At 73.5% G+C, this 111,050-nt stretch carries 112 protein-coding genes, 2 tRNA genes and 1 pseudogene (1 of these 115 running past the window's edge); 83 read left to right on the forward strand and 32 right to left on the reverse strand.

Annotation, left to right across the window (positions count from 1 at the left end):
• A partial coding sequence (locus D4B81_RS05315) for a hypothetical protein (RefSeq protein WP_161964997.1) occupies positions 1–435 on the forward strand: 435 nt, incomplete at its 5' end.
• A 118-nt stretch (positions 436–553) separates the two neighbouring features.
• Positions 554–853: a WhiB family transcriptional regulator gene (locus D4B81_RS05320; protein WP_122261453.1), complete on the forward strand. Its 300-nt coding sequence runs from the start codon at positions 554–556 to the stop codon at positions 851–853.
• Between the two features lie 54 nt (positions 854–907).
• Here D4B81_RS05320 and D4B81_RS05325 read toward each other — a convergent pair whose 3' ends face one another.
• The 3 genes from D4B81_RS05325 to trxA all read right to left on the reverse strand — a co-directional run bounded on the left by D4B81_RS05325 (position 908) and on the right by trxA (position 2,540).
• The gene (locus D4B81_RS05325) at positions 908–1,531 is read right to left on the reverse strand and encodes a DUF6624 domain-containing protein (RefSeq protein WP_161964998.1); all 624 of its coding nucleotides are present in this window, start codon (positions 1,529–1,531) and stop codon (positions 908–910) included.
• A 173-nt stretch (positions 1,532–1,704) separates the two neighbouring features.
• Positions 1,705–2,154: a hypothetical protein gene (locus D4B81_RS05330; RefSeq protein WP_122261455.1), complete on the reverse strand. Its 450-nt coding sequence runs from the start codon at positions 2,152–2,154 to the stop codon at positions 1,705–1,707.
• A gap of 5 nt (positions 2,155–2,159) precedes the next feature.
• Positions 2,160–2,540, reverse strand: coding sequence for a thioredoxin (gene trxA / locus D4B81_RS05335; protein WP_122261456.1), 381 nt, complete (start codon positions 2,538–2,540; stop codon positions 2,160–2,162).
• A 61-nt stretch (positions 2,541–2,601) separates the two neighbouring features.
• Here trxA and D4B81_RS05340 point away from each other — a divergent pair, with 61 nt between their 5' ends.
• The 4 genes from D4B81_RS05340 to D4B81_RS05355 all read left to right on the forward strand — a co-directional run bounded on the left by D4B81_RS05340 (position 2,602) and on the right by D4B81_RS05355 (position 5,490).
• Entirely contained in the window at positions 2,602–4,020 is a 1,419-nt protein-coding gene (locus D4B81_RS05340; RefSeq protein WP_122261457.1) for an NAD-dependent malic enzyme, read from the forward strand.
• A gap of 149 nt (positions 4,021–4,169) precedes the next feature.
• A complete protein-coding gene (locus D4B81_RS18730) occupies positions 4,170–4,415 on the forward strand; it encodes a VanZ family protein (protein ID WP_237565838.1) in 246 nt (81 codons plus the stop codon).
• 18 nt (positions 4,416–4,433) lie between these two features.
• The gene (locus tag D4B81_RS05350) at positions 4,434–4,991 is read left to right on the forward strand and encodes a YqgE/AlgH family protein (RefSeq protein WP_122261459.1); all 558 of its coding nucleotides are present in this window, start codon (positions 4,434–4,436) and stop codon (positions 4,989–4,991) included.
• A 58-nt stretch (positions 4,992–5,049) separates the two neighbouring features.
• Positions 5,050–5,490 carry a VOC family protein gene (locus D4B81_RS05355; RefSeq protein WP_202613584.1) on the forward strand — a complete coding sequence of 147 codons (441 nt, stop codon included), beginning with the start codon at positions 5,050–5,052 and terminating at the stop codon, positions 5,488–5,490.
• On the opposite strand, the gene D4B81_RS05360 is transcribed toward D4B81_RS05355, so the two are convergent.
• Complete coding sequence (locus D4B81_RS05360) at positions 5,457–5,771, reverse strand: DUF3039 domain-containing protein (RefSeq protein WP_122261460.1); 315 nt, start codon at positions 5,769–5,771, stop codon at positions 5,457–5,459. The genes D4B81_RS05355 and D4B81_RS05360 overlap by 34 nt on opposite strands.
• Positions 5,772–5,907: 136 nt before the next feature.
• On the opposite strand from D4B81_RS05360, the gene D4B81_RS05365 reads away from it, so the two are divergent.
• Positions 5,908–7,659, forward strand: coding sequence for a DEAD/DEAH box helicase (locus D4B81_RS05365; protein ID WP_122261461.1), 1,752 nt, complete (start codon positions 5,908–5,910; stop codon positions 7,657–7,659).
• 42 nt (positions 7,660–7,701) lie between these two features.
• Here the strand turns inward: D4B81_RS05365 and D4B81_RS05370 are convergent, their stop codons facing one another.
• Entirely contained in the window at positions 7,702–8,166 is a 465-nt protein-coding gene (locus D4B81_RS05370) for an Lrp/AsnC family transcriptional regulator (protein ID WP_122261462.1), read from the reverse strand.
• A gap of 108 nt (positions 8,167–8,274) precedes the next feature.
• Between D4B81_RS05370 and hppD the strand changes: the two genes are divergently transcribed.
• Both hppD and D4B81_RS05380 read left to right on the forward strand, forming a co-directional pair.
• The gene (gene hppD, locus D4B81_RS05375) at positions 8,275–9,507 is read left to right on the forward strand and encodes a 4-hydroxyphenylpyruvate dioxygenase (RefSeq protein ID WP_122261463.1); all 1,233 of its coding nucleotides are present in this window, start codon (positions 8,275–8,277) and stop codon (positions 9,505–9,507) included.
• 125 nt (positions 9,508–9,632) lie between these two features.
• Complete coding sequence (locus D4B81_RS05380; protein WP_122261655.1) at positions 9,633–10,538, forward strand: RDD family protein; 906 nt, start codon at positions 9,633–9,635, stop codon at positions 10,536–10,538.
• A gap of 9 nt (positions 10,539–10,547) precedes the next feature.
• On the opposite strand, the gene fahA is transcribed toward D4B81_RS05380, so the two are convergent.
• Positions 10,548–11,744 (reverse strand): fumarylacetoacetase, encoded by a 1,197-nt coding sequence (gene fahA, locus D4B81_RS05385; protein WP_122261464.1) that lies wholly within the window; start codon positions 11,742–11,744, stop codon positions 10,548–10,550.
• Between the two features lie 46 nt (positions 11,745–11,790).
• Entirely contained in the window at positions 11,791–12,696 is a 906-nt protein-coding gene (locus tag D4B81_RS18000; RefSeq protein WP_161964999.1) for a hypothetical protein, read from the reverse strand.
• Between the two features lie 100 nt (positions 12,697–12,796).
• Between D4B81_RS18000 and D4B81_RS05395 the strand changes: the two genes are divergently transcribed.
• Positions 12,797–14,116, forward strand: a complete 1,320-nt coding sequence (locus D4B81_RS05395; RefSeq protein ID WP_122261465.1) for a homogentisate 1,2-dioxygenase — start codon at positions 12,797–12,799, stop codon at positions 14,114–14,116.
• A 26-nt stretch (positions 14,117–14,142) separates the two neighbouring features.
• On the opposite strand, the gene D4B81_RS05400 is transcribed toward D4B81_RS05395, so the two are convergent.
• On the reverse strand, positions 14,143–14,406 hold the full coding sequence (locus tag D4B81_RS05400) for a metal-sensitive transcriptional regulator (protein ID WP_170955429.1): 264 nt from the start codon (positions 14,404–14,406) through the stop codon (positions 14,143–14,145).
• A 102-nt stretch (positions 14,407–14,508) separates the two neighbouring features.
• Here D4B81_RS05400 and D4B81_RS05405 point away from each other — a divergent pair, with 102 nt between their 5' ends.
• A complete protein-coding gene (locus D4B81_RS05405; RefSeq protein ID WP_122261466.1) occupies positions 14,509–15,894 on the forward strand; it encodes an MBL fold metallo-hydrolase in 1,386 nt (461 codons plus the stop codon).
• 143 nt (positions 15,895–16,037) lie between these two features.
• Entirely contained in the window at positions 16,038–16,223 is a 186-nt protein-coding gene (locus D4B81_RS05410; protein WP_122261467.1) for a hypothetical protein, read from the forward strand.
• A gap of 11 nt (positions 16,224–16,234) precedes the next feature.
• Here D4B81_RS05410 and D4B81_RS05415 read toward each other — a convergent pair whose 3' ends face one another.
• Together D4B81_RS05415 and D4B81_RS05420 are read right to left on the reverse strand one after the other, a co-directional pair.
• Positions 16,235–16,807, reverse strand: a complete 573-nt coding sequence (locus tag D4B81_RS05415) for a nicotinamidase (protein ID WP_122261468.1) — start codon at positions 16,805–16,807, stop codon at positions 16,235–16,237.
• 2 nt (positions 16,808–16,809) lie between these two features.
• Complete coding sequence (locus tag D4B81_RS05420) at positions 16,810–18,111, reverse strand: nicotinate phosphoribosyltransferase (protein WP_122261469.1); 1,302 nt, start codon at positions 18,109–18,111, stop codon at positions 16,810–16,812.
• 121 nt (positions 18,112–18,232) lie between these two features.
• On the opposite strand from D4B81_RS05420, the gene clpS reads away from it, so the two are divergent.
• From clpS to D4B81_RS05450, 6 genes are all read left to right on the forward strand, one after another.
• Positions 18,233–18,493: an ATP-dependent Clp protease adapter ClpS gene (gene clpS / locus D4B81_RS05425; RefSeq protein WP_237565857.1), complete on the forward strand. Its 261-nt coding sequence runs from the start codon at positions 18,233–18,235 to the stop codon at positions 18,491–18,493.
• Positions 18,494–18,495: 2 nt separating this feature from the next.
• Complete coding sequence (locus D4B81_RS05430; RefSeq protein WP_122261471.1) at positions 18,496–19,080, forward strand: DUF2017 family protein; 585 nt, start codon at positions 18,496–18,498, stop codon at positions 19,078–19,080.
• 12 nt (positions 19,081–19,092) lie between these two features.
• A complete protein-coding gene (gene gltX, locus D4B81_RS05435; protein WP_122261472.1) occupies positions 19,093–20,646 on the forward strand; it encodes a glutamate--tRNA ligase in 1,554 nt (517 codons plus the stop codon).
• A 135-nt stretch (positions 20,647–20,781) separates the two neighbouring features.
• A tRNA-Gln gene (locus D4B81_RS05440) sits at positions 20,782–20,853 on the forward strand.
• An 84-nt stretch (positions 20,854–20,937) separates the two neighbouring features.
• Positions 20,938–21,010, forward strand: a tRNA-Glu gene (locus D4B81_RS05445).
• A 155-nt stretch (positions 21,011–21,165) separates the two neighbouring features.
• Entirely contained in the window at positions 21,166–21,930 is a 765-nt protein-coding gene (locus tag D4B81_RS05450) for an HU family DNA-binding protein (RefSeq protein ID WP_122261473.1), read from the forward strand.
• A gap of 3 nt (positions 21,931–21,933) precedes the next feature.
• On the opposite strand, the gene D4B81_RS05455 is transcribed toward D4B81_RS05450, so the two are convergent.
• Positions 21,934–22,638 carry a M50 family metallopeptidase gene (locus tag D4B81_RS05455; RefSeq protein ID WP_122261474.1) on the reverse strand — a complete coding sequence of 235 codons (705 nt, stop codon included), beginning with the start codon at positions 22,636–22,638 and terminating at the stop codon, positions 21,934–21,936.
• Positions 22,639–22,724: 86 nt separating this feature from the next.
• Between D4B81_RS05455 and D4B81_RS18440 the strand changes: the two genes are divergently transcribed.
• Genes D4B81_RS18440 through D4B81_RS05470 form a run of 4 tightly spaced genes read left to right on the forward strand, consistent with a single transcriptional unit; the run spans position 22,725 to position 24,909 of the window.
• Complete coding sequence (locus D4B81_RS18440; protein WP_202613585.1) at positions 22,725–22,895, forward strand: VOC family protein; 171 nt, start codon at positions 22,725–22,727, stop codon at positions 22,893–22,895.
• A complete protein-coding gene (locus D4B81_RS18445) occupies positions 22,895–23,119 on the forward strand; it encodes a VOC family protein (RefSeq protein ID WP_202613586.1) in 225 nt (74 codons plus the stop codon). Before D4B81_RS18440 ends, D4B81_RS18445 begins: the two co-directional genes overlap by 1 nt.
• A gap of 60 nt (positions 23,120–23,179) precedes the next feature.
• The gene (locus D4B81_RS05465; protein ID WP_122261475.1) at positions 23,180–24,316 is read left to right on the forward strand and encodes a DNA glycosylase AlkZ-like family protein; all 1,137 of its coding nucleotides are present in this window, start codon (positions 23,180–23,182) and stop codon (positions 24,314–24,316) included.
• Positions 24,313–24,909 (forward strand): GNAT family N-acetyltransferase, encoded by a 597-nt coding sequence (locus D4B81_RS05470; protein WP_122261476.1) that lies wholly within the window; start codon positions 24,313–24,315, stop codon positions 24,907–24,909. The genes D4B81_RS05465 and D4B81_RS05470 overlap by 4 nt, the downstream gene beginning before the upstream one ends.
• A 57-nt stretch (positions 24,910–24,966) precedes the next feature.
• Here the strand turns inward: D4B81_RS05470 and D4B81_RS05475 are convergent, their stop codons facing one another.
• Positions 24,967–25,200: a hypothetical protein gene (locus tag D4B81_RS05475; RefSeq protein WP_122261477.1), complete on the reverse strand. Its 234-nt coding sequence runs from the start codon at positions 25,198–25,200 to the stop codon at positions 24,967–24,969.
• A gap of 6 nt (positions 25,201–25,206) precedes the next feature.
• Positions 25,207–25,827 (reverse strand): 2-phospho-L-lactate guanylyltransferase, encoded by a 621-nt coding sequence (gene cofC, locus D4B81_RS05480; RefSeq protein ID WP_202613587.1) that lies wholly within the window; start codon positions 25,825–25,827, stop codon positions 25,207–25,209.
• A 37-nt stretch (positions 25,828–25,864) separates the two neighbouring features.
• Between cofC and D4B81_RS05485 the strand changes: the two genes are divergently transcribed.
• From D4B81_RS05485 to D4B81_RS05500, 4 genes are all read left to right on the forward strand, one after another.
• Positions 25,865–26,617 (forward strand): lysophospholipid acyltransferase family protein, encoded by a 753-nt coding sequence (locus tag D4B81_RS05485; protein WP_122261656.1) that lies wholly within the window; start codon positions 25,865–25,867, stop codon positions 26,615–26,617.
• Positions 26,614–27,615 carry an NAD(P)H-dependent glycerol-3-phosphate dehydrogenase gene (locus D4B81_RS05490; protein WP_122261479.1) on the forward strand — a complete coding sequence of 334 codons (1,002 nt, stop codon included), beginning with the start codon at positions 26,614–26,616 and terminating at the stop codon, positions 27,613–27,615. Before D4B81_RS05485 ends, D4B81_RS05490 begins: the two co-directional genes overlap by 4 nt.
• A gap of 21 nt (positions 27,616–27,636) precedes the next feature.
• Complete coding sequence (locus D4B81_RS05495) at positions 27,637–28,785, forward strand: D-alanine--D-alanine ligase family protein (RefSeq protein ID WP_122261480.1); 1,149 nt, start codon at positions 27,637–27,639, stop codon at positions 28,783–28,785.
• Between the two features lie 602 nt (positions 28,786–29,387).
• Complete coding sequence (locus D4B81_RS05500; RefSeq protein WP_161965000.1) at positions 29,388–31,352, forward strand: hypothetical protein; 1,965 nt, start codon at positions 29,388–29,390, stop codon at positions 31,350–31,352.
• Here the strand turns inward: D4B81_RS05500 and D4B81_RS05505 are convergent.
• Together D4B81_RS05505 and D4B81_RS05510 are read right to left on the reverse strand one after the other, a co-directional pair.
• Complete coding sequence (locus tag D4B81_RS05505; RefSeq protein ID WP_122261482.1) at positions 31,342–31,818, reverse strand: DUF3515 family protein; 477 nt, start codon at positions 31,816–31,818, stop codon at positions 31,342–31,344. The genes D4B81_RS05500 and D4B81_RS05505 overlap by 11 nt on opposite strands.
• The gene (locus D4B81_RS05510) at positions 31,797–32,030 is read right to left on the reverse strand and encodes an Lrp/AsnC ligand binding domain-containing protein (RefSeq protein ID WP_097187862.1); all 234 of its coding nucleotides are present in this window, start codon (positions 32,028–32,030) and stop codon (positions 31,797–31,799) included. Before D4B81_RS05510 ends, D4B81_RS05505 begins: the two co-directional genes overlap by 22 nt.
• 69 nt (positions 32,031–32,099) lie before the next feature.
• Between D4B81_RS05510 and thiL the strand changes: the two genes are divergently transcribed.
• On the forward strand, positions 32,100–33,116 hold the full coding sequence (thiL, locus tag D4B81_RS05515; RefSeq protein ID WP_122261483.1) for a thiamine-phosphate kinase: 1,017 nt from the start codon (positions 32,100–32,102) through the stop codon (positions 33,114–33,116).
• Positions 33,117–33,193: 77 nt separating this feature from the next.
• On the opposite strand, the gene rpmB is transcribed toward thiL, so the two are convergent.
• Positions 33,194–33,379, reverse strand: a complete 186-nt coding sequence (gene rpmB, locus D4B81_RS05520; RefSeq protein ID WP_075958444.1) for a 50S ribosomal protein L28 — start codon at positions 33,377–33,379, stop codon at positions 33,194–33,196.
• Between the two features lie 178 nt (positions 33,380–33,557).
• Here rpmB and D4B81_RS05525 point away from each other — a divergent pair, with 178 nt between their 5' ends.
• From D4B81_RS05525 to mutM, 9 genes are all read left to right on the forward strand, one after another.
• A complete protein-coding gene (locus D4B81_RS05525) occupies positions 33,558–35,414 on the forward strand; it encodes a DAK2 domain-containing protein (protein ID WP_122261484.1) in 1,857 nt (618 codons plus the stop codon).
• Complete coding sequence (locus D4B81_RS05530) at positions 35,414–37,699, forward strand: ATP-dependent DNA helicase RecG (RefSeq protein WP_122261485.1); 2,286 nt, start codon at positions 35,414–35,416, stop codon at positions 37,697–37,699. The genes D4B81_RS05525 and D4B81_RS05530 overlap by 1 nt, the downstream gene beginning before the upstream one ends.
• 4 nt (positions 37,700–37,703) lie before the next feature.
• A complete protein-coding gene (rsmD, locus tag D4B81_RS05535) occupies positions 37,704–38,282 on the forward strand; it encodes a 16S rRNA (guanine(966)-N(2))-methyltransferase RsmD (RefSeq protein WP_122261486.1) in 579 nt (192 codons plus the stop codon).
• Positions 38,283–38,349: 67 nt separating this feature from the next.
• Positions 38,350–38,907, forward strand: a complete 558-nt coding sequence (locus D4B81_RS05540; protein ID WP_122261487.1) for a hemerythrin domain-containing protein — start codon at positions 38,350–38,352, stop codon at positions 38,905–38,907.
• A gap of 26 nt (positions 38,908–38,933) precedes the next feature.
• A complete protein-coding gene (coaD, locus tag D4B81_RS05545; RefSeq protein ID WP_122261488.1) occupies positions 38,934–39,428 on the forward strand; it encodes a pantetheine-phosphate adenylyltransferase in 495 nt (164 codons plus the stop codon).
• Positions 39,429–39,553: 125 nt separating this feature from the next.
• Positions 39,554–40,150 carry a YceD family protein gene (locus D4B81_RS05550; protein ID WP_122261489.1) on the forward strand — a complete coding sequence of 199 codons (597 nt, stop codon included), beginning with the start codon at positions 39,554–39,556 and terminating at the stop codon, positions 40,148–40,150.
• Between the two features lies 1 nt (position 40,151).
• The gene (gene rpmF, locus D4B81_RS05555) at positions 40,152–40,346 is read left to right on the forward strand and encodes a 50S ribosomal protein L32 (RefSeq protein WP_097187854.1); all 195 of its coding nucleotides are present in this window, start codon (positions 40,152–40,154) and stop codon (positions 40,344–40,346) included.
• 15 nt (positions 40,347–40,361) lie between these two features.
• Positions 40,362–41,186, forward strand: coding sequence for a ribonuclease III (gene rnc / locus D4B81_RS05560; protein WP_122261490.1), 825 nt, complete (start codon positions 40,362–40,364; stop codon positions 41,184–41,186).
• Between the two features lie 3 nt (positions 41,187–41,189).
• A complete protein-coding gene (mutM, locus tag D4B81_RS05565) occupies positions 41,190–42,089 on the forward strand; it encodes a bifunctional DNA-formamidopyrimidine glycosylase/DNA-(apurinic or apyrimidinic site) lyase (RefSeq protein WP_122261491.1) in 900 nt (299 codons plus the stop codon).
• 1 nt (position 42,090) lies between these two features.
• Here mutM and D4B81_RS05570 read toward each other — a convergent pair whose 3' ends face one another.
• Complete coding sequence (locus tag D4B81_RS05570) at positions 42,091–43,125, reverse strand: Gfo/Idh/MocA family protein (RefSeq protein ID WP_097187851.1); 1,035 nt, start codon at positions 43,123–43,125, stop codon at positions 42,091–42,093.
• A gap of 23 nt (positions 43,126–43,148) precedes the next feature.
• Between D4B81_RS05570 and D4B81_RS05575 the strand changes: the two genes are divergently transcribed.
• The 5 genes from D4B81_RS05575 (at position 43,149) to ftsY (ending at position 49,522) form a co-directional block, all read left to right on the forward strand.
• Positions 43,149–43,430 (forward strand): acylphosphatase, encoded by a 282-nt coding sequence (locus tag D4B81_RS05575; protein ID WP_122261492.1) that lies wholly within the window; start codon positions 43,149–43,151, stop codon positions 43,428–43,430.
• 93 nt (positions 43,431–43,523) lie between these two features.
• Complete coding sequence (gene smc, locus D4B81_RS05580) at positions 43,524–47,177, forward strand: chromosome segregation protein SMC (RefSeq protein ID WP_122261493.1); 3,654 nt, start codon at positions 43,524–43,526, stop codon at positions 47,175–47,177.
• Positions 47,174–47,824 carry a pyridoxamine 5'-phosphate oxidase family protein gene (locus tag D4B81_RS05585; protein WP_202613588.1) on the forward strand — a complete coding sequence of 217 codons (651 nt, stop codon included), beginning with the start codon at positions 47,174–47,176 and terminating at the stop codon, positions 47,822–47,824. Before smc ends, D4B81_RS05585 begins: the two co-directional genes overlap by 4 nt.
• A 105-nt stretch (positions 47,825–47,929) precedes the next feature.
• Positions 47,930–48,256 (forward strand): hypothetical protein, encoded by a 327-nt coding sequence (locus D4B81_RS05590; RefSeq protein WP_122261494.1) that lies wholly within the window; start codon positions 47,930–47,932, stop codon positions 48,254–48,256.
• An 81-nt stretch (positions 48,257–48,337) separates the two neighbouring features.
• Complete coding sequence (ftsY, locus tag D4B81_RS05595; RefSeq protein ID WP_122261495.1) at positions 48,338–49,522, forward strand: signal recognition particle-docking protein FtsY; 1,185 nt, start codon at positions 48,338–48,340, stop codon at positions 49,520–49,522.
• 179 nt (positions 49,523–49,701) lie between these two features.
• On the opposite strand, the gene D4B81_RS05600 is transcribed toward ftsY, so the two are convergent.
• A complete protein-coding gene (locus tag D4B81_RS05600; RefSeq protein WP_237565841.1) occupies positions 49,702–50,631 on the reverse strand; it encodes an oxygenase MpaB family protein in 930 nt (309 codons plus the stop codon).
• Between the two features lie 22 nt (positions 50,632–50,653).
• Here D4B81_RS05600 and ffh point away from each other — a divergent pair, with 22 nt between their 5' ends.
• The 4 genes from ffh to D4B81_RS05620 all read left to right on the forward strand — a co-directional run bounded on the left by ffh (position 50,654) and on the right by D4B81_RS05620 (position 55,812).
• Positions 50,654–52,294, forward strand: coding sequence for a signal recognition particle protein (gene ffh / locus D4B81_RS05605; protein WP_122261496.1), 1,641 nt, complete (start codon positions 50,654–50,656; stop codon positions 52,292–52,294).
• Positions 52,295–52,374: 80 nt separating this feature from the next.
• Positions 52,375–53,406, forward strand: coding sequence for an LLM class flavin-dependent oxidoreductase (locus D4B81_RS05610; RefSeq protein WP_202613589.1), 1,032 nt, complete (start codon positions 52,375–52,377; stop codon positions 53,404–53,406).
• Positions 53,407–53,448: 42 nt separating this feature from the next.
• Positions 53,449–54,600: a M4 family metallopeptidase gene (locus D4B81_RS05615; RefSeq protein WP_122261497.1), complete on the forward strand. Its 1,152-nt coding sequence runs from the start codon at positions 53,449–53,451 to the stop codon at positions 54,598–54,600.
• A 108-nt stretch (positions 54,601–54,708) separates the two neighbouring features.
• Positions 54,709–55,812: an amidohydrolase family protein gene (locus D4B81_RS05620; RefSeq protein ID WP_122261498.1), complete on the forward strand. Its 1,104-nt coding sequence runs from the start codon at positions 54,709–54,711 to the stop codon at positions 55,810–55,812.
• Positions 55,813–55,815: 3 nt separating this feature from the next.
• Here D4B81_RS05620 and D4B81_RS05625 read toward each other — a convergent pair whose 3' ends face one another.
• Positions 55,816–57,387, reverse strand: coding sequence for an aldolase/citrate lyase/malate synthase family protein (locus tag D4B81_RS05625; protein ID WP_122261499.1), 1,572 nt, complete (start codon positions 57,385–57,387; stop codon positions 55,816–55,818).
• A 103-nt stretch (positions 57,388–57,490) separates the two neighbouring features.
• Positions 57,491–58,813: an isocitrate lyase gene (gene aceA, locus D4B81_RS05630; protein ID WP_161965001.1), complete on the reverse strand. Its 1,323-nt coding sequence runs from the start codon at positions 58,811–58,813 to the stop codon at positions 57,491–57,493.
• A 140-nt stretch (positions 58,814–58,953) separates the two neighbouring features.
• On the opposite strand from aceA, the gene D4B81_RS05635 reads away from it, so the two are divergent.
• The 10 genes and pseudogenes from D4B81_RS05635 to D4B81_RS05680 all read left to right on the forward strand — a co-directional run bounded on the left by D4B81_RS05635 (position 58,954) and on the right by D4B81_RS05680 (position 66,290).
• Positions 58,954–60,507 carry a helix-turn-helix domain-containing protein gene (locus D4B81_RS05635; protein ID WP_097187839.1) on the forward strand — a complete coding sequence of 518 codons (1,554 nt, stop codon included), beginning with the start codon at positions 58,954–58,956 and terminating at the stop codon, positions 60,505–60,507.
• A gap of 131 nt (positions 60,508–60,638) precedes the next feature.
• A complete protein-coding gene (rpsP, locus tag D4B81_RS05640; RefSeq protein ID WP_122261500.1) occupies positions 60,639–61,157 on the forward strand; it encodes a 30S ribosomal protein S16 in 519 nt (172 codons plus the stop codon).
• A gap of 2 nt (positions 61,158–61,159) precedes the next feature.
• Entirely contained in the window at positions 61,160–61,402 is a 243-nt protein-coding gene (locus tag D4B81_RS05645; protein WP_097187837.1) for an RNA-binding protein, read from the forward strand.
• Between the two features lie 139 nt (positions 61,403–61,541).
• Positions 61,542–62,066 carry a ribosome maturation factor RimM gene (rimM, locus tag D4B81_RS05650; protein ID WP_122261501.1) on the forward strand — a complete coding sequence of 175 codons (525 nt, stop codon included), beginning with the start codon at positions 61,542–61,544 and terminating at the stop codon, positions 62,064–62,066.
• Positions 62,063–62,758: pseudogene (gene trmD, locus D4B81_RS05655) on the forward strand (tRNA (guanosine(37)-N1)-methyltransferase TrmD); the annotation flags it as partial. The gene rimM and the pseudogene trmD, both read left to right, overlap by 4 nt.
• A 77-nt stretch (positions 62,759–62,835) precedes the next feature.
• Positions 62,836–63,714 carry a phosphoserine phosphatase SerB gene (gene serB, locus D4B81_RS05660; protein WP_122261503.1) on the forward strand — a complete coding sequence of 293 codons (879 nt, stop codon included), beginning with the start codon at positions 62,836–62,838 and terminating at the stop codon, positions 63,712–63,714.
• Positions 63,715–63,909: 195 nt separating this feature from the next.
• On the forward strand, positions 63,910–64,320 hold the full coding sequence (rplS, locus tag D4B81_RS05665) for a 50S ribosomal protein L19 (protein ID WP_122261504.1): 411 nt from the start codon (positions 63,910–63,912) through the stop codon (positions 64,318–64,320).
• A 145-nt stretch (positions 64,321–64,465) separates the two neighbouring features.
• A complete protein-coding gene (lepB, locus tag D4B81_RS05670) occupies positions 64,466–65,236 on the forward strand; it encodes a signal peptidase I (protein ID WP_237565842.1) in 771 nt (256 codons plus the stop codon).
• The gene (locus D4B81_RS05675) at positions 65,233–65,970 is read left to right on the forward strand and encodes a ribonuclease HII (protein WP_202613590.1); all 738 of its coding nucleotides are present in this window, start codon (positions 65,233–65,235) and stop codon (positions 65,968–65,970) included. Before lepB ends, D4B81_RS05675 begins: the two co-directional genes overlap by 4 nt.
• Positions 65,967–66,290: a DUF2469 domain-containing protein gene (locus tag D4B81_RS05680; protein WP_097187832.1), complete on the forward strand. Its 324-nt coding sequence runs from the start codon at positions 65,967–65,969 to the stop codon at positions 66,288–66,290. The genes D4B81_RS05675 and D4B81_RS05680 overlap by 4 nt, the downstream gene beginning before the upstream one ends.
• Before the next feature lie 96 nt (positions 66,291–66,386).
• On the opposite strand, the gene D4B81_RS05685 is transcribed toward D4B81_RS05680, so the two are convergent.
• The gene (locus tag D4B81_RS05685) at positions 66,387–66,959 is read right to left on the reverse strand and encodes a hypothetical protein (protein WP_122261505.1); all 573 of its coding nucleotides are present in this window, start codon (positions 66,957–66,959) and stop codon (positions 66,387–66,389) included.
• A 251-nt stretch (positions 66,960–67,210) separates the two neighbouring features.
• Here D4B81_RS05685 and D4B81_RS05690 point away from each other — a divergent pair, with 251 nt between their 5' ends.
• The 4 genes from D4B81_RS05690 to D4B81_RS05705 are packed head-to-tail and all read left to right on the forward strand — an operon-like array spanning position 67,211 to position 70,924.
• The gene (locus tag D4B81_RS05690; RefSeq protein ID WP_122261506.1) at positions 67,211–67,585 is read left to right on the forward strand and encodes a YraN family protein; all 375 of its coding nucleotides are present in this window, start codon (positions 67,211–67,213) and stop codon (positions 67,583–67,585) included.
• On the forward strand, positions 67,585–69,117 hold the full coding sequence (locus D4B81_RS05695; protein ID WP_122261507.1) for a YifB family Mg chelatase-like AAA ATPase: 1,533 nt from the start codon (positions 67,585–67,587) through the stop codon (positions 69,115–69,117). The genes D4B81_RS05690 and D4B81_RS05695 overlap by 1 nt, the downstream gene beginning before the upstream one ends.
• On the forward strand, positions 69,114–70,241 hold the full coding sequence (dprA, locus tag D4B81_RS05700; protein WP_122261508.1) for a DNA-processing protein DprA: 1,128 nt from the start codon (positions 69,114–69,116) through the stop codon (positions 70,239–70,241). The genes D4B81_RS05695 and dprA overlap by 4 nt, the downstream gene beginning before the upstream one ends.
• On the forward strand, positions 70,238–70,924 hold the full coding sequence (locus tag D4B81_RS05705) for a M23 family metallopeptidase (RefSeq protein WP_122261509.1): 687 nt from the start codon (positions 70,238–70,240) through the stop codon (positions 70,922–70,924). Before dprA ends, D4B81_RS05705 begins: the two co-directional genes overlap by 4 nt.
• Before the next feature lie 18 nt (positions 70,925–70,942).
• Here D4B81_RS05705 and D4B81_RS05710 read toward each other — a convergent pair whose 3' ends face one another.
• Genes D4B81_RS05710 through D4B81_RS05720 form a run of 3 tightly spaced genes read right to left on the reverse strand, consistent with a single transcriptional unit; the run spans position 70,943 to position 73,594 of the window.
• A complete protein-coding gene (locus D4B81_RS05710; protein WP_122261510.1) occupies positions 70,943–71,851 on the reverse strand; it encodes a tyrosine recombinase XerC in 909 nt (302 codons plus the stop codon).
• Positions 71,848–72,417, reverse strand: coding sequence for an RDD family protein (locus tag D4B81_RS05715; protein ID WP_122261511.1), 570 nt, complete (start codon positions 72,415–72,417; stop codon positions 71,848–71,850). Before D4B81_RS05715 ends, D4B81_RS05710 begins: the two co-directional genes overlap by 4 nt.
• 13 nt (positions 72,418–72,430) lie before the next feature.
• Positions 72,431–73,594: a pyridoxal phosphate-dependent aminotransferase gene (locus D4B81_RS05720; RefSeq protein ID WP_122261512.1), complete on the reverse strand. Its 1,164-nt coding sequence runs from the start codon at positions 73,592–73,594 to the stop codon at positions 72,431–72,433.
• 269 nt (positions 73,595–73,863) lie between these two features.
• Between D4B81_RS05720 and rpsB the strand changes: the two genes are divergently transcribed.
• From rpsB to D4B81_RS05745, 5 genes are all read left to right on the forward strand, one after another.
• Positions 73,864–74,841 (forward strand): 30S ribosomal protein S2, encoded by a 978-nt coding sequence (rpsB, locus tag D4B81_RS05725; RefSeq protein ID WP_122261513.1) that lies wholly within the window; start codon positions 73,864–73,866, stop codon positions 74,839–74,841.
• 45 nt (positions 74,842–74,886) lie between these two features.
• The gene (gene tsf / locus D4B81_RS05730; RefSeq protein ID WP_122261514.1) at positions 74,887–75,714 is read left to right on the forward strand and encodes a translation elongation factor Ts; all 828 of its coding nucleotides are present in this window, start codon (positions 74,887–74,889) and stop codon (positions 75,712–75,714) included.
• 150 nt (positions 75,715–75,864) lie between these two features.
• Positions 75,865–76,644, forward strand: coding sequence for a UMP kinase (gene pyrH / locus D4B81_RS05735; protein WP_122261515.1), 780 nt, complete (start codon positions 75,865–75,867; stop codon positions 76,642–76,644).
• Positions 76,645–76,690: 46 nt separating this feature from the next.
• Positions 76,691–77,257 (forward strand): ribosome recycling factor, encoded by a 567-nt coding sequence (frr, locus tag D4B81_RS05740; RefSeq protein WP_122261516.1) that lies wholly within the window; start codon positions 76,691–76,693, stop codon positions 77,255–77,257.
• A 28-nt stretch (positions 77,258–77,285) separates the two neighbouring features.
• Complete coding sequence (locus D4B81_RS05745; protein WP_122261517.1) at positions 77,286–78,179, forward strand: phosphatidate cytidylyltransferase; 894 nt, start codon at positions 77,286–77,288, stop codon at positions 78,177–78,179.
• Positions 78,180–78,217: 38 nt separating this feature from the next.
• Here the strand turns inward: D4B81_RS05745 and rlmN are convergent, their stop codons facing one another.
• From rlmN to D4B81_RS05760, 3 genes are read right to left on the reverse strand one after another with little or no spacing between them, the layout of a single operon-like run.
• Positions 78,218–79,387, reverse strand: a complete 1,170-nt coding sequence (gene rlmN / locus D4B81_RS05750) for a 23S rRNA (adenine(2503)-C(2))-methyltransferase RlmN (RefSeq protein ID WP_122261518.1) — start codon at positions 79,385–79,387, stop codon at positions 78,218–78,220.
• A gap of 52 nt (positions 79,388–79,439) precedes the next feature.
• Positions 79,440–80,000 (reverse strand): mycothiol transferase, encoded by a 561-nt coding sequence (locus D4B81_RS05755; protein ID WP_122261519.1) that lies wholly within the window; start codon positions 79,998–80,000, stop codon positions 79,440–79,442.
• A 53-nt stretch (positions 80,001–80,053) separates the two neighbouring features.
• Entirely contained in the window at positions 80,054–81,292 is a 1,239-nt protein-coding gene (locus D4B81_RS05760) for an LOG family protein (protein ID WP_122261520.1), read from the reverse strand.
• 134 nt (positions 81,293–81,426) lie between these two features.
• Here D4B81_RS05760 and D4B81_RS05765 point away from each other — a divergent pair, with 134 nt between their 5' ends.
• The 9 genes from D4B81_RS05765 to D4B81_RS05805 all read left to right on the forward strand — a co-directional run bounded on the left by D4B81_RS05765 (position 81,427) and on the right by D4B81_RS05805 (position 91,210).
• Positions 81,427–83,349 (forward strand): propionyl-CoA synthetase, encoded by a 1,923-nt coding sequence (locus D4B81_RS05765; protein ID WP_122261521.1) that lies wholly within the window; start codon positions 81,427–81,429, stop codon positions 83,347–83,349.
• Positions 83,350–83,455: 106 nt separating this feature from the next.
• Positions 83,456–83,779 carry a hypothetical protein gene (locus D4B81_RS05770; RefSeq protein ID WP_122261522.1) on the forward strand — a complete coding sequence of 108 codons (324 nt, stop codon included), beginning with the start codon at positions 83,456–83,458 and terminating at the stop codon, positions 83,777–83,779.
• A complete protein-coding gene (locus D4B81_RS05775) occupies positions 83,776–84,966 on the forward strand; it encodes a hypothetical protein (protein ID WP_161965002.1) in 1,191 nt (396 codons plus the stop codon). Before D4B81_RS05770 ends, D4B81_RS05775 begins: the two co-directional genes overlap by 4 nt.
• Entirely contained in the window at positions 84,963–85,829 is an 867-nt protein-coding gene (locus D4B81_RS18005) for a hypothetical protein (RefSeq protein WP_161965003.1), read from the forward strand. Before D4B81_RS05775 ends, D4B81_RS18005 begins: the two co-directional genes overlap by 4 nt.
• Entirely contained in the window at positions 85,826–87,061 is a 1,236-nt protein-coding gene (gene dxr / locus D4B81_RS05785; protein ID WP_122261524.1) for a 1-deoxy-D-xylulose-5-phosphate reductoisomerase, read from the forward strand. Before D4B81_RS18005 ends, dxr begins: the two co-directional genes overlap by 4 nt.
• A complete protein-coding gene (locus D4B81_RS05790) occupies positions 87,058–88,383 on the forward strand; it encodes a site-2 protease family protein (RefSeq protein WP_161965004.1) in 1,326 nt (441 codons plus the stop codon). Before dxr ends, D4B81_RS05790 begins: the two co-directional genes overlap by 4 nt.
• Positions 88,384–88,413: 30 nt before the next feature.
• Positions 88,414–89,583, forward strand: coding sequence for a flavodoxin-dependent (E)-4-hydroxy-3-methylbut-2-enyl-diphosphate synthase (gene ispG / locus D4B81_RS05795; protein WP_097187812.1), 1,170 nt, complete (start codon positions 88,414–88,416; stop codon positions 89,581–89,583).
• 17 nt (positions 89,584–89,600) lie between these two features.
• Entirely contained in the window at positions 89,601–90,458 is an 858-nt protein-coding gene (locus tag D4B81_RS18010; RefSeq protein WP_161965005.1) for a GNAT family N-acetyltransferase, read from the forward strand.
• A gap of 41 nt (positions 90,459–90,499) precedes the next feature.
• Positions 90,500–91,210: a nucleoside/nucleotide kinase family protein gene (locus D4B81_RS05805; protein ID WP_122261525.1), complete on the forward strand. Its 711-nt coding sequence runs from the start codon at positions 90,500–90,502 to the stop codon at positions 91,208–91,210.
• Positions 91,211–91,213: 3 nt separating this feature from the next.
• On the opposite strand, the gene glpK is transcribed toward D4B81_RS05805, so the two are convergent.
• Both glpK and D4B81_RS05815 read right to left on the reverse strand, forming a co-directional pair.
• Positions 91,214–92,746: a glycerol kinase GlpK gene (gene glpK, locus D4B81_RS05810; protein ID WP_122261526.1), complete on the reverse strand. Its 1,533-nt coding sequence runs from the start codon at positions 92,744–92,746 to the stop codon at positions 91,214–91,216.
• Positions 92,743–94,533 carry a glycerol-3-phosphate dehydrogenase/oxidase gene (locus D4B81_RS05815; RefSeq protein WP_122261527.1) on the reverse strand — a complete coding sequence of 597 codons (1,791 nt, stop codon included), beginning with the start codon at positions 94,531–94,533 and terminating at the stop codon, positions 92,743–92,745. The genes glpK and D4B81_RS05815 overlap by 4 nt, the downstream gene beginning before the upstream one ends.
• Before the next feature lie 115 nt (positions 94,534–94,648).
• On the opposite strand from D4B81_RS05815, the gene D4B81_RS05820 reads away from it, so the two are divergent.
• Positions 94,649–95,491 (forward strand): GNAT family N-acetyltransferase, encoded by an 843-nt coding sequence (locus D4B81_RS05820; protein ID WP_122261528.1) that lies wholly within the window; start codon positions 94,649–94,651, stop codon positions 95,489–95,491.
• Between the two features lie 25 nt (positions 95,492–95,516).
• On the opposite strand, the gene D4B81_RS05825 is transcribed toward D4B81_RS05820, so the two are convergent.
• Positions 95,517–97,586 (reverse strand): prolyl oligopeptidase family serine peptidase, encoded by a 2,070-nt coding sequence (locus tag D4B81_RS05825; RefSeq protein WP_122261529.1) that lies wholly within the window; start codon positions 97,584–97,586, stop codon positions 95,517–95,519.
• A 112-nt stretch (positions 97,587–97,698) separates the two neighbouring features.
• Between D4B81_RS05825 and D4B81_RS05830 the strand changes: the two genes are divergently transcribed.
• From D4B81_RS05830 to D4B81_RS05855, 6 genes are all read left to right on the forward strand, one after another.
• Positions 97,699–98,967: an alpha-hydroxy acid oxidase gene (locus D4B81_RS05830; RefSeq protein WP_272914058.1), complete on the forward strand. Its 1,269-nt coding sequence runs from the start codon at positions 97,699–97,701 to the stop codon at positions 98,965–98,967.
• A complete protein-coding gene (locus tag D4B81_RS05835; RefSeq protein WP_122261531.1) occupies positions 98,964–100,166 on the forward strand; it encodes an ABC transporter substrate-binding protein in 1,203 nt (400 codons plus the stop codon). Before D4B81_RS05830 ends, D4B81_RS05835 begins: the two co-directional genes overlap by 4 nt.
• A complete protein-coding gene (locus tag D4B81_RS05840; protein WP_122261532.1) occupies positions 100,166–101,041 on the forward strand; it encodes a branched-chain amino acid ABC transporter permease in 876 nt (291 codons plus the stop codon). The genes D4B81_RS05835 and D4B81_RS05840 overlap by 1 nt, the downstream gene beginning before the upstream one ends.
• On the forward strand, positions 101,041–102,747 hold the full coding sequence (locus tag D4B81_RS05845) for a branched-chain amino acid ABC transporter ATP-binding protein/permease (RefSeq protein ID WP_237565843.1): 1,707 nt from the start codon (positions 101,041–101,043) through the stop codon (positions 102,745–102,747). The genes D4B81_RS05840 and D4B81_RS05845 overlap by 1 nt, the downstream gene beginning before the upstream one ends.
• Positions 102,744–103,454 (forward strand): ABC transporter ATP-binding protein, encoded by a 711-nt coding sequence (locus D4B81_RS05850; protein WP_122261533.1) that lies wholly within the window; start codon positions 102,744–102,746, stop codon positions 103,452–103,454. The genes D4B81_RS05845 and D4B81_RS05850 overlap by 4 nt, the downstream gene beginning before the upstream one ends.
• 118 nt (positions 103,455–103,572) lie before the next feature.
• Complete coding sequence (locus D4B81_RS05855; protein ID WP_122261534.1) at positions 103,573–105,174, forward strand: M20/M25/M40 family metallo-hydrolase; 1,602 nt, start codon at positions 103,573–103,575, stop codon at positions 105,172–105,174.
• A gap of 82 nt (positions 105,175–105,256) precedes the next feature.
• On the opposite strand, the gene D4B81_RS05860 is transcribed toward D4B81_RS05855, so the two are convergent.
• Together D4B81_RS05860 and D4B81_RS05865 are read right to left on the reverse strand one after the other, a co-directional pair.
• Complete coding sequence (locus D4B81_RS05860; protein WP_202613591.1) at positions 105,257–106,243, reverse strand: DMT family transporter; 987 nt, start codon at positions 106,241–106,243, stop codon at positions 105,257–105,259.
• On the reverse strand, positions 106,240–107,112 hold the full coding sequence (locus tag D4B81_RS05865; RefSeq protein ID WP_122261535.1) for an alpha/beta hydrolase: 873 nt from the start codon (positions 107,110–107,112) through the stop codon (positions 106,240–106,242). The genes D4B81_RS05860 and D4B81_RS05865 overlap by 4 nt, the downstream gene beginning before the upstream one ends.
• 92 nt (positions 107,113–107,204) lie before the next feature.
• On the opposite strand from D4B81_RS05865, the gene D4B81_RS05870 reads away from it, so the two are divergent.
• The 3 genes in view from D4B81_RS05870 to D4B81_RS05880 are tightly spaced (at most 47 nt apart) and all read left to right on the forward strand, a layout consistent with a single transcriptional unit that may run on beyond the window.
• Positions 107,205–108,422 (forward strand): cysteine desulfurase-like protein, encoded by a 1,218-nt coding sequence (locus D4B81_RS05870; protein WP_122261536.1) that lies wholly within the window; start codon positions 107,205–107,207, stop codon positions 108,420–108,422.
• Positions 108,419–109,693 carry an alpha-amylase family glycosyl hydrolase gene (locus D4B81_RS05875; protein ID WP_122261537.1) on the forward strand — a complete coding sequence of 425 codons (1,275 nt, stop codon included), beginning with the start codon at positions 108,419–108,421 and terminating at the stop codon, positions 109,691–109,693. The genes D4B81_RS05870 and D4B81_RS05875 overlap by 4 nt, the downstream gene beginning before the upstream one ends.
• 47 nt (positions 109,694–109,740) lie before the next feature.
• On the forward strand, positions 109,741–111,050 hold the 5' portion of the coding sequence (locus D4B81_RS05880) for a proline--tRNA ligase (RefSeq protein WP_122261665.1). Its footprint extends 502 nt past the window's final position; 1,310 of the gene's 1,812 nt are visible here — the first part of the coding sequence; the start codon lies at positions 109,741–109,743; the stop codon falls past the right edge of the window.

A 111,050-nucleotide genomic window follows, 5' to 3' on the forward strand; every position in this document is an offset into this window, starting at 1 on the left:
GCTGACGTCCTCGTCTTCCTGGCGGTCAGCTGCATCCCCAGCAGGCGGCTCCTCCAGATCTTCGCGGAGGCAGCCACTAACGGCCAGACGACCACCCCGACGCTGTGGCACAGCTCGGTGAGCGGGCTGACCGCCGCTCCCTCGGTCTGCTACCCCGTCGCCGGTGGGATCGACGCACTTCGTGCCGACCGCGACGACACGACCGATCCGGTCCCGGTCCCGGGACAGCGGTGGCGTCACTCCTTCGCGATGACGGCCCGCGACTGGCTGCTCGTGCTGCCTGCAGTCCACTCGGCCCACCCCTTCGGTATGGCGTCGTCCGCCGTCGAGGACGTCTTCACCACGAGCTCGGTACGCCTCCGCCAGGTGCCCGGCGCGACGGCATACCGGCGCCGCCCCCACCTGCGCGACCTCCCCGTTCCGGCCTCGGCCTGATGGCAGGCAGGAGTCACTTAATGGGTGAGGCGTGGGGTCACCTTCACCACCAGGGCAACCCCGAACAGGCTGGGAGTGACATGCCGACGATGACAGCTTGCGGAGGAGGGGAGCCGGCATGAGCGCTCAGCCCGTCTCCGTCGCCTCCCTGTGGGAGTGGCAGCAGCACGGTCTCTGCCGGCAGCTCAGCCCTGAGGTGTTCTTCCACCCGGACGGCGAGCGGGGTCCGTCCCGCCGCTGGCGCGAGAACCGGGCGCTGGCGACCTGCGCGCAGTGCCCGGTCCTGCAGCAGTGCCGGGAGCACGCGCTGCGGATGCAGGAGCCCTACGGCACCTGGGGCGGGATGACCGAGAGCGAGCGGCAGGTCCTCCTGGCCGCCGGCAAGGCTCCTCGCCTGCAGGACAGCGACGCCGTCTAGCAGTGCGTAGCCGGGCTCGTCCCCGCACCGTGGGGGGCTGGTGGAGGGACGCCCCTAGGGCTCGTCCTGGGCGCAGATCCGGGCCATCTCCTCCAGGTAGTCGGACAACGGGGCAAGGCCCACCCGGGCGCGGGCGGCGTCCACCACCGCCTCGTCGGCGATCGGGGTGGCCGGCTCCGGTCCGTCGGGCCCGCAACCGACCTGCGTGCCGTAGGTCTGTGCCCGGCCGCTGCCGACGGCGACACGGTCGGTGAGATAGGCGAGGTTCCCCGGTGAGGCGTCCCCGCGCTCGACGGCCTCACCGATCAGCTGCACCGCCCGGGCCTGGAACTCCGGGTCGTGGTCGGAGTGCTGGGCGATCGCCCAGGCGGCGTCCTCCCCGTCCTCACCGACCAGGGAGATGGTCGGCCATCCGTGCTCGGCCACGATCTGCTTGAGTCGCTCGGTGCGGTCGGCGTCGTCGAGCGGGCCGGCACCCAGCCGCTCCTCCTGGTCGGCCTCGAGCATGGCCATGAGCTCGTCGTGCAGCGCCTCGTCGAAGGCGACGGCCGGTGTCGAGGTCGTGGCGACGTCCGCGTCCACCCCGGCCGTCGACCCTCGACGGTCCTCGGTGCTGCCGCACCCAGCCAGCACGGCCACCAGCACCGTCGCGGTCACCGTCGTCGTCGCCGTACGCATGAGATGCCCCTGCTGTGGACGCTCAGGGAGCGTCCGCGCCCCCGCCCGTTTGCCAGCTCGGGATCACGGGCACGGAGGAAGGCCCCGCCCACTCCGGTCACCCGCTCCATACGCCCACCCTGCCACGGTGGACGCTGCCCCGGGTCGTGCGCGACGCACCGTGTGGTGCCGGACTAGCGGTTCCGGGCCTCCTGCACCCGCGACCTCAGGCGCTCCAGCCCACCCCGGACCATCGTCCCGTAGCCGTCGGTCGGGAGGACGTCCAGGACCTGCAGGCCCACGGCGAGCTGCGCCTCGGCGTCGGCGACCCGACCCTGGCGCAGGTAGCCGTCCCCGAGGTTCAGATGCAGGCTGGGAGCCATGGCCGCGGCCGAGGTGATGCCCACGGGTGCGAGGTCCGCGTCGGCGACCTCCGCATGCTCCGTCAGGGCCGTCCGGTCCCAGCCCACCTCGTCGTCCAGCGTCGGTTGCAGATCGGCAAGGTAGTGGGCGATCACGCACCGCTGCGCGTGATCGCTCCCCTCCGTGGCCTCCCAGCAGGCGGTCAGGACCCGGAGCCCCTCCTCACGATCCCCACCCAGGGCGAGCCCGACCGCCGCCACGACCTCGTCCCAGTCAGCCATGTCGCTCAGGCGCGGGACTGGGCCCCGTCCTGGGTCTCGGCCATCTTGGCGCGCACCTCGTCCATGTCGAGGGCCTTGACCTGGGAGATGACGGAGTCCAGGTCGCGGGCCGGGAGCGCGCCGGACTGGCGAAAGACGAGCACGCCCTCCTTGAAGGCCATGATCGTGGGGATCGACGTGATCCCGGCGCCCGCGGCGAGCGCCTGCTGGTCCTCGGTGTCGACCTTGCCGAAGACGACGTCGGGGTGGGCCCCGGCCGCCTTGTCGTAGACGGGCGCGAACATCTTGCAGGGACCGCACCAGGCGGCCCACCAGTCGACGAGGACGATGTCGTTGCCGGTCACCGTCTGCTCGAAGCTGTCGGTCGTCAGGTTCACAGTGCTCATGGGGGCGTCAACGCGAGGAGGTGGTCGGGTCATTCCGGCCGATGCCGGACAATAACTCGCCATGAGCCCCGTGCCGTCCGTGTCCAACTCGATCACCGTCCGGCTCGAGCTGCCCGCGCGGGTGACGGCGGTGAGCGAGATCACCACCGCGGTCTCGGACGTCGGGGGCATGGTGACAGCGGTCGACATCAGCGAGTCGGGCACCGAGCGCCTGCAGGCCGACCTCACCATCGCCACCCACGGGACCGGTCACGCGGCGCAGGTCGTCGAGGCGGTGGCCGAGGTCGACGGCGTCGAGATCGGGCGCGTCAGCGACCGCACCTTCCTCGCCCACCTGGGCGGCAAGCTCGAGGTGCGCTCCAAGCTGCCCATCCGCAACAGGGACGACCTGTCGCTCGTCTACACCCCCGGCGTGGCCAAGATCTGCCAGGCGATCGCCGAGAACCCGGCCGACGCCCGCAGCCTCACCATCAAGCGCAACACGGTCGCGGTCGTCACCGACGGCTCAGCCGTCCTCGGCCTGGGCAACATCGGGCCTCTCGCGGCGCTGCCGGTCATGGAGGGCAAGGCGGCCCTCTTCAAGCGGTTCGCCGACATCGACGCCTTCCCCATCTGCCTGGACGCCCACGACGCCGACGAGATCGTGCGCATCGTCAAGGCGCTCGCGCCGGGCTTCGCCGGCATCAACCTGGAGGACATCTCCGCCCCTCGCTGCTTCTACATCGAGGCCCGGCTGCGCGACGAGCTGGACATCCCCGTCTTCCACGACGACCAGCACGGCACCGCCATCGTGGCCCTCGCCGCGCTGAAGAACGCCCTGCGTGTCGTCGACAAGGACATCGCCGGGGTCAGGATCGTCATGTCCGGTGCGGGCGCCGCAGGCTCGGCGATCATCCGCCTCCTGCTGCGTGCGGGGGCCAAGGACGTCGTCGTCGCCGACATCGACGGGGTCATCCACGCCCGACGCCCGGACGTGGCGAGGGGCGACAACGGCAACCTCGCCTGGATCGCCAGCCAGACCAACCTGGCGATGGAAACCGGAACGCTCACGGACGCCCTCGTCGGGGCGGACGTCTTCATCGGGGTCTCGGCCGGCAACATCCTCACCGGCGACGACATCGCGCGGATGAACGAGGACGCGATCGTCTTCGCGATGGCGAACCCGGTCCCTGAGGTGGACCCCGTCGAGGCCGGCCGGCACGCCACCGTGGTCGCGACCGGTCGCAGCGACTTCGCCAACCAGATCAACAACGTCCTGGTCTTCCCGGGGGTGTTCCGCGGTCTCCTCGACGCCCAGAGCGACCACATCGACGACGAGATGCTGCTCGCCGCGGCCTCGGCGCTCGCCGACGTCGTGCGGGACGAGGAGCTGAACCCCACCTACATCATCCCCAGCGTCTTCAACCCCGAGGCCACCAAGGCGGTCGCCCGCGCGGTCGAGACGGCGGCCCGGGCCCGCCTGGCAGGGCCGCAGTCCTGACCGCACCGGCACCGGCACCGGCATCTGCCTCGGGCCGGGCACTGCGCACCCTCGGCTGGGTCGTCCTCGTCGCGCTCCTCGTCGTCCAGGTCAGGGGCCTGTATGCCGCGGCCGTACCGGGCCTCGGCGGCGTCCCGGGGCTCGACAAGGTGGGTCACCTGCTGGTCTTCGCGCTGCCGGCGGCCGTGGCGAGATGGCTGGGTGCGCGGTGGGTGCTGGTCCTGCTGGTCGCCCACGCCCTGGTCAGCGAACCCCTGCAGGGGTGGCTGGTCCCCACGCGACAGCCTGATCCGCTCGACGCGGTGGCCGACCTCGTGGGGATCGCCGCGGGGATCCTCCTCGCGCGGACGCTCCGAGGTGCGGGGGAGCGCGCGTCCGGCAAGATGGACCGGTGAGGGACGGAGGGCCTCTGGATGGAGTTGACGACCGGCCAGCTGCTCGTGGCGACCCCGTTGACGGGTGACGCCTTCGAGCGCAGCGTCGTGCTGGTGCTGCACCACGACGAGGACGGGGCCCACGGGCTCATCCTCAACCAGCCCCTGGACGCCACGGTCGACGCGGTCCTGCCGCAGTGGCAGCCGTTCGTCACCGACCCCGGAGTGCTGTTCCGCGGGGGTCCTGTCGGCACCGACACCGCGATGGGCCTCGTCAGCGTGCCCGGCCACGACCCCTCCGACCCGCCCCTGGGCACCCAGCTGCTCTTCGGGGGCATCGGCCTGGTCGACCTGGACGCCCCGGCACCCCTGGTGGTCCCCGAGCTCGCGGCCTTCCGCATCTACATCGGCTACGCCGGATGGGGGGCGGGCCAGCTGGACGGGGAGATCCGGCGGGGCGCCTGGTACGTGGTCAGCCGCGAGGCCGGTGACGCGTTCCACGACGACACCCGCGACCTGTGGCGGGACGTCCTGATCCGGCAGCGCTCGTCGTTGTCCCTCGTGACCACCTTCAGCGAGAACCCCGAGCTCAACTGAGCCTCGGCCCGCCTGGCCACCCTTGACACGGCCGGACGCCTGGGCCAGCCTCGTCCGGATGGCGCTCGACGTCTTCCCGATCGTGAACTGCTCGCACCTGGCCCTGACGCGGGACTGGTACCGCCGGGTGCTCTCCGCGGAGGTCGACTACCAGTTCCCGGACGTGGGCGAGCCGCAGTTCCTCACGCTGCGGATCGGCTCGGGCCAGCTGGGTCTTGGCGACGGCACCGTTCCGGCGCTGCACGGAAGCGCGCCGCTGCCCGCCACCGGCCACGCCGTCGACATCTGCCTCTACGTGGCCGACCTCGACCTCGTCACGTCCGAGGCCGGCGCTGACGTCGCCGTCGCGCCTCTCGACACGCCCTGGGGCGAGCGTGTGGCCTACCTCCGTGACCCGGAGGGCACGATGCTGCTGGTGATCCAGGACCCGGCGCCCGGGCCCGAGCCCGCGCCGACGACGCTCGCTCAGCCCTCGCCGGAGCCCCCGCCACCGTCCTGAGGCGCGCGAAGGCCCTCGTAGATCTCCTTGCACATGGGGCAGACCGGGAACTTCTGCGGGTCACGCCCCGGGATCCACACCTTGCCGCAGAGGGCGATCACCGGCGCTCCGCTGAGCGCGCTCTCCAGGATCTTCTCCTTGCGCACGTAGTGCGAGAAGCGCTCGTGGTCGCCCGGTTCGGACAGGTCCGCACCGGTCCTGGTGTCGGTCCGCTCCAGGAGCGCCGTCTGGGTCTGGGGGCTGCTCGGGGCCTCCGGCGCGTCGAGCGGCTGGTCGGACATGCGCGCGGTCATGCGCCCAGTCTAGGGCTGGGTCGCGGGCGGGGCCGGACACGCCATACCACGCGGTGGGGACCCCGCCCGGCGCGTCCGGCGCCGGGTGAGTCGTGCCTGGAAAGCACCTACAGTGGGCGGCGCCATGTCGACCTCCGCCGCCTCGCACCTGCCTCCCGCCTATCCCGGACGGGCCGCCTGGGGCACCGCCAACAAGCTGCGCGCGTGGCAGGCGGCCGCGCTGGAGCGCTACCTCGAGGAGCGGCCACGCGACTTCCTCGCGGTCGCCACCCCGGGGGCGGGCAAGACGACCTTCGCCCTGCGGGTCGCGACCGAGCTGCTCGACCGGGGCGAGGTCCAGCGCATCACCGTCGTCGCCCCCACCGAGCACCTCAAGGTGCAGTGGGCCGAGGCGGCGGCCAAGGTCGGCATCCGGATCGACCCACGGTTCGCGAACGCCCAGGGCCGGCACGGCCGGGACTACGACGGCATCGCGTTGACCTATGCCGGGGTGGCGAGCAAGCCGCTCCTGCACCGCGCCCGCACCGAGGCCGCCCGCACCCTCGTCATCCTCGACGAGGTGCACCACGGGGGGGACGCCCTCTCCTGGGGGGAGGCGGTCCGCGACGCCTTCGAGCCGGCGACGCGCCGCCTCGCCCTCACGGGCACGCCCTTCCGCTCCGACACCGCAGCCATCCCCTTCGTCCGCTACGAGATGGACCACGAGGGAATCCTGCGCTCGCGCGCCGACTACACCTACGGCTACGCCGACGCGCTGCGGGACGGCGTCGTGCGCCCGGTGATCTTCCTCTCCTACGGCGGCACGATGCGCTGGCGGACGAAGGTCGGTGACGAGCTCGAGGCGCGGCTGGGGGAGGCGATCACCCAGGACATGACCAAGCAGGCCTGGCGGACCGCGCTCGACCCCGCCGGCGACTGGGTGCCCTCCGTCCTGCGCGCCGCCGACAAGAGGCTCACCGAGGTCCGCCGGCACGTCGAGGACGCCGGGGGGCTCGTCATCGCCAGCGACCAGACGTCCGCCCGGGCCTACGCCCGCCAGCTGCTGGAGATCACCGGGGAGCGCCCCACGGTCGTCCTCTCCGACGACGCGGGGGCGTCCTCCCGGATCGAGGAGTATGCCGAGGGCTCCTCCCGCTGGATGGTCGCCGTCCGCATGGTGTCGGAGGGCGTCGACGTGCCCCGCCTGTGCGTGGGTGTCTACGCCACCTCCACCTCCACCCCCCTCTTCTTCGCCCAGGCCGTGGGCCGCTTCGTGCGGGCCCGGCGCCGGGGTGAGACCGCCTCGGTGTTCCTGCCGAACGTGCCGCTGCTGCTGGGGCACGCGGGGTCCATGGAGGTCGAGCGCGACCACGCGCTGAGCCGCCCCCGCGACGAGGACGGCGAACAGCTCTGGTCCGAGGAGGAGGGACTGCTCGCCGCGGCCGGCACCGACGCGTCAGCCTCGGGCGAGCTGCTGGGCAGCTTCGAGGCGCTCCACTCCGCCGCCGAGCTCGACCACGTGCTCTTCGACGCCGAGCAGTTCGGGCTGGGCGGGCTGCCCGGGTCGCAGGACGAGGAGGAGTACCTCGGCCTGCCGGGGCTGCTCGAGCCGGACCAGGTCGCCTCCGTCCTGCGCGACCGTCAGCAGAAGCAGACCCGTCGTGGCGGCGGGCGCGAGCGCGCCGAGGCCGTGTCCGCGCACCGCGCGCTCGCCGAGCACCGCAAGGAGCTCAACAAGCTCGTCTCGGCCTACGCGCAGAAGATGGGCCAGCCGCACGCCGTCGTCCACGCCGAGCTGCGCCGGGAGTGCGGGGGGCCCGAGCTCGCCACCGCGACGAGCGAGCAGGTGCAGGCCAGGGTCCAGCGGATCCGCAACTGGTTCGTGGGGCGCCGCTGAGGCCGGGGTGCACGTGTCGGCTGGGCCGGGGCGTCGGGGTGCTCAGCGCTGCACCAGCGGCAGCGTGCGGTAGGGAACGCGCGTGGACAGGCAGATGACCGTGGAGGAGCGCTCCACCATGGGGTGCGCGACGACCTCGTCGATGACCCGCTGCAGGTCGGCGTTGTCCCTCGCGACGAGCCGGATCATCAGGTCGCCGGAGCCGGTGATGGTGTGCGCCTCCAGGACCTCCGGTATGCCGCTCACGTGCGCCACGACGGGCCCGCCGCCGGTCCCCTGACGGATCTCCAGGGTGGAGAAGGCCATCACCGGGTAGCCGAGGGCCGCCGGGTCGAGCTGGGGGGCGAAGGTGCGGATGATGCCCAGTCCGACGAGCTTGTCCAGCCGGCTCTGCGCCGTGCCCCGCGCCACCCCGAGCGCGCGCGAGGCGCCGAGCACCCCGATCCCGGGGTCCTCCTGGAGGAGGGCCAGCAACCGGGCGTCGAGGTCGTCGATCGGGTCGCTCATGGACACAGTGTGCAGTACCGGGCCGTGCAGGCGGGTCACTCTGTACAGTCTGCCCACCCGCACGAGGTGTGGTTGCGCGGCATACCCGGAGCAGACACGCTCGGCGACATGACCGACACCGCTGTCCATCTGACCGCCCAGGAGCGGGACGCCCACCTCGAGCTCGACCAGCTGCGGCAGCTCGTGGGCCTGGTGCCCTACGACGAGTCCACCGACGTCTTCCCGGTGACCGGGTGGGACGCCATCGTCTTCGTCGTCGGCAACGCCACCCAGACGGCCCACTACTACCAGTCGGCCTTCGGCATGGAGCTGGTGGGCTACTCCGGCCCGGAGACCGGCAACCGCGACCACAAGGCCTTCGTCCTGCGCTCCGGGTCGATCAGGTTCGTCGTCAAGGGGGGCGTGGACCCCGGGAGCACCCTGCACGAGCACGTCCGCCTGCACGGTGACGGCGTCGTCGACATCTCGCTGGAGGTGCCCGACGTCGACCGGTGCATCGACCACGCCCGCTCGATCGGCGCCACGATCCTGCAGGAGCCGGAGGACCTCACCGACGACCACGGGACCGTCCGGGTCGCCGCGATCGCCGCCTACGGCGACACCCGCCACACCCTCGTGCAGAGGGTCGGCCTGCCGGGCGGAGACGGGTCGGCCTACGACGGCCCCTACCTGCCGGGCTACGTGCCCCGGTCCTCCACCTTCGTCAAGCGGGAGGGTGCTCCCAAGCGGCTCTTCCAGGCCCTGGACCACATCGTCGGCAACGTCGAGCTCGGCAAGATGGACGAGTGGGTCACCTTCTACAACAAGGTCATGGGCTTCGTGAACATGGCCGAGTTCATCGGGGACGACATCGCCACCGACTACTCCGCGCTGATGTCCAAGGTCGTGGCCAACGGCAACCACCGGGTGAAGTTCCCCCTCAACGAGCCGGCGGTGGCGAAGCGGAAGTCGCAGATCGACGAGTACCTGGAGTTCTACCAGGGCCCGGGCGCCCAGCACCTTGCGCTCGCGACCAACGACATCCTCACGACCGTGGACCAGATGCGGGCCAACGGGATCGAGTTCCTCGAGACGCCTGACTCCTACTACCAGGACCCCGCGCTGCGGGAGCGGATCGGCCAGGTGCGGGTGCCGATCGAGGAGCTGCAGAAGCGCGGCATCCTCGTCGACCGCGACGAGGACGGCTACCTCCTGCAGATCTTCACCCGACCGGTCCAGGACCGGCCCACCGTCTTCTTCGAGCTCATCGAACGGCACGGCTCGCTGGGCTTCGGCAAGGGCAACTTCAAGGCCCTCTTCGAGGCGATCGAGCGCGAGCAGGAGAAGCGCGGCAACCTCTGAGGCGCACCGGCGTCCCGTGACGGCGAGCGGCATACCCCGGGGGAGGGGTATGCCGCTCGCGGCGCCTGCGCACCCACGCGCGCCGGGTGCCGACGACAGGCGCCCGGCATGGCAGGGTGTGCCGTATGAGTCAGCAAGCAGGGTGGTACGACGACCCGCAGAACGCCGAGAACCTCCGCTACTGGGACGGGGTGCAGTGGACCGACCACACCAGTCCCAAGCAGAAGCCGGACCTCGACCGGGCCGGACAGGCGGGGCAGGCGGGAGCGGGCGCGTGGGGGCCGGCACCGGGTCAGCTGGGGACGGGGCAGGGCCAGCAGCAGGGAGACGTCGGCCAGGCGGGGGGCTACGGCCAGCCGGGAGGTCCGTTCGCCGGGCAGGGCTACGGCCAGGCCTACGGTCAGGCCGGTCAGCAGCCCCAGGAGTACGGCCAGAACCCGTGGGCCGGCCAGACCGGGCAGCAGCCCTACCAGCCGATGCCCGGCGGCTACGGGAGCCAGGACGACCCGCGCAGCAGGACGCCTGACGGCCAGCCGCTCGCCGGCTGGTGGCACCGCGTGGGGGCCCGGCTGATCGACGGGGTCATCATCCTCGGGGTCGCCCTCGCCCTGCTGCCCGTGGTCGCCCCGGGCTTCATGTCCGACCTGATGGCCTGGACACTCGAGCAGGACGACCCCTTCGCCCCCCTGCCCGCCGACATCATGGACCGCCAGCTGCGCTGGGTGCTCTCCATCGGCGTGTTCGCCCTGGTCTACGAGATCGTCATGGTGCAGATGTTCGGCGGCACGGTCGGCAAGCTGGCCACCGGCCTGCGCGTCCGGCTGCGCGACCAGTCCGGGACCGTCGGCTGGGGTCCGTCGGCGATCCGGGCGCTCATCTACCAGGGGCCCGGCCTGATCGGCAACCTCTCACCGGTGCTGAGCTTCCTCGGCCTGTTCAACATCATCAACGTGCTCTGGCCGCTGTGGGACTCCAAGCGCCAGGCCCTGCACGACAAGGTCGCGAGGACCAACGTCGTCAGGAAGGGCTGAGCGCGCGCGTCATACCGCGGGGCGGACGGTCCCGGTCACCTCGGCGAGGCCGAGGACCGACCCGGCCGGTCCCGGCGCCGTCGCGCGGATGGTCACGGTGTCCCCGTCCTCGAGGAAGGTGCGGGTGGAGCCGTCCGGCAGCGTCAGCGGCGTGGTCCCGTTCCAGGTGAGCTCCAGCAGGCTGCCCCGCTCCTGCACCGCGTCGCCCGACGTGGTGCCGGAGGCGAAGAGGTCGCCGCTGCTCAAGCTCGCGCCGTTGACCGTGAGGTGGGCGAGCATCTGGGTGGGCGACCAGTACATCGTGCGGTAGGGCGGGCGCGAGACGACGGTGCCGTTGAGGCTGACCTCCATCGTCAGGTCCAGCCCGAAGAGGTCCGCGCCCTGCAGGTAGGGCAGCGGGGTGGGGTCCTGCGCCGGGAGCGGGACGCGCGCACCCTCCAGCGCCGCCATCGGGGTGATCCAGGCGGCCAGGGAGGAGGCGAAGGACTTTCCCAGGAAGGGGCCGAGGGGCACGTACTCCCACGCCTGGACGTCGCGCGCGGACCAGTCGTTGAACAGCGCCACCCCGAAGAGGTGCTCGCCGGCCTCGTCCACCGCCACCCGGCTGCCGACCGGCGTTGCCCCGCCCACGACGAACCCGAGCTCGGCCTCGATGTCGAGCCGCACGCTGGGGCCGAAGACCGGGGCGGGGTCGGTCGGCCCCTTGCGCTGACCGCAGGGTCGCACGACGTCGGTGCCGCTGACGACGACCGTCGAGGAGCGCCCGTGGTAGCCGATCGGCAGGTGCTTCCAGTTGGGGGTCAGCGCGTCGCCGTCGGGCCGGAAGATCGACCCGACGTTGGTGGCGTGCTGCTCGCTGGCGTAGAAGTCGACGTAGTCCCGCACGCGGAACGGCAGGTGCACCGGGCGCCCCGCCAGCGGGAGCAGGTGGGGCGTCAGGCGCTCGCGCCCCTCCGGGTCGCCGATCTCCTCCTGCAGCCAGGACCGCAGTCCCGACCAGGCGGAGGGTCCCAGGTCGAGGAACGCGTTCAGGGTGGGGCGCGCCAGCTCAGGCGCCCACGGCGTCCCGGTCGCGGCGGTCGCCAGGTCGAGGGCGTGCTCCCCGAGGCGGACCGCCAGGTGCACCTCATCGCCCACGGAGACCGCGCCGTAGGGCAGGTGGTGCGGGCCGAACGGGTGGTCGGGGGGCAGGTCGAACGGGCTCATCCTTCTCCTTCTCGGGTATGCCGTGCGCCCGGCTCCGCGGGCGTCCTCACGCGGGCAGGATGCCCAGGCGGGCGAGCTCGTCGAGCGGGTCGGTGACGCAGCAGCAGCCGAAGGACACGAAGCGGGAGCGCAGCGCGGCCACGTCGCCCCCCTCCAGCCCGAGGGCCAGGGCGGCCAGTCCGTCGGCGTCCTCCGAGGCGAGCACCGCCTCCAGGCTGGGCAGCGGCAGGCGGTGGTCGTCGAGGTAGTGGCTCGCCAGCAGGACGTTGAGCACGCCGTGCTGGAACTCCCTCCCGCCCCCGGGCCGGTCCGCCTCCCCGGCGACGGCGTGGTGGAGCCCCCCGGTGACCTTGAACGGCAGGTCGTGGCGGCGGACCCCCTCGAGGAAGTCGGCGAGCTCGCGCGCGCTCGGGACCGGTGCGGCCGGGGTGGACTGCGTGCGCAGCTTGGCGAGCACCCGGGGGTGCCCGTCGGCGGTGGCCGCCGCCAGGTCGCCCAGCGCGGCCGCCTGGGCCGCCGGGTCGCGGGGCACCTCGACGGCGACCGGCAGGCCGAGACCGAGCGCCTGCCGCCAGCGGTCCGCGCCGTCGTGCGTTAGCTCGACCGAGGCCACGGCGAGGTGGGGGCTGCGGTCCAGGGTGGCGATCGCGTCGAGCAGGTCCTCCACGGAGGTGCCGGCCCGGGCGACGACGCCCACGCGGACCGGCTCCGTCCCGGTCGCCTCCCCGGTCTCCAGGTCGTCGACCGGGGGGTCGGCGCCGGCCGCGTCGACCAGGGAGGTCGCGCCTGAGGCGCTGATGAGCAACGGACCCAGCAGGTCGCCATACCGGCCGGCGCGGAGCGCGAGGTGCTCCGCCCAGGCACGCGGCACCGGCGCGTCGCCCGGCGGGAAGACCGCCGCGTCGTCCACCAGCCCGCGCAGCAGGGAGCGGTGCGCCGGCCTCGTTGACATGCCCGGCACGCTACTGCATCGTGTCGGGGGAGCAGACGCCGTCGTCCGCGGGGCGGACGCGCGACCACGACCACCGCAGACCCTCCCGAACGGAGCGCAGATGGCCCACTTCCGCAGCATGGGGAACGTCCCGCCGAAGCGGCACACGCAGCACCGCGACGAGCGGGGTGAGCTCTACTCCGAGGAGCTCATGGGGGAGGAGGGGTTCTCCAGCGACTCGAGCCTGCTCTACCACCGCAACATCCCCTCGGCGATCGCCGACGCGCGCGTGTGGGACCTGGGGGACATGTCGACCGTGCCCAACCACCCGCTGCTGCCCCGGCACCTCCGGCTGCACGACCTGTTCGTCGCGTCCCGGGGGCAGGACGGCGGCCCGGTGCTGGAGCAGGGGGTAGACGTCGTCACCGGGCGCCGGCTGGTGCTCGGCAACGGCGACGTGCGGCTGCTCTACGTCGTCGCGGACACGCCGAGCCCGTGGTATCGCAACGCGATCGGGGACGAGTGCGTCTACGTCGAGCGTGGCGGGGCGCGGGTCGAGACGGTCTTCGGTGCGTTCGAGGTGGGGCGGGGCGACTACCTCATCATCCCGAGGGCGACCACGCACCGGTGGCTCCCGCGGGTGGCGGGGCAGGAGGGCTACGTCGAGCCGCTGCGCGCGTACTGCATCGAGGCGAACAGCCACATCGGCCCGCCGAAGCGCTACCTGTCGAAGTTCGGGCAGCTGCTCGAGCACGCGCCGTACTGCGAGCGGGACCTGCGTGGCCCGGACGGGCCGCTGCTCGCCGAGGACGTCGGCGCGGACCGGGAGGAGAGCACCGAGGTCTATATCAAGCACCGGGGTGGCGGCGAGCGGTCCACCGGGGGCCTCGTGGGGACGGTCTACACCTACCCGTACCACCCGCTCGACGTCGTCGGGTGGGACGGCTGCCTCTACCCCTACGCCTTCAACATCGCCGACTTCGAGCCGATCACGGGCCGCGTCCACCAGCCCCCGCCGGTCCACCAGGTCTTCGAGGCCTGGAACTTCGTCGTCTGCAACTTCGTGCCGCGCAAGGTGGACTACCACCCGCTCGCGATCCCAGTGCCCTACTACCACTCCAACGTCGACTCCGACGAGATCATGTTCTACGTCGACGGCGACTACGAGGCGCGCAAGGGCTCGGGGATCGGCCGGGGGTCGATCTCGGTCCACCCGGGCGGCCACGCCCACGGGCCCCAGCCGGGTGCGAGCGAGGCGTCGATCGGCGTCGAGTACTTCGACGAGACCGCCGTGATGGTCGACACGTTCCGCCCCCTGGAGCTGGGGGAGGCGGGGAGGGCGGTCGACGACGGGCGCTACGCCGGTTCGTGGGGTCGCGGCCTCGCCGCGGGGCCGGAGGAGGACCGTCCCGGCGGCGACGAGGTCTTCACGACCAGCTGAGCGACCTGGTCAGGAGGGGGAGGTGGTCAGGCGAGCGTGAGGAAGAGCTTCTCCATGGTGGCCTGGTCCTCCTCGTTCACGCCGTCCGGACTGCTCAGGCACTCGCGCAGACCGGTCGCGACGATCGCGAAACCGGCGCGGTCCAGAGCCCGGTTGACCGCCGCGAGCTGGTTCACCACGTCCTTGCAGTCGCGGCCCTCCTCGATGAGCCGGATCACGCCGCCGAGCTGTCCCTGGGCACGCCGGAGCCGGTTGACGACCGCGGTCATGTCGTCGGGGTTGAGAGTCACCATGTTCCGAGTGTATACCCCCGGGGGTACGGCTGCGGTGTGCTATCGTCGTCATACCCCCTGGGGTATATAGACCGACCGACCGTGGAAGGACACCCATCAGTGAGCACGACCGACGTCATCCGGGCCACGGACGAGGTGCGGATCCTCGTTCTCGAGACGCCGTCACTCGGGGACCGCAGCTATCTCGCGCACGACAGTGAGGTGGCCCTCGTGGTCGACCCGCAGCGCGACATCGACCGGGTCCTCCGGCTCGCCGAGGACGAGGGGGTGCGCATCACGCACGTCCTGGAGACGCACATCCACAACGACTACGTCACCGGGGGACTGGCGCTCGCGGAGGCGACGGGTGCGGCATACCTCGTCAACGGGGAGGACGCCGTCTCCTTCGAACGGGTCCCGGTGCGGGACGGTGAGGTCGTGGAGGTGTCGCCGACGATGTCGATCCGCGTCATCGCCACGCCCGGCCACACCTTTACCCACCTCTCCTACGCGCTGCTCGCGGACCGCCAGGAGGTCGGCGTGTTCACGGGTGGCTCGATGCTGTTCGGCTCGACCGGACGGCCCGACCTGCTCGGCCCCGACCACACCGAGGCGCTGGTGCACCACCAGTACGCCTCCACCCACCGGCTCGCGCACGAGCTGCCGGCCGACGTCCACGTCCTGCCCACCCACGGCTTCGGGTCGTTCTGCTCCGCCGGCTCCAGCGAGGGGGCCACCGCGTCGACCATCGGCCGGGAGCGCCGCGAGAACCCGGCGCTGACGCAGGAGGAGGATCGCTGGGTCGAGCAGACGCTCGCCGGCCTCGACGCTTTCCCCGCCTACTACGCCCACATGGGGCCGGCGAACGCCGCGGGCCCGGACGCCGTCGAGCTCGACCCGCCCGCGCGGGCCGACAAGGACGCCATCGCCCGGAGCCTGCGCGACGGTGAGTGGGTGGTCGACCTGCGCAACCGCACCGCGTTCGCCGCCGGGCACGTCGTGGGCACCCTCAACATCGGGATCGACGGCCAGTTCTCCACCTATCTCGGCTGGCTGATCCCCTGGGGAACCCCCCTCACCCTGCTCGGCGAGACGCCGGAGCAGGTGGCCGAGGCCCAGCGGGAGCTGGTCCGGATCGGCATCGACGAGCTCGAGGGGGCTGCCACCGGCGGGCCCGCCGACTGGACCGACGCCGAGCCGGGCAGCTTCCCGCGCGCGCAGTTCGCCGACCTCGCCCAGGTCCGGCACCACCGCCCGGTCACCGTGCTCGACGTGCGCCGCGCCCCGGAGCACGCGGACGGCCACATCGAGGGGGCGGTGAACGTACCCATCCACGAGATCCTCGGCCGGCTGGGTGAGCTGCCCGACGGGGAGATCTGGGTGCACTGCGCCGGCGGCTACCGCGCCTCGGTGGTCGCCTCCGTCCTCGCCGCGTCCGGCCGGCAGGTGGTCGCCGTGGACGACAGCTTCGAGCGCGCCGGCGGGGCCGGCCTGCCGATCGTCTGAGGGTCCGGGCGTCCGCACCCGGCACCTGCCCACCCCGAGAAACCCCCCCACCCCTGAACAGCCCAGAACACCCCGACACCCCCCGACACCCCCCGACACCCCCCGACACCCCCCGACACCCCCCGACACCCAAGGAGATCCCCATGTGCCGTTCCGTCAGCTGCAAGGTCTGCGGCAAGACCACCTGGGCCGGTTGCGGCCAGCACGTCGACCAGGTGATGGCCGGCGTGCCCCGCACCGACCGCTGCCTCGGACACACCGAGGCCGAGCAGCAGAGGGCCACCGCCGGCCGCGGAGGCTTCCTCAGCCGGCTCCTCGGCCAGGGCTGAGCGCCGCTCGCTCAGCGCAGCGCGACCCCGGCGGCGCGGAGCTCGGCCAGCGCCGTCCTCGTCGTCGCCGGGTCCACGCCCGCCACGAGGTCCAGCAGCACGGCCGTCCCGAACCCCTCGCGGACGGCGTCGAGGGCCGTCGCCCGCACGCAGTGGTCGGTGGCGATGCCCACGACGTCCACCTCGCGCACCTCCCGCTCGCGGAGCCACTCCGCGAGACCGGTCCGTCGGCCGTGCGCCTCGACGACCCCCTCGAAGCCGCTGTACGCGGCCTCGTGCTCGCCCTTGCGGAAGACCGCCTGCACGTGGGCGAGGGCAGGTGCCAGCTCGGGGGAGAACTCGGCGCCGCTCGTGCCCGCCGCGCAGTGCACCGGCCAGCTCGTGCGGTAGTCGGGCTCGGGCGACCAGTGCGCGCCCGGGTCGACGTGCCAGTCCGCGGTCGCCACGACCGTGGCGTAGTCCTGCCCGTGCTCCCGCAGGTGCTCGCCGACGCCGGTGGCGACGGCGGTGCCACCCTCGACAGCCAGCGAGCCGCCCTCGCAGAAGTCGTTCTGCACGTCCACGATGATCAGCGCCCTGCTCATGGTCAGCTCCAGTCGTCGAGGTACTCGGTGGGGATGGCGGCCTCGCCGTGCGAGAGCCGCAGCGCGGTGACGGGCAGCTCGGCGCGGGACCGGGCGTGCCGCTCCCGGGCGGAGCCGGCGTCGGTCGGGGCCACCACCTCACCGTCCGCCACCAGGCGGACGAGGAGCTCGCGGTCGTCGCCGTCGTCCTGCGGACGCTCGTCGATGCCGATGATCTCGGCCCTGGCCACGCCGGCCGCCGAGCGCCGCCGCAGGGCGAACTTGCGGCCACCCACGCTCGCCTTGTCCTTGCTGGCCTTGGCGACCCCCTCCATGCGGCCGGCGTCGCTCTCCCGGCTGACGAGCTTGTAGACCATCCCGGCAGCCGGGTGGCCGGACCCCGTCACGACGCTGGTGCCGACCCCGTAGCGGTCGACGGGCGCGGCCTGCAGGGCGGCGATGGCGTGCTCGTCCAGGTCCGACGTGACCACGATCCGGGTGCCCCGGGCGCCGAGCGCGTCCAGCTGGGCGCGCACCTCGTGCGCCTGCCCGACGAGGTCGCCCGAGTCCAGCCGCACCCCGCCCAGCTCCGGGCCCGCCAGCTCCACGGCGAGCTCCACGGCGGCGGTCACGTCATAGGTGTCCACCAGGAGCGTGGTCTGCAGCCCCAGGCTCGCGAGCTGGTTGGCGAAGGCGTCCCGCTCGTCGTCGTGCAGGAGGGTGTAGGAGTGGGCGGCGGTCCCCGCAGTGGGGATGCCGTGCCGGCGCCCCGCCTCGAGGTTGGAGGTCGAGGCGAAGCCGGCGATGTAGGCGGCCCGGGCCGCCGCCACCGCCGACTCCTCGTGGGTGCGCCGCGACCCCATCTCGATGCACGGGCGGTCACCGGCCGCCGCCGTCATCCGGGAGGCTGCGGAGGCGACCGCCGAGTCGTGGTTGAGGACGGACAGGATGAGGGTCTCCAGGACCACGCCCTCGGCGAAGGTCGACTCGACCACCATGAGCGGTGAGCCCGGGAGGTAGACCTCGCCCTCGGCATACCCCCAGATGTCGCCGGAGAAGCGGTAGCCCGCGAGCCAGTCCAGCGTCCGGTCGTCGACCACCGAGCGCTCGCGCAGGTAGGCGATCTCCTCCTCCCCGAAACGGAAGTCGCGCAACGCCTCCAGCACGCGGCCGGTCCCGGCGAGCACGCCGTAGCGACGGCCGTCGGGCAGCCGACGGGCGAAGGCCTCGAAGACGCAGGGGCGGTCGGCGTGACCGCTGCGCATCGCGGCCTGGATCATCGTCAGCTCGTAGTGGTCCGTCAGCAGCGCCGTGCTCGGGTTCACGCTCCCCAGCGTAGAGGGGTCCGGGTGGGGGGCTGTCTAGAGTGGAGCCGTGCCGACCGACACCCCGCAGCCGCCCGTCCCGCCCCAGGGTCCGCGGACCACGCCGGAGCGCCGCACCACCGTGGCGGTGCTCGACCGGCCCGAGGCCGACACCCCCTGGGTCACCCTGGTCTGGAACGACCCGGTCAACCTGATGTCCTACGTCACGTGGGTCCTGCAGACGCACTTCGGCTACCCGCGCCCCCGCGCCGAGGCCCTGATGATGGACGTCCACACCAAGGGCCGCGCGGTGGTGTCCACGGGCACCCGGGAGAAGTGCGAGGCCGACACCGAGGCGATGCACGGTTTCGGCCTGTGGGCCACCTTCCAGAAGGACGACTGAGGATGGCGACCGCGTTCCGGCGCAAGGGCGGACGGCTCGTCGCGAGCTTCGACGCCGAGGAGATCGCGCTCGTCCGGCACGTCCTCGAGCTCACCCGGGCCTTCGTGGCGCCCGAGCGGCCGGACACGGGCGACCCGTTCCTGGACCTCATCGCCGGCCTGGGGGAGGAGGTCGACCCGCAGGAGCCGAGCGACCCGGCGCTGGCCAGGTTGCTGCCGCCCGCCTCCCGGGACGACGCGGACCAGGCGGCGGAGTTCCGCCGCCTCACCGAGCACGGGCTGCGCTCGCGCAAGGCTGCCACCATCAGCACCGCGGTCGCCGCGCTGGACGCGGCGACGCCTCCCACGCTCGAGCTCGACCCCGACCAGGCCCGCGCGCTGGCGATCGCGCTCACCGACGCCCGGCTGATCCTGGGGGAGCGGCTCGGGCTGCGCACCGACGAGGACTCCGAACGGCTGCACGACCAGCTGGACGCCGCGCTGCAGGGCGACCTCGAGCTGGACCCCGCGACCGCCCAGAAGATGGCCTACTACGACTTCCTCTCCTGGCTCCAGGAGTCGGTCACGGCAGCGATGCTCGGTCAGTAGGCTGACCGCATCATGACGACTCACCCTGCCGCCGCCTCCGCCACCGAGGACACCGAGGTCACGGGCGCCGACGTGCGCGTCCGCTTCTGCCCCAGCCCGACCGGGACCCCGCACGTGGGCATGGCCCGCACCGCCCTGTTCAACTGGGCGTTCGCCCGTCACCACGGCGGCACCTTCGTGTTCCGCATCGAGGACACCGACGCCGCGCGCGACTCCGACGCCTCCGTCGAGCAGCTGGTGGAGGCGCTGGACTGGCTCGGCCTGGACCACGACGAGGGCCCCGGGGTCGGCGGTCCCTACGGTCCCTACCGGCAGAGCGAGCGGCACGAGCTGCACGCTGACGTGGCCAGACGGCTCCTGGAGGCCGGCCTCGCCTACGAGTCCTGGTCGACCCCCGAGGAGGTCGAGGCTCGGCACCGGGCCGCCGGCCGCGACCCCAAGCTGGGCTACGACAACGCCGACCGGGACCTGGGCGAGGAGGAGGTCGCGGCATACCGCGCGCAGGGGCGGGAACCGGTGCTGCGGCTGCGGATGCCCGACGAGGACCTCACCTTCACCGACCTGGTGCGCGGGGAGGTGACCTTCCGGGCCGGCTCCGTGCCCGACTTCGTCATCGTCCGGGGCAACGGTCAGCCGCTCTACACCCTGGTCAACCCGGTGGACGACGCGACGATGCGCATCACCCACGTCATCCGGGGCGAGGACCTCCTCTCCTCGACCCCCAGGCAGATCGCGCTCTACCGCGCCCTGATCGAGATCGGGGTGGCCGAGCGGGTGCCGACGTTCGCGCACCTGCCGCTCGTGCTGGGCGAGGGCAGCAAGAAGCTGTCGAAGCGGGACCCGCAGTCCGACCTGTTCCTGCACCGCGAGCGCGGGTTCGTCCGGGAGGGGATGATCAACTACCTCGCGCTGCTGGGGTGGTCGATCGGCCCCGACCGCGACATCTTCGAGCCCGACCAGCTGGTCGAGGCCTTCGACGTGCGGGACGTCAACCCCAACCCGGCGCGCTGGGACCAGAAGAAGGCGGAGTCGATCAACGGCGACCACCTGCGCCGGCTTCCGTTGGCGGAGTTCACCTCCCGCCTGCTGCCCGTGCTGCGGGAGGCCGGGGTGCTGGGGGAGCGGTCCGGGATGGGCGAGCTCGCCCGGCTCAAGGACGTGGCCGACCTCATCCATACACGCATCCAGGTGCTCTCCGAGGCGGTCCCGCTGGTCCGGCCCTTCTACGTGCGGGGCGAGGAGCTGCAGATCGCGGACGACGCCCGGAGCCAGCTCAAGGAGGACAGCGCGGCAGTCCTGGACGCCGCGGTCGCTGCGCTGGAACCGATCTCGGGTGCCTTCCCGCAGCCGCTCGGCGGCGGGGTGGAGTGGACCTCGGAGCGCATCGAGGAGGCGCTGCGCGTGGCGCTCGTCGAGGGGATGGGCCTCAAGCCGCGGCTCGCCTTCGGGCCGGTGCGGACGGCCGTGTCCGGTCAGCGGATCAGCCCGCCCCTGTTCGAGTCGATGGCCATCCTGGGCAAGCACGAGACCCTCGCCCGGCTGCGCCGGCTCCGCTCCGAGCTCTGAGCCGGCTCGAGCCGGCCCGCCCGGCCGGGCATCCGAGCGTCCTCCGGATTTGGGTCCGGGGCAGGGGGGCGGTAAGGTAACTCCTCGGTTCGCCGCTCGGAATTCCACCCTGGAAGAACGGTCGGAGATACCCCTTGGGGTATGGTGTAATTGGCAGCACGACTGATTCTGGTTCAGTTAGTCTAGGTTCGAGTCCTGGTACCCCAGCGCGATGATCGGCTCCGGCCGATTTCGCGGAGATCCGCCCGATCGGGTAAAGTCTCCCCTCGGCGCAGACGCGCCGCAGCGCACGGCCCCGTTGTGTAGTGGCCTAGCACGCCGCCCTCTCAAGGCGGTAGCGCGGGTTCGAATCCCGTCGGGGCTACGTCGTGCAGAAGGCCCCCGCCGCACCCGGCGGGGGCCTTTTCCGTGCCCGGAGTCGCTGTGGCGCATCGACATCCACCGGCCTGCGGGCTAGCGTGATCCTCGAGCACCGCCGGGCAGCCGCCCGGTCGTGCGGTCGAGGACAGGAGCAGCGCGATGAACAAGGCGGACCTCATCGAGGCCCTTGCGCCCAAGGTCGGAGGGAGGGCGGTGGCGACCCAGGCGGTGGAGTCGCTCGTCGACCTGGTGCTCCGCGAGGTCGCGTCCGGGGGCAGTGTCGTGGTCACCGGTTTCGGGACCTTCGAGAAGACCGACCGGGCCCCCCGCACCGGTCGGAACCCGCGCACGGGCGAGGCCGTCCCGATCGGTGCGACGAGCCTGCCGCGGTTCCGTCCGGCCGCGTACTTCAAGGACGTCGTCGGGGACCCCGCCCGCCTGCCCAAGGACGGCCTGGCCGGGGTCCGCGTCGGGAGCGACGGCACCGCGCCCCCGCGGGAGGGGGTCCCGCCGACGGTGCGCCGGGGGTCCCAGCCGACCGCCGGGACCTCGGGGCACGCCCGCTCCGCCGGGTCGGGCGACGCGCCGGCGCGCCGGAGCCCCGCAGCCACGACCGGCACGCCGAGCACGGTCCGCGCGACGGCCCCGGTGGAGCCGGCCCCGGAGGCGCCGGAGGACGAGACCAGCCCCCGCAGCTCCGGGCTGGTCGCCGGTGGCGAGGAGATCACGCGCGGCATGATCAACGCCAAGAAGGCGCAGCTGGCACGGGTCAAGAGCGACGAGGTCGCCCGCTCCGCCGCGAAGAAGGAACGGAAGAAGTCGAAGGACGGCCAGAAGGACAAGGCCAAGGACGCGGAGAAGAGCAAGGAGAAGAGCAAGGAGAAGGGGAAGGGCAAGAGCAGGTCGAAGGGCCGGAAGGCCTGAGCCTCACGGCACCGGCGCGAGGAGCAGGACGCCGCCGCCCAGGGCCGCCACGCAGGTCAGCCAGAACAGCGCGATCCACACCCCGGCGGGCAGGCCGGTGAGGCCGGCCAGCTGGTCGGCGTCGCTCGTCCGGTCGCGGCGCCCGCGGCGTGCGCGCTGCATCTCCATCACCGACCGCGGGGTGGCGAGCAGGAGCACCCACACCACGAGGTATGCCGTGCCCGTCACCACGGGTCCGGGGGCGGACCACGACAGGCCGGCGACCACGGACCCGGTGAGCAGGACGACCCACAGGCCGTAGAGGTTGCGGACGAGGGCCAGGAGGACCGCGCAGGTGAGCACGAGCGACCAGAGCAGGCCCGCGGCATACCCCGCACCGAGCAGGAGCGCACCGAGCACCCCCACGGCGGCGGGCGCGGGGTAGCCCGCGAGCAGCGTCGCGACCATCCCGGGACCGCGGGGACGGCCGTGCGAGACCGTGAGACCGGACGTGTCGGAGTGCAGGCGGACCCCACGCACCCGCCTCCCGACGAGCCGCGCCACGAGGGCGTGACCGACCTCGTGGAGGAGGGTGACGAGGTGGCGCACGACCCGGTAGCCCGCCGGGCTCCAGGTGAGAGCCAGCGCGAGCAGGCCCAGGGCCAGCGAGGCCTCCCAGGACAGCGGCGGCTGGGTCGTCGTCACCCGGCCCCAGATGTCGCTCAGCACGGGGGGAGCCTGCCAGACGTGCCTGGGCCCACGCTGTCGGTGTCCGGTGCCATCCTGGGAGGACGACGAGGAGAGAGGACCCCGCGATGTCACGTGTCGTGCACTTCGAGATCCATGCCGAGGACGTCGGGAGGGCCGTCGCGTTCTACGGCGACGTGTTCGGCTGGACGTTCGAGGACTGGAGCGAGTTCGCCGGGATGCCTACCAGGGCGCGATCACCGGGGAGGAGGGGGAGGCGGGCATCAACGGGGCCGTGATGCAGCGCCAGGGGCCCAACCCCGCGCCGGGCGGCGCGGTCGCCGGCGCCGTCCTCACGGTCGGCGTCGAGGACCTGGACGCGGTGGCGGCGGCGGTGGAACGCGCAGGCGGGGCCGTGGCCATGCCCAAGCACGCCCTGCCCGGGATGGCCTGGCAGGCCTACTTCCTGGACACCGAGAACAACGTCTTCGGTGTGCACCAGCCTGACCCCGAGGCCGCCTGAGGGCGAGGCGCTCGACAAGGGGGACCGGTCCTGTCCGCGGGTCCCCCCTAGGTTGGACGCATGAGCCCGCCGCACCGCCTCTCCCGTCGAGACGCGCGGCGGGTCGCCGTCCGCGCCCAGCTGCTGGCCCGGGACCGCCCGGTCGACGTCGTGGAGACCGTGCGGGACCTCGGGCACCTGCAGCTGGACTGGGTGCGGGCCGTGGCACCGGCACACCACCTCGTCCTGTGGTCCCGCATCGGCAGCGTCTACGACCCGGGTGACCTCGACCGCCTGCTGGGCGAGCGCGTGCTGGTCGAGCTGCTCGGTCATGTCCGCCCGGCGGAGGACCTCGTGCTTTACCGCGCCGAGATGGCGGCCTGGCCGGCACCGGCACCTGGCCGGGACGAGGTCCGGCCCTACCAGCGCGCCAACGCCGGCTGGGTGGGCGCGAACGACCGCGCGCGCCGCGACATCCTGGCCCACCTGCGCAGCGAGGGCCCCTCCCTGACCGGTGAGCTGCCGGACTCCGTCGACGTGCCCTGGACCTCGAGCGGCTGGACCAACGACAAGAACGTCCAGCGGCTGCTCGACTTCATGGTGGCCCGGGGGGAGGTCGCCGTCTCCCGGCGTGAGCGGGGCCAGCGGGTCTGGGACCTCGCGGACCGGGTGTACCCGGCCGGACCCACCCTCCCGCTCGCGGAGGCCCGTGCTGAGCAGGACCGTCGCCGGCTGGCTGCGCTCGGCCTCCTGCGCCCCCGGGGCCCGGAGTGCCCCACCGAGTCCCTGGACGCCGGGGACGCGGGGGAGGAGGTGGTCGTGGACGGGCTGCGGAACACCTGGCGGGTCCATCCGCCGCTGCTCGACGACCGGTCCTTCGCCGGACGCGCGGCGCTGCTCGGCCCGATCGACAGGCTGGTGTTCGACCGCACCCGGATGGGTGAGATCTTCGGCTTCGACTACGTGCTGGAGATGTACAAGCCCCGGGCGACGCGGAGGTGGGGTTACTACGCCCTCCCCGTCCTGGACGGCGACGAGCTGGTGGGCAAGCTCGACGCGGCGGCCGACCGGCGGGCCGGCGAGCTGCGCGTCGACGCCCTGCACGAGGACGGCGCCTGGAGCTCGGCCCGACGGGACCGCGTCGTCGCCGAGATCGAGGACCTGGCGCGGTGGCTCGGACTGCAGCCACGGCTGCCCGCGCACCTGGGGGGAGAGTGACGGCCGGGCTGCGGGTCGTCCCCGCCAACGAGGCGCCCTGGGAGGACCTCGCCGCCGTCCTCGGCACCCGTGGCCCGGCGAGCCGGTGCTTCTGCCAGCGCTACAAGCTGGCCCGGGGGGAGTCCTTCGCCGCCGTCCCGGCCGAGGAGCGTGCCTGGCGGCTGCGGGTGCAGACCGGCTGCGGGGACCCCGGCTCGGCAACCACGAGCGGGCTCGTCGCTTACCTCGACGGGGAACCGGTGGGGTGGTGCGCGGTGGAGCCGCGCGCGGCATACCAGGGCCTGGTGCGGGTCTTCACGGTGCCCTGGAAGGACCGGGACGAGGACCGGGAGGACGAGACGGTGTGGGCGGTGACCTGTCTCTTCGTGCGCGCCGGGCGGCGCCGGAGCGGCATCAGCCGGGCGCTGGCCAGGGCGGCCGTCACCCATGCGCGAGAGCGGGGGGCTCGTGCGCTGGAGGCCTACCCGATGCTCACCACGGCGGCCGTCGAGGAGGAGCTGCACGTGGGCACGGTGGGGACGTTCGCCGCAGCCGGGATGACCCAGGTCTCGGCACCGACGCCGCGCCGGGTGGTGATGCGCGTCGAGCTCTGACCAGGTCAGCGGATCGCCTCCCCCTGGCAGGTCAGCGGATCGCCTCCCCCTGGCAGGTCAGCGGATCGCCTCCCCCTCGCCGATGCCGACGATCCACAGCCTGGTGAGGTGGGCGCCGGGGGCCTCGGGGTCCTCCGGCGTGACGTCCACGGAGACGCGCTGGCCCGGCCGGAGGTGACGCAGACCGCTGGCGGCGAAGACCACTGGGTCGAACGGCAGCAGCCGCCCGGTGTCGAGCAGGACGCTGCCGGCGCCGGTCCCGAGGTCGAAGGTGTGCACGCTGGCCTGCATGGCACCTCACTCTAGGCGCGCGAGGGCGGCCCTGGTGTGCTTCCCGACCCCGAGGCTCAGCGCCTCCCCGAGGTCGGCCCAGGTGTCCACGTCGCGCCGTAGCCGGGGCAGGTCGAGAGCCAGGAGCGTCGCGGCGCGGGCGTGCCGGGCCGCGGAGCCGGGACCGAAGCGGGGGACCGGCCGGCCGCGGGTGGAGGTCAGCAGGACGGTGCCGGTCCCCTGCGCGTCGGGGACCACCGCCCCGGGGTATGCCGAACAGGTCGCGAGCGCGGCGCGCAGCGAGGCGGCGTCGAGCGCGGGCAGGTCGCCCAGGAGGACGGCGCACCAGGGTCCGGCGAGCGTCGCGAGACCCGCGGCGACGGCGTCGTCGAGGCCGGTTCCGGGGTCCGGGACGACCGTGGCCCCCAGGGTGAGCGCCGCCCGCCGCGCGTCCGCGTCGGAGGTGACGACGGTGACCTGCGCGGCCGGCACGGCACGGCATACCGCGTCGAGGGTGTCGCGGGCCACGGCCCGCGCGAGGTCGGGGCGTGAGAGGGGCGGAGGAGGGTCGAGGCGGGTCTTGGCCACGACGGCACGCTTGACGGGCACGACGACGTGCCAGGGGGTCGGCTCCGGCGCGCTGGTCACCGGGGCATCCTCCCGGCCGGGGCGGGGCAGTGCAAAGATGACGACCGTGAAGCGCCGTCCCATCCGCCAGCGGGTGCCCTGGTCCTACCGTGCGGTGATCGGCACCCTCCGACCCGTCCTCATGGGGATCACCCGCCGGGACTGGTCGGGCGGGGAGCACATCCCCGCCTCGGGTGCCTTCATCGTGGCGAGCAACCACTACTCCGAGGTCGACCCGCTCATGCTCGCGCACTTCCTCGTCGACCACGGGCGCCCGCCGTTCTTCCTGGCGAAGTCCTCGCTGTTCGCCGTCCCGGTGCTCGGTGCCGCGCTGCGCAGCCTGGAGCACGTCCCGGTCCACCGGGCGACGTCGCGGGCGACCGACGCGCTCGCCGCGGCCCGGGCGGCGCTGGCCGAGGGCAAGTGCATCGCGATCATGCCTGAGGGGACGTTGACCCGTGACCCCGACCTGTGGCCCATGAAGGCCAGGCCCGGGGTCGGGCGGCTGGCGCTGACGAGCGGCGCGCCGGTCGTCCCGGTCGGTCAGTGGGGGGCCCAGGAGGTGCTGGCGCGCTACGCCCGCCGACCCGGGAACCTGCTGCGGCGTCCGATCCAGAAGGTGAGGGCCGGCCCGCCTGTCGACCTGTCCGACCTGATGGCGCGCAAGGACGACCCACGGGCGCACGCCGAGGCGACGGCCCGGGTGATGGCCGCGGTCACCGGGCTGGTGGCCGAGCTGCGGGGCGAGACGCCGCCGGAGACGCCGTACGAGATGAAGGCCGGGGAGCGGCACCGGAGGACGAGCTCGTGAGCAGGGCGGCGATCTTCGGCGCGGGGAGCTGGGGCACCGCGTTCGCGCAGATCCTCGCCGACGGTGAGCTCGACGAGGTCACGCTGTGGGCCCGGAGGGAGGAGGTCGCGCGCGGGATCAGCGAGCAGCACCGCAACCCGGACTACCTCTCGGAGGTGGAGCTTCCGGGGTCGGTGTCCGCGACGACCGACCCCGCGGCCGCGGCCGAGGGGGCCGAGCTCGTGGTCCTGTCGGTGCCGTCCCAGAGCCTGCGGGACAACCTGGCTCGCTGGGGTGGCGTCATTCCGAAGGACGCGATCGTGGTGTCGCTCATGAAGGGCATCGAGCTCGGCACAGGTCTGCGGATGAGCGAGGTGATCGAGGCGTCCGGGGTCGGCAGCGAACGGATCGTCGTGGTGTCCGGGCCCAACCTCAGCAAGGAGATCGCCCAGCGGCAGCCGGCGGCCAGCGTCGTCGCCGGGGTGGACCACACCGCGGCGGACCGGGTGGCGCAGCTCGTCTCGCAGCCCTACTTCCGGCCCTACACCCAGACCGACGTGGTCGGGGCTGAGATCGGGGGTGCGGTGAAGAACGTCATCGCGCTGGCCGTGGGGATGGCCGAGGGACTGGGCTACGGCGACAACACCAAGTCCTCGCTCATCACCCGCGGTCTCGCCGAGACGACCCGGCTGGGGCAGGCGCTCGGTGCGGAGCCGGCGACGCTCATGGGGCTCGCCGGGGTCGGCGACCTCATCGCGACCTGCATGTCGCCGCTCTCGCGCAACCACCGGGTGGGTGTCGCGCTCGGGCAGGGGACGGGCATCGCCGAGCTCCTCTCGCTGCCGCACCAGACGGCGGAGGGCGTCAAGTCCTGCCGGTCGGTGGTCGAGCTGGCCGCCCGCAACGGCGTGGACATGCCGATCTGCGAGGGAGTGACCGCCGTGGTCGAGGGGCGGGTGACGCCCGAGCAGCTGACCGGGGCCCTGATGTCCCGCGCCCGCAAGCACGAACGAGGCTAGCTGCGGCTAGCATCGGGGCCGATGAGCAGCCACCCCGCAGCCCCGCCCGCCGACGGCCCCGGTCGTCGCACCCGTGTCGCCGTCGTCTTCGGCGGGCGGTCCGAGGAGCACTCGATCTCGTGCGCGACCGCGGCCAGCGTGCTGCGGGCCATGGACCGGGAGCGGTATGACGTCGTGCCCATCGGCATCACCCGCGAGGGTCACTGGGTGCTGGTCGAGGACGACCCGGAGGCGCTGGAGATCCGGGACGGTCGGCTCCCGCACGTGCCGGACACCGGGCGTCAGGTGATCGTCCCGCTCGGGGGCCTCGACCAGGACCTGCGGGTGGTGGCGACGGACGGGACGGTGGCCGACCTGGGACCGGTGGACGTGGTGTTCCCGCTCCTGCACGGCCCGTTCGGGGAGGACGGCACGATCCAGGGGCTGCTCGAGCTGGCGGACATCCGCTACGTCGGCTGCGGGGTGCTCGCGTCCGCAGCGATGATGGACAAGCACGTGATGAAGGTGCTCTTCTCCTCCGCCGGGCTGGCTGTCGGTCCGTACACCGTCATCACCGACCTGGACTGGCGCCGGGACCGCGCCGCCGCGCTCGACGCAGCCTCGGCGCTGCACTTCCCCGTCTTCGTCAAGCCGGCCAGGGCCGGGTCGTCGATGGGGGTCGTCAAGGTGGATGGCCCGGAGGAGCTGGAGGCCGCGGTCGACAAGGCTCGCTCCCACGACCCCAAGGTGCTGGTCGAGCAGGGTATCGCCGGTCGTGAGATCGAGTGCGGTGTGCTGCAGGGTCGTGGTGCGGACGTCCCGCGCATCAGCGAGGTGGGGGAGATCACGGTCGTCGGCGGCGGTCACGAGTTCTACGACTTCGAGGCCAAGTACCTCGACGAGGCCAGCGTCCGGATCCAGGTCCCCGCAGGCGTGAGCGACGGGGTCCGGGCGCAGGTGCGCGAGGTGGCGCGACGGGCTTTCGAGGTGGCGGGGTGCGAGGGGCTCGCGCGGGTGGACTGCTTCGTGACGGAGGCGGGGGAGGTGCTGATCAACGAGATCAACACGATGCCCGGGTTCACCCCCTTCTCCATGTACCCGCAGGCGTGGGCCGCTTCCGGCGTGTCCTACCCGGAGCTCGTCGACGAGCTCGTCCAGCTGGCCATGGCCAGGCCGCTCGGGCTGCGCTGACGGGGCAGGTGCGGGCGCTCTCCTCGCGGGCCGGCCGGGCGGTCTGCTCCCGGGCTCGGGCGGGCTCTCCTCCCGACACGTCTGGGCGGACCTCTCGGCGCCACCTGGTCCGCCCTCCGTCTCACACCGACACCCACAACCGTCCCTCGCCGGCATGGGTATCCACAGGGCCGGTGTGGCGCCGCCATTCTTCGAACAGACGTCCTAAGATAGAGGTACGTCCTTCCTTCCCGATCCGGGTCTACCGGGGGCTCAGGGTGGAGGGTGGGACGGTGATCGGGACGACGAGGGGAGGTGCGGTGATGGCGACATCGGCTGTAGGGCCGGGTCCGGAAGGAGGGGGTCCGGGCTGGCCCGGGGACGGCGCGCGTCGTGGGTCGAGCAGCTCCGCGTCGTGGCTGTCGGGCGCGATGTCCGGACCTCGCGGCCGGTATGCCTACGGGCGGGCCCCCTCGGCGCAGCTCCGCGAGCGTGCTGCACGGCGTGCCGGGTCAGGGGTGCGGATCCTCAGAGCCAGAGGGTGCTTCACGTCCTCCTCGTCGCCCTCTCCGTCGGCCATGTCGCCGGCCATGTCACCGGCAACGTGGCCCGGGGAGACGCGCGTGGATCCGTCAGTCCTGGCGTTGCGCCGGCTCGCGGCAGCCAGGTCGGCTCAGGATGCCGACCTCATCGACACGGTGGCCTCGCTGGTGCGCAGCGTGCGTGAGAAGGTGCTCGCCCGACGGGGACTGGTCGGCGTCCAGCTGGGTCAGGGCCAGGAACGATCCGTGGCGTCGGAGTCCCGGTCGCTGGCGGGCGCCGAGCTTGAGCTGGCGGCCGGGTTCGGCGTGACCGAGGCCCGGACCCTGGTGCGCGCCGCGACCGCGGAGGTGCCGGTGCGTGCCGTCGTGGACGCCGCGCTGCGGCGGGGAGAGGTCTCCTGGCCGCTGGTGCGCTGCTTCCACGACTCGACCTCCGGGCTCAGCAACCAGCAGCGACTACTCGTCGCCACCGCGCTGATGGGTGACGTCAAGGGTGTCGCGTCGTCGGAGAGGCTGGACCCTCACGGAGACCTCCATGGGAGGCCGTGGGGGCACCAGGGGTTCGCGACGGCCCTGGAGACCGAGGTGACCGCCTGCGCCTCCGCCGACGTCGCCGGTGAGCGGGCCCGCCGGATGCGTGCGTACGCCCGGCGACGGGCCACCGTGCGCGTGCACGACGACGGGACGGCGACCCTGCGGGTGAGCGGTCCGGCCGCCGGGGTCGTGGCGGCGGGGCAACGCCTCGACCGTGCCGCGCGTGTGCTGCGGCGCGCCGGCGACGAGCGCACGCTTGACCAGCTCAGGTCGGACACCGCCACCGCGCTGCTGATCTTCGGCACCATCCCCCTCCCCGGGGGCGACGACACCTCCCGCAGCGCGGAGGGTCGTCGGGACGCCGATACCGGTAACGACACTCCGACGCTGCGTGCTGACGAGGAGGGGCGGGACGGTGAGACGTCGGGTGACGGCCACACCGACGACAGCGGGAACAGGGACGGCCGGGACAGCGGTGGGGGAGTGGACGAGGTCCTCGCCCCGGACGACCTGGCGCACCTCACCCGCGTCCTGAACGCCCAGCCGGTGGTGCAGCTCCAGGTGGTGGTGCCCTACAGCGCGCTGTCCGGCGGGTTCCCGATCTGTGTCCGCTGCTGCCAGCCGTCGGACCTGAGAGACACCTCAGCCACTGCACCTGCGGGTCGTGCCGCCGGGCTCGACAGTCAGTCTGGCGCCGGGTCGGACCACCCTCCTGCCGGCGTCGGGCCCGACATTCTTTCTGCCACTGGGCCCGACCACCCTCCTGAGGATCGGGCGGAACCCGACCAGTGCGCCCTCCCCCCGAGCTGGCGCGCCCGGGGCAGGGTGGGACTGGCCACCGGGCCGCACCCGTTCTTCATCACCGACGGCCACGCCCGCGAGCTCGCGCTGCTGCCGGGCACGACCCTGCACCGGCTGGTCACCGACCCCCTCGACGGCAGGCTCGTCGAACGGACGATCACCAGCTACCGGCCGGACACCGACATGCGGCGCCAGGTCGTGGCTGCCGATCTCCTCAGCCGCGCTCCCGGCCCCCGGACCGGCGCCCACGCCGGCGAGCTGGACCACGTCACACCCTTCGGCTGGGCAGGTGGCACGACCACCGAGCTCAACCTCGCCCTCCTGGCCCGTCGACCCCACAAGTTCAAGACCGACGGCGCATGGCACCTCGTCCTGGGTGCTCGTCGAGACCTGACCGTGACGACGGTCCTGGGGCAGGTCGTCGCCACCCGCACCCACGACTACCGCTCGTACCTGCGGGCCGGATCCGACCTGGCCGTCCGACGGGACCGGGCCAACCGGCTCCTCTACGCCGGGCTCGCCGAGCACCCCGCCACCCGGTACCGCCGACGCCGGACCGACGCCGACAACGACACCTGCATCTCCCTGACCCACACCGACCCGACGAGCGGTGCCGAGCGTCCGGGACCAGGGCCCGGCAACCCGACCCTCCTCGACCTCCTGCGCCAGGAGCCCGACGACGGCGGTGCGGAGCCGGGGGTCAGTCCGTGACGGCGGAGCAGCGACCGAGGGTCTGGTCGATCGCGGACGCCGCGTCGGTGAAGGCGGGCAACCACAGGGGCGCCGTCTCGTAGTCCGCCGGGACGAGGACCTCGACGGCGGGCGTGCGGCCGTAGGTGGTGAACATCGTCCCGCCGTCGTCCAGGACCGTCGCCACCCAGTCGACCCCGTTGATGTCGATGCAGGGGTCCTCGGTCGGTCCGAGCGGCGCCTTGCCGCACCGCGCGACGATCGGTGGGTCCCCCCAGGCCGCGACGCCCCGTGACTGCACGGCCGTGACGCGCGGCTCCAGGTCCCCGACCCGCGCCGGCCAGGAGTCCGCCACCCGCTCGCAGGCGGGGGAGTCGGACTCGCCGAACGGCACGGCCCTCACGGCAGGTTCGCTCCCACAGGCGGCGAGGGTCAGGCTGAGGAGCGTGAGAGCGGCAGCGACCCTCAGAACTCGACGACGGTGCATGTGGTGGTGCGGGTGATCCGGGGCACAGCCTGGACCTTGGCGATCACCTCGCGGCCGAGCTCCTGCACGGTGCGCGCCGTGACGACGGCGATCACGTCGTAGGGGCCGGCGACGTCCTCGGCCGACTCGACGCCCGGGAGCTCCCTGACCGCCGTGGTCACGGTGGCGGACGCGCCCACCTCGGTCTGGATGAGGATGTAGGCCCTGATCACTGTTGCCTCCTGGTGACTGTGCCTCGGAGGCTACCGTGCGGGGGTGACCGCACGGCAGCAGGATCAGGTATGACGTACGGGCCCGGCTCGCTCGGTCAGGCCGGGGAGGCGGGCGTGCTGCGGGAGGTCTTCGCCGCTCTCGGGGACCCGGTCTCGCCGGACGTCCTCGTCGGGCCCGGCGACGACACCGCCCTCCTCCGGGTCCGTCGGGGCGCGGTGCTCGCGACCACGGACACCATGGTCCGGGGTCGGGACTGGCTCGACGAGTGGTCATCGGCGACCGACGTCGGCATCAAGGTCGTCACCCAGAACCTGGCCGACCTGGCGTCGATGGGCGGGGTCGGCACCGGTCTGCTGGTGTCCCTCGTGGCCGACCCAGGCCTGCCTCTCGCCTGGGCGCGCGAGCTCACGGCGGCGATCGGTGGCGCGGCCGGGCGTTCAGGTGTCCCCGTCCTGGGGGGCGACCTGTCGTCCGCCCCGTCGGGGGTGGTCATGGTGTCGGTGACCGCGCTCGGGGAGCTCGGGGACGGGGTGACGCGACCGGTGCTCCGCGCGGGGGCGCGGGCCGGGGACCTGCTCGCGGTGTCCGGGCAGCTGGGCCGTTCCGGGACCGGCTGGCTCCTCCTGCGTCAGGGCGTGCTGTCGGCTCGCTCCGATCCCGAGGCCGTCGCGCTGAGCCACCACCGCCGCCCCGTGACCGACCTGCAGAGGGGACCGGAGGCTGCTCGCGCCGGAGCGACGGCCATGCTCGACGTCTCGGACGGGCTGGTGCGGGACGCCGACCGTCTCGCCCGGGCGAGCCTGGTTCGTCTCGAGCTGGACGACGACGCCCTGCGCTCGATGGCGACGGCTCTCGTCCCCGCCGCCGACCCCGCGGACGCCATGACCCAGGTCCTCAGCGGAGGCGAGGAGCACGAGCTGCTGGCCACCTTCCCCCCGGGGCGCGTGCCCGACGGCTGGACGGTGATCGGCCGCACGGTCGACGCCGACGCGGTCGACGCCGACGCGAGGCAGGGACCTGGCGTGTGGCTCGATGGCGACAAGCTCGATCCCGCTCAGGGTGGCTGGGACCACTTCGGGGGATGAGCGCCGGTCGTGCCGGAGACGCGAAGAGCCGGCGTCACCCCGTGGGCGTCGCCGGCTCGAAGCGCGTCAGCCGCTGGTCAGCGGGTGACCTTGCCCGCTTTCAGGCAGGAGGTGCAGACGTTGAGTCGCTTGGGGGTGGACCCGACCATCGCGCGCACACGCTGGATGTTGGGGTTCCAGCGACGCTTGGTCCGGCGGTGCGAGTGCGAGATGCTGTGACCGAAGCTCGGTCCCTTGCCGCAGACGTCGCAAGTGGCAGCCACGGTGTTCTCCTGGTCTGTGTCGGGATGGTCGATGAGCCGGCGTCCGTCCGGCCGCCAGGCAACCGGCTCAGAGTACCGGACGTCGGCGCCCCCGCCCAAATCCCTGACCCGCCGACACGCGCGGACCACCACCCGTGCCCCGGCGGTCGGCCCGGGGTGCGCGGGCTAGGTTAGGCCCGTGCCCCGTCCCGTGCTCGACCTGCTCACCGCCCGACGCTGGGCCGTGACCTCTCGGGTCCTGCTGGCGGGGGCCCGGGAACGCATCGACGCGCTCAACGTCTTCCCGGTCGCCGACGGCGACACCGGGACCAACATGTACCTCACGATGGACGGGGCCCTCCAGTTCGTGCGGGGCCAGTTCGAGCTCGGAGCCGGCACCGAACGGCTCGCCGAGGGCCTCGCGCTCATCGCCCGCGGCATGCTCCTCGCGGCGCGCGGCAACTCCGGAGTCATCCTCTCCCAGCTGACCAAGGGCCTCTCCGACGCGGTGGGCCCTGACGTCGAGGTCGCCGGGCCGGAGGAGCTGGCGGCCGCGTTCGAGACCGCGGCCCGCACCGCCTGGGACGCGCTGGCAGCCCCGGTGGAGGGCACCATCCTCACCGTGGCCCGGGCCGCGGCGGAGGGGGCGAGGTCGGCCGTCGAGCGGGGGCACCCCCTGTACGGGCAGGCCGGGGACGAGCTCCTCGTGGGCCACGTCGTCAGCGAGGCCCTGGAACAGGCCCAGCAGGCCCTCGCACAGACCCCGGAGCTGCTGCCCGCGCTCGGGGTGGCGGGGGTCGTCGACGCCGGTGGCGCCGGTCTCGTATTGGTCATCGAGGCGTTGGAGGCGGTGCTCGAGGAGAGGCCCCACCTCGCGGTCGAGGAGCTGCCCACCTGGTGGGAGCTCCCGCCCACCGGTCCCGTCCCGGACCACCGGCTGCGCCACCCCGGTCACGACCACGACGGTCGGCGAGGGGCGCACGTCGACGCGGGTGAGCGGGGCGGGGTGGGCGGACAGGACGAGCGCGGCGAGCAGGGCGGGGTGGGCGAGGAGGGGGGCGTGGTGGAGGTCATGTACCTCCTGCGTGACACCGACCCCGAGCGGGCCGCCCGGCTCCGGGCGAACCTCGACCGCCTCGGCAGCAGCGTGGTGGTGGCGGGCGGACCCGCCGAGTACCGGGTGCACGTCCACCTCGACGACGCGCGGCTCGCCGTCGAGGCGGGGACCTTCGCGGGCATCGTCGAGGACGTGCGGCTCACCTCGCTCCAGGACGGGACCGACCTCGAGCACGAGGCGGCGGCCGACGACCACCACGAGGCGGCGGCCGACGGCGCCCCCGACGGAGTCTCTGACGGCGCCCCCGACGGCGCCCCCGAACGCTGCCCGAGCGCCCACCCGATCGCGGTGGTCGCCTGCGGGCTCGGCGCCGGCGTCCGCGCGCTGCTCGCCGCGGCGGGTGCCCAGGTGGTGGCCTCCGGTCCCCGTCACCGGGCGTCGGCGGGCCAGCTCCTGGCAGCCATGTGGGCCTGCGGGGCCGAGCACGTCGTCGTCCTGCCCAACGACCACGACACCGTGATGGTCGCCCGTGCGGCCGCGGACGAGGCCGCCCTCCGCGGCCTGGACGTGCACGTCGTCCCCACGGGCACCCTGGTGGAGGGACTCGCCGCGCTCGCCGTCCTCGACCCTGCGGCCGAGGTCCGGGGGGTCGTCACGGCGATGTCCGAGGCTGCCGAGGCCTGTCGCCCGGGCGCCCTCACCCTGGCGCAGCGCGACGCCGACACCCCCGTCGGCCCGTGCCGCGCGGGGCAGTGGCTCGGGATCGTCGACGGCGCCATCACGGCCGTCGGGGACGAGCTCGACCCCGTGGCCAGGGCCGTCCTGGACGAGCTCTGGCACGACGAGGCCGAGGTGCTGACGGTGGTCCTCGGCGCGACCGCACGACCAGGTGACCTGGACACCGTCCTGTCCGACCTCACGGCGCGGCACGCCGGCGCCGAGGTCGTCCGCATCGAGGGGGGCCAGCCGACCTACCCCTACCTCCTCGGGGTCGAGTGATGGGTGTCGACCTGGACACGCGCCTCCGGACGGTCGTCGGAGCCGGGGCCAAGCGCCTCGAGGACGCACGGGGCCTGCGCACCGTGGCAGACCTGCTCAACTTCCTCCCGCGGACCTACCTCGACCCGGCCCGGTCGACGTCCTTCCGCGAGATCCCGCACGGCGAGGACGTCGTCGTGGTCGGCACCGTCACCGAGGCCGTCCTCCACCAGATGCGCGCCCGGAAGGGCAGGATGCTCGTCGTCACCGTGAGCGACGAGTTCGGCGGCCGGATCAAGCTCACCTTCTTCAAGCCCTTCGGCCACCAGGACCGCCTGGTCCCCGGAGCCCGCGTGGTCTGCTCCGGGCAGGTGGGCACCTACAAGGAGACGCTCCAGCTCACCCACCCCGACTACGCCGTCCTCGACGACCCCACCGGGAAGTCCTCGGGCGGCTGGTTGCTCGGGGGGCTCGTCCCGGTCTACCCCGCGACCCCCCGGCTCAGCCCCATCGTCCACGGTGACCTGCTCGACCTCGTCCTGCACGCCCTCACCGACCTCCCCGACCCGCTGCCCGAGGACGTCCGCGTCGGGAAGGGCCTGCCGGACCTGCTCGAGGCCTACACGCTGGTCCACCGCCCACGCACCGAGGCCGACCACCGTCGCGCGCGCTGGCGGCTGAAGTACCAGGAGGCCTTCGTCATCCAGGCGGCGCTTGCCCGGGCCCGGCTGGCCAGCGACGCCACCCCGGCCGTGCCCCGCACGCCGGTGCCGGGGGGCCTGGTCGACGCGCTGCTGGACCGGCTGCCCTTCGAGCTGACCGCCGGGCAGCGGGCGGTGCTGCAGGAGATCCACGACGACCTGCGCCGCGACGTCCCCATGCACCGTCTCCTGCAGGGTGAGGTCGGGTCGGGCAAGACCGTGCTCGCCCTGCTCGCCATGCTCACCGTCGTGGACGCCGGGGGGCAGGCCGCGCTCCTCGCACCGACCGAGGTGCTCGCGTCGCAGCACCACCGCGGCATCACGGCCATGCTCGGACCGATCGCCGAGGGGGGGATGCTCGGCGGGATGGACAACGGCACCCGCGTGGCCCTCCTGACCGGGAGCCAGGCCGCGGCGGAGCGCCGCAAGGCCCTGCTCGCCGCCGCCTCGGGCGAGGCCGGCATCGTCATCGGCACGCACGCCCTGATCCAGGACACCGTCCAGCTCGCCGAGCTCGGGCTGGTCGTGGTCGACGAGCAGCACCGCTTCGGCGTCGAGCAGCGCGACGCCCTCCGGGCCAAGGCCGCGCTCGCCCCCCACGTGCTGGTGATGACGGCCACCCCGATCCCGCGCACGGTCGCGATGACCGTCTACGGCGACATGACCACCTCGACCCTGCGCGAGCTCCCGCGGGGACGTCAGCCGATCACCACGCACGTGGTGACGGGGGAGAAGGAGCGCTGGGTGGGCAGGGCCTGGGTGCGCGTCGCCGAGGAGGTGCGTGGCGGCGGACAGGTGTATGTCGTCTGTCCCCGGATCGGGGCCGAGGACGACCCCGACCTGCCGGCGGGGTCGACGGTCGGCCCCGGTCTGCCGATGTCCCCCCGCGGCCAGGGCGCCCCGGCGCCGGACGCGGACGCCACCGTCCCCGCCGTCGAGGACGGGCCTGCCGCCGGAGGGGACGACGAGGACGTCGCCGGCCCCGGACCCCAGCTGCACGGCGTGCACCAGGTCGCCCGGGCGCTGCGCGCCCTTCCGGCGACCCGCGACCTGCGCCTGGAGGAGCTCCACGGCCGGATGACCAGCGAGGAGAAGGACCGCGTCATGCGAGCCTTCTCCGCGGGCGAGGTCGACGTGCTCGTCTCCACCACGGTCATCGAGGTCGGGGTCGACGTGCCCGACGCCACCACGATGGTGGTGCTCGACGCTGACCGCTTCGGCATCTCCCAGCTGCACCAGCTGCGCGGTCGGGTCGGACGGGGTGGCCGCCCGGGCCTGTGCCTGCTCGTCACGCAGGGGCACGAGGGTGACCCCGGTGCCGTCGAGCGCCTCCAGCAGGTGGCGGCGACCACCGACGGGTTCGAGCTGGCCCGGCTCGACCTGGAGACGCGCCGCGAGGGTGACGTCCTGGGTGCCACCCAGAGCGGGGGTCGGAGCGGTCTGAGGTTCCTGCGCCTGGCGCGTGACGAGGACCTCATCGTCGAGGCGCACGAGGCCGCCTGGGCCACCGTCGAGGCCGATCCCGACCTCGTCACGCTCCCGGCGCTGCGCCGCGAGCTCGACCGGCTCGACGCCGAGCGGGCCGCGTTCCTGGAGCGGGGGTGAGGAGATGACGCGCATCATCGCCGGGCGCGCCGGGGGGCGCACCATCGCGGTCCCCCGGGGCAGCGAGACCCGCCCGACCACCGACCGGGTCCGGGAGGCCCTCTTCTCCCGGGTGGAGGCGCTGACGGACCTCGGCGGGGTGCGCGTGCTCGATCTCTACGCCGGCTCCGGCGCGCTCGGGCTGGAGGCGGTCTCCCGGGGTGCCCAGCACCTCCTCGCGGTGGAGAAGCACCGGCCCACGGCCGCCCTGGTGACCCGCAACGCCCGCGAGCTGGGGATGGCGGACGCCGTCGAGGTCCGCGCGGCCGCCGTCGACCGGGTCCTGCGCCACGGCCCGGCCGGGCCCGGCTACGACCTCGCGCTCCTCGACCCGCCCTACCCCCTCGCGGAGGACGACCTGGCCGCGGTGCTCGCCCTGCTGGTCACCGCCGGCTGGCTGGCCCCTGACGCCCTCGTCGTGGTCGAGCGCAGCACCCGGTCGCCGCAGCCCACGTGGCCCCCCGGCCTCACGCACCTCCGCACCCGCGCCTACGGCGAGACGGCGCTGCACCTGGCCGAGCCCGTGCGGCATACCCCGGGGTGAGGGTGCCACCGGGGGTGCCGCGACCCCCGGAGGTGCGTCCCCGCCCGCGCGGTGCCACGATCTGCCCATGACCGACTACGCGATCCCCCGTCCCGTCTCCGGTGACGTCGTCGACCTCATCCTCGAGGACCACCGTCTCTTCGAGTCGCTCATGCGCGAGATGCGCGACAGCACCGCGGACCGCGCCGCCGCCCGCGAGGCGTTCGCCGACGTGCTCGTCGCGCACGGCGAGGCCGAGGAGCACCAGGTCTACCCGCGCCTGGAGAAGCGCACCGAGGACGTCGACGCCGAGGAGGTCCACCACGGCGAGGAGGAGCACGCCCAGATCAACGAGGCGCTGCTGGCGCTGCTGGAGGCCAGGGGGACCGACACCCAGAAGTTCGAGGACGCCGTCGAGAAGATGAACGAGGTGCTGCAGCACCACCTCACCGAGGAGGAGCTGAGCATCCTCAACCCCGCCCGCGAGGAGGTCCCGGAGGCTGAGCGCAGGAGCCTGGGGGAGGCGTTCCTCAAGGCCCGCAGCGAGCACCTGGACGAGCGTGCCGGCTCGGTCGAGAACGTCCGCCGCCTCGTCCAGGAGGCCCACGACAAGGGCCTGCTGCCCGCCGAGGGGGAGGAGAGCTGACCCGGGCGGACGGCGAGGGTCGGGGTATGGCGTCGCCTCCCCGCCGCTGCGTGTGCCCCGGGTCCTTCGACCCGGTCACCAACGGCCACCTGGACGTCGTCGTGCGGGCGGCGCGGATCTTCGACGAGGTGGTGGTGGCCGTCCTGCACAACCCCGCCAAGCGGGGGACGTTCCCCGTCGGACAGCGGCTTGAGCTCGTCGAGGAGTCGCTGCCGGAGCGGGTGCGCGACCAGGTCACGGTCGCGGCCTTCGCCGACCGGCTGCTCGTGGACGTCTGCCGCGAGGTGGGGGCCGGGGCGATCGTCAAGGGTCTGCGCGGCGGCACCGACTTCGCCTACGAGCTGCCGATGGCCCGGATGAACACCCACCTCACGGGTGTCGAGACGGTCTTCCTCCCGGCCGACCCGTCGCTGGAGCACGTGTCCAGCTCCCTGGTCAAGGAGGTGCACCGCTACGGCGGCGACGTCACCGGCCTGGTCCCCGACGGCGTCCTCCGCGCGCTGAGGTCGCTCACGCCCTGACTGCGGGTTTGAGTCGGGGGCGTCCGCTCGGCTAGTCTGGTGCGTCGGTCTGACGTCTCACTGCGTCTCGCAGCGGGCGTGACCGTTCCCTGACCGCACGAACATCCACACGAGGACGCGAGATCATGGCTGCGCACGAGACGGAGCGCACCTGGGTGGTCGACACCCGGGAGCTCATCCGCCGGCCGGGCAGCATGAAGGAGCTCTCCTGGACGTTGTCGGCGCCCGAGCGCATCGGGACCGACGTCATCGGCATCCAGGCTGGTCAGCAGGTCGGTCTCGACCTGCGGATCGAGTCGGTCGTCGAGGGCGTGCTGGCGACGGGGACGGCCACGGCCACGGCGAGCGGGGTGTGCGTGCGGTGCCTGGACGAGGTCGGCGAGGACCTCGCGGTCTCGTTCCAGGAGCTGTTCGCCTATCCCGAGCGGGCGGCCCACCACCACAAGGTGGCCGGGCACCCCGCTCGCGATGACGCGGAGCCCGAGGAGGAGCAGTACGAGCTGGACGGCGACCTGATGGACCTCGAGGAGGTCGTGAGGGACGCGGTCGTGACGGCACTGCCCTTCCAGCCGGTGTGCCGGGACGACTGTCCAGGGCTGTGCCCCGAGTGCGGGGCACGCCTGGCGGACGACCCGGAGCACCACCATGACGTGATCGACCCCCGGTGGTCGGCGCTCGCCAGCCTGGCGGCACCGGCCGATGACGACGAGAAGAGGAATTGACGTGGCCGTTCCCAAGCGGAAGATGTCCCGCTCGAACACCCGGAGCCGCCGCTCCCAGTGGAAGGCTGCGCCCATCGCGCTGTCCACCTGCCCGCAGTGCGGCTCGGTGCGCACCCCGCACCAGGCGTGCACCTCCTGCGGCACCTACGCCGGTCGCCACTACGTGGCCGCCGAGCGCACCGAGCACCAGGACTGAGCGAACGCGGACCGTATGCGCCCCGTCGCCGAGCTCAACGACATCCTCGAGGGGATCGTCGGCGAGCGGTGCGACGAGGCGCTGCTCCTGCGCGCCCTCACGCACCGGTCCTACGCCTACGAGAATGACGGCGTCCCCCACAACGAGCGCCTGGAGTTCCTCGGTGACGCCGTCCTGGGGGTCGTGGTCACGGACACGCTCTACCGCTCCCACCCCGACCTGCCCGAGGGCCGGCTGGCCAAGCTGCGCGCCGCCGTCGTCAACTCGCGCGCCCTCGCCGAGGTCGGCAGGGCGGTGGGCCTGGGTGAGTTCGTGCTCCTGGGCAAGGGGGAGCAGACGACCGGCGGACGCGACAAGTCCTCGATCCTGGCCGACACCACCGAGGCCGTGATCGGCTGCGTCTACCTCTCCGCGGGGATGCCGGCCGCGGACGCGCTGATCCACCACCTGCTGGACCCGCTCATGCGGCGCAGCGCCGCGCTGGGGGCGGCACTCGACTGGAAGACCAGCCTCCAGGAAGTGGCCGCGACCGGCGAGATGGGGGTGCCCGAGTACCGAGCGCAGTCCGAGGGCCCCGACCACGACAAGTCCTTCACCGCCGAGGTCGTCATCGACGAGGAGGTCGTCGGCACCGGACAGGGCCGGTCGAAGAAGGGGGCCGAGCAGCGGGCCGCCGAGGCCGCGTGGCGCGCCCTCACCGAGCGGGCCGCGCGGGTCTCCGAGGTGGAGCCCACGGCCGCGACCGGCCCGGTGGACGGGGTGGACGGGGTGGAGGCAGCCGACGGGGTGGACGAGGTCGACGCGGTGGGTGCCGTGGGCGAGCCGGCCACCAGCAGCTGACCCGTGCCCGAGCTGCCCGAGGTCGAGGTGGTGCGGCGCGGGCTGGCCCACCACGTCGTGGGGCGCACGGTCTCGCGTGCCGTGCTCACCGGGTCACGGGTGGCACGACGCCACGCCGCCGGACCGACCGACCTCACCGACCGGGTCGTGGGCGCGCGCATCCTCGCCGCGGACCGTCGCGGGAAGTACCTCTGGCTCGTCCTCGAACCCCCCGAGGACGACATCCTCGCGCTCGTCGTCCACCTCGGCATGAGCGGCCAGCTCCTCGTCCAGGACGCCGCGGCCGCGCCGGAGAAGCACCTGCACGCCCGCTTCGACTTCACCGACGGCGGGCCGCAGCTGCGGTTCGTCGACCAGCGCACGTTCGGCGGGCTGGCGCTCGCGGAGCTGCACGCCGACCAGCGCGGCGCCCCGGACGGGGTGCACGTGCACGGCATACCCGCCCCGGTCCTGCACATCGCCCCCGACCCCCTCGAGCCCGCGTTCGACCGTGCCGGGACGGTGCGCCGGATGCGGTCGCGGGACAGCGAGGTCAAGCGCGTGCTCCTCGACCAGTCCGTGGTGAGCGGCATCGGCAACATCTACGCCGACGAGGCGCTGTGGCGCGCGGGCGTGCACGGTCGTCGGTCCGCCTCCGCGCTGACCCGGCCCGCCCTGGCCCGGGTCCTCGACCACGCCGCGGAGGTGATGCGCGAGGCGCTGGGTCAGGGCGGGACGAGCTTCGACGCGCTGTACGTCAACGTCAACGGCGCCAGCGGCTACTTCGACCGCTCGCTCGCCGTGTACGGCCAGACCGGCCGACCGTGCCCCCGCTGCGGGACCCCCGTGCTGCGCGAGCAGTTCATGAACCGCTCCTCCCACTTCTGCCCGCGGTGCCAGCCGCGACCACGGGTGAGCCGGTAGGTCAGGTGTGCAGGGGCTCCTCCTCCTGCGGGTAGCGCACCCCGAGCTCGCGCCGGGCGCTCTCCAGGATCGTCATGATGGCCACGGTGTCCGCGTGCGGGACGAGGGGTGACTCCACCAGACCGGAGCGCAGGCACCGGTGGAACTCGTCCACCTCGTGCAGGAAGTGGTGGCGCGGGCCGTCCACCCACTCGCTGTCGTGGCCGCGGTGGAGGGTGAAGGACTCGGGGTCGTTGACGGGTCCGTGGACCTCGATCCAACCCTGGGTGCCCCGGACCACCGTCCGCGACGCCCCGTGGCTGCGGGAGTCGCAGAGCACCTGGACGAGGCCACCCTCCCGCGTCATCCACTGCAGCGCGGCCAGGTCGTCGGCGCCGGTCGGGGCGGTCGAGCCGAGGACCTGCAGGTCCGTCGGGTGACCGACGAGCAGGTGTGCGAGGGTGACCGGGTAGACCCCGATGTCGAGCAGCGCCCCGCCCCCGTTCTCCAGGTCGAAGAGCCGGTGCTTCTCGTCGTAGGGGAACGGGACCGTGAAGGCGGCGGAGAAGGAGCGGACCGTCCCGATGTCGCCCCGGCGGACCCTCGTGACGACGTCGCGCACGACGGGCAGGCAGCGGGTCCACATCGCCTCCATCGCCAGCACCCGGCGGGCTCGTGCGGCCTCGAAGATGGCCTCCGCCCCGGCGACCGTGAGCGCGACGGGCTTCTCCACCATCACGTGCTTGCCGGCCGCGATGCAGGCCAGGGCCTGCTCGGTGTGGAAGGGGTGGGTGCTGGAGATGTAGACGGCGTCGACGTCCTCGTCGACGTAGAGGTGGTGGTAGCTGCCGTAGGACCGCTCGATGCCGTGCCGCTCGGCGAAGGCCCGGGCGCGCCCGCCGTCCCGCGCGGCGACGGCCACCACGCGCCCGCCGGTGCTGCGCTGGACGGCCTCGGCGAACGCGCGCGCGATGCCCCCGGCCGCGAGCAGCCCCCAGCGGACCGGGCGGTCGACGAGGGGCGGGTAGACCGGGCTGGTGCTGTGCTGCAGGTCCATGGCCCCACCGTAGTGTCGGAGGCGTGGAGCGTGCGCTGATCTTCGTGCGGGGCCGGGTGCAGGGCGTCGGCTTCCGGTGGTGGACCCGGGCCCGGGCCCTGGAGCTGGGCCTGGTCGGCCATGCGCGCAACCTGCCCGACGGGCGCGTGGAGGTGCAGGCGCAGGGGGAGCCGGACCAGGTCGACGCGCTCGTCGCCCTGCTGCGGGAGGAGGTCTCGATGCGCAGCCGGCCCGGTCGGGTGGACGGGGTCGTGGTGCAGCGGCACCCGCCGCGGGAGGGGCTCGTGGGTTTCGCCGAGCGCTGACGCGCCGGCCCGGTCCGTCCGCCTGCCGGGTCACGGCATACCGCGCGGGTATCGTGACGGCACCAGCCCCGTCGACCGGAGAAGCGCGACCGCGTGTACGTCAAGAGCCTGACCCTGCGGGGTTTCAAGTCGTTCGCCTCCGCGACGACCCTGCGCCTGGAGCCCGGCATCACCTGCATCGTGGGGCCCAACGGCTCGGGCAAGTCCAACGTCGTCGACGCGCTGGCGTGGGTCATGGGCGAGCAGGGGGCGAAGAGCCTGCGCGGCGGCAAGATGGAGGACGTCATCTTCGCCGGCACCTCCGGCCGCCCCCCGCTGGGCCGGGCCGAGGTGTCGCTGACGATCGACAACAGCGACGGCGCCCTGCCGATCGACTACGCCGAGGTGACGATCACCCGCACGATGTTCCGTTCCGGCGGGTCCGAGTACGCCATCAACGGCACCGGCTGCCGCCTGCTGGACGTGCAGGAGCTGCTGTCCGACAGCGGGATCGGTCGCGAGATGCACGTCATCGTGGGCCAGGGCCAGCTCGACACCGTCCTGCGGGCCACGCCGGAGGAGCGCCGCGGCTTCATCGAGGAGGCGGCCGGCGTCCTCAAGCACCGCAAGCGCAAGGAGCGGGCGCTGCGCAAGCTGGAGTCGATGGAGGGCAACCTCACCCGCCTCGGCGACCTCACCACCGAGATCCGCCGGCAGCTCGGACCCCTGGGTCGGCAGGCCGAGACGGCCCGCCGGGCCGCGACGATCCAGGCCGAGGCGCGTGACGCCCGGCTGCGCATCCTCGCCGACGACCTCGTGCAGCTCACCAGCGCGCTGGAGCAGGAGATCGCCGACGAGCGGGCCCTGGTCCGTCGCCGCGAGGCCGCCCAGGAGGCGCTCGCGACCGCCGAGGAGGCGGTCGCCGGCCTCGAGGCCGAGCGGGCCCGGCTGACGCCGGCCCTGACCGAGGTGCAGGACCGGTGGTACACCCTGTCGTCGCTCGTGGAGCGTCTGCGCGCCCTGCGTGACCTCGCGGGCGAGCGCGTCCGTCTCCTCGGGGCCGAGGAGGAGGAGCTGCGCGCCGAGGAGCAGGGGCGTGGCGGCGCGAGCTCCCGCGACCCCGAGCAGCTGCGCGCCCAGGCCGAGCAGGTGCGGGCCCAGGAGACGGCGCTGCTCGCCACGGTCGCGGACCTGGCCAGGGCGCTCGCCGACGCCGAGGAGGAGCGCTCGGCCGCCGAGGCCGCGCACGCCGAGGAGCAGGCGCGGCTGCAGCGGCTGGCGCGGGCCGTGGCCGACCGGCGCGAGGGCCTGGCCCGGCTCGCCGGTCAGGTCGCGGCCCGGCGTACGCGCGTCGAGGCGGGGGAGGGCGAGGTCGCGCGTCTCACCGAGGCGGCGCAGGCGGTCCTGGGACGGGCGTCGAGGGCGGAGCAGGACTTCGCCGCGCTGGAGTCGACGGTGCTCGACGTCGAGCAGGGCGAGGAGGGGCTGGACGAGGCCCACGAGCAGGCCGAGGAGCGACGCGTGTCGGCCGAGACCGAGGTGCGTCGTCTCGAGGAGGAGCTGCGCGAGGCCCAGGGGGAGCAGGGGGCCCACCGCGCCCGGGTGGAGGCGCTCGCCCTGAGCCTGCGGCGGACCGACGGCGCCAGCGCGCTGCTCGCGGAGGGCGGCCAGGGTCACGGGGTGAAGGGCTCGCTCAGCGGTCGCCTGCGCGTGGAGGCGGGTCGGGAGGCCGCGGTCGCCGCCGCCCTGGGCTGGGCCGCCGAGGCGCTCGTCGTCGACGGGCTGGACGGCGCCCGCGCCGCGCTGCGCTGGCTGCGGGAGCAGGACCAGGGCCGGGCCGGTCTGCTCGTGGACGGGTCCGTCGTCGGGGGGACGGGGACGGAGCCGGCCTGGCCGGACCTGCCCGGGTATGCCGTGTGGGCCGCCGACGTCGTCCGTGTGCCGGGCGGGGACACAGCGCTCGGCGGGGTGGTCACCGGGCTGCTGGACCGGGTGGCGCTCGTGGGTTCCGACGAGGAGGCGTCCCGGCTCGTCCGCGAGCTCCCCGGGGTGACGGCGGTGACGGACGCGGGGGACGTCTACGGCCCGGGCTGGGTGCGCGGCGGCTCCAGCGCGGCGCCCAGCCTCCTCGAGCTGCAGTCCGCCCACGACGAGGCCCAGGCGGGCGTGGCCACGGCGACCGCGCGGGCGGAGCGCCTCACCTTCGAGCTGGGCGCCGCCCGGACGGCGCTCGAGGCCGCGGAGAGCGAGGCTGACGCCACGCTGGAGGCGTTGCACGAGAACGACGCCCGGATGACCGCCGTCGCCGAGCAGCTCGCCCAGCTGGGGCAGACCATGCGGGGCGCCCGGTCGGAGCACGAGCGCACGGCGGCGGCGATCGGCACCGCCCAGCAGCGTCTCGAGGCGGCCCGGACCGAGCTGGAGGAGCTGCAGGGACGGCTCGTCGCCGCCGAGGAGGAGCCGGGGCAGACCGCGGAGCCGGACACCGCCGAGCGCGAGCGGCTCGCGGAGGTTGCGGCCCGGGCCCGCAGCGCAGAGACCGAGGCCCGGCTGGCGCTGCGCACCTCCGAGGAGCGGGCCCGGGCGCTGACCGGCCGCGCCGAGGGGCTGGAGGCGGCGGCGCGCAACGAGCTGGCCGCCCGGCAGCGTGCCGCCGCGCGGCGTGCCCGCCGGGCCGAGGACCGGCGCACGGCGGAGGCGGTGGCGACGGGCGCGGCATACCTGCTGGAGCGGGTGGGCGAGCTGCTGGGCGTCGCGACGACCGGACGTGACGCCGCCCGCGCCGAGCAGGCGCGGCTCGACGAGACGACGGCCCGGGCGCGCACCCGGGTGAGCGAGGTCGCGGCCGAGCTCCGCGACGTCACCGACTCGGTGCACGCCGACGAGATCGCCCGGGCGGAGCAGCGCCTGCGGATCGAGGCGCTGGAGACCAGGGCGGTGGAGGAGCTGGGGGTGGACGCGGTGACGCTGGTCGAGGAGTACGGACCCCACCGGCCGGTGCCGCACGTGCCCGGTCCGGACGAGTCGCCCGACGACCCCGACCTGCCCGGCCCGACGCCCTTCGTCCGGGAGGTGCAGGACAAGCGGCTGCGCACCGCCGAACGGCGGCTGGCCCAGCTGGGCCGGGTCAACCCGCTGGCGCTGGAGGAGTATGCCGCGCTCGAGGAGCGGCACTCCTTCCTCGTCGAGCAGGTGGAGGACCTGCGGCGGTCCAAGGCCGACCTGCTGCACATCGTCAAGGAGGTCGACGAGCGGGTCGAGCGGGTGTTCGCCGAGGCCTTCCACGACACGGCCGCCCAGTTCGAGCGGGTCTTCGCCCGGCTCTTCCCCGGCGGCGAGGGACGGATCACGCTCACCGACCCGGACAACATGCTGACCACCGGCATCGAGGTCGAGGCCCGGCCGCCGGGCAAGCGGATCAAGCGGCTGTCGCTGCTCTCCGGCGGGGAGCGGTCGCTGACCGCCGTCGCGCTCCTCGTCGCGATCTTCAAGGCGCGACCCAGCCCGTTCTACATCATGGACGAGGTGGAGGCGGCCCTGGACGACACCAACCTCGGCCGGCTGATCACGCTCTTCGAGGAGCTGCGCGACTCCTCCCAGCTCATCGTCATCACCCACCAGAAGCGGACGATGGAGATCGCCGACGCGCTGTACGGCGTGTCGATGCGCGGCGACGGCGTCACGACCGTGGTGAGCCAGCGGGTGCGCGACGTCACGCCCGAGGGCGTGCGGGCGAGGCAGGCCGAGCCCGAGGAGGTCGCCACGTGACTGCCCCGAGGACGATCCGCCGGCTGGGTGAGCGGTCCCGCCGGGAGCGTGCCGAGCTGGACGCCGTGCTCGACGCCGGGCTCGTCGGCACGCTGTCGACCGTCGTCGACGGTCAGCCGTGGGTGGTGCCGATGCTCTACGTGCGCGACGGGGACCGGATCCTCCTGCACGGCTCCACCGGGGCCGGGGCGCTGCGGCACGTCGCGGCGGGCGCACCGGCCGCGCTCAGCGTCGTGCACCTCGACGCGGTCGTCGTGGCCCACAGCACCTTCGACTCCTCGGCCAACTACCGGTCGGCGGTCGTCTACGGGACCCTGCGGCCCATCCTCGACCCGGAGGGGAGACGCGTGGCGCTGACGCGCGTCTCGGACGCCATCCTGCCGGGGCGGGAGGCCGAGGTGGAGCCGATGAGCGCGCGGGAGGTCGCGGCCACCCAGGTGATGCAGCTGGAGGTGCACGAGGGGGAGTGGCTGGTCAAGGTGCGCACCGGGGGCCCCGGGGAGCCGGTCCGGCCCACCGGCGCGTGGACCGGCGTCGTGCCCCTGCGGGTCGTCGCCGACGAGCCGGTCCCGGACCCGAGCAGCGCCGGTGAGCCGGTGCCGGCGTCCGTGCAGGAACGCGTGAGGCGGGGCGTCAGCGCCGTGTGAGGCGTCTCACGTCCGGCGCCCTCGGCCCAGGTCAGGGCAGGGGGTGCCCGGGACACGCCGTCGACGGGATTGGGCGGCGACCCCCGTCCTTGCGACACTGGCCCCATGCTCGCACTGCTCCTGTCCATGATCTTCTGCGTCGTCATCGGCGCCGGCGTCGTCGGCTACGTCATGCTCGAGGCGCGCCGGGAGGGCCGTGGTGCGTTCTGGACCGCCGAGGGTGAGGAGCTCATCGCCGGCGCCCGCAGGACGACGGAGAAGGTCCGCGCCCGCAGCGGCGACCTCGTCGGCTCGGCGGCGGAGCGGACCCGCAGCCTGGCCAGCCGGCCCGCCGCCCGCGATGAGGTCGTGCGCGACGGTGTGGTGCGCGAGGAGGCCGTGCGCGACGAGCCCGCGGCGGGGCGCGACGGGGAGATGCGGCACGCCAGCTGACCCCGACCGCCCCCGACCGATGGTCCGGGGCCGGGGTGGCGGCCGTCCGGTCGTGCCGGTGCAGTCTGCGAGGATGGCGCCGTGGGACCGATCAATGAGCTCTGGGAGATCCTGACCCTCGTCACCGTCCTCGTCGTCGGTGCGCTGGGCGTGCTCGTCGCGCTCGTGCGCGGGCGCGGCGGTGACCGGACGTCGCCACGGCTGCCCGACGGGGAGCCCCGCGGGGGCGTCCTCGTCGAGGAACGGGAGCGCGTCGAGGGCCCCGAGGCAGACGTGGAGAACCGCGGCGGCGGTGTCCTCGTCGAGGAGGCGGGGGCGGCGGCCCCGACGCTCGAACGGCCCACGTCGGCCCGCGGCCGCCTGCAGCGGCTGCGCGCGCGGCTGGCGCGGTCCAACTCCGCGATCGGCAACGTGCTGCTCTCGCTCCTGTCCCGGGACGGGCTCAGCGAGACCGACTGGGAGGAGGTCGAGGACACCCTGCTCGCCTCCGACCTCGGCGTCGAGGCCACCCAGGAGCTGGTGGCGGCGCTGCGGACCCAGGTGCGGGTGGACGGCACCACCGACCCCGTGCAGGTCAAGCAGTGGCTGCACGACGACCTGCTGCGCCTGGTCGACCCGTCGATGGACCGGCGCATCGCCGCGAGCCGTGAGGACGGGCACCCCGCGGTGATCCTCGTCGTCGGGGTCAACGGCACCGGCAAGACGACGACGGTCGGCAAGCTCGGCCGGGTGCTCGTGGCCGAGGACAAGGACATCGTCTTCGGCGCCGCGGACACCTTCCGGGCCGCCGCGGCCGACCAGCTGTCGACGTGGGGGGAGAGGGTCGGGGTCCCGACCGTGCGGTCGCACCAGGAGGGTGCGGACCCGGCGTCGGTGGCCTACGAGGCGGTCCGGGCGGGCATCGAGATGGAGTCGGACGTCGTCATCGTCGACACCGCCGGGCGGCTGCACACCAAGCGGGGGCTGATGGACGAGCTCGGCAAGATCAAGAGGGTGGTGGAGAAGCTCGCCCCCGTCGGCGAGGTGCTCCTCGTGCTCGACGCGACCACCGGCCAGAACGGCATGCGCCAGGCCGAGGAGTTCGCCCGCGAGGTGGCGATCACCGGCATCGTGCTGACCAAGATGGACGGCACCGCCAAGGGCGGCATCGTCGTCAACGTCCAGCGCAAGCTCGGCGTGCCGGTCAAGCTCATCGGCCTGGGCGAGGGACCGGACGACCTGGCGCCGTTCGACGCGGAGGCGTTCGTCGGCGCGATCATCGGCTGACGGGCTGACGGGCTGACGGGCGGGCGGGGGCACGGGCGAGGGACGAGCGGGCACGTCTCCCCGTGCGCAACGCCCTCAGATGAGTGGGGTGTGCACGCGATCCGGGGGCAGGCCGTACCCGACCCACTCACCTGAGTGGGCGGGGTTCGCGATCCGCGGGCAGGCCGTACCCGACCCACTCACCTGAGTGGGGTGTGCACGGACAGCTGCGAGCTGCCCGGGGCGTTGCGCGGCTCCGAGGGGTCGCCGAGCGCCCAGCCCACGGCCCGGGTGCCGACCGTGCCGAGCGGGCCCGCGACGGCGCGCAACGTCATACCCTCCAGGCCGCGCAGCGGCGCGGGCAGGTGCAGCCCGAGCAGGTCCCGCGCGTAGCCCGGCAGCAGCTCCACCGCCCCCGCGGCGAGCATCCAGAACCCCGGCCGCGCGGCCCACGGCAGGGGCGGCTCGAGCAGCAGGAAGCGGACCACGTCGAGCGCGCCGGGGGTCGTCTCGAGCTCGGGTCGGTATGCCGCGAGCGCCGTCCCGAGCTCGTGCACCGTCCGCGGCGGGTCGGGGATGCCCAGGCGGGTCGCGACGTAGGACGCCTGGTCGACGTAGCGGTCGGCCTCGGCCGGCGTGAGGGGGCGGCGGGCGTAGCGCTGGTGCGCGACGAGGAAGCTGTCGATCTCGGCGACGTGCACCCACCGCAGCAGGTGCGGGTCGCTCGCCGCGTAGGGACGGCCCAGCCGGTCGGCCCCCGACACCGTCTCGTGGATCCGGTTGATCCGGTCCAGCATCCGCTCGGCCGCCTCGGCGGGGCCGAACGTCGTCATCGCCAGGAACTCGCTGGTGCGCTGCAGGCGCCCCCACGGGTCGTCGCGGTAGCCGGAGTGCTCGCCGACGCCGGCCATCGCCAGGGGGTGGAGCGACTGGAGGAGCAGGGCGCGGATGCCCCCGGCATACATCCCGGCATGACCCTGGACCCGGCAGATCGGGTCGTCGGGGGCGAACCGCCGCTCGCCCGGGGCGAGCCAGATGCTGTGCGCTCGACGGTCGGCGTCCGGACCCGCCACCCGGTCGCGCAGGGCCAGGGCGAGCCGACGTCGGGCGGTGGCGATGGGGGAGCGCACGCGACCAACGTATCCTTGCCGGGTGTTCAACTCCCTCTCCGACCGCCTGGCGCACACCTTCCGCAACCTCAAGCGCAAGGGCAGCGTCACCGAGTCCGATCTCAACGCGACGATCCGGGACATCCGCCTCGCGCTGCTCGACGCGGACGTGGCGCTGCCGGTCGTCAAGGAGTTCACCGGTCGGGTCCGCGAGCGCGGCCTCGGCGCCGAGGTGCACCAGGCGCTCAACCCCGCGCAGCAGATCGTCAAGATCGTCAACGAGGAGCTCGTCTCGATCCTGGGCGGTCAGACCCGCCGGCTGCGGCTCGCCAAGACACCGCCCACGGTGATCATGCTGGCCGGCCTGCAGGGGTCGGGAAAGACGACCTTCGCCGGCAAGCTGGGCCACCTGCTCAAGCAGCAGGGTCACACCCCGCTGCTGGTGGCCGCCGACCTCCAGCGCCCCAACGCGGTCACCCAGCTGCAGGTCGTGGGCGAGCGCGCCGGGGTGCCGGTCTTCGCGCCGGAGCGCGGCAACGTGTTCGGTCACGACGCGGCGCTGGAGGCGGGGGAGGGCACCCGCTCCTTCGGCGACCCGGTCGACGTCGCCGTCGACGGCGTCGAGGAGGCGCGGCGCAAGGGCAACGACGTCGTCATCATCGACACCGCCGGCCGGCTGGCCGTGGACGTCGACCTGATGCGCCAGGCCAGCGACATCCGGATCGAGACCCAGGCCGACGAGGTGCTGTTCGTCATCGACGCGATGATCGGGCAGGCCGCCGTGGAGACCGCAAAGGCCTTCAGCGACGGTGTCGGCATCACCGGGTCGGTGCTCACCAAGCTCGACGGTGACGCGCGCGGTGGTGCGGCCCTGTCGGTCACCACGGTGACCGGCCAGCCGATCCTCTACGCCTCCACGGGTGAGGGCGTCAAGGACGTGGAGCTGTTCCACCCGGACCGGATGGCCTCGCGCATCCTCGACATGGGTGACGTCCTGACGCTCATCGAGCAGGCCGAGCAGGCCTTCGACCAGGTGCAGGCGCGGGAGATGACCCGCAAGTTCCTCGCGGACGAGGACTTCACCTTCGACGACTTCCTCGAGCAGATGGCCGCGATCAAGCGGATGGGGAGCCTGAAGCAGATGCTGGGCATGATGCCGGGCATGCAGGGCATGCGCGCCCAGCTCGACGCCCTCGACGAGCGGGAGTTCGACCGCGTCGAGGCGATGGTGCGCTCGATGACGCCGTTCGAGCGGCACCACCCCAAGCAGATCAACGGCTCCCGCCGGGCGCGCATCGCGCGCGGCTCGGGCACCACGGTCCCGGAGGTCAACCAGCTCCTCGAGCGCTTCGGCGAGGCGCAGAAGATGATGCGGCAGCTCAAGAAGGGCGGGGGCATCCCCGGGATGCCGGGGATGCCCGGCATGGGCGGTCCCGGCGGTGGCCGGCGGGGCAAGGCGGCACCGAAGAAGAAGGGGAAGTCCGGCAACCCCGCCAAGCGCGCCCAGCAGGAGCGGGAGGCGGAGCAGAAAGCCGTGACCGCCCGGGAGACCTCCTTCGACAACGCCTTCGGTGCCGGGGCGCAGGACGAGGCGGGGACGCCGGCCGGTCAGGGTTCCGACCTCGCCGGTCTGAAGCTCCCGCCGGGCTTCGAGAAGTTCCTCGACCAGGGCGGGAGCAGGTAGCCGCGGCCGCACCCGCGGGGGAACACGTCATACCCTCTGTTTGTTGACTCATCAACAAAACCGAGGACAAGGAGTATGACGTGACGGTCGAGCTGGGTCTGGACACCTTCGGCGACATGACGGTGCGCGACGACGGCACGCCGGAGACCGCCGCCCAGGTGATCCGCAACCTCGTGGACCAGGGGGTGCTGGCGGACCAGGTCGGCGTCGACTTCCTCGGGGTGGGCGAGCACCACCGTCCCGACTTCGCGGTGAGCGCGCCGGACGTGGTGCTGGCGGGCCTGGCCACCCGGACCGGGCGGATCCGGCTGGGCACGGCCGTCACGGTCCTCAGCTCGGACGACCCGATCCGCGTGTTCGAGCGCTTCTCGACCATCGACGCGCTGTCGGGCGGCCGGGCCGAGGTCGTCCTCGGTCGCGGGTCCTTCACCGAGTCCTTCCCCCTCTTCGGCTACGACCTGCGCGACTACGACACCCTCTTCAGCGAGAAGCTCGACCTTTTCGTCCAGCTCCTGGACGAGGGGCCGGTCAGCTGGCAGGGAAGCATCCGGCCGCCGCTGGTCGAGCAGGAGGTGTGGCCCCGGACCGAGTCCGGCCGGCTGACCACCTGGATCGCGGTGGGTGGCTCTCCGCAGAGCGTGGTGAGGGCCGCGTCATACCAGATCCCGCTCATGCTCGCCGTCATCGGCGGGCCCGCCGCCCGCTTCGCACCCTTCGCCGAGCTCTACCGGCGGGTGCTGGAGGAGGCCGGCGCCGACCGGCTGCCGGTGGCCGTGCACTCGCCGGGCCACGTGGCGCAGACCGACGAGCTCGCCCGCGAGCAGCTGTACCCCCACTTCAAAGCCAACCGGGACCGGATCGGCGCCGAGCGCGGCTGGGGCCCGGTCGGTCTCGACGAGTACCACGGCGAGATCACCCACGGCTCGCTCTACGTCGGCTCGCCGGAGACCGTCGCGCGCAAGATCGCCGCGACGGTTCGCACGCTGGGCCTGGACCGCTTCGACCTCAAGTACGCCAACGGCCCGATGCCCCACAGCCAGCTGATGCGCTCGATCGAGCTCTACGGCACCCAGGTGGCGCCGCGGGTGCGGGAGCTGCTCGCCGAGGACTGACGGGGACCGGGTCTGTCGCAGGCCCGTGCCACAGTGCGGGGTATGACGTACCTCCGCTGCTCGATCGTCCCGCCCTACGTGCTGCGTCGGCTGGCGCGGGCCGAGCCGGGGCTGGCGGACGCGGTGGGGTTCGCCCTGGACGACGGCGCCTCGCTCCGGCACCGGCGCGAGCTCACCGGCACCCGTTGGCCTGACGGGGATCCCGGCGGCGGCCAGGGGATCATCGCCTGGCCGATGCAGCAGCGGGCCGGTGCGGGCGCGGAGCGGCAGGTCGTCGGGGCCGTGGAGGTCCCGGCGTCCGCGACGCCGGACCGCTCGGTGCACGACGCCCAGCAGCGCACCGAGCTGCCCGGGCGGCTGGTCCGGGCCGAGGGGCGGCCGCCGGCGGCGGACGCGTCGGTCGACGAGGCCTACGACGGGCTGGGTGCCACGTGGGAGGTGCTGGCGCGCGTCTACGGCCGCGACTCCCTCGACGGCCGGGGTCTGCCGCTGCTGGCCACCGTCCACTACGGACGCAGCTACGACAACGCGTTCTGGGACGGGCGCCAGATGGTCTTCGGCGACGGGGACGGCGTCTACTTCGCCGGCTTCACGCGCAGCGTCGACGTCGTGGCCCACGAGCTGGCCCACGGACTGACCCAGTTCACCGCCGGCCTGACCTACGTCGGTCAGCCCGGGGCCCTCAACGAGTCCGCCTCCGACGTGTGGGGTTCCCTGGTGCGCCAGTGGGTGCGCGGCCAGACGGTCGACGAGGCCGACTGGCTGATCGGTGCCGAGCTGTTCACGGACCGGGTCCAGGGGGTCGCGCTGCGGTCGATGGCGGCCCCGGGGACCGCCTACGACGACCCGGTCCTGGGCACGGACCCGCAACCCGGGCACATGGACGACTACGTGGTGCTGCCGCACGACGCCGACAACGACAACGGCGGGGTGCACGTCAACTCCGGCATCCCCAACAGGGCGTTCCACCTCTTCGCCACGGCCCTGGGCGGGCACGCCTGGGAGCGGGCCGGCCAGGTGTGGTTCGACACGATGACCACGCGCGGGTCGATCCCGCGGGACGCGGACTTCCTGCGCTTCGCCGCCGCCACGGTGACGGCCGCCGAACGCAGGTACGGCGAGCGCGGTGAGGTCGAGCGGGCCCTGCGATCGGCGTGGGCGGGCGTGGGCATCGAGGTGGCGGCGAGGGTGTGAGCCGTCGGCGCAGGGACCCGGCTGCGGTGGACGGTGGCCCCTGCGGGGGCTATGAGTCGCCGCGGTCCCCGCTAGCCTGACCGCACGACATACCCGCGAGGAGGCGAGATGAGCGCACCGGTGCTGCACGTCCGTGGCCAGGTCCTGGTCGGTCCCGAGGAGGTGCTCGGCGAGGTCTGGGTGCTGGACGGGAGGATCAGCCTCAGCCCGCCCACCTCCGGAGAGGTCGAGACCGTGGACGGGTATGCCGTGCCCGGTCTCGTGGACGCCCACTGCCACGTGGGGCTCGAGGCGCACGGGGCGGTGGACGAGGAGCGCACCGAGCAGCACGCGCTCGCGGAGCGGGACGCAGGTGCGCTGCTCCTCCGTGACGCCGGCAGCCCGGCCGACACGCGGTGGGTGCAGGAGCGCGAGGACCTGCCCCGGCTGATCCGCGCCGGCCGCCACATCGCCCGGACCAGGCGTTACCTGCGCAACTTCGCGTGGGAGATCGAGCCCGAGGACCTCGTCGCCCACGTCCGCCAGGAGGCGCGCGACGGCGACGGCTGGGTCAAGCTCGTGGGGGACTGGATCGACCGGGAGACCGGCGACCTGGCCGTCTGCTGGCCGGTGGACGTGCTCACCGAGGCCATCGCGGCCGCCCACGAGGAGGGCGCGCGGGTCACGGCGCACTGCTTCGGCGAGCAGTCGCTCGTCGACTTCGCCGCGGCCGGCACCGACTGCATCGAGCACGCGACCGGGCTCGTCGACGACACCATCGACACCTTCGCGCGGCAGGGCATCGCGATCGTGCCGACGCTGGTCAACATCGACAACTTCCCGAAGTTCGCGGAGGCCGGCCGGGGCAAGTTCCCGACCTACGCCGACCACATCATGGACCTGCACGAGCGCCGCCACGAGACGGTGGCCAAGGCCCACGAGGCGGGCGTGCCGGTCTACGTCGGCACCGACGCGGGCGGCCAGCTGCCGCACGGCCTCGTCGCGCGCGAGGTCGAGGCGCTGACCCGGGCCGGGATGTCGAACCTCGAGGCGATCGGTGCCGCGACCTGGGCGGCCCGCGCCTGGCTGGGGCGGCCGGGCATCGCGGAGGGGGAGTCGGCCGACCTGGTCGTCTACCGCGACGACCCCCGCGAGGACGTGCGCACCATGGTCGACCCGCACCGGGTCATCCTCCGGGGCCGGGCGCACGAGCACTCCGGCGCCCGGGGCTGAGGGTCAGGCGGCCTCGGTGACGGGCTCCCCGAGGCGCAGCAGGACCTCGTAGGCCCGCACCGAGAGGAAGGCCGGGGGCTCGTCCGTGACCACCGACTCGCGCAGGAGCGTGACGGCGTGCGCCAGCAGCTCCTCGCGCGCGCCGCGCCGGCGCAGGAGCGCCACCTCATCCTCCATGACCCGGTCCAGGAGGAGCGGCGACATGGTCGGCCCCTCCGCGAACCGCTGGCCGTGGGTCATCCACTGCCACAGCTGCATCCGCGCCAGCTCGACGGTGCCGAAGTCCTCGATGTGGCCCTGCAGGGTCAGCGTCCCCTCGCCGGCCAGCCACCCGGTGAGGTAGGTCAGCGCCGACCGCAGCGCGGTCCGCATACCGGTCAGCGTCGCGCTGCCGGGGAGTGAGCTGACGTCCCGCAGCGCGGCGGCGTCCACCGTCCCCGAAGGCACCTCGCCCCCCTCGCGCAGCCGCTCCTGGGCGTCGGTGCCGACCCGGCGGTCACGGTCCTCGAACGGGGTGCGGACCACCGGCACCAGGCCCGGGTGGAGCGCCCAGGCGCCGTCGAACCCCTGCTTGGACTCGCGCGCCTTGTCACGGTGGACGCGGGCGTGGGTCATCGCCACCGACTCGTCGAAGGGCCCGCTCGCCGCCAGCGCCACGGGCCCGCCGATGGCCTGGACCCCGCGCCGGTGGCAGGTGCGCACGATCACGTCGGTGTAGGCGCGCAGGAAGCGCGTGTTCATGGTGAACGAGTCCCGGTCGGGGAGGGCGTGGTCCGGCCGCTGCCCGTAGGTGCGCAGGTAGGAGAAGACGTAGTCCCACCGTCCGGCGGTGAGCCCGGTCACGCGCTCACGGAGCACGTGCAGGATCTCCTCCAGCTGGTATGCCGCCTGCACGGTCTCCACGAGCACGCTCACCCGGGTGCACCCCGGGGACAGACCGAGCGCCTCCTCCGCCCGTCCCAGCATGGCGTCCCACCAGGCCGCCTCCTGCCAGGTCTCCAGCTTGGGCATGTAGAGGTAGGGGCCGCTGCCGTTGTCCGCGAGGATCTGACCGTTGAGGGCCAGGAAGGTGACGACGTCGGCGACCGGGGCGCTCAGCGGCTCCCCGTCCACCTGCGCGTGCGCCTCGACGAGATGAAGCCCCCGGGGCCGGACCATGAGCGTCGGGACGCCCGGCCGGGCGTCCCCCGTGCGGGTGGCGGCGACGTCGGAGATGACGCGGTGGGCGGTCTCGAGGCGGCGCTGCGTAGGCACGAGCATGTCCTCCAGGTCGGCCACCCAGACGTCGGCCCCGGTGGCCAGGACACCCTTGGCCGCCTCCGCCGTGGCGGGGGTGGCGAGCTCGACGAGGCGGTAGGTCAGGTCCGCGGGCGGCGGAGCGACCCGCCAGTGCGGGTCCTCCCGGATCGCCCTCGTCTCCTCCGGCTGGGCGAGCTCGGCTCCGGCCAGGACCGCACGGGACTGCTCCTTGCGGGCGTTGAGCAGCGACTTTCGCTCCTCCCGGCCGGCCCGCTCCACGCTCTCCACGGCCGCGAGCTGGTCGGCGTCCAGCAGGTGGTTCAGGTAGCTGTCCATGGGGCCTTACCTCCGTCGGTGGGGACGACCGGGCCCCGCGGGGGCCCGGTCGTGCGTCCTGTCAACCGGCGACGCGGGTGCGCGACCCGGCGACCACGGTGAGTCAGTGGTGGAACTGCTCGGACTCCGTCGAGCCCGACAGCGCGGTCGTGGAGGACTCCGGGTTCACCGCGGTGCTCACGGCGTCAAAGTACCCGGTGCCGACCTCGGCCTGGTGACGGACGGCGGTGTAGCCGCGCTCCGCGTCGGCGAACTCCGCCTCCTGCAGCTCGACGTAGGCGCTCATCCCGGAACGGGAGTAGCCGTGGGCGAGGTGGAACATGCCGTGGTTGAGCGAGTGGAAGCCGGCCAGCGTGATGAACTGGAAGGCGTAGCCGAGCTCGCCCAGCTCGTCCTGGAACGAGGCGATCTCCGCGTCGGAGAGGGCCGCCTTCCAGTTGAACGACGGTGAGCAGTTGTAGGCCAGCTTCTGGCCCGGGAAGTCCTTGTGGAGCTCCTGCGCGAACTCGCGCGCCAGGCCCAGGTCCGGCGTGCCCGTCTCGACCCAGATGAGGTCCGAGTAGGGCGCGTAGGCCTTGGCCCTGGCCAGCACCGGCTCGATGCCGTTGCGCACGCGGTAGAAGCCCTCCGAGGTGCGCTCGCCGGTGGTGAACGGCTGGTCGATCTCGTCGACGTCGCTCGTGAGCAGGTCGGCCGCGAGGGCGTCGGTGCGGGCGATGACGACCGAGGGGACACCCAGGACGTCGGCCGCCAGCCGGGCGGAGCTGAGCGTGCGGACGTGCTGGGACGTCGGGACCAGCACCTTGCCGCCGAGGTGGCCGCACTTCTTCTCCGAGGCGAGCTGGTCCTCCCAGTGCACCCCGGCCGCGCCCGAGGCGATCATGGACTTCATCAGCTCGAAGACGTTGAGGGGCCCGCCGAAGCCGGCCTCCGCGTCCGCGACGATCGGGACGAAGTAGTCGGTGCTGGTGTCCCCCTCCATCCAGGCGATCTGGTCGGCGCGCTTGAGGGCGTTGTTGATCCTGCGGACGACCGCGGGGACCGAGTTGGCGGGGTAGAGGCTCTGGTCGGGGTAGGTCTCCCCGGCGAGGTTGGCGTCGGCCGCGACCTGCCAGCCGGAGAGGTAGATGGCCTCGAGCCCGCCCTTGACCATCTGCACGGCCTGGTTGCCGGTCAGGGCCCCCAGCGCGCGGGTGAAGGGCTTGGTCTCCAGGGCCTCCCAGAGGCGCTCGGCGCCGCGGCGGGCGAGGGTGTGCTCCTCGACGACGGACCCGCGGAGACGGATCACGTCCTCGGCGGTGTAGCGACGCTCCACGCCCTGCCAGCGAGGGTTGTCGGCCCAGTCGCGCTCCAGCTCGACCGCCTGCTCGGCGGGGCTCAGCGGCTGCGGCGAGGAGGTGCTCTGCTCGTGCTGGGTGGTGGTCATCGTCGACCCCTTTCGTGTCGTTCGGGCGGTGCCGGATGGTGTGCGGTGTGACCGGTTGTTGACCACTGTGCCCCGTCCGGACCGTCCGGCAACCCCCTTCCCACTATCAAGAACATCCGATCTTTCGCTATCGTGCAGGGATGACTGCTGTCCACGGCCGGGTGCTGCCGTTCATCCCCTCGGACCGGCTCGAGTCGGTCGACGACGCCGCCCCACGGGGCAGCGACAGCGTCGGGATCGGTCGCCGGCTGCGGCACCACCGTCGCGAGGCCGGGCTGACGCTGGCCGAGCTCGGGCAGCGGGTCGGCCTGTCCGCATCGGCGATCTCACTGCTCGAGAACGGCCGGCGGGAGCCGCGGGTGACCACGCTCGACGACCTGGCCCGGGCCCTGGGCACCGACCTGGCCGCGCTCGTGTCCGCCGGACCCCCGAGCCGCCGGGCGGCCCTGGAGGTCAAGTGGGAGCGGGCCCAGCGTTCCCCGGGGTTCGAGGGCCTGGGCATCCCGGCGGTCCGCGTCGGCCCCGGTCTGCCGGACGACGCCCTCGAGGCGCTCGTCGGGCTGTACGAGAGCGTCGTCGGCCTCCAGCAGCACCGCGCGGCCACCCCGGAGTACGCCCGGCTCGCCAACGCCGAGCTGCGGCGCCGGATGCGCGAGGCCGACAACTACTTCCCCGACATCGAGGCGCTCGCCGCCGACCTGGTCGGGGTCGTCGACCACAGCCACGGCCCCGTCACGAGGGAGGCGGTCAACCGGATCGCCCGCCACGTCGGGTTCACCCTGGAGGCCGTCCCCGACCTGCCCGCCTCCACCCGGACCGTGACCGACCTGGCCAACCGGCGCGTCTACGTGCCCACCCGCGGGGGCCACGACCTGCGGGCCACGGCCCTGCAGGCGCTGGGCCACGTGGTGCTCGAGCACGAGACACCCCGCGACTACGCCGAGTTCCTGGCCCAGCGGGTGGAGATCAACTACTTCGCCGCCGCGGTCCTGCTGCCCGAGTCCAGCGTCGTCCCCTTCCTGCGCCGCGCGAAGGAGGCCCGGGACATCGCCCTGGAGGACCTCCGCGACGCCTACGCGGTCTCCTACGAGACCGCGGCCCACCGGTTCTGCAACCTCGCGACACGCCACCTCCAGCTGCCCGTGCACTTCATGCGGACCAGCGCCGACGGCGTCATCTACAAGGCGTACGAGAACGACGGCGTGCGCTTCCCCATGGACCCGACCGGCGCCATCGAGGGGGCACGCGTGTGCCGGTCGTGGACCGCCCGGGTCGTCTTCGAGCGCCCGCTGGGCGAGGTGTACCACCAGTACACCGACACCGGCCGCGGCACCTTCTGGTGCACGGCGGTGGCGGAGCAGACGCCGGCGGGGCGGTTCTCGGTGAGCGTCGGCGTGCCGTTCGACCAGGTGCGCTGGATGCGCGGGCGCGACACCACCGCACGCCGGGTCTCCCGCTGCCCCGACCCGCGGTGCTGCACCCAGCCACCCCCCGAGCTGGCCCGCACCTGGGCGGGCAAGGTGTGGCCGAGCGCCCGCGCGCACTCCCACCTGCTCGCCGTGATGCCGCCCGGCGTCTTCCCCGGGGTGGACGACACCGAGGTGCTGCGCTTCGTGGCCGAGCACGCCCCGGACCGGCAGGACGGCTCGGGGGGACCGCCGGGTTGGGCCGCCGCCGCGGATCTGGCACACTAGGCCGGTACTCATCCGGCCGGCCCCTCTCACCGACCGAGCATGCGTCCACCGGAGCGTCGGTCCCGCGGGTGTTCCCCCACCGTGGCGGCCGGGCTGCTCACCCAGACCAAGAATGAGGAGACCACGCACTCGTGGCTGTCAAGATTCGCCTGAAGCGCATGGGCAAGATCCGTGCACCGTTCTACCGTGTCGTCGTCATGGACTCGCGCGCCAAGCGCGACGGCCGGGCGATCGAGGAGATCGGCAAGTACCACCCGACCGAGGAGCCCTCGCTCATCGACATCGACACCGACCGGGCGCAGTACTGGCTCGGCGTCGGCGCCCAGCCGACCGAGCAGGTCCAGGCGCTGCTGAAGATCACCGGAGACTGGCAGAAGTTCAAGGGCGAGCCCGGCACCGAGGGCACCCTGAAGGTCAAGGCGCCCAAGCCGGACAAGAGGTCCCTCTACGAGGCAGCCCTCGCGGCGGCCGACGGTGACGACAGCGCCGACAGCGGCGCGACCACGCGCCGCAAGCCGGCCCGCAAGGACAAGGCCGAGGCCGCGCCTGCCGAGACCACGCCCGAGGCTGCGCCCGCCGAGGCCACGCCCGCCGAGCCGGCCCCCGCGGCCGAGTCCGAGGCGCCTTCCGAGACCCCCGCCGAGGCCTGATCGTGCTCGAGGAGGCGCTGGAGCACCTGGTCAAGGGCATCGTGGACCACGACGGCGACGTCGTCGTCCGGTCCAAGAGCGCCCGGCACGGTGACATCCTCGAGGTCAGGGTCCACCCCGACGACCTCGGCCGGGTGATCGGCCGTCGCGGCCGCACCGCGAGCGCCCTCCGCACCGTCGTCGGTGCCCTTTCGGGAGACGGCAAGGTCCGCGTCGACATCGTCGACACCGACCGGGTGCGCTGACCACCCGCACCTCCCGGCACGGCCCGCCCGGCGCACCGCGCCCGGCGGGCCGTGCTGCGTCCCGGCCCCCGCACGAGCGGTGCCGGCAGGGCCCGCATACCCTCGGTCCGAGCCGGACCACCGACCCCTGGAGACCGACATGGCAGACGAGGCGTTCGTCGCCGCCCGCATCGGGAGGCCGCACGGACTGCGCGGCGAGGTGACCGTGCAGGTCCACACCGACGACCCGGACAGCCGCTTCGTCGTCGGCGCCACCTTCCCGACCGACCCCGCCGCCCGCGGCCCCCTGAGCCTGCGCAGCGTGCGCGTGCACCAGGGCACCTACCTGCTGGGCTTCGAGGGCCACCCGGACCGCAGCGCGGCCGAGGCGCTGCGCGGCACCCTGCTGCTCGTCGCCGACGAGCCGGAGGACGACCCGGGGGAGGGCTGGCGCGAGGAGGACCTCCTCGGGTTCGCCGTGGTCACCCCCGAGGGCACCGACCTCGGCACCGTCTCGGGGCTGCACCTGCGACCGGTCCAGGACCTGCTCGAGGTGCGGACCCCCCGCGGCCAGGTCCTGGTCCCGTTCGTCGACGAGCTGGTGCCCGAGATCGACGAGGACGCCCGCCGGGTCGTCGTCGACCCTCCGCCCGGGCTGCTGGAGCTCGGGGAGGACGGGGCGTGACGCTTCGTCTCGACGTCGTCACGATCTTTCCCGACTACCTGGCGCCGCTGGAGCTCTCGCTCATCGGCCGGGCGCGCCGCGAAGGTCTGCTCGAGGTGCACGTGCACGACCTTCGCGACTGGACCGCCGACCGGCACCGCACCGTGGACGACACCCCCTACGGAGGGGGGGCGGGCATGGTCATGAGGCCCGAGCCCTGGGGCGCCGCCCTCGACGAGGTATGCCGCTCCGCCCCCGGGCGGACCCCCCACCTCGTCGTCCCCGGCCCGGGAGGGGACCCGTTCACCCAGGCCACGGCGCACCGGCTGGCGACGCAGGACTGGCTCGTCTTCGTCTGCGGCCGGTACGAGGGCATCGACGAGCGGGTCTACGAGGAGTTCGGCGCGCGCTACCCGCTCTCGGTGCTCAGTCTCGGTGACTACGTGCTCAACGGCGGCGAGGTCGCGGTGCTGGCGATGACGGAGGCCGTCGCGCGCCTGGTGCCCGGGGTGATCGGCAACCAGGCCAGCCTGGACGAGGAGTCCCACACGGGCGGGTTGCTGGAGTACCCCGTCTACACCAAGCCCCCGGTGTGGCGCGGCCGGGAGGTCCCTCCGGTCCTCCTGTCCGGGCACCACGGCCAGATCGCCGCATGGCGGCAGCAGCAGCGGCTCGAGCGCACCGCCCGCCGTCGCCCGGACCTCCTCGAGGGCTACCTCGACGGCCAGGGTGGCACCGCGGCGGCGGAGGGCTGGGACGCCTGAGCACGGCGGGTGCCTACGATCAGGCCGTGCACGTCCTCACCCTCCTCACCGACCCCGCCCGGGCCGACCTCACCGAGGCGGCGCTCCGCGAGCTGTCCGGCTGGGGACCGCGCTCGCCGCGGTGGCTCGCCGACGGCGTCGCGCTCGAGGCCACCCTGGACCTCCTCCCGGCGGACCGGTGGGAGGCGTGGGGCCGCTGGCAGGAGCGGGGCGTCGACCTGGTGCTGCAGCCCGCGGCGGGACGCCGCAAGAAGGTCCTCCTCGCCGACATGGACTCGACGATGATCCAGCAGGAGTGCATCGACGAGCTGGCCGCGCACGCAGGGGTGGGGGAGCACGTCGCCGGCATCACGGCGCGGGCGATGAACGGCGAGCTCGACTTCGCCGAGGCGCTGCGCTCGCGGGTGGCGCTGCTCGCGGACCTGCCGACCGCCGTCGTCGACACCGTCCTGTCCGAACGCATCACGCTGATGCCCGGGGGGAGCGAGCTGGTCGCGACGATGCGTGCCCACGGCGCCTACACGGCCCTGGTGTCCGGCGGGTTCACCCAGTTCACGGGCGCCGTCGCGGGGCGGCTCGGCTTCGACGAGCACCGGGCCAACACGCTCGCGGTCGACGGTGGGCGGTTCACCGGCCGGGTCCTCGAGCCGGTCGTGGGCCGCGAGGCCAAGGTCGCGGCCCTCCGGGAGATCACGGCGGAACTCGGACTGACGCCCCGGGACGCCATCGCGGTGGGGGACGGCGCCAACGACCTGGACATGCTGCGCCTCGCGGGGACCGGGGTCGCCCTCCACGCCAAGCCGGTCGTGGCCGAGCAGGTCGAGGTGCGCGTCAACCACGGTGACCTGACGGCGCTCCTCTACCTGCAGGGGTATGCCGCCGCGGACCTGCTCCGGCCGGGGTGACGGTTTGGCCGGGGTCCTCCCGGTCTGGCAGACTTGACCCTTGCGTCCCTGACCCGGCACCACCGAGCTCGCGCCCCTGCCACAGGGGGAGTCGCGCGAGCGGAGCGCGGCGAGGGACGGCATACCGACAGCGTGCCCGCCCCGGGCACCAGATCGCCGTGGGTGACCTGTGGCATCGACGGCAGGAGAGAAGCCATGCACAAGCTCGACCAGCTCGACGCAGCCAGCCTGCGCAGCGACATCCCGGACTTCCGCGCCGGCGACACCATCAACGTCCACGTCAAGGTCATCGAGGGCAGCCGCTCCCGCGTCCAGGTCTTCAAGGGCGTCGTGATCCGCCGCCACGGCGGTGGCGTCGCCGAGACCTACACCGTGCGCAAGGTCTCCTTCGGGGTCGGCGTGGAGCGCACCTTCCCGCTGCACTCCCCGAACGTGGAGAAGGTCGAGCTCGTCTCCCGCGGCAAGGTCCGCCGCGCCAAGCTCTACTACCTGCGCGACCTGCGCGGCAAGGCCGCCAAGATCCGCGAGCGTCGCGACGCCGTGCCCGCCGCCGCCAAGCCGGCCCCGGTGAGCGCCCCCGCGGAGGCCCCGGCCGAGCAGGCCTGAGGCCGCACGAGACACCGATCCCCCGTCCGGGCGCTGCCCGGCGGGGGATCGTCGTGTCTCCCAGCCCGCAGGGTTAAGGTCGCACCAGCCGCCCGGTCGTCAGGACGGGCCGGCCCGAGCAGCTAGAGGACGAGGACGGCAGAGGGTGAGCGACCCGAGCAGGGACGAGGTGCTCCAGGACGGGCCGCAGCCCGAGGAGACGACAAGGCGGGCACAGCGGGCACGCCGGCACCAGGAGGAGCGCAAGGGCGGTTTCTGGCACGCCGTCCGCGAGACGCTGGGCATCGCGGTCACCGCCCTCGTCATCTCCTTCATCATCAAGACCTTCCTCGCCCAGGCGTTCTGGATCCCCTCCGGAAGCATGGAGAACACCCTCGTCTACGGCGACCGGGTGATGGTGAGCAAGATCCAGGCCGGCCCGATGGAGGTCGAGCGCGGCGACATCGCGGTCTTCGAGGACCCGGGCGGGTGGCTGCCCCCGTCGGTGCAGCCCGACCGCGGGCCGGTGATGGACACCCTCATGGCTGCGCTGCAGTTCGTCGGGGTGGCGCCCGTCTCGGAGGGCAACCACCTCATCAAGCGGGTCATCGGGGTCGGTGGCGACACGGTCGCGTGCTGCGACGACGAGGGACGGCTCAGCGTCAACGGCGAGCCGCTGACCGAGGACTACCTCTACCCGGGGGACGAGCCGAGCACGGTGGAGTTCGAGGTCACCGTGCCCGAGGACGGCATCTGGGTGATGGGGGACCACCGGTCCAACTCCCGGGACTCGCGCGCGCACGACGACGGCACCGGGGCCGGCGGGTCCGTCCCGCGCGACAACGTGGTGGGTCAGGCGTTCGTGCTCCTCTTCCCGCTGGAGAACGCGACCTGGTTCCGGACCCCGGACACCTTCGCCCAGGTGCCGCAGCGGTGACCGCCACGGCCACTCCCCGGCGCGCCGCGGCCCGCCGCCCCAGCCTGCGGGTCGAGCGCACCCTCCAGCGCGAGGGGTACGGCGTCCTCGTCGGCATGGACGAGGTCGGCCGGGGGGCGCTCGCCGGTCCGGTCACCGTGGGGGTCGTGGCCATCGACACGTCCTGCCGGACCGCCCCGGCCGGCGTCCGCGACTCCAAGCTCCTCGCCCCCGCGGCCCGGGAACGCCTCGCCCCCCGCATCCGCCGCTGGTGCCTGGGCCACGGCGTCGGGCACGCCAGCGCCGCGGAGATCGACGACATCGGGATCATGGCTGCCCTGCGGCTGGCGGGGGAGCGGGCCCTGGCCCAGCTCGACCTGCGGCCCGACCTCGTGCTCCTCGACGGCAACCACGACTGGCTCACCGACCCGCGGCGGGTGGGTCTGCTGGCGCTGACCGAGGACACCGCCCCGCCGCCCCCGGTGCGGACGATGATCAAGGCCGACCTGCGCTGCTCCTCGGTCGCGGCGGCGTCCGTGCTCGCCAAGGTGACCCGGGACGCCCTCATGGTCGATCTCGCCCCCGGGCACGCGGCATACCGTTGGGAGCAGAACAAGGGGTATGCCGCGCCCGAGCACCTGGACGCGCTGCGCGCCCTCGGCCCCAGCGACCACCACCGCCGCAGCTGGCGGATCACCGGCAACGGGGTCGTCGCCGGCACCGGCATCGGCACGGACGAAGGAGGGCTCCTGTGAGCGCGGAGGACCTGGAGAAGTACGAGACCGACATGGAGCTCGCGCTCTACCGCGAGTACCGCGACGTGGTCGGGCTGTTCTCGCACGTCGTGGAGACCGAGCGGCGGTTCTACCTGGCCAACGAGGTCGACGTGCAGGTGCGCACCGGCGACGGCGAGACGTGGTTCGAGGTGACGATGAGCGACGCGTGGGTGTGGGACGTCTACCGCCCGGCCCGCTTCGTCAAGAGGGCCCGGGTCATCACGTTCAAGGACGTCAACGTGGAGGAGCTGGCCAAGAGCGAGCTGGAGGTCCCCAAGGAGCCGCCCTTCGGGCGCTGATCCCAGGCAGCACGCGAGGAGGCACCCCCGGCCTGGGGTGGGGCCGGGGGTGCCTCTGCTGACCGGCAGGGGGTCAGCGCGCCGGGGCGCGGGAGGTCAGAGCCTGCGGCACTGGTCCTCCTTGTTGCCCGAGACCGTGTTGCCCGTCCCCGTCGGGGCCGGGTTGTTGGACTTGCACTGCAGGTTGCCGTCGATCGTGTTCCGGCTGATGGTCACCGCGGCCCGGTTCGAGAAGTACTGCACGTCGCCCTTGACCTGGGTGAAGGTGGTCGACTGGGCGCCGCTGTTGGCCTTGGACTGGAGGCTGCCGCCGACGCTGGAGCGGGTGAGGGTCGCGGTCCGGCCGTTCTCCAGCTGGACGTCGCCCTTGACGCTGGTGGCGTTGCGCGCGACCACGCTGCGGTGACCCTGCGCCTGGACGCTGCCCTCGACGTAGGCACGGTCGGCGGTGAGCGTGGACCCGGAGCGGACGAACACGTTGCCCTTGACGTAGGTGCCGGTCAGGGTGCACGTCGCGCCGGGGGGCACGTTGATGCTCCCGTCGATCGTGCGGGCGCCGATCGAGCCGCGGCAGGTGATCTCGTCGGCGTGCGCGGGCAGCGCGGTCAGGGCCATGGTCGACCCGAGGAGCGCGACGGTGGCCAGGGTGGCGAGGAGCGAGCGGGACATGGGGACTCCGATCCTGGGCGGCCGGCCTCGGTGGCCGGCTCCCTCCCAGCCTGGCCGCCGCGCGTGAGAGGGCGGTAACCCACGGGTGAAGGTCCTCTCATTCTCGCGGGCGCCCCGTCCACACCCTCCCCGGCGCCGGATGGGTCGTCCACAGTGCCGGCCGCGACCCTTGTCCGAGGGCGGCGACCCCGGTTGTCTTCGGGGACAGGACGTCGCCGGGTCGGCGCGGCGGTCGAGGTGGAGGAGGGGCGATGGAGGGTATGCCGTGGCGCGAGGCTCGCGGGGTGGGTGACCGGGGGGAGGACCTGGCCTGCGCACACCTGGTGGAGCAGGGCTGGGAGGTGGTCGAGCGCAACTGGCGCTGCCGCGAGGGGGAGCTGGACGTCGTCGCGCTCGACCCGGACGGCCAGCTCGTGTTCTGCGAGGTGAAGACGCGACGGTCCGCCCGGTGCGGCGCGCCGATCGAGGCGGTGGGTCAGGAGAAGGCGCAGCGGCTGCGCAGGCTCGCCTGGGCCTGGCTGGCCGCCCACGGGCGGCGTCCGGACCGGTTCCGCATCGACGTCATCGGCGTGCTGGTCCCGCCCGGGCGCCCGGCCGAGCTGCAGCACCTGCGGGCGGTCGCCTGATGGGGTTCGGGAGCACCCGCGGCCTGACCCTGAGCGGCGTCGAGGGGCACCTCGTCACGGTCGAGGTGCAGGGCAGTGACGGCCTGCCGACGTTCGTCATGACCGGGCTCGCCGACCCCGCCTGCCGGCAGGCGCCGGACCGGGTCCGCCCGGCGATCGGCAACCTGGGCCTGTCCCTGCCCGCGCGACGGTGGACGATCAACCTCTCGCCCGCCGGCCTGCCCAAGACGGGCAGCGGGCTCGACCTGGCCATCGCCACGGCGCTGCTCGCGGCGGAGAACCACGTGGACGCCGCGGAGGTGGCCGGGGTGGCCCACGTCGGCGAGGTCGGGCTGGACGGCACGGTGCGGCCGGTGGCGGGGGTGCTGCCCATGGTCGTCGCGGCGGCGGAGGCGGGGGTGCGCGAGGTGCTCGTCTGCGCCGCCGACGCGCGTGAGGCCTCCCTCGTCGGGGGGATCACCGTGCACGGCGTCAGGTCCCTGCTCGACCTCGTGGCGTTTTACCAGGCCCGCAGCGCCGGGCTCGAGCACCCGCTCCCGGTGCCGGACCCCCCGCGGCCTCGACCCGCACCGGGCAAGGACCTGTGCGACGTCGTCGGTCAGGCGCAGGCCCGGTGGGCGCTGGAGGTCGCGGCCGCCGGCGGGCACCACATGCTCCTGGTCGGCCCGCCGGGCGCGGGCAAGACGATGCTGGCGGAACGGCTCCCGGGGCTGCTGCCCGCCCTCGGGGAGTCCGACGCGCTGGCGGTGACGGCCATCCACTCCGTGCTCGGGGTGCTGCCCCGGGGCGACGAGCTGCTCACCCGGGCACCGTTCGTCGCCCCCCACCACAGCGCCTCGATGGCGGCGGTGATCGGCGGTGGTTCCGGGGCCGTCCGACCCGGGGCCGTCTCGCGGGCCCACCGGGGCGTCCTCTTCATGGACGAGGCGCCGGAGTTCCGCCGGGACGTGCTCGACGGGCTGCGGCAACCGCTGGAGTCCGGGGAGGTGGTGGTCGCCAGGGCGGACCGGCACGTGCGGCTGCCGGCGCGCTTCCAGCTCGTGCTGGCCGCCAACCCCTGTCCCTGCGGAGGGGGACCGCCGCGGGGGTGCAGCTGCGCGCCGATGCGACGAGCGACCTACTTCAGCCGGCTGTCCGGGCCGCTCCTGGACCGGCTCGACCTCAAGGTGGGGGTCGGTCAGGTGTCGCGTGCGGACCTCACCCTCGGACCGGGCGAGCCGAGCGAGGTGGTGGCCTGCCGGGTCGTCGAGGCCAGGGAGCGCCAGCGCCGACGCTGGCGCGGTATGCCGTGGACGCTGAACGCGGAGGTCCCGGGACCGGTCCTGCGGCAGGGCGCCTGGCAGCTCCCGCCGCGCGACCGGCGCGAGCTCGACGAGCGTCTGGACCGGGGCACGCTCACCCTCCGGGGGTTCGACCGGTGCCTGCGGGTCGCGTGGACCCTGGCCGACCTGGCGGGGACCGCGCGGCCAGGACGCGCCGAGGTGATGAACGCCCTGACCCTGCGTGAGATCCAGGAGGTGAAGGTCGCATGACCTCCTGCACCGGCACCGGGTCGTGGCGCTCCGACCGTGGCTCCCGGGCCCTGCTGTCCCGGATCGCCGAGCCCTACGACGAGAGCGTGCGCGTGCTCGTGGCCGAGCACGGGGTCCAGGACCTCGTCGGTTACGCGGTCACGGACGGTCGGAACCCGGACGGGGTGCCCCTGACGCGGCTGCTCAGCAGGCTGGAGCGCAGCCTCGCCGTCGACGAGGGATCGGTCTGCCGAGCCCTGCGCGTGCGCCTCCTAGTGCCCGGCGACGAGGAGTGGCCAACCGGTCTCGACGACCTCGTGTGGCCGCCGTGGGCGCTGTGGGTCAAGGGGCCGGCCAGGCTCGACGAGGCGAGCGCCCGCGCGGTCGCCCTGGTCGGGGCACGGGCCAGCAGCACGTATGGCGACGAGGTCGCGGCGCGGATCTCGTTCTCCCTGGCAGAGCGCGGGTTCACGATCGTGTCCGGGGCCGCCTACGGCATCGACGCCGCCGCGCACCGGGCGGCCCTCGCCGCGGACGACGGTCTGACCGTCGCGGTGCTCGCCAGCGGGGTGGACGTGCCCTACCCCCGCGCCAACTCGGCGCTCCTGGAACGCATCGCGGAGGTGGGTGCGACCGTGAGCGAGACGCCCCCGGGCGGGGCCCCGGCCCGGATGCGGTTCCTGTCCCGCAACCGCATCATCGCGGCCCTCTCCGCCGGCACCGTGGTGGTCGAGGCGGGTCTGCGCTCGGGTGCCCGGAGCACCGTCAAGCACGCCCGGGAGCTGGGCCGGCACGTGATGGCCGTCCCCGGGCCGGTGACCTCGGCGCTCTCGGCCGGGTGCCACGAGGAGATCCGGGCGGGGGCCACCCTCGTCTCGGACGCGGCCGAGGTGGCCGAGCTCGTGGGCCGCATCGGCGAGGACCTCGCCCCGCCCAAGCGCGGGCCGGTCGAGGCGCAGGACGACCTGGATCCCGAGGTGCGTCGGGTCTGGCAGTGGCTGCGTCCCCGACGCTCGGTCAGCGTGGACGAGGTGATGGTGCGCTCCGGCCTGGGACTCGGCGAGGTGCTCGTCGCGCTCTCCGAGCTCGAGCACCGCGGGATGGCCGAGCAGCTGCTGGACGGCTGGAAGCGACGGGGGTCATGAGCAGGACCCGCGCCGTCGCGCCGTTCTGCCTCGGCCTCCTCCTGACCCTCTCCGTGCCGGCCGCACCTCCTGAGCCGGTGGTCGCCCCGGGGTCCGTCGCGTCGCCGTCGTCCGCGGGGCCGGCGGCGGACGCGTCATCCGTCCCGGAGCCGCCCGTGCGGTCGGGTCTGCGGACCACCGCGCTGTCGGCGGTGCTGGGCGCGAGGCTGGCGGACGGGGGAGCGTCGGCCACCAGGGGCGACCGCGGGGACCGCGGCGACCGTCGTCGGACGACCCTGTGGGGCTGGCCGTTGCTGGGCACGCCCGACATCGCCCGGCCCTACGACCCGCCCGCCGAGCGGTGGCTCCCCGGGCACCGCGGCATCGACCTCGCGGGCGTGCGCGGGGAGCCGGTGCTCTCGGTGGAGGCGGGCGTGGTCAGCCACAGCGGCGAGATCGCCGGCGTGGGGGTGCTGTCGGTGACCCACCCGGGCGGGTTGCGCTCGACCTACCAGCCGGTGGTCGACCGGGTCGCCCGGGGCACCCGGGTGGGGCGGGGGCAGGAGATCGGCACCCTGGACCTGGGCGGTCACTGCGTGCTGCACGACTGCCTCCACCTGGGGGCACGGCGCGGCGAGACCTACGTCGACCCGACGCCGCTCGTCCTCGGCGTCGAGCTGACGCTCCTCCCGGTGGCGCCATGAGTCTCCGGGCCGCTCGGGTCAGGCCCGGGGGTGGGCCTGCTGGTAGGCGGCGCGCAGCCGGTCGACGGACACGTGGGTGTAGATCTGGGTGGTGGCGAGGCTCGCGTGCCCGAGCACCTCCTGCACCGTGCGCAGGTCCGCCCCACCCTCGAGCAGGTGGGTGGCGGCCGAGTGCCGGAGCCCGTGCGGACCGGTGACGGGCGTGTCCGGGAGATGGCTGAGCAGCTCGGCCAGGGCGGCGCGCACCTGACGCTGGTCGACCCGTCGGCCACGACGCCCGAGGAAGAGCGCGGGTCCGGACTCGGGGGTGACGAGCGAGGGCCGGGCGGTCAGCAGCCAGTGCCGGAGCGCGTCGGCGGCAGGGGTGCCGAAGGGCACGACGCGCTGCTTGTCGCCCTTGCCCAGCACCCGCGCGGTCCCCACGTCGAGGTCGACGTCGTCGACGTCCAGACCGGTCAGCTCGCCGACCCGCATGGCCGAGGCGTAGAGGAGCTCGAGCATGGCGCGGTCCCGGACCCGCACCGGGTCCTCGTCGTCCGAGGCGACGGCCGCGAGCCCCATGAGCTCGCGCGCCTGGTCCGCCCGGAGGACCGTGGGCAGGTGCTTGTCGCGGCCCGGTGCGGCCAGGCGTGCGGCGACGTCCGTCGTGACGTGACCCTGCCGTCGGGCCCACCGGAAGAACGTCCGGGCGGTGGCGGACCGCCGGGAGACGCTCGAGCGGGTCGCGCCCCGCGCGCCCTGGCTGCCGAGCCAGGCGCGCAGGTCGGGCAGCCGGACGTCCTCCAGGTCGGCGACCCCCTGACCGAGGAGGAAGTCCGCGAGGGAGCGCAGGTCGCCCAGGTAGGCGCGCACCGTGTGGGGCGAGCGGCCCTTCTCCACGCGGAGGTGCTGCTCGAACGCGGGGAGGACGTCCTCGAGAGCGCTCACGCGTCCACCCTCGCGGAGCCGTCCGTTGACGCTCGTTCGACACGGGTGCCGGCCACGCGGTCGTGCAACCCCCTTCCCCCCGCCAGCGCGGGAGCCGCACAGGCCCCCGCCAGGACGAGCGAGAGCCCGGTCAGGGTCATGGCGAGGGTGGGCTGCACGTCGAGGACGGCCCGGAGCACACCGAGGTGGGCCACGTGCCAGGGTAGGGCCTTGACGAGGTTGCGCAGCCAGACCTGGCTCGTGCCGGGCCTGGCTCCCGTCACGTCCGCGACCACGAGACCGCCCCACCGCTTCCCGACCGTGGCCCGGTGCCGGGAGGACTCGCTGAGCGCGAGGTAGGCGACGTAGGGCACGACCGTCGCGAGGGCCACCGCCCCGTCGGCCACGAGCAGCGCCCGGGGCCCCGGCGGACCGGGGTCCGGGTCGCCGAGCAGCGGCCGCACGAGCAGCGCGGCGAGGCTCAGCACCCCCAGCCAGGCGCCGACGACGAGCCAGTCGCCGAACCACGACCGCACCCGCGCGGCGGGCGCGGGGCGCCACGTGGCGGTGGCGGGAGCGGACGGCATACCCGTGAGGGTGTCACCGGCGGGCGAGCGAGCGGAGCCGACGCGCCGCCTCGCGCAGCACCTCCTCCTTCTTGCAGAAGGCGAAGCGCACCAGCGAGGCGACCGGCACCGGGTCGTCGCAGAAGACCGAGACGGGGACGCCGACCACCCCGACCTCCTCCGGCAGCCGTCGGCAGAAGTCCACGGCGTCCGTGACGCCGTGACCGGCGAGGTCGGCGATGACGAAGTAGGTCCCCTGGCACGGGCTCACCGGCACCCCGACGTCGGTGAGCGCCCCGACCAGGACGTCGCGCCGGGACTGCAGCTGGTCGGCGAGACCGGTGAAGAACGCGTCGGGCATGCGCAGCCCGTGAGCCACCGCCGGCTGCAGGTGCGTCACCCCGACGAAGGTCAGGAACTGCTTGACGCCGGCCACGGCCGCGACGAGGGGCGCCGGCCCGCTCACCCACCCGGTCTTCCACCCGGTGAGGCTGAAGGTCTTGCCCACCGAGGAGATCGTCAGGGTGCGCCCGGCCATGCCGGGCAGCGTCGCCACCGGGATGTGCTCCAGCCCGTCGAAGACCAGGTGCTCGTAGACCTCGTCGGAGATCACGAGCAGGTCGCGCTCGACCGCCACCCGCGCCACCGCCTCGAGCTCCGCGCGGGTGAAGACCTTGCCCGTCGGGTTGTGCGGGGAGTTGAGCAGCAGCACCCGCGTCCGGTCCGTGACCGCGGCGGCCAGCGCGTCGACGTCGAGCGTCAGGTCGGGGAAACGCAGCGGCACGGTCCGCCGCACCCCGCCGGCCAGCGCCACGCTGGCGGCGTAGGAGTCGTAGAACGGCTCGATGACGACGACCTCGTCACCGGGCTCGACGAGGGCGAGGAGGCTGGCGGCGATCGCCTCCGTCGCGCCGACCGTCACCAGCACCTCGGTGTCCGCGTCCAGCGGTATGCCGTAGAAGCGTCGCTGGTGCTCGGCGACGGCCTCACGCAGCACGGGCAGACCGCGGGCGGGGGCGTACTGGTTGAGGCCCTCCCGCAGCCCCCGCGCCGCCAGCTCCAGCATCTCCTCCGGGCCGTCGGTGTCGGGGAAGCCCTGGCCGAGGTTCACGGCGTCGAACTGCAGGGCGCGCTGGGTCATCTCGGCGAAGACCGTGGTGCCGAAGGGCTGCATGCGGGTGACGAGGTGGCCGGTCATGCGGCCACGGTATCCGCCGGGCACGGCCCCCGGTCCCGCCGTGCGGGAGCACCGGCCGGGGCGCGGTAGGATGGAGTCACGTGCGGCGTGTCTCACGCCGCACGAATTCGCGCCCGGGCGCGGTCGGCACAGCGTGACGGTGACCTCCGAGTCCCTGCACTGCATACGCCGACGGCCTCTCCCGCGGTCCCGACGCCACCCGGCGGCGGGTGGGAGGAGTCCCCGGGCCAGGACCCAACTGCACCTGCGACAGAGAGCGAGACCACGGCATGGCCGTCGTCACCATGCGCCAGCTCCTCGAGAGCGGCGTCCACTTCGGGCACCAGACCCGCCGGTGGAACCCCAAGATGAAGCGCTTCATCATGACCGAGCGCAACGGCATCTACATCATCGACCTGCAGCAGTCGTTGACCTACCTCAACGAGGCCTACGACTTCGTCAAGCAGACCGTCGCCCACGGCGGCAGCATCCTGTTCGTCGGCACGAAGAAGCAGGCCCAGGAGTCCATCGCCGACCAGGCGACGCGGGTCGGCATGCCGTACGTCAACCACCGCTGGCTGGGTGGCATGCTCACCAACTTCCAGACCGTCTCCAAGCGCCTGACGCGCATGAAGGAGCTCGAGGAGATCGACTTCGACGACGTGGCCGGCAGCGGTCACACGAAGAAGGAGCTCCTCATGATGCGCCGCGAGTACGAGAAGCTGAGCAGGACGCTCGGCGGCATCCGCGACATGCAGAAGGTGCCCTCGGCCATCTGGGTCGTCGACACCAAGAAGGAGCACCTGGCCGTCACCGAGGCGCGCAAGCTCGGCCTGCCGGTCATCGCGATCCTCGACACCAACTGCGACCCCGACGAGGTCGACTACAAGATCCCGGGCAACGACGACGCAATCCGCTCCGTCACGCTGCTGACCCGCGTCGTGGCCGACGCCGTGGCCGACGGCCTCATGTCGCGCTCCGGCGGGTCCGGCACCAGCGAGGACGTCGCGAACGAGCCGATGGCCGAGTGGGAGCGCGAGCTCCTGGCCGGCGCCGAGGCTGAGCAGCCCGCCGCCGAGCAGCCGGCCGCCGAGCAGCCGGCCGCCGAGGCCGCGACCGAGGTCACCCCCGAGGAGACCACCCCCGGGGAGACCACCACCGACGACGTCGCCACCGGCGCCGAGTCGGCGGACCCGGTCCAGGTCGAGGCGCAGGAGGCTGTCGACGAGCAGGCCCCGGCCGCCGACGACGAGTCCCTGCAGTCCTGAGCACAGGCCACCGAACACCACTCCAGAAGGAGCGAGACAGCACCTATGGCGAACTACACCGCCGCTGACATCAAGACCCTGCGCGAGTCCACCGGCGCCGGGATGATGGACGTCAAGAGGGCCCTCGACGAGGCCGACGGCGACCTGGGCAGGGCCACCGAGATCCTGCGGGTCAAGGGCCTCAAGGGCGTCACCAAGCGCGAGGGCCGGTCGGCCTCCAACGGCCTGGTCCGCGCCCACGTCGACGCGGGCGTGGGCACGCTCGTGGAGATCAACTGCGAGACCGACTTCGTGGCCAAGAACCCCCGGTTCGGCGAGCTCGCCGACACGGTCCTGGCCCAGGCGGTCGCCGTCGGGGCCACCGACGCCGAGGCGCTCCTGGCCTCCGAGCTCGACGGCCGCTCGGTCAAGGAGGTCCTCGACGAGGCCAACGCGAGCATCGGCGAGAAGATCGAGGTGCGCCGGGTGGCGCGCGTCACCGGCGACCAGGTCGTGAGCTACCTGCACAAGACCAACCCCGACCTGCCCCCGCAGATCGGTGTCCTCGTCGCCACCACCGGTGGTGACGAGCAGGTCGCCCGCGACATCGCCATGCACGTCGCCGCGTTCTCCCCGTCCGTGCTGACCCGCGAGGACATCGACGCCACCACGGTCGAGAACGAGCGCCGCATCGCCGAGGAGACCGCTCGCGAGGAGGGCAAGCCGGAGCAGGCGCTGCCCAAGATCGTCGAGGGCCGGGTCAACGGCTACTTCAAGGAGAACGTCCTGCTCGACCAGGCGTTCGCCAAGGACCCGAAGAAGACGGTCAAGCAGGTCTCGCAGGAGGCCGGCGCCCAGGTCACCGGCTTCGCTCGCTTCAAGGTCGGCGTCTGACCACCTGAGGACACAGCCCGAGGGCCCGTCACCGCGACCGCGGTGACGGGCCCTCCGCCGTCCGGCCGGCCCCGGCGCCCCGGGAGCGCGTGGGCGCACCGCCGTGTGGCAGGATCGACCGACCGCCCACGTGACCCGGAGGATCTCCGCATGCCGACCGCTGCCCCCAGCCCCGCGACCCTCCCGACCCCCACCTCGCCGTCCGTCGAGCACGACCCGCACACCCAACGACGGGTCCTCCTCAAGCTGTCGGGAGAGGCGTTCGGTGGCGGGAAGGTCGGGCTCGACCCTGACGTCGTCAGGGGGATCGCGCGCCAGATCGCCGCGGGACAGCGGGCGGGCGTGCAGGTGGCCGTGGTCATGGGCGGCGGCAACTTCTTCCGCGGGGTGGAGATGCAGCAACGCGGGATGGAGCGGGCGCGCGCGGACTACATGGGCATGCTCGGCACCGTGATGAACTGCCTGGCCCTCCAGGACTTCCTGGAGAAGGAGGGCGTCGACACGCGCGTCCAGACGGCGATCACCATGGGCCAGGTCGCCGAGCCCTACATCCCGCGCCGCGCGATCCGGCACCTCGAGAAGGGCCGCGTGGTCATCTTCGGCGCCGGCGCGGGTATGCCGTACTTCTCCACCGACACCGTGTCCGCCCAGCGGGCCCTGGAGATCAAGTGCGACAACGTGCTGATGAGCAAGCACGGCGTCGACGGGGTCTACACCGCGGACCCCCGCACCGACGAGGACGCGGTCAAGCTCGACGAGCTGACCTTCACCGAGGCCCTCACCGGCAACCTCCGTGTCGTCGACGCGGCCGCCTTCAGCCTCTGCATGGACAACGACCTGCCGATGCTGGTCTTCGGCATCGACGGCGAGGACGCCATCACCCGGGCCATCCGGGGTGAGAGGATCGGGACACTGGTCACCTCGGGCTGAGACCCGACGACCACCACGCACGACGCGACGAAGGAGCGAGACCACGATGTCCGAGGTCATCGAGATGGCACTCATGGAGGCCGAGGAGAAGATGGACAAGGCCCTGGAGGTGGCGCGTGACGACATGTCCACCATCCGCACGGGCCGCGCCCACCCGGGGATGTTCGCCAAGCTCGAGGTGGCCTACTACGGCTCGCCGACGCCGCTGCAGCAGCTCGCCTCCTTCACCGTCCAGGACGCCCGCACCCTGCTCATCACGCCCTACGACAAGAGCGCGCTGCGCGACATCGAGAAGTCGCTGCGCGACTCCGACCTGGGCGCGAACCCGAGCAACGACGGCAACGCGATCCGGATCGTCATGCCCCAGCTGACGGAGGAGCGCCGCAAGGAGTACATCAAGCTGGCGCGCACTAAGGGGGAGGACGCCAAGGTCTCGGTGCGCAACATCCGCCGCCACGCCAAGGACGCCATCGACCGGGCGGTCAAGGACGGGGACGTCGGGGAGGACGAGGGCACCCGCGCCGAGAAGGAGCTGGAGTCGCTGACGAAGAAGCACGTCGACGCCGTCGACGAGGTGCTGCGGCACAAGGAGACCGAGCTGCTCGAGGTCTGAGCGCCCGGCACGCCCACGGCATACCCCGATGACCCCAGAGCCCCCCGAGCCCCTCACCGGGGCGACGGTGTCCCGGCGGGCCTACCGCTCCCGGCGCGCGCAGCCCCGGCCCGCCGGGTCACCCCCGCGCGCCGGCCGCAACCTCCCCGCGGCCACCGGGGTCGGCCTGCTGCTGGGTGGGCTCGTCGTGGCGAGTCTGCTGCTCTACCCGTGGGCGTTCGTCGCCCTCATCACGTTCGCGGCCGCCCTGGCCATCTGGGAGCTGGACCACGCCTTCCGGGTCGGGCGGATCTACCCGCCGTTCCCGCCGCTGCTGCTCTCCGCCGGGCTGGTCCCGCTCGCCTACGCCGGTGGTCCCGAGGCGCTCGCGGTCGGTTTCGCCGGTGCGGTGGCCCTGGTGCTGCTCTGGCGCTCCGTGGGCCAGCCCGACGGGGCGGCGCGGGACGTGGCGGGCGGCGTCTTCATCGTCGCCTACGTGCCCCTGCTCGGAGCCATCGCCTCGCTCATGCTCGCAGAGCCCGACGGGCAGTGGCGCATCCTCATCTTCGTGCTGGTCACCGTGGCCAGCGACACCGGCGGGTATGCCGTCGGCGTGCTCCGGGGGCGGACCCCGATGGCGCCCTCGCTGTCCCCGAAGAAATCGTGGGAGGGGTTCGCGGGCTCGGTGGCCGCCAGTGCGGTGGTCGGGGCGCTGGCGGTGGCCCTCCTCCTCGACGGACGGTGGTGGGCCGGTGCCCTGATCGGTGTCGTCGCGGCCGTGTTCGCCACGGTGGGCGACCTGGCCGAGTCCGCGATCAAGCGGGATCTCGGCATCAAGGACATGGGCGACCTGCTGCCGGGGCACGGTGGCGTGATGGACCGCCTCGACTCGATGGTCGTCAACGCGCCGGTCTGCTGGGTGCTGCTCAGTCTGCTCGTCTGACGGGACCGCGCGCGGCCGGTCGCCCCGGCGTCAGACGGTCAGACGGTCGCCGCCAGCTGGCCGCAGGCGCCGTCGATCTCCGACCCCCGGGTGTCGCGCACCGTGGTGGGGACCCCGTGGGCGAGCAGCCGTTCGACGAACTGCTGCTCGACGCCCCGCCGCGAGGCCGTCCACCGCGAGCCCGGCGTGGGGTTCAGCGGGATCGGGTTGACGTGCACCCAGCCCCGGCCCCGGGCGTTGAGCTTCTCGCCGAGCAGGTCGGCCCGCCACGCGTGGTCGTTGACGTCCTTGATGAGGGCGTACTCGATCGACACCCGGCGCCCCGTCGCGTCGAAGTAGCGGCGCGCGGCGTCGAGCGCCTCGTCGACCTTCCAGCGGGTGTTGATCGGCACCAGCTCGTCGCGCAGCTCGTCGTCGGGCGCGTGCAGCGACAGGGCGAGGGTGACGGGGATGCCCTCGCCGGCCAGCTTGTCCATCGCCGGCACCAGCCCGACCGTGGACATCGTGACACCCCGGGCCGACATGCCCAGGCCGGCGGGGGAGGGGTCCACCAGGCGGCGGATCGCGCCGATCGCCGCCCGGTAGTTGGCCAGCGCCTCGCCCATCCCCATGAAGACGACGTTGCTGACGCGCAGCGCCTGCTCCACCGACTCCTCGGCGCCGTCCTCGTCCCCGCCGCGCAGCTCCCCGTGCCGCAGCGCCCGGGCCGCCGCCACCACCTGCTCGACGATCTCGGCCGTCGAGAGGTTGCGGGTCAGGCCCGCCTGACCGGTCGCGCAGAACGGGCAGTTCATCCCGCACCCCGCCTGGCTGGAGATGCACATGGTGACGCGGCCGGGGTAGCGCATGAGCACCGACTCGACCATCGCCCCGTCGTGGAGGCGGTGGACCTGCTTCAGCGTCGCGCCCTCGTCGGCCGACAGGGTGCGCACGGGGGTGAGCAGCGGCGGCAGGAGGGTGGCGACCAGCTCGGCGCGGCCGGACCGCGGCAGGTCGGTCATCAGCTCGGGGTCGGCGACGAGGCGCTCGAAGTAGTGGCGGCTCACCTGGTCGGCGCGGAACCCGGGGACGCCGAGCTCCTTCGCCCACTCCTTGCGACCGGCGACGTCGAGGTCGGCCAGGTGGGTCGGGGCCTTGCCGCGGCGGGGCGCGGTGAAGGTGAGGGACCCCGGGGCGGGGCGGGTCGTGGGCGTGGGCAGCTCGGTCATCCCCTCCAGTGTCGCAGGTATGCCGTGCGGCAGGTGCGCGCCGACCGTCGGGTCAGCGCGGGGGCAGCAGGGGCCAGTCGTGCGGGGGGTCCTCCCCGGCACGACCGTCGATCGCCTCGCGCAGCAGGTCCAGGTGGCCCGTGTGGCGGCCGTACTCCTCGATGAGGTCGTGCAGGTGGCGCCGCACGCTCGGCCGGGCGTCCTCGAGCTCCAGGTGGCCGGGCTGGTCGAGACCGCCGTCCGCGAGCAGGCGCTCGAGGGTGGACCGGGACCGGGCGACCGCCGCCGCCCACAGGGCGTAGACCGACTCCGCGCTCTCGTCCTCGTCCACGGTGAACTGCCAGCGGGCCACGTCGTCCTCGGGCACCGACAACCAGGTGACCGGCGGCTGACCGGCCATCCGCCAGCAGAACACGTCGTCCTCCACCACGGCCAGGTGCTTGAGCAGGCCTCCGACGGACAGCTCGGAGGACGGGACCGGCCGGGAACGGAGCTGGTCGACGTCGAGCCCGTCGGCCTTCCAGCGGAAGGTGGCGCGCAGCCGCTCGAGCGTGCCGACGGCGTGCTCGACGTCGGTGCCGGCCAGGGGCGGCTCCCAGGGTGGGTCGGTCATGGTGGGTCCTCTCGGGCGGGGGCGTTCCCCACGACGCTAGCGACCCCGACGGGTCAACGAGGGTCGGGCAGCGGGGCCTGCGGACAGACCGTGTCCGCGACGAGCGCCGCCGCCTCGTCCACGGTGTCCACGAGGTGGAGCGCACCACCCATCCGCCGCCCCCGGCCGAGCGCCTGCAGCAGCGGCCACACGGGGAGGTGGTCGGTCCAGTGGTGCCGTCCGACGAGGACGACGGGGGGCAGCGGACGGTCCACGAGGTCGACCTCGTAGTAGAGCCGGGTCGCCATCTGCAGGACCTCCTGCACCGTGCCGGCGGCGCCGGGCAGCACGACGAGGCCGTCGCGGGAGTGGGCCAGGAGGAGGTCCTCGCGCAGCGCGTTGGAGAAGAACTTCGCGACCAGCTGGGCGAAGGCGTTGGGCGGCTCGTGCCCGTAGTACCAGGTCGGGATCCCTAGGCTGCGCAGCTGCGGGACGTCTCCCGAGCGCGAGCGTGCCTCCAGCGCGGGCAGCACCCAGGCGGCGATGTCGGGGGCGAAGTCGGGCACCCTGGCCACGGCGTGCAGGGCGTCGGCCAGGACGACCTCGTCGCAGGCCCAGGCACCCAGGTTGGCGGCCTCCATCGCGCCGGGACCCCCACCCGTGGCGACGAGCGACCCCGACTCCGCGACCCGGTGACCCAGCAGTGCCGCCGCGGCGAACTCGTCGGTCCCGCGGCGGAGCGCGTGACCACCCATCACCCCGACCACGCGTCGTCCCTGGACCAGCGCCGTCAGGGCGTCGGACATCGCGTCGTCGTGGATGGCGCGCAGGGCGGTGACGTAGGCGTCGTGCCGGACCGTGGCGTCCTCGAACCAGCGGTAGGCGCGGGCGTCCACGGTCGCGTCGTACCCGTCCTCGGCGAGCCCGGCGTAGAGCTCCTGCGGGGTGTACAGCCGCGCGCGGTAGGGGTCCACCGGTGCGCGGTGGTCGGCCGGGAAGACGATGGCCCCGTGCGCGCGCAGGTGATCCTCCACCTCCTCGTCGAGCCGGCCGCCCAGGATCACGATGCCCCCGAGGTCGTCGCGGGAGAGCAGCAGCTCGCGGTCCCGCCGCAGGTCCAGCCCCTGCAGTCGCAGCCCGCGCAGCGGTGCAGGGGACCGCAGCAGCGAGGCCCAGGTCGCCTCGTCCTCGACCTCGCGCCCGGCCGCCGCGGCGAGGCTCTCGGCGCGCGGGTACCTGACCTCCTGGCTGGGCCGCCACCCCACCGGCACCTCGGAGACCCGGGCGCTGACGGGGCGCTGGAGGCTCGGCATACCCCGACCCTATGCACCCTGGCACCCACCCGCCGGACCGGTGCCTCGTGCCGCCCGGCGCAGCACCCGGCCCGCCCGCCGAGCGGCGCCCACCCCACGGGCGACCAGGCGCGCGCCGGGTGTTGACTTGGCCCATGAGCGACGGAGCCCTTGCCCAGCAGACCTACCGCGACACCGTGGCCGCGAGCCTGCAGGACCCGGCCGGCTTCTGGGGCGAGGCCGCCGGTCTGATCGACTGGTTCACCCCGCCCCGCCAGGTCCTCGACGACAGCCGGGCTCCCTTCTACCGGTGGTTCCCCGACGGGCGGCTCAACGTCTGCTTCAACGCCCTGGACCGGCACGTGGTGCACGGTCGCGCCGACCAGACCGCGCTCATCTACGACAGCCCCGTCACCGGGTCCCGGGCCACCTTCACCTACGCCCAGCTGCTCGACCTCGTCGCCCGCTTCGCGGGCGTGCTGCGCGACCTCGGCGTGGTCAAGGGGGACCGGGTCGTGGTCTACATGCCGATGGTGCCCGAGGCGGTCGTGGCGATGCTCGCCTGCGCCCGGATCGGGGCGGTGCACTCCGTGGTCTTCGGCGGTTTCGCCCCCGCCGAGCTCGCCGCGCGCCTCGACGACGCAGCGCCGAAGGTCGTGGTGTCCGCCTCCTGCGGCATCGAGCCGAGCCGCGTCGTCCCCTACAAGCCGATGCTCGACGAGGCCATCGAGCGCTCGGCACACAAGCCGGACCACTGCGTCATCCTGCAGCGCGAGCAGCAGCGGTGCGAGATGGGCGCGCGCGACCTCGACTGGAAGCAGCTCATGAACCCCGACGCGGTGGCTCCGGCGGAGTGCGTCCCGGTGGCGGCGACCGACCCTCTCTACGTGCTCTACACCTCGGGCACCACCGGGAAGCCCAAGGGCATCGTGCGCGACAGCGGCGGGTATGCCGTCGCGCTGCGCTGGTCGATGACCAACCTCTACGGCGTCGAGCCGGGGGAGACCTGGCTGTGCGGGTCCGACGTCGGCTGGGTCGTCGGGCACTCCTACATCGTCTACGCGCCGCTGCTCACGGGTGCGACGACGGTGCTCTTCGAGGGCAAGCCGGTCGGGACCCCGGACGCCGGGACCTACTGGCGCCTGATCGAGGAGCACGACGTCGTGGCCGCCTTCACCGCCCCCACCGCCATCCGGGCGATCAAGAAGCAGGACCCGCAGGGCGAGCTGGTGCGCGGTCACGACCTCTCCTCGCTGCGCACCCTGTTCCTGGCCGGCGAGCGGCTCGACCCGGACACCTGGCGGTGGGCGACCGACCACCTCGGGGTCCCCGTCGTCGACAACTGGTGGCAGACCGAGACGGGCTGGCCGATCGCGACCAACCCGGTGGGGGTGACCCTGTTCGACATCAAGCCTGGCAGCCCGACGCTGCCCACCGTCGGCTACGACGTGCAGGTGCTCGACGAGAGGGGTACCCCGGTGCCGCCCGGCGTGGAGGGGGCGATCTGCATCCGGCTGCCCCTGCCCCCCGGCACCCTGCCGACCCTGTGGCAGGACGACGACCGCTACGTCTCCTCCTACCTGTCGGCCTACGACGGCTACTACCTGACGGGGGACGGCGGGTACCTCGACGAGGACGGCTACCTCTACGTCATGGGCCGCACCGACGACGTGCTCAACGTCGCCGGGCACCGGCTCTCGACGGGGTCGCTGGAGGAGGCGCTCGCCGGCCACCCGTCGGTGGCCGAGTGCGCCGTCATCGGTGTCCACGACGAGCTCAAGGGTCAGGTGCCGCGCGCCCTCGTCGTGCTCAAGGGGGGCATCGACCTCGACGACGAGGGCCGCCGGCGGCTCGAGGCGGAGCTGGTCCGGCGGGTCCGCGAGGAGGTCGGTCCGGTGGCCGCCCTGCGCCAGGTGGACGTCGTCGACGGCCTGCCCAAGACCCGCTCCGGGAAGATCCTGCGCAGGACGATGAGGCAGATCGCCGACGGCCAGGAGGCCGCCGTGCCCTCGACCATCGAGGACGTGGCTGTCCTCGAGGCGCTCGGGCCGGTGCTGCGCGGGGACCCGACCGGCTGAGCCGGCGCCGCGCGCCTGTGGACAGGCGCAGCGGCGGGTCCCCTCCCGTTCCTATCCTGCTGGAAGTGCCGGGCCATCCGGTCCGGCGCGGGGGAGGGGAGGATCCATGGGGTATGCCGTGCAGGTCGGGCCCGAGGCGCTCACGGCGGACGCGTCGAGGCTGGCGCGGGTGGCGGAGACGGTGGACGGTGTCGCCGACCGGCTCGCGGGCGGCTGCGGGGTGGCGGCGGCCGCGGCGGGAGGAGCCGAGCTCTCGACCGCGCTCGAGTCCGCCGGCCGCACGGCGGCCGGGGCGCTGCACGAGGCGGCGGCGCTCGTCGGCGACCTGGGCCTGGCCACCGACGCGGCCGCCACGGACTACCGGCTGCTCGAGCAGGCGCTGACCCGGCGGTGGGCGGGGCCGCGGGACGACGCCGGGGGGGACCGGTGACCGCGGGAGTGCTGGCGGCGGACCCCGTCGCGCTGCGCTCCGCCGCCGCGTCGCTGCGCGGGTTCGCGCAGTCCCTGGAGGAGTCGTCGACGACGGTCGCCGGGAGCCGTGACGACGGCTCCTGGCGCGGCCTGGCGGCGTTCGAGCAGGGCGCCCGCCGCGCCGAGACGGCGTCGATGCTGCGCTCGCTCGGCGACCCGCTGAGGGGGGTCGCCCTCGGCCTGGACCGGGTGGCGGTCGTCGCGGAGGACGCCGGCGACCGGGTCCGACGGCACCGACGGGCCCTCGACGACGTGGACCACGAGCGCGCGGCGCTGCGGGCCGCAGGACCGCCTCCGGAGCCGGTCGGGGCACAGGGGTGGCAGGCCCGCCTGCGCGCGCTGGAGGACGAGCGGCTCCGGCTCGAGGGCCTCGTGGCGCGGGCGCGGGAGGAGTTCGCCGAGGTCCAGCGGGCGGTGGCGACGAGCATCGAGCGGCAGCTGGGCGCCGAGCTCTACGCCCTGGTCGGCACCCTGGCGCTGCTCCACGAGACGGCCCGGCGGGGCGAGCGGGGCTGGCGGGGCGTCCGGGTCACGACGGCCGCGTTCTACGCCGTGCACCGCCTGCACCGGATGCGGGTGCCCGGCGGCGAGCGGACGCTCCACCTCGTCTCCCAGAGGGTCCGGGACGCCGTGGAGCGGCTCGACCGGCAGCCCCCGGGCTGGGTGGCCAGGGTGCCCGTCGCAGGTCGCCGGGTGGCGGCGGTGGCGGCGAAGGGGGCGCCGCTCCTCGTCCTGGTGGACGCCGTCCCGAGGATGGTCGACGGAGGCGGTCACGCGGGGGCCCGCGGTGTCACGACGAGGGTTCTCGCCGGTCTCGCCGTCGCCGGCGTCGTCGCGGTGGTGGTCGTCCCCACGGCGACCGCGGGGGTCCCCCTGGTCGCCGCCGCCGCCGTGGGTGCGGGCGCCTACCAGGTGTGGATGGGGGCCAGCTGGGCCTACGACCACCGGCACCAGCTCGGCCGGGTGGCCGGCCGGACGTGGTCCACGGCGAAGGACGTGGCAGCCCGCGGGTGGTCGGCGGGCCGCGGCCTGGCCGACCGGACGGTGGACCGGGCAGCCGACCGGGCTCGGTCTGGTCTGGAGCGGCTGCGCCGGCGGTGGTCACTCCCCTCGCCGGGACAGGCCCTGGCCGGGGTCCTCCCGTGATCCTGGCGCTGGCCGTCACGGCGGCCGAGCTCGCCGAGCTCGAGGGCGCGCACCTGCGCTCGCTCGGGGTGGGTGAGGAACCGCTCGCGGGCCGGTCACCGGTGGGGACCGCGGCGGGCACGGCGGCCGCCGCGACGGCCGCCGAGGCCCGGCGCTCCCTCGTGGCCAGGGGGCTGCTCACGGCCGACGGCTCGCTGGTCGGGGAGGGTGGCAGGGACCGGGGCAGGGTCGGGGACGAGGACGAGGACGGGGACGAGGACGAGGACGAGGACGTGGACGAGGACGACGTCGACGGGGCCGGTGCCGAGGCCGTGCTGGTGGTGAGGACGACCCTCGACGTCCGCGTCTCGGCCACGTGCACGATCGTCGTCGAACGACTGGTGACCGCCGCCGAGCCCGACCAGGTCGCGCACGGCGTGCGCCTGGTCCACCTGTTCGACGGCCTCGCCTGCGTCGAGGACGTGGGGGACGACGGTGGTCGTCACCTCTGGCTCGTGCCCGATCCCGAGGAGGTCGTGGGCGCCGTGGTCGCGGTCACCGTGCCCGGGGACGCCACGCCGGGGGAGGGGGCGGCGCGCAGGGCGGCGGCCCACCGCCCGGACGCGATGGGCGACCTGCTCGACGGGCCCACCGTCCTCGCGACGCTGTCGGTGGTGGCCCGCGACGGCGCAATCAGCGGCGAGCACCTCCTCGCGCTGGGTCCGCGCGGGTGCTGGGTCGCCCACGTGGACAGCCCGCGGGGGCCGGGCGCTGACCTCGACTTCCTCCCGGCCGACCCGGGTTGGGTGGCGCGCCGGGTGCGGGACGTGCAGGGGACGGGGCACCCGGCCCCCGTGGGGGAGGAGGGCACAATGGCCCGGTGACGCACCGCACCGTGACCCTCCTCGGCTCGACCGGGTCGATCGGCACCCAGGCCGTCGAGGTGATCCTGGCCCATCCCGAGCAGTTCACGGTCCGAGCCCTGTCCGCCGGTGGTGCCGACGTCGGGTTGCTCGCACGCCAGGCTGTCGAGCTCGACGTCGAGCAGGTGGCGGTGGCGCGCGACGACGAGGACACCCGCGCCGCGGTCCACCGGGCGCTGGAGGCAGCCGCCCGCGAGGCCGGCCGAACGGCATACCGTCCGGAGGTGCTCCTCGGGCCGGACGCGTCCACCGCGGTCGCCGGCAACGGCGCCGACGTCGTGCTCAACGGGATCACGGGGAGCATCGGCCTGCGCCCCACCCTCGCCGCCCTGGCCGCCGGCAGCACCCTCGCCCTGGCCAACAAGGAGTCCCTCATCGTGGGCGGACCGATCGTGCGGGCCGCGGCGGGGCCGGGACAGATCGTCCCGGTCGACTCCGAGCACAGCGCTATCGCCCAGTGCCTGCGGGGGGGTCGGCGGGAGGAGCTGCGCCGGCTGGTGGTCACCGCGAGCGGCGGGCCCTTCCGGGGGATGACCCGCGAGCAGCTGCGGGACGTCACCCCGCAGCAGGCGCTCGCCCACCCGACCTGGGACATGGGCCGGGTGGTCACCACCAACTCCGCCACCCTGGTCAACAAGGGCCTGGAGGTCATCGAGGCGCACCTGCTCTTCGACGTCCCCTTCGACGACATCGAGGTCGTGGTCCACCCGCAGTCCGTGGTGCACTCCATGGTCGAGTTCGTGGACGGATCCACGCTGGTGCAGGCCTCCCCGCCCACCATGCACATCCCGATCGCGCTCGGCCTGTCCTGGCCGGACCGGTTGGTCGACGTGGCCGTGCCGTGCGACTGGAGCGCCGCCGCCACGTGGGAGTTCCACCCCCTCGACCACGAGGCGTTCCCCGCCGTGCGCCTGGCCGAGCAGGTGGGCCGGGCCGGGGGGACCTTCCCGGCCGTCTACAACGCGGCGAACGAGGTCTGCGTCGAGGCCTTCCACGACCGACGGCTGCCGTTCACCGGGATCGTCGACACGGTGGCCCGTGTCGTGGACGCCCACGCCGGCCGCCCCGGGAACGGAATCAGGGCCTCGTCGGTTGACCTGTCCGTGGACCAGGTGCTCGCGGCCGACGCCTGGGCCCGCGACGTCGCCGCCGACCTGGTGGTGGCCGGCACCCACGAGAAGAGCCCCCGTTGATCCTGTACCTGCTCGGCGTCCTCGTCATCGCCGTCGGCATCGCCGTCTCCATCGCGCTGCACGAGGTGGGGCACCTCGTGCCGGCCAAGCGCTTCGGCGTCAAGGTCCCGCAGTACATGGTCGGCTTCGGGCCGACCCTCTGGTCGACCCGGCGCGGGGAGACGGAGTACGGGCTGAAGGCGGTGCCCCTCGGGGGCTACGTCCGGATGATCGGGATGTTCCCGCCCCGGGCCCAGGACGGCGGTCGGCTGCGTCGCGCCACCTCCAACCCGTTCCACCAGATGGTCGAGCAGGCCAGGCAGGACTCCCTGGACGAGGTCGGACCGGGCGAGGAGCACCGTGTCTTCTACCGGCTGCCGGTGTGGCAGCGGCTGGTGGTCATGGCGGGCGGGCCGGTGATGAACCTCCTCATCTGCACCGCCCTGATCACGCTCATCCTCACCGTGCACGGGGTGGGCAACAACACCTCGACGGTGTCCGCCGTCGCGGAGTGCGCCAACACCGACGTCAGCGACGCGGACTGCGCCGGTCAGCCTCCCTCCCCGGCCCTCGAGGCCGGTCTGCAGGTGGGGGACACCATCGTCTCCGTCGACGGCACCGCGGTCACCGACTGGTCCGGGACCACCTACGCCATCCAGAACGCCGGTGAGCAGGCCGTGTTCGTCATCGAGAGGGACGGTGAGCGCCGCAGCCTCACCGCCGACCTGGTGATGCGGGAGCGGCCGCTGATGAACGCCGACGGCACGCTCCAGCTGGACGGGGCGGGCGACCCGGTCTGGGGGCAGGCCGGCTTCCTCGGCGCGTCGCCGACCTTCGTCTACGAGCCGCAGCCGGTGTCCGCGGTCCCGGGCGTGGTGGGGGAGATGTTCACCGGGACCGCCCGCATCATCCTCACGCTGCCGCAGCGGATGGTGGACGTCGCGCAGGCGGCCTTCGGCACCGAGGAGCGCGACGTCGACGGGCCGATGTCCGTCGTGGGCGTGGGAAGGGTCGCCGGCGAGGTCGCCTCCGAGGGGGTCCTGGGCGTCGCGGACACCGTGGCCGAACGGTTCTGGATCGTCCTGTCCCTCATCGCCTCCCTCAACATGGCGCTGTTCGTCTTCAACCTCATCCCGCTCCTCCCGCTCGACGGCGGGCACATCGCAGGGGCGCTGTGGGAGGGGTTGAAGAAGGCGTGGGCCCGGGTACGCGGACTTCCCGTCCCCGGTCCGGTCGACACCGCCAAGGCGCTGCCGGTCGCGTACGCCGTGGCCGTGGGGCTGCTCGGGATGACCGCCCTGCTCATCTACGCCGACATCGTCAAGCCGATCAGTCTCGGCTGACGCCCAGCACGGTCTGAGAGACTGCTCCACATGACTGCTGGCACGCCCGTCTCGCTCGGCCTCCCCTCGCTCCCCCCTCCGGTCCTGGCACCACGACGGAGGTCCCGCAAGATCCGGGTCGGCAAGGTCGAGGTCGGTGGGGACGCGCCGGTCTCCGTGCAGTCGATGACGACGACCCCCACGACCGACATCAACGCGACCCTCCAGCAGATCGCCGAGCTGACGGCGACCGGCTGCGACATCGTCCGGGTCGCCTGCCCCACCCAGGACGACGCCGAGGCGTTGTCGGCCATCGCACGCAAGTCCCAGATCCCGGTCATCGCCGACATCCACTTCCAGCCGAAGTACGTGTTCGCGGCGATCGACGCCGGCTGCGCGGCCGTCCGGGTCAACCCCGGCAACATCCGCAAGTTCGACGACCAGGTCAAGGAGATCGCGCGCGCGGCCAAGGACGCCGGCGTCTCGATCCGGATCGGCGTCAACGCCGGGTCGCTCGACCCGCGTCTCCTCAAGAAGTACGGCAAGGCCACCCCCGAGGCCCTTGTCGAGTCGGCCGTCTGGGAGGCGAGCCTCTTCGAGGAGCACGACTTCCACGACTTCAAGATCTCGGTCAAGCACAACGACCCGGTCATCATGGTGCGGGCCTACGAGATGCTCGCAGAGCGGGGCGACTGGCCCCTCCACCTGGGGGTGACGGAGGCGGGGCCCGCCTTCCAGGGCACCATCAAGTCCTCGGTCGCCTTCGGCGCCCTCCTCGCCAAGGGCATCGGTGACACCATCAGGGTCTCGCTGTCGGCCCCCCCGGTCGAGGAGGTCAAGGTCGGCAACCAGATCCTGCAGAGCCTCAACCTGCGTCCGCGCAAGCTGGAGATCGTCTCCTGCCCCTCCTGCGGCCGGGCCCAGGTCGACGTCTACACGCTCGCCGAGGAGGTCACCGCGGGGCTGGAGGGTATGGAGATCCCGCTCCGCGTCGCCGTCATGGGGTGCGTCGTCAACGGCCCCGGGGAGGCGCGGGAGGCCGACCTCGGCGTGGCCTCCGGCAACGGCAAGGGACAGATCTTCGTCAAGGGGGAGGTCATCAAGACGGTCCCGGAGAGCCAGATCGTGGAGACCCTCATCGAGGAGGCCATGCGGATCGCCGAGGAGATGGGTGAGCCGGTGGGCGGCGAACCGGGTTCACCCACCGTGACCGTGGGTTGACCTACTAGCGTTCGGTCATGGCACCGGACCCGATCAGCCGCGACACCGCGCGCCGCTCCACCTGGGACGAGCGCTGCACGGCCTGGCACCTGCTGGACCGCCCCGACCTGGGCGTGGACGAGCAGTGCCTGCCCCCCGGCAGCTCCTCCCGCGCCCACACCCACGACCGGTCCCGTCAGTTCTTCTTCGTGCTGAGCGGGGAGGCGACGGTCGTCCTGGGCAGGCAGACGATGACGGTGCCGGCGGGGACCGGGATCGAGGTGCCGCCCCGCGTCAGCCACGAGCTGCGCAACGAGGGCGACACCGACCTCGAGATGCTGGTGGTGTCGGCGCCGAAGGTGGCCGGCAAGCCCTACGCCCACCGGACCCGGCCCCTCGCGCGCTCGCGCGGCGGGCTCGTCGTCGGCTCCTACCTGCGCGCCACCCGGCGCGGGGACCTGCGCACCGTGGTCGACATCGAGGAGGCGCTCGACACCCGTCAGTGGATCGGTCAGGGGGGGCTGGAGTGGCACGCGGCGGTGCTGGAGGACCCCCGGATGGAGCACTGGGTCCTCGTCGACCGCCTCGACCGCGTCCTCGCCTTCGGCATCATGGCTTCCTCCGACCAGGCCGGTGTGGTCGAGCTGCGTCGGACGGTGGTGGCCCCGGAGGGACGGGGTCAGGGTCTGGGTCGGCTCCTGCTGCGCCAGCTGCTGGAGCAGGCCCGCGCCCGGCCCCAGGTCACCACGGTGTGGCTCGACGTGGGCGACGACAACACCCGTGCCCGCAGCCTGTACCGCTCCTTCGGCTTCGTGGAGAAGGAGCCCCCGCCCTGGGCGACGCTGCTCGACAACGGCCTGTACATGGAGTGGAACGCCACGTTGCACGAGGGGTGAGGGGAGGCTCCACCCGAGGGGGCACGGCATACCCTGCCGGTATGTCGTCGCCCGGCTTCCTCCCCACGCGCCAGCTCGTCCTCGTCGACCTGCTCGCCCTGATGGTCGCCACCCGGCCGGGCGAGCGGGCGCTGGTGGCCGTGGACGGCCCGGACGGGGTGGGCAAGACCCGGCTGGTGGGCGAGCTCGTCGCCCTCGCCCCGTGGGTGGCGGGGCGGCAGGTGCTGAGCGTGTCGGTGGACGGCTTCCACCGGCCGCGCGCGGCCCGGTACTCCCGCGGCCGGACGCCCGAGACCTACTACGCCGACTCCTTCGACTACGAGGAGCTGCGCGCGCGGGTGCTGCGTCCCTTCCGGGCCGGGCGGGACGTCGTGCCCGCCGCGTGGGACGTGACGGCCGACCGACCGGTCGACCCCGCGCCGGTCCCCGTGTCCGCGGACGCCCTGCTCGTCGTCGAGGGGGTCTTCCTGCGCCGGCCCGAGCTGCGGGGGGAGTGGGACGCCACCGCCCTGGTGACCGCGCCCCCGCGGGTCACCGTCCCCCGCGGCAACGCCCGCTTCCCGGGCTCCCGCGTCGTCGGCGACGAGGACCCCGACCACCCGGCGAACGCCCGGTACGTCGGCGGGCAGCGACTCTACGAGCGCCAGGCCAGGCTGTGGCAGCCGACCTGGATCGTGGACAACACCGACCTGCAGCGGCCGGAGCTGGTCGTGCCCGACCCCGAGGAGCCGCAGTGGTTCGGGTCAGCCTGAGGATCACCCCGGGGAGTCGTCGTCCCTCGCGGTGTCGTCGTCCACCCAGTCGAAGCTGCGGGTGACCGCCTTCTTCCAGGCCCGGTAGAGGCGCTCGCGCTCCTCCTCGGGCAACGCGGGGGTCCACCTGCGGTCCTCCTCCCAGTTGCCGACGACGTCCTGCTGGCCGTCCCAGAAGCCGACCGCGATGCCGGCCGCGTAGGCCGCGCCCAGCGCCGTCGTCTCCACCACCCTGGGCCGCACGACGTCGACGCCGAGGATGTCGGCCTGGAACTGCATGAGCGTCTCGTTGGCGACCATCCCGCCGTCCACCCGCAGCTCGGACAGCCGGACGCCGGAGTCCGCCTCCATGGCCTCGAGCACCTCGCGCGTCTGGAAGGCCGTCGCCTCCAGCGCGGCCCGGGCGAGATGGCGCCGGTCGACGTACCGTGTGAGTCCGACGATGACCCCGCGTGCGTCGTCGCGCCAGTAGGGCGCGAACAGGCCGGAGAAGGCCGGGACGATGTAGCAGCCACCGTTGTCCTCGACCTGGCGCGCCAGCCGCTCGACGTCGGCGGACTCCTCGAACAGACCGAGGTTGTCGCGCAGCCACTGGACGAGCGAGCCGGTGACCGCGATGGACCCCTCGAGGGCGTAGACCGCGTCCTGGTCCCCGACCTTGAAGCAGACGGTCGTGAGCAGGCCGTGGTCGCTCCGGACGATCTCGGTGCCGGTGCTGAGCAGCATGAAGTTGCCGGTGCCGTAGGTGTTCTTGGACATCCCCCGGGCGAGGCAGGCCTGACCGAAGGTGGCGGCGTGCTGGTCGCCGAGGATCCCGGCGATCGGGACGCCGAGCTTGCGGCTGGTGCCGTAGACCTCCGAGGAGGAGCGGATCTCGGGAAGCATCGACAGGGGGATCCCCATCGCCGCGGCGACGTCCTGCGACCAGCTCAGCGTGCGCAGGTCCATGAGCATGGTGCGTGAGGCGTTCGTGACGTCCGTGGCGTGGACCCCCCCGTCGGGGCCGCCGGTGAGGTTCCACAGCAGCCAGGTGTCGATGGTCCCGAAGATCAGGTCGCCGGCCTCGGCCCGTTCGCGAGCCCCCTCCACGTGGTCGAGGATCCAGCCGACCTTGGGGCCGGAGAAGTAGGTGGCCAGGGGGAGGCCGCACACCTCCTTGAAGCGGTCCGCGCCGCCGCCGCGGCCCAGGTCGGCGACGATCCTGGCCGTGCGGGTGTCCTGCCAGACGATGGCGTGGTGCACCGGCTCCCCGGTGGTGCGGTCCCACACCACGGCCGTCTCGCGCTGGTTGGTCAGGCCCACGGCGGCGAGGTCGGCACCGGTCAGGTTGCCCTTGCCGAGGGCCTGCCCGATGACCTCGCGGGTGTTGCGCAGGATCTCCGTCGGGTCGTGCTCGACCCATCCGGCCCGCGGGAAGATCTGACGGTGCTCCTTCTGCGCGACCGAGTGGATCTGCCCGGCGTGCGTGAAGACGATCGCGCGGGTGCTGGTCGTGCCCTGGTCGACGGCGAGCACGAACCGCGGGCCCTGCGTCATCGGGCCACCACCTCGTCCTCCTCGTCGTCGTCGTGCCCGGCCACCGTGGGGGCGTCCGGACCCGGCTCGCCGCGCAGGACCCGGTCCCGCGCGCGGACCGCCGACTCGTCGTCCCGCTCCCGCGCCGCGGCCTCGTCGGCCCGGACCCGACGTTCGTAGTCGGCGACCTCGCGGGCCTCCCGCTCCTCGCCCCAGCCCAGCCACTGGACGGCGATCTCCGCGATCTCCGGCACCGCGTCGAGGCCCTTGCGGGGCTCCTCGTAGTAGAGGCGGGTGCGCCGCATGAGGATGTCCTCCAGGTGCAGCACGCCCTCGCTGATGCACGCGTAGGCGATCTCGGCGCGCAGGTAGGCGGGCGTGGCCCGGAGGGGCTCGGCGAGGGAGGCGTCCTCGGCGATCAGGTCGAGCAGCTCCTCCACCAGCGACCCGTAGCGGTGCAGCAGGTGGTCGGTGAGCTGCGCGCTCCAGCCGAAGCGGGCGCGCAGGGCCGGCATCCGGCGGCGCATGGCGGCCTCGCCCACGGCCCCCAGGAGGGGGATCTCGTCGGTGATGGAGGGGAGCGCCTCGGCCTCGGGCCCCAGCGCGAGGTCCACCGCGTCACGGGCCATCACCCGGTAGGTCGTCAGCTTGCCCCCGCCGATGACCGTCAGACCGGGGACGGGCGAGACGACGGTGTGCTCCCGGCTCACCCGGGCGGTGTCCGAGGGCGACCGGGTGCCGGGCTGCAGGAGCGGGCGCAGGCCGGCGTACCAGCCCACGACGTCCTCGCGGCCCAGCTGCGTGGTCAGCGCCGCGTTGACCCGGTCCAGCACGTAGTCGATGTCGGTCGCCGTCGCGACCGGGTGGCCGAGGTCCTGGTCCCAGGGCGTGTCGGTGGTCCCGATGATCCAGTAGCGCGACCAGGGGATGAAGAAGAGGACGGAGCGCTCGGTCTGCAGGAACAGCCCGCTGGAGCCCTCGATCCGGTCCCGGGGGACGACCAGGTGGATCCCCTTGGACGCCAGGACGCGCAGGCCGCCGTCGGTGTCCGCGAGCCGGGTCACCTCCTCCGTCCAGACGCCCGTGCAGGAGATGACCTGACGGGCCCGGGCCTCGTACGTGCTCCCGGTCTCCCGGTCGAGCAGCCGGGCACCGACCACCCGTCCGGACTCGTCGCGGACGAACCCGACGGCCTCGGTCCGGCTGGCGACCGAGGCGCCGTAGCTGTGGGCGGTGCGCACGATCGTGGACACCAGCCGGGCGTCGTCGACGGTCGCGTCCCAGTACTTCACCGCCCCGATCGCCTGGTCCTCGCGCAGCTGCGGGAACTCCCGGTGCAGCCCCCGCCGCGAGGTGTGCTGGTGCACCGGCAGCGCCCGCCGACCCGGCAACGCGTTGGCGAGCAGGTCGTAGAGGGTCACGCCGGCGCCGTAGTAGGCCCGCTGCCACCACCGGTGGCGCAGGGGGATGAGGAAGGGCATCGGCTTGACGAGGTGCGGGGCCAGCGTCCGCAGCAGGAGCCCCCGCTCGGTGAGCGCCTCGTGGACGAGGCCGACGTCGAGCATCTGCAGGTAGCGCAACCCGCCGTGCACGAGCTTGGTCGACCACTGCGAGGTCCCGGACCCCCAGTCCGCGGTCTCCACGAGGGCGGTGGTCAGGCCCCGCGTCGCCGCGTCCAGGGCCGTCCCCGCACCGGTGACGCCGCCGCCCACGACGAGCACGTCCAGCGGAGGACCTCCCAGGGCGCTCTCCCTGAGCACCCGCACCGCCTCGTCGCGGTCCCGTCCTGTGAGCGCCTTGGACTGCATCCGGCCATCCCTTCCCGGTCGTCGACGTCCGTCCGGCCTAGCCTCTCACCCGGGCGCGAGGCAGGTGCAGAGGGTCGGCCTCGACGCGACCGGGCTCGTGTAGGAGGCTGACCCCATGCTGCGCAGCCGGGGTGCCGTACGCGCCCTCGGCATGCAGGACGTCGACGAGGCCCTGGAGATCTGCGCCCAGGACCCCGTCACGAACGTCTTCGTCGCCGCCCGCATCGTCGAGAGCGGCCTCGCCGGCACGCGTGGGCCGCTCTTCGCCTACGACGCCGACGGGCAGCGAGCCCTGTGCTGGTGCGCCGCGAACGTCGTGCCCGTCGAGGCCAGCAGCCGCGCCCTCGCCGCCCTCGCCACCAAGGTCGCCAGGAGGCGCACCTGGGCGAGCTCCCTCTTCGGCCCGGCCGACCAGGTGCTCGAGCTGTGGGACCGGCTCGGTCGGCAGTGGGGGCCGGCCCGGGAGGTGCGCGCGAACCAGCTCGTCATGACCATGTCCGAACGCCCGTCCGTGCTCGGGATCCCTGTGGACCCCGCCGTGCGCCCGGCCCGTCCGGACGAGCTGGACCTCGTCACACCCGCGGCGAGCGCGATGTTCACCGAGGAGATCGGCTACCCGCCGTTCCGGGGGAGCGGCACGGCATACCGGCAGGGGGTGGACGGCCTGATCCGGCGTGGTCACTGCCTGGTGCGGGTGGAGGACGACGAGGTCGTCTTCAAGGCTGACCTCGGCTCGGTCGCCCTCGGTGTCGCCCAGGTGCAGGGGGTGTGGGTGCACCCGCGCTGGCGCGGGCAGGGCGTGGCCGTCCCCGCGATGGCGGCGGTCGTGGAGCACGCGCTGGCCCACGTCGCCCCGGTCGTCACGCTCTACGTCAACGACTTCAACGCCCCCGCGGTGGCCACCTACCGACGGGTGGGCTTCGTGCAGACCGGCACCTTCGCGACCGTCCTCCTCTGACCAGGGCGCGGGCGCAGCTGGCCGGTCAGCCCTCGCCCGGTCCCTCGGCCGGTCGGCCCGCGAGCCGGGCGTGCAGGAACGCCCACGCGAGGGCGTGCCACGTCGCCCACTGGTCGGCGGTGCTGGCGCCACCGTGGCCGCCCTCGGTGTTCTCCCAGTAGGTGACGTCCCGGCCGAGCTCCTCCAGCAGCGCCGCCATCTTGCGCGCGTGACCGGGGTGGACCCGGTCGTCCCGGGTGGAGGTCGCCAGGTACGTCGGCGGTGTCGGACGCAGGGGGTCGAGCCGGTGGTAGGGGGAGAAGGTGGACAACCAGGCCCACTGGTCGGGGTCGTCGGGGTCGCCGTACTCGGCCATCCACGACGCCCCGGCGAGCAGCCGGTGGTAGCGGCTCATGTCCAGCAGCGGCACCTGGCACACGACCGCCCCGAAGTCCTCCGGGTAGAGGGTGAGCATGGCGCCGACCAGCAGTCCGCCGTTGGAGCGCCCGGTGCACCCGAGCCGCGCGACGGAGGTCACCCCCCGCGTGACGAGGTCGCGGGCCACCGCGACGAAGTCCTCGTAGGCGCGCGGACGCCGCTCGCGGAGCGCAGCCTGGTGCCAGCGAGGCCCGAACTCCCCGCCGCCCCGGATGCCGGCGACGACGTGCACGTGCCCGTGGGCCAGCCAGGACCGGCCGACGACCGGGTCGTAGGCCGGGGTGAGGGCGTGCTCGAAGCCGCCGTAGCCGTGCAGCACGGTCGGGGTGGTCCCGTCCGGCGGGAGCACCTCCGGGCCGACCTGCCAGTAGGGCACCCGCGTGCCGTCCGCCGACGTCGCCCAGTGCTGGCTGACCGTCAGACCCTCGGCGTCGAAGCGGTGGGGGGCGCTGCGCAGGCGGTCCACGCTCAGCCCCCCGCCACCCGTGCGGGCGACCGAGAGGGTCATCGGCTCGAGGAACCCCGTGGTCACCAGCCACAGGTCCTCGCTCTCGTGGTCGTCCACCGCGGAGACGCTGACCGTCTGCAGGCCGTGGCCCAGGGCGCCCGTCACCTCCTCGCCGACCCACCCCCCGTCGGGGGTCGGCGTGTGCACGTGCACGGTATGCCGCACGTCCACGAGCACGGTCGTGACGAGGGAGGACATGGTCCAGGTCACGTCGACCAGCGCGCTCCGCTCGTCCGGCGTGAACACCGGGGTCCAGGTCGGCCGCCCTGCCAGCACCTCGTCGAGGGGCGCCACGAGGAGGGAGCCCGCGGGATGACCCTCGTGGTCGTGCCGCAGCCGGAGGGTGACGTGATCCCCGTGGACGTCGGCGTCGGCGGTGCGGGGCACCGGGAGCGCGACGGGCCCCTCCTCCTGCATGACGAGGACCTGCTCGTCGTAGAAGGCGATCGCCCGGTGCAGCACGGTGCGCCCGCTCCGCTGGTCGTGCTGCACGAAGAGCCCCAGGTCGTCCTCGTCGACCGTGTGCACGGGCGCAGCCTCCGTCACCGGCGTCCCGCGGCGCCAGAGCCGGACGGTCCGCGGGTAGCCCGACCGCGTCGGCCCGGTGGGGTCGTCCGCGGTGGTGAGCCACACCGCGTCCCGGTCGAGCCAGGTGAGGCGACCCTTCGCCTCCCCCTTGACGAAGCCCTCCGGGGCAGGCACCCAGTCGAGGGTCGTCAGGTCGAGCTCGCGCGTGGTGCCCGCGTCGGACCCCCCGCGCGACAGGTGCACGAGCGCGCGGTCCAGACCCGCGCGCAGGACGCTGGCGCCCTGCCAGACCCATGGCACCCCCTTTTCCTCGCCGAGCGCGTCGAGGTCCAGGAGCACCTCCCACGCGGGCTCCGGCGAGCGGTAGGAGCCCCAGGTCGTGCGACGCCAGAGCCCGCGGGGGTGCTCGGCGTCGGTCCAGAAGCCGTAGAGGTGGTCGCCCACCTGCTGGACGAGGGGGATGCGGTCGCTGGCCTCGAGGGCCTCCCGGATGCCGTCGTGAAGGACCGGGTACAGGGCCTCGGACTGCAGCTGCTCCTCGGTGGCGCGGCTGCGCGTCGCCACCCAGGCCAGCGCCTGCGCGGACTCGACGTCCTCGAGCCACAGGCGGGGGTCGGCGGGGGTCGGTGCAGGGTCGGTCATGCCCGACACCCCATCACACGATGGTCCGGGACGCGTCGGGCGGCCGTTAGGGTGGCGTCGCTGGTCTTCCAGGACTATGCATAGGTATGCAGCTCGTCGACGAGGAGGTCCCGTGTCACCGCTGAGTCGACGCGTCCCCTCCTGGTCCGAGCTCCGTCCGCTCGTGCAGCTGAGGGCGCCCAGCCTGCGTCCGGCCGCAGCGGCCCTCGCCCGCGCCGCCACGATCGAGGACCTGCGCGCCCTGGCCCGACGGCGCACGCCGCGGGCGGTCTTCGACTACGTCGACGGCGCGGCCGAGAGCGAGCTGTCGCTGGCGCGTTCCCGGCAGGCCTTCGCCGAGGTGGAGTTCCGGCCGCGGGTCCTGCGTGACGTGAGCCGCGTCGATGCCGGGGTCTCGATCCTGGGTGTCACCAGCCCGGTCCCGGTCCTGCTCGCGCCGACCGGGTTCACCCGGATGATGCACACGCAGGGGGAGTGGGCCGTCGCCCGCGCCGCCGCCCGTGCGGGGGTGCCCTTCACCCTCTCCACGATGGGCACGGTGTCCGTGGAGGACCTGGCCACCGACGTCCCCGACGTGCAGCGGTGGTTCCAGCTCTACCTCTGGCGCGACCGGGCGGCCTCGCGCGAGCTGGTGCGCAGGGCCGGGGCCGCGGGCTTCGGCACGCTGGTCCTGACCGTCGACACGGCGGTCGCGGGCCAGCGCCTGCGGGACGTCCGCAACGGGCTGACGATCCCACCCGCGCTGACCGCGCGGACCCTGGCCGGGATGGCGCTCCACCCCCGGTGGTGGGGCGACCTCCTCACGAGCGAGCCGATCGAGTTCGCCTCCCTGCGCTCCTCCGGCGGCACCGTCGCCGACCTCGTCGACCGGATGTTCGACCCCGCGCTGACGATGGCCGACCTGGCCTGGTTGCGGGAGGAGTGGGCGGGCAGGATCGTCGTGAAGGGGGTCCAGCACCGCGAGGACGCCACGGAGCTGGTCGAGCTGGGGGTCGACGGCCTGGTGATCTCCAACCACGGTGGCCGCCAGCTCGACCGAGCCGTCGCGCCGCTGGACCTCCTCCCGGAGATCCGCGCAGCCGTCGGGCCGGACGTGCCGCTGCTGCTCGACGGCGGGGTGCTGAACGGCGCCGACGTCGTCGCGGCCGTCGCCCGCGGCGCCGACGCCGTCATGGTCGGGCGGGCCTACCTCTACGGCCTGATGGCCGGGGGCGAGGCCGGCGTCGACCGCGCCCTGGAGATCCTCGTCAGCCAGGTCCACCGCACCCTGAGGCTCCTCGGGGTGACCCGGACGGCCGACCTCACCCCGGAGCACGCCAGTCGGCGGCACGCTCCCACGACACCGCAGATGCACGACACCACCACCCGGAGGAACGCATGAACCGCAGCACCGTCACCGCCCTCGCCGTCAGCAGCGCCCTGGCCCTCGCCCTCACCGCCTGCGGGGGTGAGGACGGCGGCGACGCCGGCGGGGACGCCGGTGGAGGGGCCACCGGAGGGGAGGCCGGCGGCCTGACCGGCACCGGCACCGGCGAGGACTGCACCATCGAGGAGCCGGTCCCGGTCGGGGCCGCGCTGTCGCTGACCGGTGCCGCCGCGTCCTACGGCGAGTCCCAGCAGAAGGGGCTGGAGCTGGCCGCCGCCGAGCTCGCCGAGGTCGGCGGGGTCACCTACGACCTCGTGATCGAGGACGACCAGACCGATCCGCGACAGGGCATCACCGTCTTCGAGCAGCTCACCGAGGACAGCTCGGTGGTCATCGGACCCACGCTGTCCAACGGGGCCTTCCAGGCCCAGCCGATCGCCCAGGAGGCGGGGGTGCCGGTGCTGGCCATCTCCAACACCGCCGCGGGCATCACCGCCCAGGGTGACTACATCTTCCGTGTCTCCCTCACCGAGGCCCAGGTCATCCCGCAGACCGTGGCCAAGGCCACCGAGGCCTACGGTCTCGAGGACGTCGTGGTCATGTACTCCAACGACGACGCGTTCACCGAGTCCGGCTACGAGGTCTTCTCCAGCGCGCTGGAGGAGGAGGGTGTCACCGTGTCCGAGACCCTCACCTTCTCCAAGGCCGACACCGACTTCCGGGCCCTGCTCACCGAGGCCAAGGCTGCCGAGCCGGACGCGCTGGTGGTGTCCGGGCTGATCGAGGCGGCGATCCCGCTGGTCACGCAGGCACGCGAGCTCGGCATCGACGTGCCGATCATCGGCGGCAACGGCTTCAACAACCCCAAGCTGATGGCCGACGGTGGTGACGCCGCCGAGGGAGTCGTCGTCGGGGCCGCCTGGAACTCCTCCTCCGAGGGCGAGCTCAACACCGCCTTTATCGAGGCTTTCGAGGCCGAGCACGGCGCCCAGCCGGACCAGTTCGCGGCGCAGGCCTACACCGGCCTGAAGGTCATCGACGCAGCGGTGCGCGCCGGCTGCTCGGGTGAGCGCGAGGACATCAAGGCCGGCCTGGCCGGCATCGCGGACGTCGACACCGTCCTCGGCACCCTGTCCATCAATGCCGAGCGTGACGCCGAGCACGAGGCCGTGGTCCAGGTGGTCGAGAACGGCTCCTTCACCGTGCTCGACTGATGCAGCAGCTCCTGAACGGGGTCTTCCTCGGCTCCATCTACGCGCTGTTCGCGATCGGTTTCACCCTCGTGTTCGGCATCCTGGACCGGCTCAACCTGGCCCATCCGGCGGTCTTCGCCGCGGCCGCGTTCATCGGCATCGAGCTGGTCACGCTGGGCGGTGTGTCCATCTGGCTGGCGATCCCCCTCGTCGCCGGGATCGGCGCACTGCTGGGCCTGGTGATCGAACGGGTGGCGTTCCGACCGCTCCGGGGAAGACCGGACGCGCACTTCGCCGGGCTGATCTCCTCGATCGGCCTGGCCGGGATGATCATCGCCCTCCTCCTGTGGCGCTACGGCCCCGACACCAGGCGGTTCCCGGCGGACGCCTTCCCGGCCACCACCTTCGAGGTGGCCGGGGCGCGCGTGACCCTGCTGCAGGTGGCGATCCTGGCCATCTCGATCCTGCTCATGGTCGGGCTCACCTGGCTCGTCGCGCGCACCCGGCTCGGACGGGCGATGCGCGCCGTGGCCGAGAACCCCCGCGCGGCCACCGTCCTGGGCATCGACGTCGACCGGGTCACGGCCACCACCTTCGCCCTGTCCTCGGCCCTGGGTGCGGTGGCCGGTGCCCTGTTCGCGATGAACGTCAACTCCGCCCAGCTGGGCATGGGGGCCGCCATCGAGCTCAAGGGGTTGGCAGTCATCATCGTCGGGGGCATGGGCTCCCTGCCGGGGGCGCTCGTCGGTGGTCTGCTCCTCGGCCTCGCCGAGGTGTTCGCCGTGCAGTACATCGGGTCGAGCTGGCGGGACCTCGTGGCCTTCGGGATGCTCTTCCTGCTGCTCGTGGTGCGCCCGCAAGGACTCTTCGGCAGCCGCCGGGTGCGGGAGGTCTGATGAGCCAGGCCGTCCTCGTCTTCGTCGCGCTGAACGCGATCCTCGCCTTCTCCTTCTACGCGGTCCTGGTGGCGGGCCAGCTCAGCCTCGGGCAGGCAGGGTTCGGCGCCCTCGGTGCCTTCACTGCGGTCGCGCTGGCCCCCGAGCCGTCGGAGGTCGGCGACGTCCCCGCGCTCCTCGTGGCGATCCTCATCGGCATGGTCGTGGGCGCGCTGGCGGCGGTCCTGCTGGGGCTTCCGACGATGCACCTGCGCGGCGTCTTCCTCGCCATCGCCACGCTGGGGTTCGCCGAGGCCGTCCGCATCCTCCTCATCAACGCGGAGTGGACCGGGGGGGCCAACGGCATGTCCGTCCCCAAGGTCGTCACCCCGCTGATCGCCTGGGTTGCCCTCGCCGTCGTCGCCTACTGGTTCTGGAGGCAGGGACCCAGCAGCTACGGCCGGGCGCTGGCCGCGATCCGCGAGGACGAGCTGGCCGCCCGGGCGATGGGGATCGACGTCGGTCGGCACCGCCTGTCGGCGTTCGTGACGGCCGGTGCGGTCGCCGGGCTGTACGGCGTGCTGTGGGCCTACTTCGTCCGGCTGCTGGCGCCCGAGGACTTCGACTTCACCCGGGCCATCGACGGGCTGGTCACCGCGGTCGTCGGCGGGTCGACCATGTGGCTGGGCCCGTTGCTGGGCAGCGGCTTCCTCACCCTGGTACCCGAGGTGCAGCGTGCCCTCGGGGTGGAGGCGGGATGGATCAGGCCGTTCATCGCCAGCGCCCTGCTCCTCGTGGTCATCGTCTTCCTTCCCGGTGGCCTGGGGTCGTTCCTGCCCCGGGTCCGGGTCCGGGCCCGGCCCACCGCGTCCGGCGCCGGGACCGACCGCCCGGGGCTGGTGGCCCGCACGCACGCCGCGGCCGGTGAACCGGTCGTGAGGATCGTGGGCGGCAACAAGGACTACGGCGGCGTGCACGCGGTGCGGGACGTCGACCTGACCGTCGGTTCCGGCGAGGTCGTGGGTCTGATCGGGCCCAACGGAGCGGGCAAGACCACGCTCGTCAACATGATCAGCGGGCTCGTGCCCGCGTCCTCCGGGACCTTCGAGGTGCTGGGCACCCGCCCCGGCCGGACGCCGGTGCACCGCATCGCGCGGGCGGGGGTCAGCCGCACCTTCCAGCACTCCAAGCTCTTCCCCCGGCTGACCGCGCTGGAGAACGTGCTCGTCGGGGCGCACGTGGTGAGCCGACCGACGTTCCTGCGGCGGCTCCTGTGGCTGCCCGGTGCCCGCCGCGACGAGGCCGTGGTCGTGGACCACGCCGCCGGCTGCCTGGCCCGGGTCGGTCTGGCCGACCGTTCGTCCGTGGACGCCTCCGCGCTCTCCTACGGCGACCAGCGGCGCCTGGAGATCGCCCGGGCGCTGGCCAGCGACCCGTCGTTGCTCATCCTCGACGAGCCGGCGGCCGGGATGAACAACGTCGAGGCCGACGCCCTGTCCGAGCTCATCGCCTCGCTGGCCGACGAGGGGCTCACCATCCTGCTCATCGAGCACAACGTCGGGATGGTCATGAAGACCTGCCACCGCATCGTGGTCCTCAACTTCGGGGAGGTCATCGCGACGGGCACGCCCGAGGAGATCCTGAAGAACCCGGCCGTCGTCGAGGCCTACCTGGGCAGCGACGGCGACTCCCCGCCCGGGACACCCCATACCCAGGAGGCACGATGAGCGAGGACATCCTGACCGTCGAGGACCTCGCCGTCAGCTACGGGCGGGTCCAGGCGGTCCGTGGCGTGAGCTTCACGGTCCCTCGTGGCGCCCTCGTCACCCTCGTGGGTGCGAACGGTGCCGGCAAGACCTCGATCATCAACGCCGTCTCCGGTGTGGTGCGGCCGTCGTCGGGCCGGGTCACGTTCCAGGGCAAGGACGTCACGCGCACCCCGGCGCACAAGCTCGTCCGTCAGGGGCTGGTGCAGGTGCCGGAGGGGCGTCAGATCCTCGCCTCGCTCACCATCGAGGAGAACCTCCAGCTCGGTGGCTGGCACACCTCGGGCGGTCGCACGGAGGAGGTCTACGACCGCTTCCCCGTGCTGCGGGAACGACGCCGGCTGCTGGCCGGCAGCCTGTCCGGCGGCGAGCAGCAGATGCTGGCCATCGGGCGTGCCCTGGTCGCCGAGCCCTCCTTGATGCTCCTCGACGAGCCGTCGATGGGACTGGCCCCCAAGGTCGTGGACGAGGTGTTCCGGGTCATCCAGGAGATCCGGGCCGCCGGGACGAGCGTGCTCCTCGTCGAGCAGAACGCCCGCCGGGCGCTGCGGGCCGCCGACCACGGCTACGTGCTCGCCTCGGGCGAGGTGGCGAGGTCCGGGCCCGGGGCGGAGCTGCTCGCCGACGACGCCATCGTCGCCGCCTACCTGGGGCTGGAGACCGGCTGAACGGTCAGGCCGCACGACCGGCCGGGTGATCCGTCTCACATCTGGGCGTGCAGCGCGCTACGTTGGGCTTCTGCCCTCCCGCCCGGGACGGCAGGTGGAGTGACGAAGGAGTCCCCGAATGACCAGCAGTAAGCGCTTCAGGCGCACGATGGGCACGGCCGCGGCCGCAGCCCTCGTCGGGTCGGCCCTCGTGGCCGCGCCCTCCGGCGCCGCCCCCGCCCAGAAGGGGTGCGACAACCGCACCAACAACACCTACGACAAGCTCCTGGAGTGCGTCCGCCTCGAGGGCGTCGTCGAGCACATGGAGGAGTTCCAGGCCATCGCCGACGCGAACGGCGGCAACCGGGCCGACCAGACCCCCGGCTACCAGGCCAGCGTCGACTACGTCGTCGAGGTCCTGGAGGGTGCCGGGTGGTCGGCCGAGGTCGTGCCGTTCACCTACGACGCGGCCGACGTCGTGCTGCGCCAGCTCACGCCTGTGACAGCCGACTACATCGCCTTCGACGCGCTCGGCACCGGCGAGGGCGACGTGACGGGCAACGTCATCCCCGTCGACATCAACCTCGCCGACCCCCGGGCCAACAGCAGCGGCTGCGAGCCGGCGGACTTCGCGGGTCTCGACTTCTCCGGGCCCAACGACATCGCCCTGATGCAGCGCGGCACCTGCCCGTTCTCCGCCAAGGCGCTCAACGCCGAGGCGGAGGGAGCCGAGGCCGTCGTGCTGTTCAACCAGGGTGACCCCAGCACCACGACCGGCGACCGCTTCGGACCACTCAACCCGACGCTCGCCCCGTTCACCGTGGGCATCCCCGTCGTGGGCACGACCTTCGCCGCGGGCGAGGCGCTCGCCGTGCCGGGCGCGACGGCGCAGGTCAAGGTCGACTTCTTCGAGGCCGAGTCGTTCAACGTCATCGGCGAGCTGGCCGGCAAGACCGACGGCAACGTCGTGATGGCCGGTGCCCACCTCGACTCCGTCCCGGCCGGTCCGGGCATCAACGACAACGGCAGCGGCTCGGCCGCGCTGCTCGAGGTCGCCCAGCAGATGAGCAAGTCCAAGCCCCACAACACTGTGCGTTTCGCCTGGTGGGGCGCGGAGGAGCTCGGCCTCATCGGCTCGACCGAGTGGGTTGACCAGCGCACGCCGGAGGAGCTCGACGAGATCGCGCTCTACCTCAACTTCGACATGATCGGGTCCCCGAACTACTACTTCGGCGTCTACGACGCCGACGAGTCGAGCTTCGTGGCTCCGGTGCCCGTGCCCGAGGGCTCGGAGGACATCGAGCAGACCTTCGAGGAGTTCTACACGCTGCGCGGCGAGCCGTACGACGACTCCGCGTTCAGCGGGCGCAGCGACTACCAGGCCTTCATCAACAACGGCATCCCCTCCGGTGGTCTGTTCACCGGCGCCGAGGTCGTCAAGACCGCGGAGCAGCAGTCCATCTGGGGCGGCACCGCGGGAGCGCAGTTCGACCCCTGCTACCACCTGGCCTGCGACACGATCGACAACTACAGCCCGCACGCGCTGGAGGTCAACTCCGACGCCGTGGCGTTCGCCGTGTTCACCTACGCGGCCTCGACCGAGAGCGTCAACGGAGTACGGGGCGCCAAGATCCCGGGCAACTTCCGGATCCCGGCCCCGGCCGGTCCCGAGCACACCTTCGCGGGCCCCCTCGGTGGCGACGACCACGGTCACGACCACGACCACCACGAGAGCGAGTGAACAGGTGACGACCTCGAGCTAGCGCTCGTCACGGTCGGGGCGGGGCGGGTGGACCAGGTGTCCACCCGCCCCGCTCCGCGTCTCACGGCCTGTCCGGACCCCCGTCCGACTCCGACCCGCGCAACGACACCACGATCCCCGCCATCATCAGGGCGCAGCCGACCAGCATCCGCGGGCTCATCGTCTCGCTCAGCAGCAGCCACCCGCCGAGCGCGCCGAACACCGCCTCGAGGCTGAGCAGCAGGGCGGCGTGCGAGGCGTGCGCGTGCCGCTGCGCGACGACCTGCAGCGTGTAGGCGACCCCGACCGCGACCAGCCCCCCGTAGAGGACCGCACCGAGGGCGGCCCCGGTCCCGGAGAAGGGCACGTCCTCCACGAGCAGGGCGCCACCCGCCGACAGCAGGGCGCACGCGGCGAACTGCGTCGCGGACAGCTGCAGGGCGTCCACGGTCCGCACGTAGTGGTCGATGACCAGGATGTGCGCGGCCCAGAAGATCGCCCCGGCGAGCACGAGCAGGTCGCCGGTGGCGATCGTCAGCCCCTCGGTCATGCTCAGGAGGTAGAGCCCCGGCACCGCCAGCACCAGCCCGAACCAGACCGCGGGGGTGGCGCGCCGGCCGAGGAGCCGGCCCAGGACCGGCACCAGCACGATGTAGAGCCCGGTGATGAACCCCGCCTTGCCCGCCGTCGTGGTCTCCAGCCCCACCTGCTGCAGGCCGGCCGCGCTGAACAGGACCACCCCGGCGACCAGCCCCGGCACCAGCGGCGACCTCCGCGCCCCCGGCGCCGGGGGGGTCTCGTCGTACACCTCCGCGGCGGGCGGCTCGGGCACCACCAGGGGGGAGGTGCGGTGCTGCCGCGCGAACCACCAGAGCAGCGGGAGGAGCGAGACCGCACCGATCGCGAACCGCGCCGCGTTGAAGCTCATCGCGCCCATGTGGTCGGCGCCGAGCCTCTGTGCGACGAACCCGAACCCCCAGATCGCGGCGGTGAGGGTCAGGAGCACGTTCGCGCGGGTGCGCAGGGCCTCGGGGGAGGAGGTATGCCGGGGGCCGGCGCCGACGGTCACCGCGGCTCGCCCTCCCCCTCGGCGGCCACGACGTGCGGCGGCGGGTCCGCGGCATACCCGCCCAGCAGCCAGGCCACCGCGGCGGGGAACCGCCGCGCCCAGGCGTCCTCGAAGTGGTAGGCCGCCGAGTCGAAGACGTACTGGACGGGGATCCCCCCGTCCCGGAGGATCCCCACGAGGCGCTCGGCGTGCTCGACGTAGAGCCCGTTGATCACCGGGTCGCCGGGCTGCTCGAGCCCGCCGACGTCGACGTGAACGCGTCCCTCGAGCCCCCCGACGGCGAGCTGGGCGGCGACCTCGTCCAGGGCGCGATCCCCCGGCCACCAGAACGCCGGCGAGAAGACCCCGGCGCCGCCGAAGACGTCCTGCCGGGAGGCCCACAGGTAGGCGCTGACGACGCCGCCCAGGGAGCTTCCGGCGGTGAGCGTGTGTCGCGGCTCGGGGCGGGTGCGCAGCGTCGCGTCGACCGCGGGCTTGAGCTCCTCGCAGAGGAAGCGCGCGTAGTCGGCCGCGCGCCCACCGCCGGAGACCGGGTGAGGGTGCTGGGTGTACTCCTCGTGCCGGAGCGTCGGGTGGCAGGGGACGGCGACCACGATGGCGGGCAGCCCGTCCTGGGCCAGGCGCGTCATGGCGCGGTCGACGTCCCAGCTCACCCCGCCGTTGGCCCGCTCGTCGAGGAAGACGTTGTGCCCGTCGTGCAGGTAGAGCACCGGGTGGCGCTCATCACCCTCGTCGTACCCGGGCGGGAGCCAGGCGTAGACCTCCGCCCGGCGGCCCAGGCCGGGCAGCTCCACGTCGGTCCAGGAGCGCAGGTCGCCCTGCAGCTGGGGGTGCCGGATCAGGCGCAGGTCGCCGGGGGTCAGGATCATGCGGGTCAGCGTAGGGGCCGCAGGAGGGCCGGCGGTCACGCAGGTAGCGGGGTCGGCGTCCTCGGCACTCGGTGCTGCCCTAGGGTGCCCGCATGAGGTACGACGTCGCCGCGGTCCGCGCGCAGTTCCCCGCCCTGACGACCGGGACGGCGCACTTCGACGGCCCCGGCGGCTCGCAGACCCCGACCGTCGTCGCCGAGGCGGTCGCCCGGACCCTCACCAGCTCGATCGCCAACCGGGGGAGCGTCACGGCGGCCGAGCGGCTGGCCGAGCAGACCGTGGCGGAGGCCCGGTCGGCGATGGCCGACCTGCTCGGCACGGACCCCTCGACCGTCATCTTCGGCCGCAGCATGACCGCCAACACGATGGACCTGGCGCGCACGCTGGCCCGCTGCCACCTCTGGGGACCGGACGACGAGGTCGTCGTCACGTCGCTCGACCACGACGGCAACGTCCGCCCGTGGCTCCTGGCTGCGGAGTCGGTCGGGGCCACGGTGCGCTGGGCCGAGGTCGACCCGGCCACGGGTGAGCTCCCGGTCGCCGCGCTCCAGGAGGTGCTGTCCGAGCGCACGCGGCTGGTGGCGCTCCCCGGGGCCAGCAACCTCATCGGCACCAGGCCGGACCTGCCGGGCATGGTGGCGGCGGCGCACGACGTCGGTGCGCTCGTCCACGTGGACGCGGTCCACCTGGCGGCCCACGCCCCGGTGTCCCGGGAGGAGCTCGGTGCCGACCTGCTGTCCTGCTCCCCCTACAAGTTCTTCGGGCCCCATCTCGGGGTCACCTGCGGCACCCCGGACCTCCTGGAGGGCCTGCGGCCGGACAAGCTGCTGCCCTCCTCCGACGCGGTCCCCGAGCGGTTCGAGCTGGGCACCCTGCCCTACGAGCTGCTGGCCGGCACCACGGCCGCCGTCGACTTCCTCGCGAGCCTCGCCGGGACCGGGCAGACCTCGTCGCGGAGGACGAGGCTCGAGGCCGCCTTCGCGGCCGTCGAGGCTCACGAGGACGCCCTTCGCGTGCGGGCCGAGGACGGGCTGAGCGCCATCGACGGTGTCACGCTGTGGTCCCGGGCGCTGCACCGGACCCCGACCCTGTTGTTCACGCTCGAGGGGGTCGAGCCGTCAGCCGTCCACCGGCACCTGGCCGCACGCGGGGTCAACGCCCCCGCCTCGCACTTCTACGCCTGGGAGCTCAGCCACCGCCTCGGGCTCGGGGCGGCCGGGGGTGTGCGCGTCGGCATGGCGCCCTACTCGACGACGGAGGAGGTCGACCGCCTGCTGGAGGGCGTCGCCGAGCTGGCGGCCCGGCGATGAGCGTGGTGAGCGGTCCGGCCTGGGTCGAGACCGTCGTCTGGTGGCACGTCTACCCCCTCGGCTTCGTGGGCGCCGAGCGCACCAAGGCCCAGCACGCCGAGGACGGCGGCGAGGTGGTGCACCGCCTCTCCCGGGTGGGCGGCTGGCTCGACTACCTGCTCCGGCTCGGCGCCAACGGCCTGCTCCTCGGCCCGGTCCTCGCCTCGACCAGCCACGGCTACGACACCCTCGACCACTATCGCGTGGATCCCCGGCTGGGCGACGAGGCCGACCTGCGCAGGCTCCTCGGCGAGGCCCGCGACCGCGGGGTGCGGGTCGCCTTCGACGGCGTCTTCAACCACGTCTCGGAGGACCACGAGATCGTCCGGAGGGCGCTCGCGCCGGACGCCGCGGCCGAGGACCGGGCCTGGCTGAGGTGGGTGGGGGAGTACCCCCGCGGCTTCGAGGGCAACCTCGACCTGGTCGAGCTCGACCTGACCCACCCCCCGGTCCAGGACTACGTCGTCGACGTCATGTGCCACTGGCTCGCCGCGGGCGTGGACGCCTGGCGGCTGGACGCGGCGTTCGCCCCGGGCGCCGACGCCTGGCGGCCGATCGTCGACCGGGTCCGTGAGCGGCATCCCGACGCCTGGATCCTTGGTGAGGTGATCCAGGGCGACTACGTCGACTTCGTGCGGCGGTCCGGTATGCACTCGGTCACCCAGTACGAGCTGTGGAAGGCGGTCTGGAGCTCGCTCAACGACGGCAACCTGCACGAGCTGGCCTGGGCGCTGACCCGGCACGCCGACTTCTGCGCCGCCTTCCGCCCGCAGACCTTCGTCGGCAACCACGACGTCACCCGGATAGCCACGAAGCTCACCGACCCGCGGCACGTCGGGACGGCCGCCGCGCTCGCGCTGCTGCTGCCCGGGGTGCCCTCTGTCTACGCCGGGGACGAGCAGGGCTTCACGGGCGAGAAGCTCGACCAGCCGGGCGGTGACGACTCCGTCCGTCCGCCGTTCCCCGACAGCCCCGACGAGCTGCTGCCCCACGGGCGGGCGCTCCTCGAGGAGCACCAGCGGATCGTGCACCTGCGCCGGACGCACGCCTGGATCACCTCGGCCACGGCCGTCGCGCGCGACGTCGCCGACCTCACTGCCGCCGTCGATCTGGTCGGCGGCCAGGACGACCAGCGGCTGACCCTGGGCCTCAACCTCACCGACGAGCAGGTCACCCTCGCCGGTGCCTCCGGCGACCTTGTCGTGCCCGCCCACGGCTGGGCGCTCGGGTAGTCTGCGACGGTTCCCCCCCACCAGCCGAGGAGACCATCCCCGTGGCCATGCGCCTGTCGACCCTGTTCCTGCGGACCCTGCGCGAGGACCCGGCCGACGCCGAGCTGCCCGGGCACAAGCTGCTCGTGCGCGCCGGCTACGTCCGGCGCGCGGCACCGGGCGTCTACACCTGGCTGCCGCTCGGCCTGAAGGTGCTCCGCAAGGTCGAGACGGTCGTGCGCGAGGAGATGGACGCCATCGGCGGCCAGGAGCTGAGCTTCCCGGCGCTGCTGCCCCGCGAGCCCTACGAGGCCACGAACCGGTGGACCGAGTACGGCCCCAACCTCTTCCGGCTGCAGGACCGCAAGGGCGTGGACATGCTCCTCGGTCCCACCCACGAGGAGATGTTCACCCTCGCCGTGAAGGACATGTTCAGCTCCTACAAGGAGCTGCCGCTCACCCTCTACCAGATCCAGACGAAGTACCGCGACGAGGCGCGCCCCCGCGCGGGGCTGCTGCGCGGCCGTGAGTTCATCATGAAGGACTCCTACAGCTTCGACGTCGACGACGCCGGGCTCGAGGCCGCCTACCAGCGCCACCGCGAGGCCTACGTGCGCATCTTCGACCGGCTCGGCTTCGACTACGTGATCGTGTATGCCGACTCCGGCGCGATGGGCGGGTCGGCGAGCGAGGAGTTCCTCGCGGTCAGCCCGGTCGGCGAGGACACCTTCGTGCGTTGCGCGGCCAGCGGGTATGCCGCCAACGTCGAGGCGGTCGTCGTGCCCCAGGCGCCCCCCGTCCCGGCGGACGTCGTGGCCGCGACCCCCGCCGCGCACGTCGAGGACACGCCCGACAGCCCGACGATCGAGACGCTCGTCGCGCAGTCGGACGCGCTGCACCCGCGCACCGACGGGCGCGCGTGGACGGCCGCCGACACCCTGAAGAACGTCGTGGTCCTCCTCACCTACCCCGACGGGAGCACCGAGCCGCTCGCCGTCGGCCTGCCGGGGGACCGAGGGGTGGACGCCAAGCGGCTCGAGGCGCAGGTCGCCCCGGCCACCTGGGCGCCCTTCGAGGACAAGGACTTCGCGGCCTACCCGATGCTCGTCAAGGGCTACATCGGCCCCGGGACGCTCGGGACGAGCAGCTCCTCGGGCATCAGGTACCTCCTGGACCCCTCGGTCGCCGAGGGGTCGGCCTGGGTCACCGGCGCCGACGAGCACGGCAAGCACGTCTACGACCTCGTCCTGGGGCGGGACTTCACCGCCGACGGGACCATCCAGGCCGCCGAGATCCACGAGGGCGACCCCAGCCCGGACGGCGCCGGCACGCTGACCCTGGCCCGCGGCATCGAGATGGGCCACATCTTCCAGCTCGG

Source organism: Ornithinimicrobium cerasi (genome assembly GCF_003702705.1).
Taxonomy (GTDB): domain Bacteria; phylum Actinomycetota; class Actinomycetes; order Actinomycetales; family Dermatophilaceae; genus Ornithinicoccus; species Ornithinicoccus cerasi.

Bases quoted from the DNA above. Each gene is read 5' to 3' on its own strand.
- rnc (WP_122261490.1), top strand. From the start codon at position 40,362: ATGCGCCCCGTCGCCGAGCTCAACGACATCCTCGAGGGGATCGTCGGC.
- D4B81_RS18000 (WP_161964999.1), bottom strand. From the start codon at position 12,696: ATGTCAACGAGGCCGGCGCACCGCTCCCTGCTGCGCGGGCTGGTGGAC.
- D4B81_RS05715 (WP_122261511.1), bottom strand. From the start codon at position 72,417: ATGCCGTCCGCTCCCGCCACCGCCACGTGGCGCCCCGCGCCCGCCGCG.
- D4B81_RS05355 (WP_202613584.1), top strand. From the start codon at position 5,050: ATGGCGCTCGACGTCTTCCCGATCGTGAACTGCTCGCACCTGGCCCTG.
- D4B81_RS05720 (WP_122261512.1), bottom strand. From the start codon at position 73,594: ATGACCGGCCACCTCGTCACCCGCATGCAGCCCTTCGGCACCACGGTC.
- D4B81_RS05855 (WP_122261534.1), top strand. From the start codon at position 103,573: ATGACCAGCAGTAAGCGCTTCAGGCGCACGATGGGCACGGCCGCGGCC.
- D4B81_RS05540 (WP_122261487.1), top strand. From the start codon at position 38,350: ATGACCGACTACGCGATCCCCCGTCCCGTCTCCGGTGACGTCGTCGAC.
- D4B81_RS05635 (WP_097187839.1), top strand. From the start codon at position 58,954: ATGACTGCTGTCCACGGCCGGGTGCTGCCGTTCATCCCCTCGGACCGG.
- D4B81_RS05410 (WP_122261467.1), top strand. From the start codon at position 16,038: ATGTGCCGTTCCGTCAGCTGCAAGGTCTGCGGCAAGACCACCTGGGCC.
- D4B81_RS05615 (WP_122261497.1), top strand. From the start codon at position 53,449: ATGACGTACCTCCGCTGCTCGATCGTCCCGCCCTACGTGCTGCGTCGG.
- D4B81_RS05705 (WP_122261509.1), top strand. From the start codon at position 70,238: ATGAGCAGGACCCGCGCCGTCGCGCCGTTCTGCCTCGGCCTCCTCCTG.
- D4B81_RS05330 (WP_122261455.1), bottom strand. From the start codon at position 2,154: ATGGCTGACTGGGACGAGGTCGTGGCGGCGGTCGGGCTCGCCCTGGGT.
- rlmN (WP_122261518.1), bottom strand. From the start codon at position 79,387: ATGACCGAGCTGCCCACGCCCACGACCCGCCCCGCCCCGGGGTCCCTC.
- D4B81_RS05360 (WP_122261460.1), bottom strand. From the start codon at position 5,771: ATGTCCGACCAGCCGCTCGACGCGCCGGAGGCCCCGAGCAGCCCCCAG.
- rimM (WP_122261501.1), top strand. From the start codon at position 61,542: ATGGCAGACGAGGCGTTCGTCGCCGCCCGCATCGGGAGGCCGCACGGA.
- D4B81_RS05395 (WP_122261465.1), top strand. From the start codon at position 12,797: ATGGCCCACTTCCGCAGCATGGGGAACGTCCCGCCGAAGCGGCACACG.
- D4B81_RS05320 (WP_122261453.1), top strand. From the start codon at position 554: ATGAGCGCTCAGCCCGTCTCCGTCGCCTCCCTGTGGGAGTGGCAGCAG.
- ispG (WP_097187812.1), top strand. From the start codon at position 88,414: ATGACTGCTGGCACGCCCGTCTCGCTCGGCCTCCCCTCGCTCCCCCCT.
- D4B81_RS05865 (WP_122261535.1), bottom strand. From the start codon at position 107,112: ATGATCCTGACCCCCGGCGACCTGCGCCTGATCCGGCACCCCCAGCTG.
- D4B81_RS05570 (WP_097187851.1), bottom strand. From the start codon at position 43,125: ATGGACCTGCAGCACAGCACCAGCCCGGTCTACCCGCCCCTCGTCGAC.
- D4B81_RS05380 (WP_122261655.1), top strand. From the start codon at position 9,633: ATGAGTCAGCAAGCAGGGTGGTACGACGACCCGCAGAACGCCGAGAAC.
- D4B81_RS18440 (WP_202613585.1), top strand. From the start codon at position 22,725: ATGTCACGTGTCGTGCACTTCGAGATCCATGCCGAGGACGTCGGGAGG.
- gltX (WP_122261472.1), top strand. From the start codon at position 19,093: ATGACGACTCACCCTGCCGCCGCCTCCGCCACCGAGGACACCGAGGTC.
- glpK (WP_122261526.1), bottom strand. From the start codon at position 92,746: ATGACGCAGGGCCCGCGGTTCGTGCTCGCCGTCGACCAGGGCACGACC.
- D4B81_RS05840 (WP_122261532.1), top strand. From the start codon at position 100,166: ATGCAGCAGCTCCTGAACGGGGTCTTCCTCGGCTCCATCTACGCGCTG.
- D4B81_RS05845 (WP_237565843.1), top strand. From the start codon at position 101,041: ATGAGCCAGGCCGTCCTCGTCTTCGTCGCGCTGAACGCGATCCTCGCC.
- D4B81_RS05350 (WP_122261459.1), top strand. From the start codon at position 4,434: ATGGAGTTGACGACCGGCCAGCTGCTCGTGGCGACCCCGTTGACGGGT.
- D4B81_RS05475 (WP_122261477.1), bottom strand. From the start codon at position 25,200: ATGCAGGCCAGCGTGCACACCTTCGACCTCGGGACCGGCGCCGGCAGC.
- D4B81_RS05690 (WP_122261506.1), top strand. From the start codon at position 67,211: ATGGAGGGTATGCCGTGGCGCGAGGCTCGCGGGGTGGGTGACCGGGGG.
- rsmD (WP_122261486.1), top strand. From the start codon at position 37,704: ATGACGCGCATCATCGCCGGGCGCGCCGGGGGGCGCACCATCGCGGTC.
- D4B81_RS05685 (WP_122261505.1), bottom strand. From the start codon at position 66,959: ATGTCCCGCTCGCTCCTCGCCACCCTGGCCACCGTCGCGCTCCTCGGG.
- D4B81_RS05760 (WP_122261520.1), bottom strand. From the start codon at position 81,292: ATGCCGAGCCTCCAGCGCCCCGTCAGCGCCCGGGTCTCCGAGGTGCCG.
- rplS (WP_122261504.1), top strand. From the start codon at position 63,910: ATGCACAAGCTCGACCAGCTCGACGCAGCCAGCCTGCGCAGCGACATC.
- D4B81_RS18010 (WP_161965005.1), top strand. From the start codon at position 89,601: ATGGCACCGGACCCGATCAGCCGCGACACCGCGCGCCGCTCCACCTGG.
- D4B81_RS05850 (WP_122261533.1), top strand. From the start codon at position 102,744: ATGAGCGAGGACATCCTGACCGTCGAGGACCTCGCCGTCAGCTACGGG.
- D4B81_RS05875 (WP_122261537.1), top strand. From the start codon at position 108,419: ATGAGCGTGGTGAGCGGTCCGGCCTGGGTCGAGACCGTCGTCTGGTGG.
- D4B81_RS05755 (WP_122261519.1), bottom strand. From the start codon at position 80,000: ATGACCGACCCACCCTGGGAGCCGCCCCTGGCCGGCACCGACGTCGAG.
- D4B81_RS05825 (WP_122261529.1), bottom strand. From the start codon at position 97,586: ATGACCGACCCTGCACCGACCCCCGCCGACCCCCGCCTGTGGCTCGAG.
- D4B81_RS05450 (WP_122261473.1), top strand. From the start codon at position 21,166: ATGAACAAGGCGGACCTCATCGAGGCCCTTGCGCCCAAGGTCGGAGGG.
- D4B81_RS05590 (WP_122261494.1), top strand. From the start codon at position 47,930: ATGCTCGCACTGCTCCTGTCCATGATCTTCTGCGTCGTCATCGGCGCC.
- D4B81_RS05620 (WP_122261498.1), top strand. From the start codon at position 54,709: ATGAGCGCACCGGTGCTGCACGTCCGTGGCCAGGTCCTGGTCGGTCCC.
- tsf (WP_122261514.1), top strand. From the start codon at position 74,887: ATGGCGAACTACACCGCCGCTGACATCAAGACCCTGCGCGAGTCCACC.
- D4B81_RS05430 (WP_122261471.1), top strand. From the start codon at position 18,496: ATGGCGACCGCGTTCCGGCGCAAGGGCGGACGGCTCGTCGCGAGCTTC.
- D4B81_RS05530 (WP_122261485.1), top strand. From the start codon at position 35,414: ATGGGTGTCGACCTGGACACGCGCCTCCGGACGGTCGTCGGAGCCGGG.
- rpsB (WP_122261513.1), top strand. From the start codon at position 73,864: ATGGCCGTCGTCACCATGCGCCAGCTCCTCGAGAGCGGCGTCCACTTC.
- D4B81_RS05625 (WP_122261499.1), bottom strand. From the start codon at position 57,387: ATGGACAGCTACCTGAACCACCTGCTGGACGCCGACCAGCTCGCGGCC.
- aceA (WP_161965001.1), bottom strand. From the start codon at position 58,813: ATGACCACCACCCAGCACGAGCAGAGCACCTCCTCGCCGCAGCCGCTG.
- D4B81_RS05770 (WP_122261522.1), top strand. From the start codon at position 83,456: ATGGGGTATGCCGTGCAGGTCGGGCCCGAGGCGCTCACGGCGGACGCG.
- D4B81_RS05365 (WP_122261461.1), top strand. From the start codon at position 5,908: ATGTCGACCTCCGCCGCCTCGCACCTGCCTCCCGCCTATCCCGGACGG.
- D4B81_RS18445 (WP_202613586.1), top strand. From the start codon at position 22,895: ATGCAGCGCCAGGGGCCCAACCCCGCGCCGGGCGGCGCGGTCGCCGGC.
- frr (WP_122261516.1), top strand. From the start codon at position 76,691: ATGTCCGAGGTCATCGAGATGGCACTCATGGAGGCCGAGGAGAAGATG.
- D4B81_RS05815 (WP_122261527.1), bottom strand. From the start codon at position 94,533: ATGCAGTCCAAGGCGCTCACAGGACGGGACCGCGACGAGGCGGTGCGG.
- dprA (WP_122261508.1), top strand. From the start codon at position 69,114: ATGACCTCCTGCACCGGCACCGGGTCGTGGCGCTCCGACCGTGGCTCC.
- D4B81_RS05765 (WP_122261521.1), top strand. From the start codon at position 81,427: ATGAGCGACGGAGCCCTTGCCCAGCAGACCTACCGCGACACCGTGGCC.
- D4B81_RS05370 (WP_122261462.1), bottom strand. From the start codon at position 8,166: ATGAGCGACCCGATCGACGACCTCGACGCCCGGTTGCTGGCCCTCCTC.
- hppD (WP_122261463.1), top strand. From the start codon at position 8,275: ATGACCGACACCGCTGTCCATCTGACCGCCCAGGAGCGGGACGCCCAC.
- D4B81_RS05695 (WP_122261507.1), top strand. From the start codon at position 67,585: ATGGGGTTCGGGAGCACCCGCGGCCTGACCCTGAGCGGCGTCGAGGGG.
- pyrH (WP_122261515.1), top strand. From the start codon at position 75,865: ATGCCGACCGCTGCCCCCAGCCCCGCGACCCTCCCGACCCCCACCTCG.
- D4B81_RS05745 (WP_122261517.1), top strand. From the start codon at position 77,286: ATGACCCCAGAGCCCCCCGAGCCCCTCACCGGGGCGACGGTGTCCCGG.
- D4B81_RS05835 (WP_122261531.1), top strand. From the start codon at position 98,964: ATGAACCGCAGCACCGTCACCGCCCTCGCCGTCAGCAGCGCCCTGGCC.
- D4B81_RS05415 (WP_122261468.1), bottom strand. From the start codon at position 16,807: ATGAGCAGGGCGCTGATCATCGTGGACGTGCAGAACGACTTCTGCGAG.
- trxA (WP_122261456.1), bottom strand. From the start codon at position 2,540: ATGAGCACTGTGAACCTGACGACCGACAGCTTCGAGCAGACGGTGACC.
- coaD (WP_122261488.1), top strand. From the start codon at position 38,934: ATGGCGTCGCCTCCCCGCCGCTGCGTGTGCCCCGGGTCCTTCGACCCG.
- thiL (WP_122261483.1), top strand. From the start codon at position 32,100: ATGACGTACGGGCCCGGCTCGCTCGGTCAGGCCGGGGAGGCGGGCGTG.
- D4B81_RS05495 (WP_122261480.1), top strand. From the start codon at position 27,637: ATGAGCAGCCACCCCGCAGCCCCGCCCGCCGACGGCCCCGGTCGTCGC.
- D4B81_RS05550 (WP_122261489.1), top strand. From the start codon at position 39,554: ATGGCTGCGCACGAGACGGAGCGCACCTGGGTGGTCGACACCCGGGAG.
- D4B81_RS05820 (WP_122261528.1), top strand. From the start codon at position 94,649: ATGCTGCGCAGCCGGGGTGCCGTACGCGCCCTCGGCATGCAGGACGTC.
- D4B81_RS05465 (WP_122261475.1), top strand. From the start codon at position 23,180: ATGAGCCCGCCGCACCGCCTCTCCCGTCGAGACGCGCGGCGGGTCGCC.
- D4B81_RS05325 (WP_161964998.1), bottom strand. From the start codon at position 1,531: ATGCGTACGGCGACGACGACGGTGACCGCGACGGTGCTGGTGGCCGTG.
- D4B81_RS05870 (WP_122261536.1), top strand. From the start codon at position 107,205: ATGAGGTACGACGTCGCCGCGGTCCGCGCGCAGTTCCCCGCCCTGACG.
- D4B81_RS05340 (WP_122261457.1), top strand. From the start codon at position 2,602: ATGAGCCCCGTGCCGTCCGTGTCCAACTCGATCACCGTCCGGCTCGAG.
- D4B81_RS05805 (WP_122261525.1), top strand. From the start codon at position 90,500: ATGTCGTCGCCCGGCTTCCTCCCCACGCGCCAGCTCGTCCTCGTCGAC.
- fahA (WP_122261464.1), bottom strand. From the start codon at position 11,744: ATGAGCCCGTTCGACCTGCCCCCCGACCACCCGTTCGGCCCGCACCAC.
- D4B81_RS05505 (WP_122261482.1), bottom strand. From the start codon at position 31,818: ATGCACCGTCGTCGAGTTCTGAGGGTCGCTGCCGCTCTCACGCTCCTC.
- D4B81_RS05485 (WP_122261656.1), top strand. From the start codon at position 25,865: ATGACGACCGTGAAGCGCCGTCCCATCCGCCAGCGGGTGCCCTGGTCC.